The following is a 115,343-nucleotide window of genomic DNA, read 5'->3' as shown; positions in this document are numbered from 1 at the left end:
GAACGTATCCGGATCTGCAATACCGCATGTCGGTGAATGGTGCAACTGTAAATGTAGGTGACGAAACGCTGCTGGCAAGTGGTATCCGCAGTGGAGCTGCATCTCTGGTCACGCTTAGTCTGGAAGCGAGTTCTGAATGGACGCTGAAGGTACAAGGGGTATTGGAAGGCCAAGTGGATAGCGGAGTGGTAGCAGGCTCGAGCCTGACGTTTGAAGAGGAAGTACAGGCATACCGCGAGTTCTTCGCAGGTGTGATGAACGGTTTCCGTTTGTCTCGTGGAGAAGGTCAGCGTGCTGAGGATCTGTTCAAAGTAAATGCGCTTGCTTGGTGGTACACCCACAATATGCTGGTTCACTACTCCGTGCCTCACGGTTTGGAGCAGTACGGCGGTGCAGCTTGGGGTACCCGGGATGTGTGCCAAGGTCCGGTAGAGTACTTTATGGCTACGCAAAAATATGAGCAAGTTCGTGATATCATCAAAATGGTCTATACTCACCAATACGAAGATGATGGCAACTGGCCGCAATGGTTCATGTTTGATAAATACTTTGCGATTCAACAGGAAGAAAGCCATGGCGACATCATCGTATGGCCGCTGAAAGTATTGGCGGACTACCTGACGGCGACTCGCGACTATGCGATCCTGGATGAGAAAGTACCTTATACCGTCAAGCATAGCTTCGGGTTCACGGAAGAGACGGCAACCGTACTGGATCATGCGAAAAAAGAGATCGAGTATATCCGTTCGCACTTCCTGCACGATACGTTCCTGTCTTCCTACGGAGACGGTGACTGGGATGATACGCTCCAGCCAGCCAATGCACAGCTCAAGCAATACATGGTGAGCAGTTGGACTGTAGCATTGACGTATCAGTCCGTGAACGTGCTCTCACAAGCGCTGAAATACAAGGATGCAGACTTTGCGAAGGAGCTGGACGTGCTGGCTCAAGGCATCCGTGAGGACTTTAACCGTTACATGCTGGGAACAGATGTGATTCCAGGCTTTGTATACATGGAAGAAGCGGACCAGGCGAAGCTGATGCTTCATCCAACAGACACAGAGACAGGCATTCAATATCGTCTGCTGCCAATGACGCGCAGCATGATCGGTGAATTGCTGAATGCGGAGCAAGCTGAATCGCATTATGCCTTGATCCGTGAACAGTTCCTATGCCCGGATGGGGTGCGTTTGATGAATCGTCCAGCTCAATATGCTGGTGGTGTAAGCACACACTTCAAGCGTGCAGAGCAAGCGTCCAACTTCGGACGTGAGATTGGTTTGCAATATGTTCATGCTCATATTCGTTACGTGGAAGCGATGGCAAAGCTGGGTAAGACAGATCAGGTGTGGAATGGTCTTGCGATGATCAACCCGGTTGGTATCGGAGAGGTTGTGCCTAACGCGGAGATTCGTCAAGCGAACTCGTACTTCAGCAGTTCAGACGGCAAGTTCAATACGCGTTACGAGGCACAGGAACATTTTGACCAGCTTCGTAAAGGGACTGTACAAGTGAAGGGCGGATGGAGAATCTACTCCAGCGGCCCTGGAATCTACATGAACCAGCTGATCTCCAATGCGCTTGGCATTCGTCAAGAGGGCGGCGATCTGGTCATTGACCCGGTATTGCCAGCTGAACTGGATGGTATGCAATTCGAATTCGAGTATGCGGGAGAGCCGGTGACGTTCATCTATCACTTGAATGAAGGTGCTGTGAGCCGTGTAGCGGTGAACGGTAAGGACATTCGTACCGAGCGTACAGCGAACCGTTACCGTCAGGGCGGGGTTAGCATTTCACTGGATGAATTCAGACAGGCACGCAGTGCAACTGAGCATACGGTTGTTGATATTTATATGTAATCTCGTAGCATAATGAATACCAAGGTCATCCTCCTTTAATCAAGGCGGGATGGCCTTTTTGGCATATGCTCATGATCGATCACCGCAATGGAACTGCCAGCAATGTATGTAACAGCTCATTATGCCGCACATGCTTCGTTACGTATCCCTGTTGCTCCAACCAGCCGCATAGCTCACCCAGCAGAGGGAAGTGACGCTCGCGCAAGGCGCGCAGTTGTTCTTCATGTCCTGTGGTTTCGGCCTGCTGAATGTAGAAATTACGGTGAGCAGCATCGATAAACATCAGATCGGTTAGGCCGATTCGTCCGCGTAAGGTTAATACCCGTTGCATCTCTTGTAATGCCAGTAGTTGCTGGTCTGGACTCAGATGATGAAAGGCGAAACTGGACACAACAAAGTCAAAGGACTGATCCGCAAACGGCAAGGCCAGGAAATTTCCAAGCTTCACATTCATCTCAGGATGTTTGGTACGACATCTGCGAAGCATCTCCCGAGACTGATCGATTGCGGTCATGTCTGCGCCGTACTGTATCAATTTCCCAGCCAGATTCCCCGTGCCTGTGCCTATATCAAGTCCCTTCTCACCAAGGGTGGGAGAGATCCAGTGAGCTGTCTGTTCGAGCCCCTCATCATAGTTGTGATACAGATAAAAATAAGGCTGTATCATATCATTGGAATCGCTCGGCGCGGAAGTATCTGTATCTTGGTATGAATGTGTAACTCCATGCTCATGGCTTGCAGGCGAGGCGTTGTCCGAACGATGCCTGTCCTTTGAATGGGGTTGTCCAGTACTGACTCTGCCTGCCGCCTGCACTCGCTGATCATGGATGGCTGCCTGCGTATCATAATTCCACCGATCATGCCAGTTCTGCCGTGCTTCTCGCAGGCGACGTGCACTGTCCGCGAGATCGTGCAGATGGCTGACATCCAGTGGACCGTCCTGACGATTCAGGTCTATCATACGTTGGGTTGTATCCATCATACGTTTCAACTCGATCCACTGGGAATACATGACGGCCTGTTGAAGCTCCAAATATTCTTCCAGCCGCTGCTGGTTTCCTTGATCGATCTCTCCAAGAGCGTGTGTAATATCCTGTAGTGACATGCCAATCTCACGGAGAGCCGCAATGGTCTGAAGCCGCCAGATATCATTCTCGGTATAGGTACGATACCCGTTACTGGACTGTTTGGCGGGTAGAATTAACCCTTTTTCCTCATAAAAGCGAATGGCTCTCGCCGATATACCGAGCCTGCTTGCTGCCTCTTTGATATTCATCATGCATCCCCTCCTTATCGAACCAGTATAAACCATGACGTTACGGCAAGGTTAAGCGTTTATTTCATTTTGCGAAAGGTTCAATAACGGGTGGAATTTTAGTCAAAGCTGAGGCTATGCTACAATATATAGAACAAAAAATTAAATAGCGAAGTAAACGAACAATGTCTTCCTGTTCCTAAGTTTGTTAACTCTCTTAACTTTCCCGACGTTGTACCGTACAGCGTTGTCGACTATAGCACGAAAGGTTGAATCATTATGCTTACCAGCCATACATTTACGATTCGTCCATCCGAAATCAAGGATGCAGCTCAGCTAATGGAGTTGGACACCCTGGTATGGGACAAATACACCTCACCTGCACCGATGCAGTGGCGCTCCAGACAGCAATATCTGCAGCATTGTCCGCCAGGCAGCCAGTTGATTGCGGTGCAGGGAGAGCGGGTATGTGGTTATGTGGGCTTTAATCCAGCCACAGGTATGCCTGTCAATCGTCATGTCTACGAGATTCATATTGCAGTTCACCCTCATGATCGGCGTTGTGGTATTGCTACAGCTTTGATGGATGCCATCAAGCAGCATGCGGTCGAACAAGGCGTTCGCAAGCTCAGGTTGCGCGTACTCTCCAGCAATCCGGGAGCAATTACGTTTTATACCCAGTGTGGATTTGTGACAGAAGGCAGGCTGGTATCCGAGTTTTATATTGGCGGCAAGTATGTAGATGATATTCTTATGGGTTATTTTATCCAGACCAAATAAAAACATAGCAGAGGAGGAGGAACAACGATGGATATGGGACTTCGGGGTAAAAAAGCACTGGTGCTGGCTTCCAGTCGCGGGCTGGGCAAAGCGGTTGCCGCTCAATTGGCAGCAGAAGGTGCTGACATCATGCTCGCCAGCCGGAACGAAGAAAAGCTCGCAGCAGTGAAGCAGGAGCTTCTGGCGCTTGGCGGTGGCGGACGTGTGGAATATTGTGCAACCGATGTGACACGCAAGGAAGATATTGAGGCGCTGATTCACAAGACAGCAGAGCTGTTCGGGCAGATAGATATTCTGGTGAACAATTCGGGTGGTCCCCCATCGGGTTCATTTGAGTCACTGACCGATGAAGATTGGGAACGTGCATTTGAATTAAATGTGCTCAGTTATGTAAGGCTGATTCGCGGCGCTCTTCCTTATATGAAAGAAAGCGGAGGACACATTGTCAATATCGCTTCAACTTCGGTGAAGCAGCCGATACCGGGTCTGGTGCTGTCCAACACGTTCCGTACTGGCGTTTTCGGATTGGCGAAGACCTTGTCTCAGGAGCTAGCTCCATACGGTATTTTGATCAACACGGTGGCACCAGGGCGTATTGCAACAGATCGTATTCGTGAATTGGATGCAGCACGGGCTGAGCAGAACGGAATCAGTGAGGAAGAGGTATCTGACCAGTTCCGCAAAGAGATCCCACTAGGACGTTACGGTCAACCGGAGGAGTTTGCCAAAGCGGTGGTATTCCTGTTATCCGGGGCCAATACGTACATTACCGGAACTTCACTGATCGTGGATGGTGGTATGGTCCGGGCACTATAAAAGTCATTGAAACAATAAAATACCCTCTGTCGCCACATTCCGTGGAGATAGAGGGTATTCATGTTGATCCGATATGTTGGGGAGATCACTCCTGATTCATTATGTAAGCGAATTAGCGCAAAAGTTCCCATTCATGCTGCAGCATGCCGTACACTGCATGGTTCACGTATCCCTTAGGCAATTTCTCTGCCTGACGAATGACACCTTCGAGAACGAATCCGAGTCTTTCAGGGATGGCGCGACTCCGTTTATTGTTGGTTGCTGAGCGAATCTCGACGCGATTCAAATCCAGGGTCACCAGTGCATAGTCAACCAGAACACGACAAGCGCTTGTCATCAGGCCCTGACCTTCAAAGCCTTTTCCAAGCCAGTATCCGATGCTTACCGAGCGGTTGGTCCAGTTAATCTCGTGGAATCCGATGACGCCTGCAAGATCCCCTTTTAACCATACTCCGGCGGTGAAGCCGCCATTTTCAGCACCTTGTTTTAACGCGTTGGTAATAAAGTTCGAGGTGTGTTCCACTTCTGTCACATGATCCACCCACGGCAACCAATGTCTTAGTTGATCCCGTGAGCGATCCGTGAGTTCGAACAGTGGTTTGGTATGTTCCATGGCCAGTGGCCGGAGTTCGGTATATTCATCCAATGAATAGGTAAACATGAATGCAACCTTCTTTCTTTATAAATTAGTGGATTAACGGGAAGTCTTGGGCAACTTTTGCTCCAGTGCAAACAGGTCTTCTTCCATTGAGGCCATACGTTGATTGACCGTTGTACGTGCGTCACGGAGTGCCTGATTATATATGTAGGGAGCGAGCTGTGTCATGAACAGGTCGAGGACTCCCCAGGCCGCCAGATCACCCAGTTCTTCGCCACGTTCCTCTTCGAAATACGACTGGATGGTGCGAATGGCTTCATCCTGCTGTTCTTTGGTCAGTTTAAGCGTGTTCAATGGGAAACCCTCCCTTTAATTTGATTTTAGAGGTTGTTCAAAAAGTCCGCTTTTGATTACGACTCATGCCTAGCGGCATGATCAGCATCGAATATGAAATTCAGCCGAAATGTCCGTTGCTCACGTAGTTTTCCCTACGCTCCGCTACTCCATTTCTAGCTTCATTCCATCTTCTCGGTACTGAGAATCCAACTTTTTGAACACGCACTTTTACTATCATGCTACATGATTCGAGCGAACCCGTCAAAATGGTTTTGGGCCTATTTATGCAAGGCTGATCCTGACTTTGGGCCGTTCTTTATTGAACTCCTCCCCCGTTAAAGGTATATTTAAATGAAACGCGTACGAAACTTTCCAAGAAAACAGTTTTTTTTCAGGAAATGACTTCGTTATAAAGGAATTATAGCCGGAATTGCTGCAATTCCCGAAAGCTCCAATCAATTCATGAAAGGTTTGATACCTGTGGACAATCGTACAACCCCACCTAACTTTATCAAAAATATTATTACCGAAGATCTCCGGTCAGGGAAAGTCCAGGAAGTTATTACACGTTTTCCTCCGGAACCGAACGGTTATCTGCATATCGGCCATGCCAAGGCGATCTGGATTAACTTTACACTGGGCGGCGAATTTGGCGGCAAAACAAATCTGCGCTTTGATGACACGAACCCGGTCAAGGAAGATGTAGAATACGTTCAATCGATTCAGGAAGACGTAAAATGGCTCGGATACGAGTGGAACGAGAAACGTTTTGCCTCGGATTATTTTGATGAGATGTACAAACGTGCTGTCTTGTTGATTGAAAAAGGAAAAGCCTACATCGACGACCAAAGCGCCGACGAAATCCGTGAAATGCGCGGAACGCTGACGGAGCCGGGCAAGAACAGCCCGTACCGTGATCGTTCGGTGGAAGAGAATCTTGACCTGTTCACACGTATGCGTGCAGGCGAATTCAAGAACGGGGAGAAAGTGCTGCGTGCCAAGATCGATATGTCTGCACCGAATATCAACCTGCGCGATCCGGTTATTTACCGGATTTCACATGCACATCACCATAACACGGGCGACAAATGGTGCATCTATCCGATGTACGCCTTCGCTCACCCGCTCGAAGATGCAATTGAAGGTGTAACGCATTCCCTCTGTTCCCTGGAGTTTGAGGATCAACGCCCGTTCTACGATTGGGTTATCGCTGAATGTGAGATGGAGAGTAAGCCGCGTCAATACGAATTTGGCCGCCTGAATCTGTCCCAGATGGTGACAAGCAAGCGGAAGTTGAAACTTCTCGTGGATGAAGGTCATGTCGATGGATGGGATGATCCACGTATGCCGACAATTTCGGGTCTGCGCCGCCGGGGATATACACCTGAAGCCATTCGTGATTTCGTATTTGAGACAGGCATTTCGAAGAGCCAAGGGGTTATCGACCTGCAAACGCTGGAGCACTTTGTACGTGAAGATTTGAAACTGAAGGCTCCGCGCACGATGGCTGTCCTGCACCCGCTCAAAGTGGTCATTACCAACTATCCTGAAGGACAAGTGGAATGGCTTGAAGCAGAGAACAATGTGGAGAACCCGGAGATGGGCAATCGCCAAATTCCGTTCTCCCGTGAGATTTACATTGAACAAGACGATTTCATGGAGAATCCGCCGAACAAATATTTCCGTTTGTTCCCTGGCAACGAAGTTCGTCTGAAACATGCATACTTCATCAAATGTAACGATGTGATCAAGGATGCAGAAGGCAATGTAACTGAGATTCATTGTACCTATGATGTAGAGACGAAGAGCGGCAGTGGCTTCACAGGCCGTAAAGTGAAAGGTACGATCCACTGGGTAGAAGCGACTCAAGCGGTACCTGCTGAATTCCGTCTGTATGAGCCATTGATCTTGGATGAAGCACCAGAGGCAGAGGTGGAAGTGGCAGTAGCTGGGGCTGAAACTGAGGTTGGGGAAGAGCAACCGGAGAAAACGTTCCTGGATCAATTGAACCCGAACTCCCTTGAGATTGTGAATGGGTATGTGGAACAAGAGATGAAGGAAGCGAATGCTCAGGATAAATTCCAATTCTTCCGTCACGGTTACTTCAGTGTAGATCCAAAACATTCCGAGCCAGGACGCCCCGTATTTAACCGGGTCGTATCCCTGAAAAGCTCGTTCCAACTGCCAAAGGCATAAGGCCGATGGATAAACTTAAAGTCTGTTCATCAGAGTGCTGGTAAGCAGCCAAGTTATAAGTTAAAGGAAGGGCATCCTTCGTCATGATCATGGCGAAGGATGCCCTTTTGTTTTTCTGGATATAGTCAGGTTCAATCTATTATGCAGAATAACGTGGCTGAGGTTCTTTAGCTTTGGAATTTCGTGAAATTTTTGCAAATAAGGCGTCTAAGGTTCGTTAGGAGCAACAAACCTTAGACGCCTTTCTCTTTACTGCACCTATTCCTAATCTTTTGTTTGAATGTTTGAATATTTTATTTACACCATAACGGAGAGGACAGAACAAAGCTAGAGAAGCGAAGCGTTCGCCTTTATCACCGGATTTTACCCTTTGAAAAGGGAATCAAAAAAATCCGGGGATAACAGCGATCGAAAGATTGTTCTGTCATCGGAGTGCTCCAGTGGAAATCTTTCAACTTTTTCAAACAAATGATTATCTGTCCTCATCCATATTGCCCATCTCCGTCAACACAACTGGCTGATAGCCGTTACGTCGATTCGACAACCACATGATGCCGAATCCGACCGCGCCGATGAGCGAGAAGAATACGCCGATGCTATACATGATTTCCGCACCGAAGCTCTGGAACAACCAGCCACCGAACAGACCGGCAATGACGCCGGAGAGACCGCCCCAGGCCATCGTGTAGACAGCTTGACCGGAGGAACGGTAAGGTCTTGGGATAAACAGCATGGTCAGTTGAGTACCCACATAGAAGTATCCACCGAACGTAATGGAGTGCATCAGCTGAATGAATACAATCTCCAGCGGATTGTTAGCCAGTGCCATGAGCTGCCAGCGAAGTGCAAACAGCACACTGATGAGGATAAGGGATGCCAGGAGTATGCTCATTTTGCGTTTGAGTAAGCGGTCCAGCAGCAGAAATACACCGACTTCGAGAATGGAAGAGGTGAAGATGGCCCAACCCACCATCTGTTTGTCACCACCCATCTCTACGATATATAGCGACATAAATGTGCTGTTCATCGCATTGGGCACCGACACGAGTACACCCAGGCCGATAAATGTCATAAAATACGGATTGAACATGACTTTGCCAAACCGCCGAAAAGTAACCACAGGTGTATCCGAAGCGATAGGCTGTCTGGGCAGAAATACGGATAATACAAAGGCGATAACAATCATGCACGCAAATATAATGGATACACTGCCGATGCCAAAACGGTCAATAACCGGTCCGGCAGCGACGGCAGTCAGTGCCCAACCGAGTGAACCCCAGAGCCGGAATGCCCCGAATTTTTGGGTCGTACCATCGATATATCCGAGAATTAGACTGTTCGTTTGAGCGAATAATGGACTTTGAAAAAAATAAAAGAAGATCATGGCTACATAGATCCATGTATAACTGGGCGCATAGAACACACCCTGGGCGAGCACAAATGTGCCTCCCATCATAATCATCAGAATGATGCGAATATTGCGAGATTTATCGCTCCAGAAGCCCCAGAACGGGTTGGCGAACAAAGATACAAAGGGGCCAATCGCCATCAGACTACCAATCTCCAGTTTGGTCATGCCAATCTCTTGCAGGTAGAGCTGCAGGAATCCGGCAAAGATCGAGATGGCTCCATATATGAAAAAGTTATATAGTTTCAGAGAAACCAATGAGGGATTGCCTCTCGAAGGTACAGGTCTGTCCAATTAAGCCATTCCTTTCAAATGCATATTGTTCAATGTATCATTTGTTGAAAGGGGATTCAATGCATAGCGAACGTTTTCAAATTGATGCAACCAAACACACATCGTGATCGGAGGGAGGATAACAACATGAACACGAGGGAATTCACAGGCATCATATTGGCAGGAGGGTTATCCAGCCGCATGGGGGCCAACAAGGCTATGCTGGAACTGAACGGTTCTGTTGTACTGCAACATGTGACGAAGGCCATGAGACCCGCCGTATCGCGTATCATCGTGGCTGCCGGACCCAACATGACAACTTACGGTGAAATGGGCTACGAATGCGTTCAGGATCACTATCCTGGAAAGGGGCCACTCGCTGGCCTTCATGCGGCACTGGAAGCTTCCAATACAGAATGGAATCTGGTCTGCGCTTGCGATATGCCGCTTCTGCAAACGTCCTTTTTGGATGGGATAAAAAAGCTGGCCGAATCGGCTGACTCTTATTCTGCTATCGTTCCGCGTGTGGATGGACGTGTCCATCCGCTTGCAGGTGCTTATCACAAGCGAGTGCTCCCTGATCTGGAGCAGCGCCTGATGCAGGGGCATCTTCGAGTCATGCAATGGCTTGAAGAGATTGGTTGCCGCTATGTCGAAGCGGAAGAACTTGAGAGAGCAGGCGTTCATCAACTAGCAATGCAAATGAGTAATATGAACACGCCGGAAGCATACGAGCATATTCGCAATCAGGATTCTGGACTCGATTCAGATCTGTAGGATACAGGATCGCCTGATGCGTCTGCATGATGATTGCGGTATTGCAGCGGACTTTGGCCTGTCCAGCGCTTGAATTGTCTGCTGAAGTGAGACAGATGGGTATATCCGAGTTTCCACGCAATTTCCCCGAGCGACAGCTCTGGCTGTTCGATCAGCACTTTGGCTTCCTGCAACTTCAGGCTGGACAGGTAGGCCCTGGGTGATCGCCCGTACACCTTGCGAAAGACCTGCAGACCATATCCCGGGCTGATGCCAAACGAGGATATAATCTGCTCGACTTTGACCGTGGACACACTGTCTTCCTTGATTCGAAGCTGGGCATGGAATGCCTGCTTAATCGCTTCCGCAATAGCTCCCGCATAATGCATGGCTGTTGGGGCTGGTGTGTGTGAAGCAGCAACGGAATTGGCGGACTCCGGTTCATTGTCAGCGGCTTGGGACAACAGGGCGAACAGTTCAAACATGCGTGCCTGCATGATCATTTTATCGGTGGACGTGTAGGCTTCAGATACGTTAATCATGCCCATCCAGCTCTCCAGCACAGCACGTATCTTCCTATTATCGGCTGTACCTGCAGCGTAGATTCGGCTATGCTGTGATATCAACTTCAGGGTGAAGACAGGATCATCCACATTAAAATGAGCACTGAAATAAGTCATGCCGTCCGTGGATACACATTGATTCGTATGTTTGAACCCGGGCGGAATGAGGAGAATGGAACCTTCCTCCACGGTATAGGTATAACCATGAATCACACTTTTCTGGGTGCCTTCAATAATCAACATGATCTCAAATCCCGGATGTGATTCCTCTGGCATTGCCCATCCATATGGAACTTCTTGGCTGTGCGCACCATAGAATTTGATGTTACAGTCGATAATAGGCAGCCAGTGGGCCAACGTATGGTGAGGCATTTCTCGGAGCTGTGATCGGATATCCATAACATTCACCTCGGAAAAGGGTAAAAACAACTCGCCTTGTACAATCGGCACCCGTAGTATACTTCATTATAATCAGTTTAACGCGAGCATGGATAATCCATGGGACTCATCAGCGTAGTGGTTACTGAACAATCCAAGTTTTTCAACCGCTAATAATGTAAACGCTACCATTATGGATTGGATTATGTCAACTCATATGCAACGCAAGAGAACTACATTTCCCGACAAAAAGGAGATTAAATGATGGATAAATTATTGTATGGCGTAGCCTACTATGATGAATATATGCCTTACGAAAGATTGGACAAGGATATTCAGATGATGAAGGATGCAGGCATCAATGTGGTCCGTATTGCAGAATCCACCTGGAGTACCCATGAACCGCAGAATGGTGTATTTGACTTTTCTTCTGTAGATCGTGTGCTGGATGCCATGCATGAGGCGGGGATTCAGGTCATCGTTGGCACACCAACGTATGCTGTTCCAACGTGGATGGTGAAGGAACATCCGGACGTGCTGGCTACCACCTCACAGGGACCTGGCAAATACGGCGCAAGACAGATCATGGACATTACACATCCAACTTATCTATTCTATGCCGAGCGAATCATCCGCAAGCTGATCTCTCGGGTAAGTACACATCCAGCGGTAATCGGTTATCAGACAGATAACGAGACGAAGCATTACAATACAGCCGGAGATAATGTGCAACTGCAATTCGTCAAATATATGCGTAACAAGTTTAGTTCTCTGGATGAGCTTAACAGGGAATTTGGCCTCGATTACTGGAGCAATCGGATCAATAGCTGGGAGGACTTCCCGTCTGTTGTAGGAACGATCAACGGCAGTCTGGGGGCTGAATTTGCCAAGTTCCAGCGACAGCTGGTAACCAACTTTTTGGCTTGGCAAGTGGGGATTGTGAATGAATACAAACAGGCAGGACAGTTTGTTACCCAGAACTTTGACTTCGATTGGCGTGGATATTCCTACGGCATTCAAGGGGATGTGGATCATTTTGCCGCATCGAAACCTTTTGACATCACCAGTGTGGACATCTACCATCCTTCCCAGGATGATCTGACCGGCATTGAGATTTCATTCGGCGGGGATGTGGCGCGTTCCACCAAACAATCGAACTATCTTGTACTGGAGACCGAAGCGCAGGCGTTCTGGCATTGGGTTCCTTACCCGGGCCAGTTGCGTCTACAGGCATTCAGTCATCTGGCATCAGGAGCGAACATGGTCGCCTACTGGCACTGGCATTCGTTGCACAATTCGTTTGAGACCTATTGGAAAGGACTGCTCAGTCATGACTTTGAACCGAATCGGGTGTACAACGAAGCGAAGACGATTGGCAGGGATTTTGCAAGACTGAGTCCGAAGCTCGTCAATCTGAAGAAAAAGAATCGAGTGGCTGTGCTGTTCAGCAATGAGGCACTGACATCGATCAAGTGGTTTGGTTTTAACTTCACCAGTGACAAGAACTACAATGACGTGGTGCGCTGGATGTACGATGAGTTGTACAAGATGAACATGGGCTGTGACCTCATCGATCCATCTGTTGAGAGTTATGCGGAGTATGATGTGCTCGTTGTACCTGCTCTGTATGCTGCTTCGGATGCATTGCTGGAAAAATTGAATCAATTCGTAGAGGATGGCGGACATATCGTCTACTCGTTCAAAAGCGGATTTGCGAATGAGCATATCAAGGTACGCTCTACTCGCCAGCCCGGCCTGATCAGTGAGGCATGCGGGATCAGCTATAACCTTTTTGTAGAGCCCAAACATGTGTCACTGCGCGATGATCCATTCGGGGTTGGTGAGGAGCAGAACCAGATTCATACCTGGATGGAGCTGATTACGCCGACAACGGCTGAAGTACTCGCTTGGTATGATCATCCACATTGGGGTGAATATGCGGCAATCACTCAGAATGCCTATGGAAAAGGCAAAGCAACCTATGTTGGCTGTTACACCAGTTCTGCCGTGATCCGTAAAGTGTTGGAGCGTGTCATGAAGGAAGCGGGTGTATGGGGAGCTCATCAGGAGCTGGCTTTTCCCATCATTGTGAAGACAGGTGTGAACGATCAAGGGAACACGATTCGCTACTATTTCAATTATGCGGATGAGGCAACTTCCTTCGTGAATGCTTATGGGGAAGGGACTGAGCTACTGGCAGGAACCCCGATTGCTGCGGTAGAGAAGATCGAACTGGAGCCATGGGGCATACGGATCATTGAACAATAATAGAAAATAATAAATATAGGTATATAAGTTGAATTTAACATGTACACGTTAACGGAGAGGGCAGAAATAACCTGAGGAAGCGGAGCGTTCGCCTTTATCACTGGATTTTTCCCTTAGAAAAGGGAATCAAAAAAATCCGGTGATAACAGCGATCAGAAGGTTGTTCTGACCGCGTAGTGATCTCGTGTAACCATTCATTCTATTGTATAACGTGATATTTTAACATTTCCAAACGAATATAAAGACCAAAGCGCCCTCGGCTTCCATGCTGGGGCGTTTGTCTTATTTTAGCTCAGGAGTGGATGCGCTATGTTTACCGAATGTTATCGGAAGCTGACAGATCCTTTTAAACGCAGCATTCGCAATAAATTGATCCTTACCATGACACTGCTGGCCGTTCTGCCCGTCATTGCCATGACCGCCATGGCAGCCGAGAATACCCGCTCTTCCATGGAAGAGGAGATTATGGAGACCAACCGGGCCAATATGAACTGGGCCTCTATCTATCTAGGTGAACAGTTCGCCCGCATGAACAATATTATTTATTCGATTCAGATCAGTGACGAATTGCATCAATATCTGGCGTTGAACCAGGAAGCACCGGCAGCCAGTCGATTCGATGAACAGAAGGCCGTGTTCAATATGCTGAACAGTGTATACTATTCCGCTGGCAATTATGTATTTGGCGTTGAACTGTACCTGAAAGAATTGGACACCCTGTTCACCTTCAACTCCATGGATTCTCGCATCAAGGCAGTATCGGAAATTCCGGAAGGGTATCATGAGCTTTTCGCACAACATAAAGATTTTACGATTATCAATGATCCGGACGATCCGCAAAAGTTTCACATGACCCGCAGCATGAACCGCTTCGAGGATCAGGCACAGATCGGTGCCATCAGTCTGGAGGTCAAGTGGGCTGAGTTCAATCAGACGCTGGAGCTGCTGGATAGCCGTGGAGACTATGCGGTATACATTGCTGACAGCGCGGGCAGTCCAGTCTATCAGCCGAACCAAGAGATTCAGCCGTCTGCGGAAGCACTGGAGAAATTGGCAAGCACGAAAGAAAGTTCTGGCTTCATCCGCACGCCCAAGGAATACGTGTTCTTTCATTCGATTGAGCCGTCAGGACTTCGTGTGATCAAGATTGTACCTGCCCATGTCGTTAACGAAAGTGCTTTGGACACGATGAAATACGGACTGGTCGTGGGTGGCCTGGCCACCGTCATATCTGTGGGATTAGCTGTGCTGGTGGCCTGGCGTACATCGAAGCCCATTGTCAGACTGGCGAATTCCATGAAGGGTATCCAGCTGATCAAGGGCAGGGAAGTGGTACGAAGCGGCCGGGTAGATGAGATTGGCCTGCTGGAGAAAAATCTGCACGGCATGGCAAGTCGTATTCGGGAACATATTCGTGACAACTACCTGATGAATCTGGAGAAGCAGACGGCCGAACTCAAAGCATTGCAATCCCAGATCCATCCGCATTTTCTGCAAAATACGCTGCAGATGATTGGCGGCATGGTCTACTCGCAAAAACCGGCAGACAGTTACAAGGTCATTCGAGCCTTGAGCGAGATGTTTCGTTATATTGTGCGAGCGCCGGATGGGCTTGTGCCCCTGCAGTCTGAACTGGACCAGCTGGAGCATTATATGCTGATTCAGAAGCAGCGTTTTGCCGGGAGGCTTGAATATACACTGGAGATCACCGGGGAACTTCGGGAATGTTATATTCCCAAGTTGTCTCTGCAGCCGATTGTGGAGAACGCATTTTTACATGGATTGGAGAAGAAGCAGGGTGAGTGGAAACTGGGCATTGAGGTCGTCTGCGAATCCAAAGATGTAACCATTCGAATTCATGATAATGGCGTGGGTATGGATGTTGAGAAACTAGCGGAGATGCAGTCCAGACTGGAGCGGCTTACCTGGGAGGCGGATCGGGTGTGGAGTTCAGGCACGAGTATTGGACTGGTCAATGCAGCTTCACGAATGGTGATGCATTTTGGACCTGAATACGGGATGAGCATGGAAAGTGAATACGGACAGGGGACAAGCGTTACAGTACGAATCCCCTGCAACACAGGAGGCGAAGCCTTGTGAACAAAGAAATGTACAGAGTGCTGCTGGTAGATGATGAACCGTGGAACCGGGATATTCTGCGCAACCTTGGAGATTGGAGTGAGCTCGGCATGACCGTTTCAGGTGAAGCAGAGGATGGCGAGCAGGCCATAGAACTGGTCAAGCAGCATCAGCCTCACATTATCATTACGGACATGCGTATGCCCGGCACAGATGGTGTGGAGCTGCTACAGACGCTGAGCGGACAATACCCACAGATCAAGGTCATCGTGGTGAGCGGGTATGATGACTTCAATTATGCCAAACATGCGATCCGACATCGGGCTGCTGATTATCTGCTTAAACCGGTGAATCCGGATGAACTGAATGGTGTGCTTGCCAAATGTGCAAAAGAATTGGAAAAGGTTGAATCTGCGCCTGAATCATGGGAGTCGTATCCCTCTGCGTTTGCTGGTGATTTTTCTTTGTTTCAGCAGCAGGCTCGCCTGCGGTTTAATGACCTGAACGTTCAGAGTCTGAGGGAATGGTTCCAGCAATTACAGCAGAAGCTGGAACGATGCGAGATTAACAGACCCCGGCAGCTCGGGCGGGTGGCTTATGAATTACAGGCTTTGCTGGATGAGTTGTGCGTCTCCAACGGCTTGTACGAGCGGCCAGTGGGAACAGCGCTGCCGCCTGTGGCTGCACTGACATCCATATCTGCTGCAGTGGAGCGGATATCCGCGCCTTACTATCAGGCTTTGGAGCAGCTGATTGCGCAGCGCAAGTTCAAAAACAAGCTAAACCTGAATGAGGTGAAGCAGTACATTGAGCAGCATTGTATGGAGATGATTACGCTGGAGCAGCTCGCCCAGATCTTTTTTGTCAGCAAGGAATATCTCAGCAAGGTCTTCAAGAAAGAGTATGAGGTGAATGTGACCGACTATGTTGTCCAGTTACGCATGACGCGAGCGAAGGAATGGGTGATGGATGAACAGATTCCGTTCAAGCATATTGCCGAGATGGCGGGTTATGAAGACGTGTCCTACTTCTATCGGGTGTTCAAGAAGCATTTCGGAGTTTCACCGGGGGAGATGCGGAAGGGACAACCTCGTATGTCAGGCAATTCAGGCAGTAGCACGGAATGAGTCGTTCGAAGGAGCATTTTCGGCTGGATTAAGGTTTAAAATAATCCAATACATGAGTCTAATTTTGTCCAATGAAGCGCTTTCATCCTCTGGTATATAATGAGCCTATGAAAGACAAACCAGTTACACACCGGGAGGTCATAAGAGATGAAAGTATGGAAAAGCGTAGCAAGTGCGGTACTGGTCAGTGTTCTGCTCGCAGGTTGCGGCTCCAATGCAGGAACGGACAATGGGCAGGAAGAATCGGCATCAGGCAGCACGGTGTCACTCAAAGTATTCGTTGCACAACCTCGGCTGAAAGAACATTACGATAAATATATAGAACAGTTCAAAGCCAAGGAGAAAGCGGAGAAAAACATTGAAGTGAACGTGCAACTGGAGATGCCACCAGCGGACAATGCACCTCAGATTCTGAAGACCCGACTCGCCTCCAATGATGCACCGGATGTGTTCGCCCTGCATGCGGTCAATGAGATTCCACCGTTCAGCAAAGCGGGTTATCTGGAAGACCTGTCGGGTCAACCTTTTGTCGATAAATTGCTGGATTCGGTTAAACCTTCCGTAACGGATGCGGAGGGCAAAGTCGTGGCTGTTCCACTGGAAACGTTATCATGGGGTTATCTGTACAATAAAGATATTTTCGAAGAACAAGGGCTGGAAGTACCAACGACGTTAACGGAAATGATAGCGGTCGTGGAGAAACTGAAAGCAGCTAACATCACACCGTTTGAACTGTCCTACAAAGAATCCTGGATTCCGCAATTATTCCTGCCACTCACTGTGGGGGCATTGACCCAATCAGAGCACAAAGACTTCGTCGACAAGATGAATCAGAATCAGGGCTCCTTCTCGGATATGAAAGCATTGTTCGATATCTTCGATCTGGTCAATGCGAATGGAACGGACAAAGCGCTGGAAGTGGGCGGAGATGATGGTTCAGCAGCCTTCGCTTCAGGAAGCGCCGCGATGTGGATTCAGGGACCATGGTTTGCCGAAACCATCCTGAAGTCCAACCCGGACTTGAACTTCGGTGTAGCACCCATGCCGATCAATGACAATCCGGATGATACCAAAATCAATCTGAGTACCTCTACTTCACTGGCAGTATCGTCATCTAGCAAAAACAAAGAAGTGGCACTCGATTTCGTGAACTACATTCTTGATGACAAGGATTCAAGCGCATTCTTCGAAGCACTCAAGTTCAATCCGGTTGCCAAGATCCATGATTTCAAGAGCTTCCCGTGGGTAGACGATGCCCAGAAATATGTGAGTGAAGGTAAAGCCTATCAGGACCCATCCATCCCTCAAGCGGTGAAAGACGAGTCAGGCAAAGCGTTGCAAGGCTACTACTCTGGGCAATTAAATCAACAGCAGGTAATCGATGCGCTCGACAAGGCGTGGAAATCCTACAACAAAGTCAACAAGTAAGGAGCTGCGAGGAATGTAGTACCTGCTTTTGTTGGCAAATTCTCAACGGTTTTGAGAGTTTAGTCAACAAATTAGCGGTACTTTATTTCGTCGCAGTCTCCAAGCAGATGATACGGCAGGCAGAACGTTCTTCGTTCCCTCGTTTACAATCATCCGCTTCGAGTGAAAAGGGGGAGAACCTATGGCTACGAATGTGTTCAAGAAGTATCTGTCATTGCTCGCGTTCACTGCGCCTGCCTTTGTCATCTATGCGATTTTCCTGCTGTACCCTACGTTTAGCGGCATGTTCTATAGCCTGACGGATTGGAACGGGCTCAATCGGGATTACAGCTTTATCGGTCTGGGCAACTTTGTGGAGTTGTTCAAAGAAGACCCCGACTTCCTGAACTCCCTGTGGTTCACGATGAAATATGTAATATTTATGCTGATTCTGCAAAATGGAATTGCCTTGCTGCTCGCCGTGTTGATTGAGTCACGGACGCGCAGCAAGGGGCTCTTTCGGACCCTGTTCTTCATGCCTAACATGATTAGTACGATCATCAGTGCCTTCATGTGGACATTCATCTTCTCTCAGGTGCTGCCACAGCTCGCACAGAAACTGGCCTTTTCGTTCCTGGACCAGCAATGGCTGGGTGATCCGAAGTTTTCATTTTACTCCATTCTGATCGTATCGCTCTGGAACGGTGTAGGTTATATGATGATCATCTATCTGGCTGCTCTCCAGGGTGTGCCGAAAAGTCTCAAGGAAGCGGCTGTTATTGATGGGGCCAACGCATTCCAGGTGCTGCGCAATGTAGTGTTGCCGATGATTACTCATGCCGTGACCATCTGTTTCTTCCTGACGCTGAACGGAGCATTCAAAGTGTTCGAGGTGGTGTATGGACTGACTGGTGGTGGACCGGGCCGGGCCACGCAGGTTATCACGATGAACATCTATGAAGAAGCGTTCTCCAACAACTTCAGATACGGCTATGCGAGTGCCAAATCAGTTGTGCTGTTCATCATCGTACTCATCTTTACACTCATCCAGATCACCGTCATGAAGAAGAAAGAGGTGGAAGCATGAGGATGCAACGACTGAACAGTTATCTGATTCGACTGCTGCTGATTCTGGGCTCTCTCGTCGCCATGCTGCCGATCTACATGGCGGTGGTGAACTCTTTCAAAACACAGGGTGAGATGTTCCAGTCCTTTATCGCGCTGCCGACAACGCTTCACTGGGAGAATTACTCGGACGCGTTTAACAAAATCAATCTGCTGGGCAGTTCGATGAACTCGGCAATTGTATCCTTTCTGGGGATCGGGGGAATCGTCTTTTGTGCCTCACTGGCGGGATACAAGCTGTCACGTACTTCCGGCCGTTTGAGCAACCTGATCTTCTTCCTGTTTGTTGCGTCCATGCTGGTGCCGTTCCACTCAATCATGATTCCACTGACACGGGTGGCCAAAGGCATGGGTGTACAGGGAAGCACGTACGGATTGGCCCTGATCTATATCGGACTTGGTGTGAACATGGCAATCTTCCTCTATCACGGGTTTGTGAAGTCCATTCCGCGTGAATTGGAGGAATCGGCTCAGATGGACGGATGTAATGAGTTCCAGACGTTCTTCCAGATTATCTTCCCGCTCTTGCTTCCGATCACAGTCACCATCGCGATCCTGGACTTCCTGTGGATCTGGAATGACTTCTTGTTGCCACTGCTCATGTTGACCGATGTGAATCGCTATACGCTGATTCTGTCCACGAACATGCTGTTTGGTGAATATAACAAGGAATGGCCGTTGATTCTGTCCTCCCTGGTACTGACTGCGATTCCGGTTATTCTAATCTACGCGTTCTTCCAGAAGTTCATCATGGAGGGCATTGCGGAGGGTGCTGTAAAGGGGTAAAACATTCGAAAGAATCCCTCAGCTTCATCGGTAGCTACTCGCTTTTGGTATTCGAACACACTTAGGAAACTTACGCTAATAGCCTTGATCTGAAGGACATGGTCCTTCCAGGTCAAGGCTGTTTGTTGGTTGTGAAATCAGGAACCAGCATTCGAAGTCAGGAGCCAGAATCCATGAGCCTGTGGACAGCCTCTGCGAGGCATTGTAGTCCACGCTCCATCTCATCGGGGGAAATGGATTCTTTTAGAAATTTATAAAATATGACAAAAAAGCAGGCAAGAACATCATGTTTTCGTCTGCTTTGGTTACTATCTTATCCTTGTGCAACGCTCTATTTCACGTTTCCCGCAATGAATGCTGATTCACGTAAAGGTATACAATGCCAGCGTACATCATCCATGAAACACGTGTTATCCGCCAATCTGGGACATGCGCCGTACCGTCGGCGTGTGCGATTGCATTTTTTGTTCCAGAGCCAGAGCCATCTCGTGATTCTTGGGTTTCGTACCCAGCGCTTTGAGGAAGAGCGCCGCCATGGCATCCGGGTCATCCACGAAGCGGCGAACATTATACTCATCCGACCAGTAGAGGCAGGCTTTGATATGTCCGTCAGCTGTCAGCCGAAGTCGGTTGCAATTGTCACAGAAGTGATCGCTCACGGGATGAATCAATCCGAATGTGCCTTCGGAGCCCACAATTTTCATATTGCGTGATGGGCCGTTTCCCGCTGGGCCTGCTGTATTTTCAACCGCCCAACCCGCCTCAGTACATACATCCGTGACGGCCTCCAGCGGCAAATAGGATTTGCGCCATGAATCCGAAGCCTGTCCAATCGGCATATATTCAATAAAACGCACATGAAGAGGCTGATCAATGGTCATTGCAATAAAGTCCTTGATTTCATCATCGTTAATGCCCTTCATCAGCACGACATTCAGCTTGATGGGAGCGAGACCAGCGGCTGTTGCAGCCTCAATGCCTTTCAGTACCTTGTTTACATCGCCCCCACGGGTAATCATGGAGAAACGGCTAGCTTGCAGGGAGTCCAGGCTGATGTTAATGCGGTTCAGTCCAGCGTCTTTCAATGCTTGAGCTTGTTTGTCCAGTAGAAGAGCGTTGGTAGTCAGTGCAATATCGTCGATCCCGTCAATCGCCGAGATCATGCTGACGAGCTTGTGCAGATCCTTGCGCACTAGCGGTTCGCCCCCGGTGAGCCGGACTTTGCGCATGCCCATCGGAGCAAGCACCTTCAGCACCTGCGCTATTTCTTCGTAGCTCATAATCTCATCATGTGGAGCAAACTCCATACCCTCTGCAGGCATGCAGTACACACAGCGTAAATTACAGCGGTCCGTAACAGAAATACGGATGTAGTCATGTATCCGGCCAAATGAATCCTGAAGCAATTCCATGCAGACCACCCTTTCATCGGTTCAGATTGGAAATCTTCTATTATAAATGATACGACAATTTCAAAAGGAACAGTTGCATCAAATTTTAGCTATTTCTCCAATCCGCGTCAACGATGACGTTAGATGATAGGAATTTTGTTGGGATGATTCAGATGGAATTGCCCCACAAGTTGTTGCAGAAAGACCGTAATAGCTTCCACGTTTTGCGACGAATGCTGAACCAGCAGCATATCACGGATCAGCTCCATCATCTCAGCCTCCACCTCAGCGGAAGTAGCCCGATTTTGATGGCTGATTGCAGCAATATTCTCCATCAGCATGACCACTTGATCGACCACTTGCGTGCGTTCAGGTTCTTCAGTGGTAGCATTCTGCAGAAGTTGCGAAGCGGCCTGAACCAATGTCGTTCCTTCAGCCAGCACCTGATCTCCCTCTGTGATTAATTGGGATGCAGCTCCTGCTGCAGTTGAGATTCGGTCCAGAATCTGATGGATATCTTCAGTAGAAGAGCGGGATACATCGGCCAGCTTACGGATTTCCCCCGCCACGACTGAGAACCCTTGGCCATGTTCGCCCACGCGTGCCGCTTCAATGGTAGCATTCAGAGCCAGCAGGTTGGTCTGAGCTGAAATTTCATCAATGACAGCCAGTGCACGGTAAATCTCTTTCATGGTATCCATGAAGGACAGGATGGTACGGTTGGTATCGGATACCGCTCCGGAGATTTGGGTCATTTTGTCACCGATTCGTTCTACTTCCTGCTGGGCCACACCGATCTGTTCAGTTGCAGAGGTCTCTAGTTGTTGCAGAGTTATGCGCATGTGATCGGCAGCGATCTTGGCCTGATCGAGATCTTCCAGTTGGGTGCGAATGGCCTGAATCATTGAACCAAGCTTGTGGTTCACACGCTCAGTCGTACCCTGGGTTGTCTCTGTTGAAGTTCGCATCTGATACTGATTATCCATAACGTCTACCGTGGCAAGTTGTACCTTCAGCATAATGCCTTCCAGAGAGTCAATCATGTTGTTGATCCACTTCGCGAGTTCACCTGATTCGTCTTGGGCAAAATCAGACGTATTCAGGCGCTGAGTCAGATCACCTTTGCCTTCGGCGTTGATTCTAATAAATCGGCTGATGCGGCGCAAGTCTTCATGAACTCGTCGATATTGGCTGCGATGCAGCTGTAATGAAGTGAAGAATCCGAACAGCATATTAAAAGCGGCAAGTAGTGCCGCACTCCATCCACTGCCAGTGAAGGTATACACAAGGGCGGCTCCTGCAATGCCTGACAATAACGTGAAGAGACTGTGCTGCTTGAATTGACGCCAGCCGATACTTCGTATCCGATATACTTCCTCCAGATCCCCCTCACACATCATGCCCCAACGATCAGGACAGTGTGGCAGCTGGAAGGTGATGCCTTTGCCGATGACAGAAATATGGCGGTAATCCGAGTATCCGGGAAAGGCTACAAACAGATTCGAACCATTCTGAATGGTGTTCGCTACTCCGGGGTGTAGCTCTCCGGTCGATGGATCAGTGAACATGAGTTCCAGCTCGGTATGCTCCTTCACGGAAACGATACCCCAATCGGTGGTGACACCATCTTTCAGATTTTCCCCATGTGTAAAGGTACGATCCTCGAAGCGGCTTCGGGACAAGGCGGTGCCGGGCTGCAGATAGGGCCGTAATATCGACTCAGCCATAAAGAGATAGTTGTCACCGGAATCGGGATAGATATGGCCTGATTCTCGTTGAATCAGGTCACCCAGGACATCTCCAGGAACACGGCTGCATAATGAACCGACGTATCGACCTTCCTGCACAATTGGGGTGATAAACAGCAAGGTGACATCATCGTGAAAATCGGACGAGCGTGGTCCAATATCCAACGTCAGTGGATCGGAATAAGGGCCATACAAACACTTTTTCCCATGATGATCTGCTCGGGAGTACTTCAATCCTGGTCCAATCAAAGCTTCGTGATCTTCATAGATCTGTCCAATATGTTTCTTATATGTAGAGAATACCACCTGATTCTGTTCGTTTAGCATAAATAGCTCTGTACTATCGACGGCTCGATTATAACTGGATTGAAACCATGCATCCAGCTTGCTTATATGAGATGAATTAGACACTACATCTTGGGGTCGAACTGACTGTATTTGATGAAGCAATCGATCCAGGTGATTCCATTGTTCCTCTGCCCAGTCCAACATAAGCTGCCGCCTCGTTTCGGCAATCCCCTCGAAAATCTGCTCTACATCTTCCTTCATATGTGCGTTCAATCGATACGATCGCCACAGCGGCAATCCTTTTCTCCATCCCAGCCAATCAAACATCATGACCACCCCGATTTCTGGATTCTCTATATCAATCTTTATACAAGAAAACGTACAAGAATACGAGGGGATATGTCATATTTTCCGAATATTCATTCAATAAATACAAATGAACGTACGCTATTGTTAGGTGAAATACATGTTAGCTATATTTTAAGTAAACTCACATGAATTCCTCTGAGAAACTATCTCATTTTACATTGTGTAACATGAACAGGCCCATACTCAAAACACACTGTATAATGTAATCCCCGCCCAAAGCGATATAGTATTATCTAACAAGCAAAACCTGTTACGTTCGCGTATATAAACCTCCCATTCAGCCTTGGTGTGCAATGCAAACAACTTCCCACAAAGGAGAATGCCCATGTCCTCCATATCCTCAGCTACAGTCCCCGAAGCCTGCCATATTGATGTCGATCATGTGTCCGTTGTCTTCGGCACAGGGACACAACAAGTCACTGCCTTGTCGGATGTTACATTCCAGATCCAGTCCAATGAGTTTGTCTCCCTGCTGGGCCCTTCCGGCTGTGGCAAGTCGACCTTGCTCCGGCTGGTGGGTGATCTACTTCAGCCCACCTCAGGCACCGTTCGCATTGCAGGTCAGGAGCCGGAGCGGGCCCGGCTACAGCGGCAGTTTGGCATCGTTTTCCAGACACCAGCCTTGTTCGATTGGCGCACGGTGCGTCACAATGTGGAATTGCCCTTGGAGCTGCTCGGTACTCGCCGGAAGGAGTGCCGCCGCGTTAGCGGTGAACTGCTTGAAATGGTAGGGCTAACCCGCTTCGCCGACCATTATCCATGGCAGCTCAGTGGCGGGATGCAGCAACGTGTATCCATTGCACGTGCCCTTGCGCTTGATCCGCCATTGCTGCTCATGGATGAACCCTTTTCCGCCCTGGACGAATTCACCAAAGAAAAGCTTCAATTAGAGCTGCTTGAGATCAAACGCTCGACAGGCAAGACCTTCCTCTTTGTCACACACAGCATCCCTGAAGCCGTATTTCTGTCCGATCGAATCATCGTACTCTCGGCGCATCCGGGTCAAGTACATTCCATTCATTCCGTCAACCTGCCTTCCGAACGTCATAGTGAACTAAGAGAAACAGAAGCTTTCTATCGCATGATCACGACCATTCGCAATTGCTTTTACGAGGAGCGTGATGAGTCTCATGTCCCTGCGATTCTTTAAACCGGGCTATCGCTCCTGGGTCGTCATCTGGATTATGGGCATATTGGTGTTGTGGGAAGGAGTCGCCTGGTTGCTCCAACTGTTCCTGTCACCTCAGCAGGCCGCGTCTCGCCTTCCTTATCTGCACGATGTCCTTGCAGCACTGTTTCGTTACTCGGGTACGCTGGCAGAGCAGGGGGCTGTCACCTTTGGCAATGCAGCCATTGGTTTTGCAGGGGGAACGCTGCTGGGTCTGGGGCTGGCGCTGCTCATGAGCGCAGCTGTCTGGCTGGAGCGCACGTTATCGCCATATGTAGTCTCCTCACAGATGGTTCCGGTCATTGGTCTCGCACCGATTGTGTACGGCATCATCCACAACGCAGAGTGGGCACGGATTGTTATGGCGGCGTATGTCAGCTTCTTCCCGATCATCATCCATACCTTGAAAGGATTGAAAAGTGCAGCACCAGAGCACCTGGAACTTATGCGCTCCTGTGGAGCTTCACTGACCGCGCGTTATATCAAATGTCTGCTGCCCTCAGCACTGCCCGGACTATTTTCCGGGTTGAAAATAGCTGCTCCGCTGGCGGTAACCTCCTCCATCGTTGTGGAGTTGATGGGGGCTCCCGACGGACTCGGCGTCCTGATGGTCAGTTCGTTATATTACGGCCATGCCCAAGTTGGCATGTTCTGGGCCACCATCATGCTTAGCATCGGTATTGGCCTGATCTCGTATCTGGCCATCAGTCTGGCTGAACGTTGGCTGACCCCCTGGCAGCCTGAGTTCAGGGCCAAGGGAGGTCGTGTCACATGAGTGAAGGTAGCGTGTTGAGCCGGAAAAGTGATGAAGGTGTGGCGATTGCTGCTGTAACTGGCGCGGCTACGACCCTCAATGCTTCACAGACGGCAGCTGTCCCAGGATCGGAAATTCATGGACAACGGGGACAAGCCGGAAAGGCCAGATCGGGCTCTGGCGTTCGCGGACGATCGGTTGCACTGAGTATGCTTCCTTGGGTTGCGGGTGTGTTGTTTCTCGCCCTCTGGCAGCTCAGGTTGTTTCATTGGATATTCTCGCTGGAAAGCTACCAGCTGCCTGTGCCTTCCGCGATTGCGGCATCCATACAGGAAAATGCCAATATGCTCTTTCGTTACGCGATGTACAGCGGAACCGAAATGCTGGGTGGCTTCCTGCTCGGTTCCCTGCTAGGCGCTATGGCGGCAGCGGGTGCATCGTTCTTTCCCACAAGCGGCAGGGCGGCGGTTACGGTTTTGTCTGCGCTGAACGCGGTCCCCATCGTGGCCCTTGCCCCGATTATGAACAATTGGTTCGGTGACGGGATCTGGTCCCGTATTGCTGTTGTCACGGTGATTACGATGGCAGCCATGGCTGTCAGCCTGTTCAAAGGGCTGACTTCAATTCAGCCGCAGTACAGTGATCTGCTGAGTGGCCTTGCTGCGAGCAGGATGCAGTTTTTTTGGAAGCTGAGACTGCCTCATGCCCTGCCTTCCCTCTTCGCCGGTCTAAAGATCAACATGTCGACGAGTATTATCGGGGCCATTGTGGGTGAATTTTTCATCGCCTCCCAGGGGCTCGGGTACTTGCTCTCGGATCAGATTCGACTGGCGAACATGCCTTTGGCCTGGTCCTGCATTGTCATCGCCGCCGCGCTCGGCATTGTGTTGTATGAAGCGGTTGTCCTGGCAGAAAAGCGACTCATTCCGTGGAATCGTGCACGCACAGATCAATAACGTTCATCAGGGTACCAACCATAGATCGTAATACCTGATTGAAAAATCGTATATAAACAGGGGGTTGTTCTGTACATGTACAAAACGTTGAAGCCGGGTTTGCTGTTATTGGTCCTGTTGGTTGTTACGATGCTGGGCGCATGTTCTACGAAGTCCGAGCCGGCGGCTGAGCCTGCCGCTGCGAGTTCAGGAGGGGCGGGAGAAGCAGATCAACCCTTAACCAAAGTGAAAATTCAGCTGAAATGGGTGCCGCAGGCTCAGTTTGCCGGGATCTATGCAGCGAAGGAAAAAGGCTTTTTTGCAGATGAAGGCATTGATGCCGAGATTATTCCGGGTGGTCCGGATATCGTGATTGAGCAGCAGGTGGTCAATGGCGCGGCCGATGTGGGCATTACGGGTGTAGACAGTCTGCTGGTCAGCCGGGATAACGGCCTGCCACTCGTCTCGCTCGCCCAGATCTCACAGAAGAGCAGCTATCGTTTGATTGCCAAGAAGTCCTTGGGCATTACCGATCCCGCTCAGATGAAAGGAAAGAAGGTCAGTACCTGGTTCGGCAGTCAGCAATTTCAGGTCCTCGCGTTCATGGAGAAGAATGGCCTGGACCCGAAGAAAGATATTGAACTGGTGAAGCAGGGATTCACGATGGATCAGTTTTTCAACGATCAGGTGGATGTGGCTACGGCGACGATCTATAACGAATATCACGTGGTGCTGGAAAGTGGAACGAAAGAATCCGATCTGGATGTGTTCAACATTGAAGATGCCGGTGTTGGCATGCTGGAGGATACGCTGATTGCCAAGAAGGATTGGGTAGACAGCAACCGTGAGCTTGCGGTCAAAGTGACCCGTGCCATTTTGAAAGGCTGGAACTATGCCATTGATGAACAGGATGAGACGGTGAATATCGTGATGAGTAATGTGACGGATGGCAGCACCACTCGTGAACATCAGGTAACAATGCTGGAAGAGATTGCGAAGCTGATTCGACCGGAAGGGTTTACGGAGCAGCAAGTCGGCAGTTTTGTGGATGAGTCGTTTACTCGAACAGCGGACATTGCACTGAACTATGGCCTGATCAAAAAAGCCGCCAACCTGGATGAAGCGCTGGAGAAAAGCATTTATGAAGAAGCGGTGAAATAAGTGTGCGGAGGAGGATGACGAATGAGTTCTGTGGATCAGCAGCCTCAGCCGCTTGGCGGTACGAAGGAAGAATGGCTGGAGAAAGATCGCAAATACGTATGGCATCACATCTCGCCTCATAACGATCATCCGATGATTGCAGTAAGCGGGGAGGGCAGCTGGATCGCCGATCAGGATGGTACGCGATATCTGGATGCGATGTCTGGACTGTGGTGTGTGAATGTGGGGCATGGCCGTGAGGAGATAGCGAGAAGTGCATACGAACAGATGAAAGCACTCGCTTATGTACCGATGACGCAGAGTCACGAACCGGCGATTTTGCTGGCGGAGAAGCTGAATGACTGGCTGGAGGGGGAGTATCGAATATTCTTCTCCAACTCAGGTTCAGATGCGAATGAGGTGGCTTTCAAAATAGCCCGCCAGTACCACCATCAGAATGGTGAGCCTACTCGTCACAAATTCATCTCCCGTCACCGTGCGTATCACGGCAACTCCATGGGAGCGCTGGGCGCCACCGGGCAAGCCGCCCGCAAGATCAAATACGAGCCGCTCGGCGTAGGTTTCTCTCATGTTCCACCACCATATTGTTACCGCTGTCCGTTTGGACGAAACAAGGATGGATGCGGACTCGAATGTGCAACCATCTATGAAGAGGTGATTCGTTGGGAAGGTCCTGAGACAGTTGCCGCAGTAATTATGGAACCAGTCATCACTGGGGGCGGCATGATTGTTCCACCACCGGATTATATGCGTACCGTGCAAGAGATCTGTCAGCGCTATGGCGTGCTGCTCATTGTAGATGAGGTAATCTGCGGTTTTGGCCGCTCGGGGCAGAAATTTGGTCATCAGAACTATGGCGTACAGCCAGATATTGTGACGATGGCGAAAGGCATGACCAGTGCGTATTCACCGCTATCGGCAACGGCCGTGCGAGCTAATCTGTATGACACGTTCCGGGAGCCCGGACCGGATGCACACTTTCGGCATGTGAATACCTTTGGCGGGAATCCCGTGTCCTGCCGGGTGGCACTGGCGAATCTGGAGATTCTTGAACGAGAGAATCTGGTCAGCCGGGCGGAAGAACTGGGATACCTGCTTCGTGAGAAGCTGGAGCCATTGTTGGAGCTGCCTGTCGTGGGGGATATCCGTTCATTCGGATTCGCCTGTGGCATTGAGTTGATTGAAGCAGACGGTTCTCCTGCGGAGGCGGATAAGGTAATGAAGGTACTCGCCAGTTGTAAAAGGGACGGCATCCTGATTGGCAAGAACGGCGATACCGTACCCGGGTTCGCGAACATATTGACGATCTCTCCGCCGTTTGTCACCACCGAGGAAGAGTTGGATCTGATCGCTGGAAGTTTGCTCGTTGCGCTACGCAGCCTGGACGCAGGTTAGTTGCCATAGATGGATAACACACAAGGAGGCGAGGGAGGATGCAGACCACGACAGGCAAACTCATTAATCAGCTTCGCTTAAATGAGCGAATTGAGCAGTTGTCACAGATTGGACGAATCGCAGAGACAGGTGTCTGCCGACTTGCCCTGACGCCAGAAGATATGGACGGCATCATTCAGGTTCGTCTCTGGATGGAAAAGGCCGGTCTGACGACACGACTTGATCCCTTCGGCAATCTGATTGGTCGTCTGGAAGGTGCGGATCAGGCGCTGCCAATCCTCATGATTGGTTCCCACATCGACTCCCAGCCCTACGGCGGTCGATATGATGGAGCGATCGGTGTGCTCGGTGCACTCGAAGCCGTGCAATGCCTGATCGAAAATGGCATTCAGCCCCGTATGCCGATTGAGGTGATTGCCTTTTGCGATGAAGAAGGTTCCCGTTTTAACAAAGGCCTGTTCGGCTCACGTGGCATTACCGGTCAGTTGGAAGAGGGCGAACTGGAACGGCAGGATAAAAACGGAGTGACCCGCCGGGAGGCGCTGGAAGCCTTTGGCTGTTCTCCTTCGGATTTTGAAGAAGCGGTCTACCCGCCAGGTTCCATTGGCAGTTATCTGGAGCTGCACATTGAGCAGGGACCGGTGCTGGAAGCGCTGAATGCTCCTGTAGGTCTGGTGACAGGCATCTCGGGCCCGCTGTGGCTTACAGTGACGATGAAAGGCATGGCGGGTCATGCTGGCTCCGTTCCGATGGGGATGCGGCATGATGCTTTGGTAGGCAGCGCCAAAGTCATTGCGGCTTTTGACGATATTGTGAGAGAAGACCCGGAAGCTCCAACCGTAGGTACAGTGGGAAGTCTGAGGGTATTTCCAGACTCACGGAATATCATTCCGGAGGAAGTCAGCTTCACGGTGGATTTGCGAGATATGGAGATGGAACGCAGGAACCGGCTTGAAGCCCGATTGATGAACATTTTGGAAGACATGAGTTTCCGATATGGTCTAACTTACTCGCTGACAGAGGATACGAACAGTGAGCCGCGGTATTGTGCAGAGCCGATCATGTCGGTGATTCGTTCATCCGCGGAAGAGATCGGGTTTCCTTTGCCCGAACTGATGAGTGGTCCGTTCCATGATGCGTTGGCCCTTTCGCTTGTGTGTGATTATGGCATGATTTTTGTCCGTAGCAAGGACGGCATCAGTCATCATCCCAGCGAATATTCTTCCCCGGAGGATATTGGACTCGGCACGGAAGTGTTGTATCGCACCATTCGGAGGATGTGCAGTGGAATGAACCAACCAATCATTTTACCTGAGGAGGCGTTGTGACGTTATGAGCAAAATCAACATCGGATTAATCCAGGCTTCTCATGAAATCGAAGGTTCGGCTCCCGTTGAGGTGCACAAAGAGGCTGCGGTTCAGAAGCACATTGCGCTGGTCCGTGAAGCTGCTGCAAGAGGGGCCAAGATCATCGGGTTGCAGGAAGTATTCTATGGCCCGTATTTTTGCACAGAGCAGAATCCCAAATGGTATGCATCCGCTGAACCAGTCCCGGAAGGGCCAACGACCAGACGTTTTCAGGAGCTGGCGAAGGAGCTTGCGGTGGTGATTGTTTTACCCGTGTACGAGGTGGAGGGCATTGCTTCGTATTACAATACGGCAGCCGTCATTGATGCGGATGGTTCATATCTGGGCAAATATCGCAAACATCATATCCCGCATGTGGAAGCGGGTGAGGGCACGAATGGGTTCTGGGAAAAGTATTATTTCAAACCAGGCAACCTCGGCTATCCGGTATTTGATACGGCCTACGCCAGAGTCGGCGTGTACATCTGTTATGATCGTCATTTTCCGGAAGGTGCACGATTGCTCGGGCTCGCGGGGGCAGAAATTGTGTTCAATCCGTCCGCAACAGTTGCGGGTACATCGGAATATCTGTGGAAACTGGAACAGCCTGCTCACGCGGTAGCTAACGGCTATTATGTTGCAGCCATCAACCGGGTCGGTGTGGAAGCGCCATGGAATATGGGTGAATTTTACGGACAGTCGTACTTGGTAGACCCGCGAGGCAGAATGGTAGCGATAGGCAGCCGGGATCAGGATGAGGTCGTTATTGGCGAGATGGATACGGAGATGATTCGTGAGGTGCGTAATGTGTGGCAATTCTACCGGGATCGCAGGCCGGAAACGTACGAACATCTGGTTCGTCTGTGAAGTAGCTGGAAGCTAGCCCGGATCAAACTTCAGGAGGTGCATGACATTGATGAACAGCTCAGGAACAACGTTATCCGATTATGGGTGGGAGAGTCGTTTTGCCGAGATGAAACCCGCCATAACAGGAAAGGAAGCCATGGAGGAGTCGAACCGCTGTCTGTACTGTTACGATGCACCTTGTATCAAGGCTTGTCCAACCGACATTAATATCCCTTCGTTTATTAGCAAAATATCGACAGGGCACCTGAAAGGATCGGCCCGCACCATCATGGATGCGAATCCGGTTGGAGCCAGCTGCGCACGTGTATGCCCCACAGAAGAGTTATGTGAAGGCGCATGTGTACTAAACGAATCGTCGAAGCCGATTCGAATAGGTGACTTACAGCGTTACGCCACTGATTGGGCTCGAGCGAAGAACGAGCCGTTATTCCAGGCAGCACCTGCCAATGGGAGAAACGTTGCTGTTGTGGGAGCGGGTCCTGCGGGACTGTCGGCTGCACGTGAACTGGGGCGCGCAGGTTATGAGGTGACGATCTACGAAGCAAAGCCCAAGGGCGGCGGGCTGAACACGTACGGCATCGTATCTTTCCGTCTGCCCGAATCGATTGCGCTGTGGGAAGTGGAGCAGGTAGAGGCACTAGGTGTGCAGATCCGATATGGGGTGCGCATCGGTGTGGATATTCCTGCTTCGGAGTTGCTGGAACAGCATGAAGCAGTCATTCTGGCATGTGGCATGGGTGCGGTACCTATGCTGGGCATTGAAGGTGAGACACTGGAAGGTGTCTATGATGCAATTGAACTGGTCGAGTCCACGAAGCAGGGGGTTCCGCCCGCGCTGAATGGTCTGAAGGTTGCCGTTATTGGCGCGGGCAATACGGCGGTAGATGCAGCAACCAGTTCGGTACGTCTTGGTGCCGAGCGGGTGCAGATGTTATATCGGCGCGGGGAAAGCCAGATGACGGCGTATGCGTTTGAATATATGTTTGCCAAGCAGGAAGGTGTGGAGTTCCGCTGGTTTACGATGCCGCAGCGTATCATTGGAGACGAGAACGGTCGGGTTCAAGCTGTGGAATGTGTGAAAATGGAGCTAGTTACCCAGCCTGGGGGTGGGCGTGCGTTGCCCGTGCCTGTGGAGGGATCGGAGTTCATGATCGAATGTGATACGGTCATCCGGGCGATTGGGCAGCATCGTCTATTACCATTAATTGAAGCGTTTGGGCTGCGTCACCACGGGGGTGTTGTCGAGATCGAGCCGCATTCGTACCGTACCTCACACCCTCAGATCTATGCAGCAGGCGATGTTATTTTTGGTCAGGGCCAGGGTGAAGCGATGGTTGTCTCGGCTGCACAGCAGGGTAAGCTGGCTGCCGCCGCAGTTATGAAGGCGTTGCCTGGGCAGGTGGAAGAGACGGCATGAGCAGGCCCTATACAATGCACGGGCAACAAACTGTACGTTTAAGTATCTTCCGCGCCGTAAGCGGCAGACTGCAAGTTCAAACAACACCAAGGAGGGATCGTTATGGCTGACTTATCCATTAATCTGGCAGGTATTCGATCACCCAATCCATTCTGGCTGGCTTCTGCACCACCGACCAATACAGGGTATCAGGTTCAGCGTGCATTCGAAGCGGGTTGGGGCGGTGCGGTGTGGAAGACGCTGGGTGAGCCGATTATCAATACATCCTCCCGTTTTGCGGCAGTGCATTTTGGCGGGCAGCGGGTAGCAGGGTTTAACAATATTGAATTGATATCCGATCGTCCGCTGGAAGTGAATCTGCGAGAGATTGCCGAGACCAAGAAGCGCTTCCCGGATCGTGCGGTTTTGGCATCACTGATGGTGGAACCTACGCGGGAGAAGTGGCATGAGATTGTGAAAAAGGTGGAGGCCGTCGGTGTGGACGGCTTGGAACTGAACTTTGGCTGTCCGCATGGCATGGCCGAACGGGGCATGGGAGCTGCCTCCGGTCAACAGCCTGACCTGGTGGAGCTGCAGACGATGTGGGTGAAGGAAGTGGCGACCACTCCAGTTATTGTGAAGCTCACGCCGAATATCACGGATATTACAGCGACCGCCCGGGCAGCTGTCCGCGGCGGCGCGGATGCGATCTCCCTCATTAATACGATTAACTCTCTTGCAGGTGTGGATCTGGATTCGTGGAATACCGTGCCGCATGTGGGCGGCAAAGGAGCACATGGTGGGTATTGTGGTCCAGCGGTGAAACCAATTGCCCTGAACATGGTTGCTGAGTGTGCGCGTAATCCTGAAGTAGGTGTACCGATCTCAGGGATTGGTGGCGTATCCGACTGGCGGGACACGGCAGAGTTTTTGCTCATGGGTGCTACAGGGGTTCAAGTATGTACCGCAGCGATGCATCACGGATTTCGCATTGTGGAGGACATGATTGATGGCCTGAATGATTATTTGGAGGAAAAGGGTTTGAGCAGTGTAGCAGAATTGGTAGGTCAGACGGTTCCGCGTTATTCGGATTGGGGCAATCTCGATCTGAACTACAAAGTGGTCGCCCGCATCAACCGCGATGTCTGCATCAATTGCAACAAATGCCATATTGCGTGTGAGGACACCTCGCATCAGTGTATTGATATGTTGACCGACCCATCCGGTTCCTATCTGGAAGTGGTGGAAGAGGATTGTGTTGGCTGTAATCTGTGTTCGATCGTCTGCCCAGTGGATGGGGCGATTGAGATGGTTGAGCTTGTGCCTGAGCAGGAACCTGTAACCTGGAATGAACGTCAGTCTGCGATTGCGATGTTGCAATCGGTTAGAGATCAATCAACCAAGGAGGCGATATCATGAGTACCCGCAAATTGATTCGTAATGGTGTGTTGGTCACAGCATCGGATACCTTTGAAGCAGATATGTTGATCGAAAAGGGTAAAATCACACAGATTGGCATCGGGCTTGTCCCGGACGAACAAACGGAAGTCGTGGACGCTTCCGGCTGTTACGTCATTCCTGGCGGGATCGATCCGCATACGCATCTGGATATGCCATTCGGTGGAACGGTAACCGCAGATGATTTTGCGACAGGAACGGCAGCAGCAGCCTTTGGCGGTACAACGACGATCATTGATTTCTGCCTGACACAAAAAGGCCGTCCATTAATCGAATCTCTCCGAGAGTGGCATGCCAAAGCCGAGGGGAAAGCCGCCATCGATTACGGGTTCCATCTCATGATTGGCGAGATGAATGATCAGGTGCTGGAAGAGCTGCCGCAGATTATTGAAGAAGAGGGTGTGTCATCCTTCAAGGTGTTCATGGCTTACAAAAACCAGTTCCAGGCGGATGACGGGATTCTCTTCCAGACGTTGCAGAAGGCAAAAGAGTATGGCGCACTCGTCATGGTGCATGCCGAGAATGGGGATGTCATTGATCTGCTGGTGCGACAGGCGCTCGCCGAAGGGCGCACAGAGCCAATTCACCATGCGCTGACTCGTCCATCCATGCTGGAGGGAGAAGCGACAGGACGTGCGGCTCGTCTGGCTGCACTTGCGGATTCGCAGTTGTATGTGGTGCACGTGACCTGTGCGGAAGCGGTGGAGCAGATCGCACGCATGCGTGAGATGGGCTATCGGATCTGGGGGGAAACCTGTCCGCAGTATTTGACACTGGATCAGTCGATTATGGATCAGCCGGACTTCGAGGGTGCGAAGTATGTCTGGTCACCACCGCTCCGGGAAGCTGCTCATCAGGAAGTACTCTGGAACGCACTGAAAAGCGGTCAGTTGCAGACGATTGGCTCTGATCATTGTTCGTTTAATTTCAAAGGGCAGAAGGACCTGGGCAAGGATGATTTCAGCAAAATTCCGAACGGGGGGCCTGTCATTGAAGATCGCCTCAGCATTCTGTATTCGGAAGGTGTAGTCAAAGGAAGGATTACGCTGAATCAGTGGGTCGATCTATGTTCGACAAGAGCGAGCAAGTTATTTGGGTTATTTCCGCAGAAAGGCACTCTGGCCGTAGGGACAGATGCGGATATCGTTATTTTTGACCCATCCATCTCCAGAGTGATCTCGGCAGATACGCATCATATGAACGTGGATTATAGTGCATTTGAAGGCATGCAGGTACAGGGTTGTCCGGTGACGGTGTTGTGCCGCGGGGAATATGTCATTCGAGATCGGCAATTTGCCGGATTGGCAGGGGCGGGGCGGTATGTGAAGCGTGATAAATATGATGCAGGTACACCTATCCCGATGAAACAGCCCGTGACGGCATTGAATGGAGGGAGAAGCTAATGTCGGATCATGATGTGTTTGAAGCGGAGAGGATCGCCATAGAGCGAATGGTTGCACAGGGTTATCGGATCTATGCGGTACGGGAACATCTGGAGGGTGCTCACGTTATATGGGGGCACCCGGATCTTCCCGAAGAGAAACAAGAGCAATACGTGGGCACGGCGTCTGGACGGAAGTGGTTCAGTCACATCCTGATTCGCCAGCTTCAGGAGCAGCGGGGAGCTTAGACCATGCTGGAGTTCTTCATGCGATTGGCCCATGAACGTACTCATAGGCGTAGATGGCAAGTTCGATCGCAACCCTTTTCTCGGGGAGGATATAGTCTTCTCCCAAAAGGGCTTCGATTTTGTCCAAACGGTGATACAGCGTCTGTCTAACGATATATAGCGCGGTGGCCGTCTCTTGCTTGGAGCAGCACAGGACCAAATATTGCTTGAGCGTACGTAGCAGCTGACCTCCTTTCTCTGCATCGTAACGGATGAGCGGCCCCAGATATTCTTCGATGAAGTCATCCAGATTACCGCTCTGCTTCAAGCTGGCAATGATACGGTAACAATGAAGGTTACTGTAAAAGGGCTGCTGCATCACGCCGATGTCCTTCTGAATCCGCAGTGTCTCCTTCGCGGACTCCAGGCTATCCTTGAGACGGGAGAGATCCGCGCAGCTATGACCGATACCGAACAGGCCTGAGAAGAGGCGGTGGGTCTGTTCCTGCTCGTGCTGCTGCAGCTGTTCGATGCAGCGCCATAGACTGCTTTTGCGCTGAGATCCGGGTAGTGGGTCGAGAATGATAAGAATGATCTGATGGTTCAGAACCGTGCTGTAGAGGGTGAAGTTCTCCCGTGCAAATACCGACCGGGCGACGATGTTGCGTTGTATCAATAACTTCTGAAGTCTGAGGCTGTCTGTGTAGGCGGGGTTGCTATCGAATAAGATAATGGTGGCTTTGCCTGTTGCGAGAAGGGGATTAACGGTGGATACATATTCATGGATTTCCTTCGTGGAGTGATGTCCGTTAAGCCAGTCAATGACCCACATATCTTCTTTGTAGCGACGTTTTTCTTCCATGTACTTGGTTCGCATCCAGTCCTGGGCAATCGCAGCTGCGCAACGTTCCAGTGCCTGAATGACGAATTCATCCGAGGGTTTGATCGGTATGCTTGAATCGTGATCCGGCAGTTTGTGACGCATGAGCACAAGATCGGCAAAGGTGTAATCCAACGCCTGAACAGGCATGCTGAACGCATGCAATGTGTTATCTGTGTATGCTTTTAACGCTGTAGTATCCTCTCGCTCCGAATGACCTCGCTGCAAAAACCAATCCTGCCGACGAGTCTCCAGCTGCTCTGGAGGGCAATAGGGAACTGCACTTGCTTCCCCTTCAAGTGGATATAATGCCACGGCATATCCGGTTGTACGTGACAATAATCGAAGTAGGGGTTGTACCCCGTCTCCATTCAGAAGAAGTTGGTTAAACGAGGTGGTGAGACTGTCGAGTTCGGCAATCATCCGCTGATGACTGCGAATCAGGGTAAAATGCAGATCTTGCGTAATATCAATATAACGGACTTGTTCGTGAAACCAGATCAGCGGGAAATCTGCTGCGACTGCAATTTCTTTCATAGCCCCGAGCTGCGACTTGGTGTGATCCCCCAGTTCCATACAGAGTCCGGCAGCCCCACGTGCAATTAACTGACGTAGAAAAGACAGGCCATGCTGCTCACCATCCTGCCAGCCAATGCCTGTCGTCAGTACCAATTCCCCGCCATTGAGCAAGTCCCCGACCTCGGGAACTTCCATGATATGAACCCAGCGAACATATCGCTCCAGTGCGCGTTCACTGGCCAGGACTTCTGCCTTGCGAAATACGGGACGTTTTAGCATGTCTCTGATCTGAATATGAAGCATTGTCTCCCCCACACAACCACCGTCCTTCCCCAATAACATGTGATCTATCTGGAGTAATGGAATCCGTCAGCTTACATAATTAATTCATATTATAAGTCTATTTACAGCAGATGGGCTGAAACCTCACGTTCATTTGTTCCAAATGACAAACGAGTCTGCACTTTTTGTGATTTTGATTAAAATGAAGCATTGCTATGTCAGTCTATGTCTCGTGTGAATTTACATAAAAAAAGCCCCTTAGCATCATATCGGAATTTAATCATTCCAATTATGTGCTAAGGGGCGAGAGGTTGGAGAGTATCGTCTGTATTTAAGTTGTACTCGAACCGTTACATGAGAAAGACTCTCTACTTCTTAATCTTCGATTCTTTTCTTTTTAAATTTCATCAGGAACTCATACACAATCGGTACGATAACCAGTGTGAGCAGCGTGGAGCTGATCAGACCGCCGATTACGGTAATTCCGAGACCTTTCGAGATGATACCCGCACTTTCTTCGAGACCCGTTACCAGTGGCAACAGGGCACCGATCGTTGCGAGAGCTGTCATCAGAATTGGACGCAGACGAGTTGCACCGGCTTCCAGCAAGGCTTCACGGGTAGGCATACCCTCTTTTTCCTTGTGAATAACACGGTCGATCAACACGATGGCGTTGGTGACGACGATTCCGATAAGCATCAGTCCACCCATCATGGCGGAGACATCCAGCGTACCACCAGCGATGAACAAGCCGACCATAATACCAATAACCGTAAATGGCAGGGAGAACAGGATTGCGAATGGTGCCAATCCGCCGCCGAATGTAACAACGAGCACGAAGTATACAATGGCGATGGCTGCCAGCATGGCGAGACCCAGTTGAGTAAAGGTATCATTAATCTGTTCGGTTGTACCGCCGAACTTCACTTCAACGCCATCAGGCATATCCAGCTTGTCGATCTCAGCCTGTAAGTTGCTCGAAGCTTTCTGTACATCGGAAGCCAGGATGTTGGCTGTCACTTGTACAACAACCTTACCATCAATTTGCATGATGGAGTTCGGGGACGTACCTTCTTCCACTTTGGCAACATCTTTGATTGGCACTTCGATGCCAAGCGGTGAAGTGACGGTCTCATCCTCAATCTCATCAATACTGCTGAATGTTTTGTTGTCCGTCTCTACATATACTTTATACGTTTTGTTATCGATATCGACTTCTGTGAGCACAGGACGTTCCCGTGCCGGGCTCAGTGTCATAGCCAATTGGCCTGCAGTCAGACCCAGGGAACTTAGTTTCTCTTGATCTGCCACGAGCGTATACTGCCCGTAGGTGTCAGCGAGTGTAGTATCTGCTTTTTCAAAATTATCCGTATCCGCTTCAACCAGTTTCAGAATTTCATCCGATACAGGTTTGAGTTGCTCTACATTATCGCCATAGATGGAGAGGCTCAGGCCGCTGCCACCCAGACCGCCGGACATGTCGAGCTCATTCCAGGTTCCTACGGTAACTTCCTTCTTCAGACCTTCGACAAGCTGTTCTTTCACTTGAGCAAAGTCTTTTGTATCTTCGTTATATTCGATATAGAAGAGTGCTGAGTTTCCGCCACCGCCACCCATGCTGCTCAGTGGGTTCGTGCCGCCGATGGAATATTGCATTTTCTCCAGACCTGGTTGTTCCAGCAACCACTTCTCGGCAACGAGTGCTTCTTTCTCCACATCTTCACGCAAAGCTCCGGTTTGTGGGCTGTACGTAATAGTCACGTATTTATCCTGTTGTTCCGGCAAGAAGCTTGCACCGATAAACGGGTACAGGAACAAACTGCCGACCAGTAGAATCACTGCGATACTAACCGTGATGAGTTTGTGTGATAATGTCCAGTTCAGCAGGCGTTTGTAACCTTCTGCCATCTTGCCTGGTTTTTCTTCGTGATTCTGCTTGTTCTTCAACCCTTTACGGAACAGGGTATGTGCGAGCATCGGTACGATCGTAATGGCAACGATCAGGGATGCCAGCAAGGCGAATACCATGGTCAGTGCAAATGGCAGGAACAGTTCGCCCACCATACCGCTTACCAATGCCAGTGGCAGGAATACCGCAATCGTTACGATCGTGGAAGAAAGGATAGGAACAAACATCTCGCGCGTTGCTTCGCGAACCAGTTCACGGCCTTTCAGTTTCTCGCCTTTGAGTGTTAATCTGCGGTAGATGTTCTCGATAACAACGATGGAGTCATCGACAACCCGTCCAATGGCAACCGTCATGGCACCCAGCGTCATCATGTTCAAAGTAATATCCATCATATTGAGCGCAGTCAATGCCATGAGCAAGGAGAGCGGGATCGAGATAATGGAGATAATGGTTGAACGAATATTACGCAGGAACAGCAGGATGATCAGGATGGCAAACAAGGCGCCAAATACGGCTTTGCCCAGCATCGTGTTCACCGAGTCCTGAATCGGTTTACCTTGGTCAAGCAGTACAGTCAAATCAGCATTTTTGAACTGCGTCTGCAATTCTTCCGCTTTGTCTTTGACTGCGTTAACGACATCAACCGTGTTGGCATCGTTGGATTTTACAACGGAAATACCGATCGATTCCTTGCCGTCTGTCCGGGAAATGGATTCCGCTTGACCGATGACTTCGATCTTGGCAATTTCACTTAGTTTTACAGTTGGAATGCCAGGTGCGTTGGCAGCGCCCGATGGGCTGCCTGCACTGGCATTGCCGCCAGCAGCCTGCCCTGCAGCCTGGTCCGTTCCTTGTGCAGAGCCAGGAGCGGTACCTTGACCAGCTTCACCAGTTGGTGCTCCAGAGCCTTGAGGGGCTGCATTTGCACCATTGCCTGTGGAAGCTCCGGCACCGCCGGGTACGACTGGAATGGCAAGGTTTTTCAGATCATCGATGTCGATGATGTTTCCATCTACGACAACGGCCTTCTGGGATTTATCCAGTTCGAACAGTCCAAGGGGTACACGAATGGATGAACCTTGAACGATGCCGTTTACCGTATCTTCAGTTAGGCCCAGCTCGGCCATTTTGGCTTGATCAAACTTCAATTGAACTTCTTTCACATATTGACCGGACACCTGAACCTGAGCTACACCGTCAATATCTTCGAGTGCAGGCTGAATATCCGATTCAACCAGTCGTGTCAATTGTTCAAGGTCACCACCGTCCTTGTCGGACAGGCTTAGGGATACAACCGGGAAAGAGTTAATGCTGAACTTGGAAATGGTCGGCTTCTGCACACTGTCAGGCAGTTGTACTTCATTCAGTGCCTCACGAACGGTTGCCGTCGCGTTGGTCAGATCTGTACCATAATCAAATTCGAGTGTAATAGATGCTGCATTCTCCATGGAAGTGGAGGTAACCGTCTTCACGCCATCCACATTGCGTAGTTTTACTTCCAGTGGCTTCGTAACATCCTCAACAATTCCCTCCGGTGCAGCCCCCGGATCAATGGCAGTGACATTCAGAAACGGTACGTTGATGTTCGGGATCGTCTCTTGTTTCATCGTCAATCCGCTGTACAAACCTGCGAAAGAGATGATAATCGTCAGAATCCAAATCGCAAACTTGTTGTTCAGTGAAAAATTAATAATACCTTTCATACGATGGTTTCTTCTCCTCTCTGTTTCTCCTGTTTATGTGTGTGACGAGTCAGCTTGGATAAACCGGCTATACATGGCATCCAGAATATGCTGAAGCTCGGAGTGCAAGGGTTGAATGGCAGTTACGTTCTCCAGATTGTGCATCATGCCCAGAATAATGGCACGCCGCGGCGTGAATTCCATCATCTCCTGCCTGAGAATGGCAATGGTTTCAAGTGCATCATTCTTCGGTTGTCCAGCAGGCAATTCGGAGGCAGCGATATCCTGCATTTGCTTGATAATATGAATAGGATGCCGCATCACCGTGGAATCCGGATGGGGTTCGGTAATCCAGGCAGGCCAGTCCTCCAAAGGAATCAAAGGCAAAGGTCGCTGCTTAAGGAATCCGTGAGCTGCATAGTCCATCATTTGCAGTAAATTTGTTGCCATTTTGGAAACAGTAAGGGACGGCATCTCCGTAAACCAGATCTTGACGTAGGAGAGGAACAGCCCCTGTGTTAGCAAAATAAGGTCAATCGTATAAGGTTCAATCTCCGATCCGTACTGCTCCTCCAGCTTATCCTTAAACCAATGTAAGGTACGGACCTCCAGATCTCTTTGCAGCGGATGGCATTGTTCCTTGCGTTGCTGTTCATCATCCATCATCATGCTGCGCATCTGTACTCGCAAAAACTCCTTGAGTTCGGCAACATGGATCAACAGTGTCTCGATCTGCTTTTGCAGACGTTCACGCGAGGTAAGGCTAGTTTCATGCTCAATCTGTGTCATCTCGTCCATTAGCGTGTACATGCAGTACTCCAGAGTACTGGCTTCTAATTCCTCTTTGGATTTGAACATGATGTAGAGGCTGCCCTTGGACATCCCGCATAATTCTGCAATCTCTTGCATGGATGTTGCAGCACTGCCCTTGGATGAGAATAGCTTGAGTGCTGTAGTAATGATGAGTTTTTTCTTCTCATTCATCTCATGTATAGGGTTCATTAACGATACATTCACCTCATTCGGAACTTGTGAGTTCTCTGATTGACTTTAAGGTCAAACTAAGTATAAACGATCTGGTTGAAAGAATTCAAATGGGAGTAAACTGGAAAATGAGAGTGGGTTAAGAAGTGATATCGGTATAGTGATATGAGGGTGAATCTAGGAAGTAGGCATAACAAGTAAGAAGTTGCAGTCTGTATGTACAATCGTAGTCCCAAGAACGATGAGATAGAAGATGGTCAAGAAGATCAGAAGGGTATCCCTGTATAAGAACCCATGCGTACCAATAGCCTTCTCTTTTTCATGATGACGACATCCTTTCTTACGTAGCAATGTATAAAGAGGTTCCCTATTTATATCATTTCCCAAAAAAAGACGACTTCCTGATCGAAGTCGTCTTTTTTATATTACAGAATTTAATAGATATCATAATGGAAGCTAAGAATTACACGATAACAACGATCGGAAAGTGGTACTGCAATCGGAGATATAGAGTGTAATTTAGTTGTTCCGTTATGTGATCAGTTTGAGACCAACGGCTGCCACCAAAATCATCGCGATAAACAAGATACGCTTCGCTTCTTTTCGCTCACCGAACAGGAACATACCTGTTAACGTACTGCCGACCGTCCCGATCCCGGTCCACACGGCATATGCTGTGCCCATGGGAATCGATGTCATGGCATAGGATAACAGCGAGAAGCTGAACACGAACGATACCAGCATCAGAACGATATAAGGCCATCCTTTGCGAGTAGAAGCACCATTAATACCGATCACGCCGAAAATTTCACATATACCTGCACCTACAATTGCCATCCAAGCCATTATACAGCACCTCCCTTGGCTTCTTGCTGATCCGTAACCAGCTTCAGTCCGATGACGCCGCAGAGCAGCAGTCCAATGAGCAATACTTTGGCCAAGCGGAACGGCTCGCCGAATAGTACCATTTCCGCAAGGACAGTACCCGCTGTACCAATTCCCGTAAAGACGGCATACACCGTACCCACAGGCAGTCTTTTGGAAGCAGCAATGATCAGTCCAAAGCTGATCACGATGGCAATCCCCGTCAAAGTCCATTCCCAGGCATTCGAAGCATGTTTCAGCCCGCTTACCCAGACAATCTCAATAATTCCCCCAATAAATACATATAACCAGTTGCGGTTCATGATGCTGAATCTCCTTCCGGCACAATGCTTTGTGCCTCTTCGTTCAGATAATGAATGCCATGCCAGAAGACAGGCCAGGATGCTTCCAACCGTCTCTTGTAGCGACGGGAACTTCCATAGATAATCTCAACGGTAATACCGTCGAGAAACGTCATGAATGCAATGGCGGCCTGTTCCGCGGGAAGCGGCGGCAGATCTCCATTACGCATCGCCCTTTGCAGCAGGCGGGTCAGCGCGCGTTCCATTCCGTCCAGAAACGGATATACCAGATCCATCACTTCGCTATACAGGGAAAGTGGTGGGTAAAAACAATTGCGCAGCATCAAGCGGGCAGAGGCATGGGCATTGTATTCTTGTTCGAACCAGGCCAGCAAGCCCTTAAGTCTATCCTCCAGTGGCAGATCCGCATGATCACGGAAATACTCCAGGGTGTGCCGCTGCACCTCTTGAAATGCAAAGGCCAGCGTGTGTAAAAATAAGTCATCCTTGCAGCTAAAATGTGCATATATGGACGGTTTTTTAATCCCGACTTCATCTGCAATAGCTCTTAGAGAAGCCCCCTCATAGCCGTCTCTGGCAAAATGGAACAGGGCTGCATCCCGAATGGATTGTGCAGTCATTCAATCACCTTCCTAACGGTCGTTAGGTAATTATATTTTCACACTTCACATCGCCTGTCAAGATGAAAATATCCGCCTGCACTTTGAGCACAGGCGGATAGGACATATATGAATCTACGGTAATTAGAAGGTCGTAAAACCCAGAATCAGTTGCAGCTTATATACAATCCCTTTCAAAAACGTTGTCTTTTCCTGAAACTCATCCAGGTTTAGTGTAAACTCGGCATCATCATTATTCCAAATACGCTCAAAATAATTCGCGATATCAAGCGTAAACTTATTGTCTGGTGGAGCGGCAACCCATAGATCGTTCTCCAGATTGTAGTCATTCATGTTTCTTGGAGTGAAGTTGGTTGAGCCCCCAAGGACAATATGGTCTCCAGTTGCTTTGGCAAGATAGATCATTTTGGTATGATATTGCTCCTTGGTGGTGTTGTACCAGCGGATCTGTATTTTGCCGTCGGATTTATCATGTAATTCGGCGGCGACAGGACGGTTCGGGATGCCGATCTTTTCCTGACCAAAGGCGTTTTCATTTGGATCAAGCACAAGACGGATCTCGGTTCCGCGCTTTGCCGCTTCGAGCAGGGCTTCCAATACTTTTGGAGAAGCGATATAGAACATGCCCATCCATAAAATATCCCCTTCATTCGCTTGATTGATCTCGTGGAGCACAGTGTCATTCACCTTGCCTTCGGTCAAATAACGAATCCGCAAGTCACCTGTATTTGAATCCGTGGAAGGAGCTGTATAGACGGGCACCTGGCCTCCGCCCGAGATATCCAGTACAGCTTGCTCGGACTGAAGAATATCTCCAATAATCGGACCCGTTACTTCAAATGCGATGTTCGAGTGATAGGCACTCGCATCATGGATATTGCCTGAAGAGACAATCGCCGTCTTTTCACTAACAACAACTTTGCGATGGTTTGCCTTAACGTTAAGCAGTTTCAGATAGGAACGCAAGGTTACATCCGGGCCATCCGTGGCCATCAGGTTCTTGATCCAGCCATCCCCGGATTGGCCAAACCATTGGAAGAAGGTCCGCCAGACCGCAGAGTATACCGGAGTTGAATCACGCAAAGGGTCCACATCGGTGATGACCACGTGAATGCCTGCTTGTATCATTTGTTCCAGCAACGGATTGGGTGCTGAGTTATAGTTGGTATTTACTTCATCTGTAATGAACCAGATATCCATGTCCGGGTGCTGATTTTTTTTGGCGACCAGAGCGTCGGTGAATTCTGTACTTACGGGTGGGAAGTTCTGTCCTTTGTGTTGATAGTTGTTGAACAAGAACATATCCACCAGGACATACTGCTCTGCTTCTTCTACAATCTGAAGCATGCGCTGGAAGATCTGTTGTTCATGCTGCATTTGTCCGTCAGATGAAGGGTATGTGAGGTCATGCAGGAACTCGACTTGATCCACACGGTACTCTGGACTTTCATAGGAAATGCCCGGTGGTAATGGTTTGTAGGTCTGATAGAGCATGATTGCGATGAGCCATAGTGCCAATAGGGCGAGCCCTGTTCGTATATATGGAAATTTGCCGCGTGAAGACTTGCGGTCTGATGTATTGCGGCGTAATGAGGCCAACGCTAGACTCCCCCCTTCTGTGCTTGCTGACTTCTATTACCACACGGGTGACAACGTTGACGCAGGAGATGCTTTAGAGCAAGCCAGGGCTTCGATAGCTCAGGAACACTTCATGACATAGCTGATTTCACAGCGATTTATCAGTTTTTCCATCTGTTCCCGATCTATCCGCATCTGCCCGAAGTTCTAGCGATGTGTCTGGAAGGGAAACATCATCACGTTGGTTGCTGTTGTTCAATTCAATGTGCCTGATACCTGTACGATGATGGGTCATGTGAAGCGGATTACTGCACCATAATGGTGGCGCATCAAGGCTCGATCTACGGCATCTCTTCCAATCGATGATGGAACCCCGATTGTGACGTTGTCCGGACAGCTTGTTGGTGAGAAGTTGGCATCGGATATCTTAGGATAAGTTTGTTGTGGGCATCCTTTCAATAGCTGGATTGGAACGTTATACTGGATAAAGTTAAGCTGTAATGCTATAGGATTAATGTTTTTGTCTTTTGCAAAAGACTTATATACATAGAAGTAAGGAACGGGCAGGTTATCCTGTCGATCCGCACGATTCTCACATAGGAGGTCTCATCATGAATGAACAAGAGCGAGCCGGCGAACGGCTGCTTCCCGAAGTGGCTACGGGAGAACGGAAGCTGGAACACGTGCGCCTCTGTCTTGAGGAGAATGTGGCAGGAGAAGGGGTAACCAGCGGCATGGAACGGTATGCGTTTCGTCATCACCCACTGCCGGAGCTGGATTTTGAAGAGGTGCATCTGGAGACTTCGTTTATTGGAAAAAAGGTGCGCACACCCTTGCTCATCAGTTCGATGACGGGTGGAAGCAAAACAACAGGCGCCATCAATGAGCGCCTCGCCCGAGTAGCGAACGCCAGAGGCTGGGCGCTCGGCGTAGGTTCGATCCGGGCTGCCGTGGAACAGCCGGAACTGGCGAGTACCTTCGATGTGCGTCGCTGGGCACCGGACATCCCGGTCATTGCCAACCTGGGCGCGGTGCAGCTGAACTATGGCTTCACCACGGCTGACTTCCAGCGTGCCGTAGATATTGCGGGTGCGGACATGCTCGTGCTTCATCTGAACACGTTGCAGGAAGTCTTTCAGCCCGAAGGTAATACCAACTTCAGCGGATTATTTCAACGGATTGAGCACTTGTGTCGCGAGCTAGACGTGCCTGTTGGCGTAAAAGAAGTAGGTTTTGGCATCGATGGTGTGACGGCGAAAGCCTTGTATGAAGTGGGTGTGGCGTTTATCGATGTCGCCGGTGCAGGTGGTACAAGCTGGGTGCAGGTAGAGAAGTACCGTAACAATAACCCGGTTCGCCGGGCGGCAGCTGAAGCTTTTGCCGACTGGGGCACTCCCACAGCGGAGTGTATTCAGGAAGTAAGAGCGCTGAACCAAGCGGGCGCCTTGATTGGTAGTGGTGGATTGTACACAGGCGTGGATGCGGCCAAAGCCCTCGCGCTCGGTGCGGATCTGGCTGGTTTTGGCCGATCTCTGCTCGAATCCGCAGTCGCTTCGGATGATGCGCTGAATGAGCGGTTGGAACAGGTTGAATTTGAGCTGCGTACCGTGATGTTTGGCATTGGTGCAGGGCGGATCGAGGATTTGAAACAGACGACACGTTTGGTGGCGCGGCGTTAAGGTTGGTGGAGTAATAATGCCAGCACTTATGTCAAGTATGATGAGGTAAGCTCTATGCGATGTGATGGTGTTGTCGAGCATATCTATAAATGCTATAGCTACAGAGTGTTTGGTAATGACACGCAATGGGACGTTACCAAGAATGATATTTGGATCAGCACAGTGGAACCCTTATCACTCCAAAAAAACAAGTTAATTACCTTACAGCAATATAATGAGTAAATATAAACAAGTGTTACTTATGCTATTGAGTGTGATTCCCTTTACTATCATTAATTTTAGTTCATATTTAAAAGGCCATCCCCCCAATTTATATCGAGCCATAGCTTCTTTGTTATTTCTTCTTGTATGGTTTGTTCTGGGTATGAGGAGTAAGGGAAAAGAGTTTGTGCTGCGATCTACTTTATTTTGGTTAACGGGGGTATTTTTGCTCCTTGCGGGTTATTACCTGGACGTAGCAATACTATTTATTCCTGCGTCCATCGTTTGGGCGGGGCCTGCTTATGGAATAAGATACGTTCTGGACCTTCCGTCTAATGTGGTATTTGCTTTAATAAGCATAGTTTGTGTTTATGCTAGCGGATTAGTGGGTTTTGCATTGGGAAGGTTCTTTAAGAAAAGTTTTTAATTTCGTAGGCTGAGGAATACAACATAAATGATAAAATTTTGAATCAAACTGATGGTGATTTTCCACAAAGACCTGCTCAACAAAATTGGGCAGGTTTTTTTGCATTATAAATATCAAGGTAGATCAAACTTCAGTTCCTAAAAGATAAAAGATATCTAACCCATTAAACATATAGTTAAATATTTACAAGTAAAATATTGCTAATTAACTGAGGTATATAGTATGATTTTATTGACCATTGCTTAATTTTGCTTGGAAAGGTGGTGTATCTTTGAACTCAGTAGCCACAATACGTGATCATTTAGCAGACTACTTAAAAACGAGCCATATGACACTCAATCAATTCTCTGAGATATCGGGAATTAACTCAGGGACGTTGAGTGGTACGCTGAACGGGCTGCGTCCCATAGGCATGCAGCAATTGGATCGACTTACTGCCGGGATGGGTCTAACAGAGGGTTACTTCTATGAATTATACATACATGAGTGTTTTGTACATACAAGCCCGGATTGGCGAAGACTTGGGCCTTTTTTATACCGTTGTGCCGAACTCGGTAAGGTCGATTATATGGAAGAAGCCGTTAATCTGATTATGGATAATCTTTCCTATGCACCGCTTTTGTTCGAGTTGGCTGAACAGTTATATCGTGAAGGGAAGTTGGAAGCGGCCAAGCCTTTGTACATTTGTGTAGCCGAGGGTGAGAAAATGCAACATTCTGAACGGTTGGCTCTAAGTCAGTATCGTTTGTTCACAATCGGGCTTTCCAAGGATCAGTTGAGCAATCTTACACTTGCTACGCAGTTTGAGTTTTTTGTAGATCGGCTTGATGAGCACTACCAGCTGGATGGATTGAACGATTTGATTAATGTGTATGCTTCGTTACGCCGATGGGATAAGGTGAAGAATCTTGCTGACAAGTTAAAGGTAAAAGCAATGATCCATTATGAGTCGTATAAAACAGTGAGAGCAGCGGAGGGTAAACCTAAAAAGCAGTATGTTTTTTACGTTTTGTACGCATATTTGGCGCTTGGAGAGGCTTGTTTCTATTATGAAGAATATGAAAAAGCGCTTCAATATGTCTCTTTGTACACCGATTATAGTTGGGTAAATGATCCGAGCGAAGAGGAAACCGTTGTTATTCGTCAGTTCGAGGAATGGGCAGAAGGCAACCGGTATCTATATGAACTAATGTCAGGTCAAACAGAGGTTATCCAAAGTTATATGAACTACATCTCAGAGAGAGAAAATGAGATCTTTCCTGCTTTATGTGCAATTGTGAATGCGGCAAATCGGTCTGATATCAACATTGATTCAGTTCTTGAAACATATGACGCGTATTTCATGTACCAAGAACAGAGCAGCCGTATTGGAAAAATCAGCGAGCAATATACGAATGATCAATATGGTACTTTGCTTGTGGGCCTAGGTACATACTATTTAAAACATCAAGATTATAACAGAGGATTTGAGTTGATTCTTAACGGTTTGGATTTTGTAATTAAAATCAAGAATAAAGATAGTATTCTAGAGTGTATAAAAATATTTGAAGAATTTCGGTATTTTGCAGTTGAAGAAGCTAAACTACGATACAAAAAATTGCTTCGGGAGGTTTGATGACGAATGAAGATGAAATTGGCAGTATTGATAGTTACATGCAGTATCGCAGTAGGCGTAGTTGTTCCTACTACTCAACCCATACCCGTTGAAAAAGACCGTCCAGTAATCATGACAACTAATGGTCATGGCATGGGAAGTTAACCAGCATTTCTGAATTTAATATAAGCTGCTCCCTCAAGTAGAATGGTGAATTGTCTACTTTGAAGGGAGCTTTTTCGTGTTGGAGTTCGCCTGATTTCCTACTAATTAGCAGAATGGACTAGAATGTTACAACAGGGAGGGGTGAATATGGATTGTGGCGAGCTCAAGTTGCAGATCGAAGCAGCGAGACAAAAGCTCTATCAACTCAAGATGAACTATAGAGATCTGCTTCATCCTCATGTTATACAGCAATCTATGGTCCTGGATGATCTAATTAATCAATACAATCAGCTTAAAATAAAAAAGCCGATGGAATAATTCAATCGACTTTGGGCGAGAAACTTTGGCGGGTCGCTCGCCCCTATATTTTAACATAGTTCACGTAGCGAAATATCGTTATTACATACATTGCTCTTTCACGGTGACATTCTCAAATTTAAATCGTCAGAATAACTTCAAGCACTAAGCTGGATAACGAGATACAATACGATATAGTAATGCATAAAAGAGTGCACAGAGATCATACATAGAACACTCAAATGAGGAGGGAAATAAGTTGGAACTTTCTCCAATGAATCAGGAAGATTATGCGAGTTTTCGCATTCGATCGATTAAGGATTTTGCACAGGAAAAAGTAGAAGCGGGTACCTGGGCTGAGGAAGAGGCGCAGCAACTAGCGGAGGAATCTTATGAACGTTATCTGCCTGAAGGCTTGAATACACCCGGAGCGTATCTCTACAATCTGGTGCATCCTGTGGACGGCAATGTGGGGTATATCTGGTTTAATACCACAGATCATCGTCGCGGGAAAGATGCCTTTTTGCTCGATATTGTAGTTGAAGAAGCGCATCGTGGTAAGGGATACGGAACAGAGACAATGCAGGCGCTTGAACAGACAGCCTTGAGTCTTGGCGTGGATCGCATTGGTTTGCATGTGTTTGGACATAATGTGCGGGCGAGCAGCCTGTATCGAAAGATGGGATATGAGGTAACGGATCTGACCATGTACAAGGAAATCAAAGGGTAAACCTGAAAACGGATAATCTAAGCCAGACGTAAGATTTACGCAAAACGAATCATTCGCAATAACCGAGGATTTCGGGAAGCGGATGGTGCTCTGGTCGAATTGGCGAAGTTCCTTGATGCCTTGGGGTTTGTCATATATAATGTATAGGATTATCCATACCGAACAAGTAATCAATGAGGAGTTGTCATATACATGGCTTTGAAAGCAGGAATTGTAGGGCTTCCGAACGTCGGAAAATCTACGTTGTTTAACGCAATTACACAAGCAGGTGCCGAATCGGCAAACTATCCGTTCTGTACGATTGACCCTAACGTGGGGATCGTTGAAGTACCCGATGAGCGTTTGGACAAACTGACTGAACTCGTTGTGCCTAAGAAAACAGTACCAACGGCGTTTGAGTTTGTAGATATCGCAGGTCTTGTTCGCGGTGCGAGCAAAGGTGAAGGTCTTGGTAACAAGTTCCTTGCCCACATTCGTGAAGTAGATGCAATTGTACACGTGGTACGTTGCTTTGTAGATGAGAACATTACACACGTCGATGGCAAAATTGACCCGGTAAGCGACATCCAGACTATCAATCTGGAGCTGATCCTGGCCGATATCGAAAGTGTTGAGAAAAAAATCGATCGCTCTAAGAAAAACATGAAGGGCGGCAACAAGGCAGCCTCTCAAGAAGTAGAAGTGCTGGAGAAAGTGAAGGCGGTTCTGTACGAAGACAAGCCAGCACGCAGCATGGAACTTACCGATGATGAGCGTCTGATCGTACGCGATCTGCACTTGCTTACTCTGAAACCTGTTCTGTACGCAGCCAATGTAGCTGAGGACGAAATTGGTGATGTGGCGAACAATGCTTACGTGCAAAAAGTAAGAGAATTCGCAGCTGCTGAGAACGCAGAAGTGGTGCCAATCAGTGCGAAGGTTGAAGAAGAGATCTCCGAGCTGGAAGGCGAAGATAAACAAATGTTCCTGGAAGAACTCGGTATCGAGGATTCCGGTCTGAACCTGTTGATCAAAGCGGCTTACAAATTGCTCGGTCTGTACACTTACTTCACAGCAGGCGTACAGGAAGTTCGTGCTTGGACAATCCGTAAAGGAACAAAAGCGCCTGGCGCAGCGGGTGTTATTCACACCGACTTCGAGCGCGGATTCATCCGGGCAGAGGTTGTTTCCTACGATGATCTGGTATCAGCGGGTTCCATGAACGGTGCTAAAGAGCGCGGACAACTTCGTCTTGAAGGTAAAGAGTACGTTGTAAATGACGGCGACGTTATGCACTTCCGTTTCAATGTATAAGTTGTTATAAACTTATATACTGTCATCATGTATCCAATGGAAGAGTCCTTCCCTCGCTAGAGTGGCCGATTCATTTCCAATGGTTTAAGTTGCAGAATCAATAGCGATGACCCTGCAACTTTCTCGTGAAGTTCGTGGGGTCTTTGACTTAGCGTTTTGCACAAGGGGATGCAACGGAAAAGCAGGCTTCCATAAGAAACGGATTCTTTGTTTTTATAATCAAAATCAACTCCTGAAATAGAGTTGTGAATAGGCATATTATGGTATAATAGAGAAGACAAAGTAACCGGTGGATTATCGACACGGCGATGCTTACCCGAGAGGGGGTGACGCCGTGTCATTTCTTGCAGTAGTGCAGCATTTCCTGGAAATTAGCGACAAGCTAGTTAGTATTGCAGTGGGGTTAATAGCCTTGTGCAGTGCGTGGAAAGCAGCGCGGAACAAGAAAAACCACCGGGATTAGGTTGGTCGCCTTGCAATCCGGTGGTTTTTCATTCGTTTGATTGAAATTCGCCGTGGTCGCCCACCGGCCTTTGTTAGAGAAGTCACGATGTTAGCGCATCGTGGCTTTTGTTTATTTTACACTTGCTATACTTGTATTATACCACAGTAGGAACATTTCGGAACAACATCGAACAACAATTTCATTCGTATGTTGCAGCATGAAAATTAGTTCATCCGCTTGCGGAACAGTTACTATTCAGAACCATAAGAATATGCTATAATTAAGAGTCGTATACCACGTTAGATTTCGCGCTTGAACAGATGAGCTGAAGCGGACTTCACACAGGGTACACGATTTCTTGATCTCACTTTAAAAGTAAAGGATTTGATGACGTTGTAGCGATGTTATACGTCGATCATACGTGAATGTGAATACATGCTGCGGTCAGGGGATTCGATGAGAATCCTGTGCGTTGTGGAATATAGATTATAGATATCATTAATGATGGATTTGAAATAAATACAGAAAACGATATGTGCATAGATAAAATAAAGCGTGAGGTGACTATATATGTTGGATAAATTACAGGCGTTAGCCGACCGTTATGACAAGTTGAGCGAGTTGTTGTGTGACCCGGATGTGGCAAGTGACAACAAAAAGCTGCGGGAATATTCCAAAGAACAATCGGATCTGCAACCGACTTATGAAGCGTACAATGAGTACAAACAGGTAAGTGAGGATCTTGAAGCAGCGAAGGAAATGCAGGGCGAAAAACTGGATGATGAGATGCGCGAGATGGTCAAAATGGAAATTGACGAACTGAGCACTCGCCAGAAGGAATTGGACGAATTGATTCGTGTACTCATGCTGCCAAAAGATCCGAATGACGACAAGAACGTTATTGTTGAGATTCGCGGAGCAGCTGGTGGTGATGAAGCCGCGTTGTTTGCAGCAGATCTGTACCGGATGTACACACGTTATGCGGATGCACAAGGCTGGCGTGTAGAGCTGATGGACGTTAACACAAATGATCTCGGTGGATTCAAAGAGGTTGTTTTCCTGATCAACGGCCGTGGCGCTTACAGCAAAATGAAATACGAAAGCGGCGCACACCGTGTGCAGCGTATTCCAACAACCGAATCCGGCGGACGTATTCATACGTCAACTTCAACGGTTGCGGTGATGCCTGAAGCTGAAGATTTTGATATCGAAATTCATGATAAAGACATTCGTGTCGATACGTTCTGTTCCAGTGGTGCCGGCGGACAATCGGTTAATACCACGAAATCCGCAGTACGGGTAACGCACGTTCCAACGGGAATCGTGGCTACGTGCCAGGATGGAAAATCCCAGAACTCTAATAAGGAAAAGGCGTTGCAAGTTCTTCGTACACGGATCTTCGATATGAAACGTATGGAAGAGGAAGCGAAGATCTCTGTTGAGCGGAAGAGCAAAGTGGGAACGGGCGACCGCAGTGAGCGTATTCGTACGTACAACTTCCCGCAAAGCCGTGTGACGGATCACCGTATCGGTCTGACGATGCACAAGCTGGATCAGATCATGAACGGAGAGATTGAAGATATCTTGTCTGCACTGACGATTGCTCAGCAGACCGAGTTGATGGATAGAGGAGAATAATCTGTGAGCCGCGCGCAGTTCGTCATGACGCCGGAACAGAGCTGTCGGGAAGCCTTCGTGGAGGCTTCCTCTTTTTTGGAGAAGTGCGGCGTGTACGAGCCGCAAAACAATGCTCGGCTGCTGCTGGAACATATACTCGGCGTCTATGGCGCCCAGTACTACATGATGCAGCCGGAGCCCTTTCCCAGCGAGCATCGCAGCCGCTGGGAGGACGCCGTCACGCGCAAGGCTGCGGGTGAGCCGGCGCAATATATTATCGGCAGCCAGGAATTCTACGGGCTGCCGTTCGAGGTCACGCCGGCCGTGCTAATTCCGCGGCCGGAGACCGAGCTGTTGGTCGAGGCTGTGCTGCGCGAAGCCGACCGCGTGTTTCCTGACGGCGCTCCGCTCGCCGTCGATATCGGCACGGGCAGTGGTGCCATCGCGGTGACGATGGCTTCACTGCGCCCGCGCTGGCAGATTGGCGCCGGGGATCTCTCGGCGGCTGCCCTGCAAGTGGCCGCGCGGAACGCGGCCGCGAACGGCGTACAGATCGACTTCCGTGAAGGCGATCTGCTGGCCCCGTTCGCCGGGGCACGGGTGGACATCCTGGTGTCCAACCCGCCATACATCCCGGCGGCGGATATCGCCGGGTTGCAGCAAGAGGTGCGCGATCATGAGCCGCGCATGGCACTGGACGGCGGTCCGGACGGGCTTGCACCGTACCGTATCATGCTTGAGCAACTGGCGCTGTTGCCTGCGCCGCCGCAGATCATTGGCTTTGAGCTGGGCCAGGGACAGGCTCGCGACATCGCGGCTCTGCTTGAAACGGCGGGACATTGGCCGGAAATTATCATTGTACCGGACCTTGCCGGAATCGAGCGGCATGTCCTGGGTGTTCGTACTTCGGAACAGGTGACGAAAATGTAAGGTTCCGCGGGTTTTCTTTTTGCCGTGAAATCCTCTACAATGAGATATACCGGAGATTTCTGAATGCTTGGGGGAACATAATTACATGCTGCATAAATTAAAAAAGATAGACTACTCTATTGTTTTCATATTACTGGCTCTCATGGTTATTAGTATCATGTCTATTTACAGTACGACCTTTGGAAGACCGAGATGGGAAGCCTTTCCCAAAAACATGATTATTTTTTATTGTTTAGGCTTTGTTGTCTTTTTTGGCATGTCCATGATCAACTATAAGTTTATCGTGAAGAATTACCTGTACATCTATGCAGTAGGCATGTTACTGCTGGTTCTGGTTCTGTTTGTCGGGAAAGAGTATTATGGAGCACAAGGTTGGCTGTCGATCGGTGGATTAAGTCTCCAGCCATCGGAGTTGTTCAAATTATGTCTTATTGTTTTTTTATCAGCCTTGCTGGCCAGGAAAAAGAATAGAACGCTTTATTTTGGCCGGGATGTCATTCCGATCAGCTTATGTGTGTTGCCCCCATTGATGCTTGTCATGTTACAGAATGACTTGGGTGCGGTTCTGAGTTATATTGTCATTCTGGTTGGTCTCTTATGGATCGGTAATGTGAAATTTACACATGCGGTGATCGGTTTTGTGCTCGCTGTTAGTGCTATTGTTGCGGGCGTTCAGGCATATATTCATTATCATGACGAAATCACAGGATTTTTGAAAGGCATGAATCGTGCTCACTGGGCAGAGAGATTTGACCCTTGGCTTGTACCTGAACTGACATCAAGAGACGTATTATGGCAGACCTATAATGCCAAACTGGCCATTGGTTCAGGAGGCATTAGTGGCAAGGGATACATGGAAGGTACCACGATTCAGTCGAACCGGGTCCCGCTGGCTTATGCCGACTCCATCTTTGTGCAGATTGGAGAAGAATTTGGCTTTGTTGGAGCTTCCGTATTGCTCTTGCTTTACTTTATACTGATCCATAGGCTTGTGCTGATTGCACTGGAATGCAAGGATAGGGTGGGGCCTTACCTGATTGTAGGTATTGTTGCCATGTTGCTATACCAGGTGTTTGTCAATATTGGTCCATTTATCGGACTCATGCCGTTGACGGGGATCACCTTGCCATTTATCAGTTATGGAGGAACCTCTCTAATTATCAATATGATTAGTATGGGGATTGCAATGAGTATCAAGGTCCATACCGAAGAGAACGAAGATATTCTCGGATCGGCTGAACAACCAAGCATCACGGAGCTAATTATGAAGTTGTTTAGAAGAAAACCGTCCCAGCAGGAACAATAACCTTCATAATCGATGACGGGACATAGAAGCTATAGAACAAGGAAGAATGACTTCAATCCTGAAAACAGCCCCATCCAAGCAAGTGTGGATGGGGCTGTTTTGTTTTATTTTAGCAATGTAGACTGTTGAATCGTAATCAGGGTTTCCATTTGATCATCCAATTTTATACAATGGTAATATTGAGTGTAATTGGAAATGATAGAATGTTAAATCCAGGGGGATGGACGGAGACATGTTGAGAATGCTGAAGAAGATGGACGGTGTGATACTTTTTGTAATGCTGTTGCTCATGATTATTAGTGTATTTGCGATTTATAGCGGGACGCAGACCGATGCCACCCTGGCGAATCATCATATCAAAACGCTGTATTTCTATGCCGCCGGATTCATTGCGGTGCTCGTCATCGGGCTTGTGAATTACAAGTTATATGTGAAATATGCGTTTTATTTGTATGGCTTGGGAATCATACTGCTGATCCTGGCCAATGTCCTGGGCAGTTCGATCAATAATGCCAACGGCTGGCTTAAGCTGGGTGAGAACTTTTCGTTTCAACCGGCAGAACTGTTCAAGATGATTCTGATTCTGTTCCTTGCCCATTTGATCGTGAAGAGACAACGAAGCACGCTGGAGTTCTGGAGAGATATTGTGCCCATTGGCTGCTGGGCATTTATTCCGTTTGCCCTGGTCATGGCTCAGAATGATTTGGGTAATGCGCTGGGATATGTGGTGATTCTGGCTGCGGTGTTCTGGATCGGGAATATGAGGCTGAAGCACGCATTGATCGGACTGGCGATTATAGGAGTGGCGTTTTTTGGCTTCGTCAAAGCCTATACCTTCTACCATGATGAGGTGTTCACCTTTCTTGAAAAGGTAAAACGGGAGCATTGGGCGGAGCGAATTGATCCTTGGTTGGTACCGGAAAAGGCTACCTCCAAGGCTTCGTGGCATACGAAGAATGCAGGATTAGCCATTGGGTCAGGGGGAATCATTGGCAAAGGTTATTTGCAAGGAACATCCGTTCAGAGTGGACGAGTCCCCTATACGTATTCTGATTCCATTTTTGTCGTGATCGCAGAGGAGTTTGGCTTTGTCGGTGCATCCATTCTGATTCTGCTGTACTTTATCCTGATCCACCGCATGGTGCTGATTGCTCTGGCATGCAAAGACCGCGCAGGACCTGTCATCATTGTAGGCATTATTGGTATGCTGTTGTATCAGGTGTTCGAGAACGTGGGGGCGTTCCTCGGGCTGATGCCGCTCACAGGCATTACGTTACCGTTCATCAGTTACGGTGGCACCTCTTTACTCATTAATATGGCTTGTATTGGGGTAGTCATGAGCATTAAGTTATACGGGCAAGAAGAGGAGGATGAACTTCTGATGGGGGAGCAGCAACCCCGGTTGTCGGAACGGTTATGGAATGTGCTCAAGAAAGAGAAAAGTGCTGTGTAATTGTTGAGTCGGTTTAGGTACAAGGTGATAAGTAAAGCGGCGGAGCGTATAACGCGTGATATTAAATGGAAATAAAGAGGTTGGTTTGCCCTGTAACCAGGTGCAGATCAGCCTTTTTAACATGACTGTTGAGCGAATGTAAATCATAGAATCGATTTAGTAGATTTATTGCAAATGCTAGGTTTACTTCCGGTTCTCCGGGGCATACTGATAGACATGAGAGAGTTGCAGGTAACGTGAACAGAGAGCCGAGGGGGAGAACGGAATGAACAGACGAATTGTAAAGCAAATTGGACTTATTATTGTATGTCTTATGATGATTATCATGATGTGGGAAGGTCAGAAGACGGATGCAGCTGTGGCGGCCACAGCGATTCCGGAACAATCGATTCGCTTGCGGATTCTCGCAAACTCGGATGCACCGGGAGATCAATTGGTGAAACGCGAGATTCGAGATGCAGTCGTTGCACAGATGGGTGATTGGGTAGCCGAGCTGGAGAACCCGCAAAGTCTGGATGAAGCGCGCAAGGTTATTCGTGAACATCTGTCCCAGATTGAGGATCGGGTAGGAGAAGAGCTGGCCAGTCGCGGTTTGAATTATGAGTATCAGGTGGAACTGGGTTCTGTTCCGTTCCCAACCAAACTATATGGTGGCACCGTGTATCCTGCGGGAGATTATGAAGCTGTTCGGATCACGCTGGGCGAAGGCAAAGGTCAGAACTGGTGGTGCGTGTTGTTCCCGCCGCTGTGCTTCATAGATGCAGGGACCGGGGATGCACTGGCGAAACCTTCAACCGTATCCGCTGCAGCGGCTGAACCTGGAGATGCTGAGGCGTCCGTGCAGGGAGATACACCGGAGGCGAGATTCTTTCTGTGGGACATGGCTGTGAAACTATGGAGTTGGGTCACTGTATTATTCGTATAACAATGTATTAACAATACACATAAGGGTGACTTCGAATTATGAAGCTGCCCTATATACATGAGTGTGAAGAAGTTACAGCTAGACTCATGCGTGGAGCGAAGTGTGAAGGGCATCTGGGGCGGGACAGGTATGTTATAATTGCTTATATTGAAAATGTTTGTGAACTAACCTACTTGAAGTTTAGGAATGATGATATATGAGCAGAGAAAACCGTGAGACGAAAACTCCGGGAGAACTGGTCACCGAGATGTGGGATGTACGCGTCTTGGTGGCCGAGGAAAAAGATCACGGATTGGGTAGTATTTATGGTTTGGATGTGAAAAAGGGGAGCGCCGATCAACAGGCGCTCGCCGACTTGCAGGCTGCCGCAGCCTGCATCCGTCAAGGACAGACGGTGGCCTTTCCGACCGAGACGGTCTACGGCCTGGGTGCCGATGCGCGTAGCACAGCAGCCGTGGAGGCTGTATTTGTTGCCAAAGGCCGACCTTCCGATAATCCACTGATTGTGCATATCGCGAACCGTGACCAGTTGGATGCGCTGGTCACGGAAGTGAATGAAACGGCAGAAGCGCTGATGGTGGCCTTTTGGCCGGGACCGCTGACGCTCGTGTTGCCGGTTAGGCCGGGGGCGGTGTCCCCGCGTGTCACCGCCGGTCTGGACACGGTGGCCGTGCGCATGCCGGACCATCCGGTGGCTTTGCAGTTGATCGCGGCGGCGGCATGCCCTGTGGCTGCGCCAAGCGCCAACCGCTCCGGGCGGCCAAGCCCGACACTCGCGTCTCATGTACGCGAGGATCTGGATGGCCGCATCGGCGGCATCGTGGACGGCGGCCCCACTGGGGTGGGCGTCGAGTCCACGGTCGTGCAGGTCGGTGACGACGGTACCGTCACCATCCTGCGCCCTGGCGGCATTACGGCGGAACAGCTGTCCGCCGTTGCCGCCCGTGTCGCCACGGACCCCGCGCTACTCGCGGAGGGGTCCACTGGCGTGGGCAGCCCGGCGCCGCGCTCGCCGGGCATGAAGTACACGCACTACGCACCCGCAGGGGCGCTGTGCGTGGTGGAGGGGCCGCCCGCAGCGGTGGCGGCCTGGATCAGCGCCGCCCTCGCAGAGGCGGCGCAGCGCGGAGAGCGCACCGCGGTGCTGGCGTTCGCCGAGCACGCGGAGCAGTACCGCGCCGATGCCGTGTTCTCGCTGGGCGACGCCAGCGAGCTGGAAGAAGCAGCGCGCCGGCTATACGCCGCGCTGCGCAGCTGCGATGAGCAAGGCGCCACATATATTGTGGCTGAAGCCTGCTCACGCGAAGGCCTAGGAGCAGCCGTCATGAATCGGCTGCTCAAGGCTGCAGGTAACCAACTCATACAAGTTGGCAACCAGCAACCCTCATAACCTCTCCTGATCATACAGTCAGGGAGAGCTAATCAACTTTTTTTCAAAACAATATCAAGATATCTATAAAGCCCGCATCGAATTCCATAGCTCCGTCACCGTTTACCTTTCATCGGTCATGTTTTGGTCCTTGTCCGCATATCGTGTACAAGAACCTTTACGTGACTTGGGGGTATGGGGATGTGGGATGTGTCTGCCCATGTAGGGCAGTTGGTAACCATTTTGATCATGGCTGTTGCGCTGGGCCTTGATGCGTTCTCGCTCGGAATCGGAATTGGCATGAAGGGCATTCGACTGAGGGATGTATTGCGGATCAGTACAGTAACAGCGCTGTTTCATATCATCATGCCGCTCATCGGTATGTATATGGGCAAATACGTCAGCTCGCTGCTCGGTGACATTACCACTTATGCGGCGGGGGGATTGCTTGTTCTACTGGGTGGTCATATGATTCTGAATGCATTCCGCGAAGGTGATACCAAGCTGGTGAACCACCGTTCCCTGCTCGGCGTTGTTTTGTTTTCACTCAGTGTAAGTGTGGATTCATTTTCCGTTGGCGTTTCACTAGGAATGTTTAGTAGTAATCTGATTTTGACGGTCCTTGCCTTTGGTGTGTGTGGCGGGGTGATGTCGGTTATGGGGCTGCTATTAGGCCGCCGGGTGAGTCAGAATCTCGGTGATTACGGCGAGGCTATTGGTGGGGCAATCTTGCTTGCGTTCGGACTTTTGTTTATATTCTAGAATAAAACGTGAGCAATCATATCGTTCGCATCATATGTAAAATGGGGAGGCTAACACAATGAAACATATTTTATTCGTATGTACAGGGAATACGTGCCGCAGCCCCATGGCAGAGGGGCTTTTGCGTAAATTGGCATCGGAGCGCGGCATTCAGGTAGAGGTTCGTTCCGCAGGTGTGGCAGCAACATCGGGTATGCCGATCTCCCGTCATGCGGAAGCGGTGTTGAGAGATCATAACGTGGAAGGACCACCTCATTCCACACAACTTAGCTCCAATCTGGTAGGTTGGGCTGACTTGGTTCTTACGTTAACACGGAGTCACAAGCAGCATGTCATGCAGGTTTTTCCCGACTCCGTCCACAAAACCTATACATTGAAAGAGTATGTGGAGGATGATGAACAGGTATTAAATGATCTTCAGGAGTTGGACAGCCTGTTTGCGACGCTTGAGATGAAACGTGCCCTTGGGCAAGAGATCCTGGCATCGGAGCGTGAGCGAGCCATTGAGATCAGACAACGAATTCCAAGTTTCGACATCTCCGATCCGTTTGGGGGAAGTCGTGATGATTACAATATAGCTGCGGCCGAGATACGGACTGCATTGGACCGGCTTTTGGATAAGCTGGGATAATTCTGATCCTGCGGGGCAGGTTATAGAAACAGGACATGTGATGTAAATTAACCGTTGATTTTAGCCGCGGGTTGTTTTATGATGAAGGGGAAAACAGGGATCCGGTGTAACTGGCGACGAAGTGGGCATAACCACGATGGAGCACCGGAACAAACGGCCGGTCGCCTGGGCAAAAGAGCAATTCTGCGTTACCCGCAGACTGCTCTTTTTTTCGTCTTTCATCTGATTATTCGCTATAATAGTACCTGAGATGCCGTGCAAGAATACGAAGGACAGCCAAGAGAAAGCGGGCATGATTTTATCGGGAGGCGATGATAGGATGACTATAGAGTTAGATTCGGAACAACCCGGATTGCAAGAACAGACCGCATCCATTCTGCATGAACTGGCGCTAGCCGGACAGCTTGGACCTGGACAGATCGTTGTGATCGGTACAAGCACAAGTGAAGTCGCAGGCGAGCGAATTGGTACGAGTGGTGCCATTGAAGTGGCGCAGCAGCTTCTTGCGGGTATACGCGAGGTGCAGGAGGAGTTCGGTTTTGACACGGTATTCCAATGTTGCGAGCATCTGAACCGTGCGCTGGTAATGGAACGTTCTGTGCTAACTCGTCTTGGATTGACTGAGGTTGGTGCAGTACCCGTGCCCAAGGCCGGAGGTTCCATGGCATCCGCAGCATATCGTTCACTGACCGATCCATGTCTGGCTGAACATGTGGAGGCCCATGCGGGTCTGGACATTGGGGAGACGATGATTGGCATGCATCTCCGGCATGTAGCCGTACCTTATCGTACAGCGCTCCGCTATGTTGGAGATGCCCGTGTGACCACAGCGTTGACACGTCCGAAGTTGATTGGCGGCGAACGTGCGGTGTATCGTATGGAAGAACAACCAGATTCGACATTTTGTGACTAACATATAAAGCGAGACTAATTAGGTTACACTCCTGACTTTGATTGCATCACCATCTTCCGATCGCTGTTATCCCCAGATTTTTTAATTCCCTATTTAAAGGGGAAATCCGGTGATAGCCTATGCTTCCGGAGTAGCTTTCTAAAGAAAGCTTTTAGGCGACCACTTCGTTTCTTCAGATTGGTGTTGCACTCGCCGTTTTTCGTGTAACCACTGTAGTTTCGCTTTATAACTTTACTTATAAACTGGGAGGAATTTAATCATGGAACAATTGCGCAAGAATGACCCGGCAGTACTGGAAGCGATGAATCTTGAACTGAAACGTCAACAGAACAACATTGAACTGATTGCATCCGAGAACATCGTAAGTGAAGCAGTAATTGAAGCTTTGGGATCTGTTCTGACCAACAAATACGCTGAAGGATATCCAGGCAAACGTTACTATGGCGGTTGTGAGCATGTGGACATCGTTGAAGACATCGCGCGTGATCGTGCAAAAGAATTGTTCGGAGCAGAACACGTGAATGTTCAGCCTCACTCCGGCGCACAAGCGAACATGGCAGTATATCTTGCAGCGTTGAAACCTGGTGATACTGTACTTGGTATGAACCTTGCCCATGGTGGACACCTCACACACGGTAGCCCGGTTAATGCATCCGGTTTGCTGTACAACTTCGTAGCGTACGGCGTACAGGAAGATACATTCCTGATTGATTATGATGAAGTGCGCAAAGCGGCTTTCAAACACCGCCCTCGTCTAATCGTTGCAGGTGCAAGTGCATATCCGCGTACCATTGATTTTGAAAAGCTGGCTTCCATCGCCAATGATGTAGGTGCTTTATTCATGGTGGATATGGCTCACATCGCAGGACTGGTTGCTGCGGGTTTGCATCCAAACCCGGTTCCACATGCGCATTTCGTTACAACAACAACACACAAAACGCTGCGTGGACCTCGTGGAGGTATGATTCTGTGCCGCAAAGCATGGGCAGCAGCGATTGATAAAGCCGTATTCCCGGGTTCCCAAGGTGGACCGTTGATGCATGTGATTGCTTCCAAAGCCGTAGCATTTGGTGAAGCACTGCAACCTTCGTTCAAAACGTATGCACAGAATGTTGTGAAAAACGCACAGGTTCTGGCTGAAACACTGATCGCTGAAGGATTGAACATCGTATCCGGTGGTACAGATAACCACTTGATGCTGATCGACACACGCAGTGTGAACATCACAGGTAAGGAAGCTGAGCATGTGCTGGATTCCATCGGTATTACCGTGAACAAAAATGCAATCCCATTCGACCCTACTAGCCCGTTTGTAACGAGCGGTATTCGAATTGGTACACCTGCTGCAACTTCCCGTGGCATGAACGAAGAAGCGATGGTAGCGATCGGTAAGATCATTGCCAAAACACTGAAAAATCCAAAAGATACAGCGAAGCTGGATGAAGCTCGTGCAGAAGTGACTGCACTGACAGACCAATTCCCGCTTTACACCGACCTTAAATACTAAAAAACGTTGCTCATGCTGCTTTCTTTTGAGTTTTTATAAATTGGAATACAAAAGACGAAGCTGACAGAATGCAACCGCAGAAGCGAAGCGCTCGCCTTTATCCCCTGATTTTCTCCTTTTATAGGAGAATTAAAAAAATCAGGGGATAACAGCGATCGAAGGTGCAATCTGTTTGCGGAGCATCACTTGTATTCATATTTTCCCACTCAATGACATAACAGCATGAGCAAAACAGGACCGGATGGATCATTTTCCGGTCCTGTTTTTTTATAGGATTCGGTATTCTGTAATGATTGGGTGCCCTTTGATGGTGTAATTCGTTGTTGGTGATGATATAATATACAGGATTTATCGAGCCCATGAATGGTGGCTAGGTATATTTGGAAATGCTGAACATGAAGAACTTACCGGAGGGACAAAATTAGATGGGAAAATTAGTAATATGTGATCACCCTTTGATTCAACACAAACTGACGTTTATACGCGACATGCGTACGAATACGAAAGATTTTCGTGAATTGGTGGATGAAGTAGCAACGTTGATGGCTTATGAGATTACAAGAGATGTTGAACTGGAAACGATTGATGTACAGACACCTGTAGCAGCAACACAAGGTAAAGTCATCTCTGGACGTATGCTCGGACTGGTGCCGATTCTGCGTGCAGGACTCGGAATGCTGGATGGCGTTGTGAAATTGTTGCCAGCGGCAAAAGTTGGACATGTTGGTCTGTTCCGTGACCCGGAAACACTGCAACCGGTAGAATACTACACCAAACTGCCTACAGACGTGACAGAGCGTCAATTGATTGTGATTGATCCGATGCTCGCAACTGGCGGTTCGGCAATTGCAGCCATTGACGTGCTCAAAAAACGCGGCTGTACCCAAATCAAGATGATGAACCTGGTAGCAGCACCGGAAGGCGTAAAAGCTGTACAGGATGCACATCCCGATGTGGATATCTATGTAGCAGCACTGGACGACCGTCTGGATGATCATGGTTATATCGTTCCAGGACTTGGAGATGCAGGAGACCGTCTATACGGCACTAAATAAGCATATTTTCATGCTTGTAAGAGGTTCGGAACTTATAGAAAAGGGGCTTTGCTCGAATGTCCAACAAAATTAAAGTCATGACGATCTTCGGGGTGCGTCCGGAAGCCATCAAGATGGCTCCACTTATTTTGGAATTGCAAAAACATCCCGAGTCTATTGAATCCATTGTTTGCGTAACTGCGCAGCATCGCCAAATGTTGGATCAGGTACTTGAAGTTTTCGACATTCATCCCGATTATGATCTGGATGTAATGAAAGACCGCCAGACATTGAACGAAATTACGATTCGTGTACTTGGTGGTCTGGAACCGGTATTAGCTGAAGCTAAGCCGGATATTGTACTGGTTCACGGGGATACATTGACTACCTTTGTAGCGAGCTACGCAGCATTCCTGCAACAGATTCAGGTAGGGCATGTGGAAGCGGGACTGCGCACGTGGAACAAGCTGTCTCCATATCCGGAAGAGATGAACCGTCAGCTGACGGGAGTACTGGCTGATCTACACTTTGCGCCTACGGATTGGTCTTCTTCCAATCTTGCCAAAGAAAATAAATCAGAGTCTAGTACGTACGTCACAGGCAACACGGTAACAGATGTGTTTCAATATACAGTACGGGAGGACTACACACACCCGGTACTTGATTGGGCCCAAGGCAAACGCCTTGTGCTGATGACAGCTCATCGCCGTGAATCTCAAGGTGAGCCTCACCGCAACATTTTCCAGGCCGTCAAACGGATTGCCGACGAATTCGAAGATATTGCCATCGTGTACCCGGTGCATCCAAGTCCTGCTGTGAAGGAGCCGGCTCACGCGATTTTGGGGAATCATCCCCGTATTCAATTAATTGATCCACTAGACGTGGTGGATTTGCATAACTTTTACCCGCATACTCACTTGATTTTGACCGATTCAGGCGGTTTGCAGGAAGAAGCGCCTTCGTTTGGTGTGCCTGTGCTCGTATTGCGTGATACAACAGAACGCCCGGAAGGTATTGAAGCTGGAACGCTGGAATTGGTAGGTACCGAAGAGGAACGTGTATATGAACGGACCAAAGCTCTGCTTACAGACGAAACACTGTATGCAAGCATGAGTCAGGCTGCCAATCCTTACGGTGATGGACATGCTTCGGAAAGAATTGTCAATGCGATTTTGCACCATTTTGGTGTAAATAGTGAGCGTCCGGAATCATTTCACAGAAAATTCAAAAAATAATACTTTTTTTCTGACGGATTTATAAAGGGCATAGCATACAGTTAAACTGTACGGTTTACGCGGGTTTATGGGCTTTGAGGGTCTATATTCCCGTCGTTTTACCCTTTAAAACGCTAAAATCATTCAATTGACAAAGGCTCTCATCATTCAGTAAAATTAACTGGGATTGCAAGGGTGGCGTGGAAAATGGCCGATTCGAACAAACCAAATTCATCCCGTAACCATGACGATAACGTGTGGAAAGCAATGGGACTCGTGACAGCATTTGGGATCGAGATTGCCATTCTCGCTGTTGCCGGATATTACGCTGGCTCCTGGTTGGACAAGACCATCGGAGGTAACGGAATATGGATCGCCGTAAGCGTTCTCTTTTTTCTTGCGGCAGGCGGTGTAAGCATCTACTTTATCGCGAAAAAAGTCATGGGGGAAAGTGATGAGTGAACTAACCAGATACCGCAGATCGATGACTGTTTTCATCATGTATCTTCTTATGGTCTGTTTTCTCACAGCGGCCTTTATGCCGCGTTTGGAAACAATTGCTTTGGGATTAGCCCTTGGGGCGGCGATCAGTTTGATCAATGCGATCTACCTGGGCTACAAAGTGAAGAAGGTGGCTGATGGTGCGGCAGAAGGTAACCTGAAACGCGTGAACCTGGGATTTTTGACAAGAGCGGCGCTCGCAGTGCTAGGTATATTCATATCGATGCGCTATCCGCAGTACTTCAATATTTATGCGGTTGCAGGTGGTCTGGTCATTGCGCAATTTTCCTTACTGATTATAGGGATTATCAAGTCCCGCAAAGAAGTTTGATTTTTCAGGTGCTGTAGCTTTCAAGTCGAGAAAGGGGTGAAAAAAAGTATGCATGAAGCTCCAGTGATTATGCTCGGAGGTTTTCATCTTGATTTGTCCGTTTTGCTGATGTTGATTGTAACCAGTGCTATCGTTTTCATTTTTGCCATCGTGGCTACACGGAATTTGTCAGTTGAGAATCCGGGCAAGCTGCAAAACTTTATGGAGTGGGCTGTTGAATTTGTACGTAACATCATATCTAGCACGATGGATCTGAAAAAGGGAAAGCACTTTATTTCTCTTGCGCTTACGATGATTCTGTTCATCTTTATAGGTAACATGCTAGGGCTTCCATTCCAAGCCGTGACGGATGTCAAGGATGTAAATGCAGCAACGGTATTCGGTAAGCCAATTGTCACAGCAGTAGAAGCCTATGAAGAGGCTCACGCTAGAGACCCGGAAGCTCATCCTCACATTGAGATTGCGTGGTTCAAATCGCCAACAGCTGATTTGTCCGTTACAATGGGACTTGCTCTCGTAGCGTTCCTCGTAGCTCACGGACTAGGATTGTTCCGTAACACACGCGGTTATCTGAAGCACTATTTTCAACCTTACCCGTTTTTCGTGCCAATCAATATTATTGAGACAATCTCAAAACTAGTGACACACGGAATGCGTCTATTTGCAAATATCTTTGCAGGTGAAGTGTTGATTGCAACGATTCTTAAGTTGACCACGTTTAAAGTATTCGGTGCCATAGCAGCTATTCCATTGCTTATGGTGTGGCAAGGCTTTAGTATCTTTATCGGCGCCATCCAGTCATTTGTTTTTGTTATTTTGATGATGGTTTATATTTCACAGACGATCGAGACACACGAAGAACATTGAGTTTGAGTCCTGCGGGATTTCCTGTCAGGCTGAACAATAAAATTTGATTTATACTTTTAAGGAGGATATACAAATGGGAGCAATGGCATTAATCGCAGCAGCAATTGTTGCAGGATTGGGCGCTTTGGGCGCGAGTATCGCTAACGGTATGGTAATCAGCAGAACGGTGGATGGTATTGCCCGTCAACCGGAAGCTAAATCAACGCTTCAAACAACAATGTTTATCGGTGTAGGTTTGATCGAGGTATTGCCGATCATTGGTGTGGTACTTGCATTCATGTTCTACGGAGCTGCCTAAATTATAGACTATGGAATGGCGGGGAAGGCTTGAGCCCTCCGCGCCTTCTTTATTAGCTAACAGCTAACATCCTGAAAAGGATAAAGTTTTAAGGATACCTCCAGGAAGGAGTGAACAGATTGAGTTTCTTATGGGAAAACACGATTCTCGCGATAGTTGCTTTTGGAATTCTATATTGGTTGATTAGTCGTTACGCATTCGGACCCTTGTTCTCTATTATGGAAAAACGTCGTGAACTCGTGATGTCAGAGATGAACGAGGCTGCTGAGACTCGTAAACAGGCTGTTACTTATGTTGAAGAACAGAAGAAAGCTCTGGAGCAAGCGCGCCAAGAGGCTCAGGATATTATTGAGCAGTCTCGTCAAACAGGCGGTAAACAGGCTGAAGCTCTTCTCGCAGATGCTAACGCGGAAGCAAATCGTCTGAAAACCGATGCAATACGCGAAATTGAGAGCGAGAAGAACAAAGCAGTTGCAGCGCTTCGCAGCGAACTGGGTACAGCTTCCGTTCAGATTGCATCCAAATTGATTAAAAAAGAAGTTGAGAACGGTCCTGCACAAGAGGAACTTGTGAACCAATACCTCAATGAGGTAGGAGGCCGACAATGAGCCGCGATACGATGGTTGCCAAGCGTTATGCGAAAGCATTGTTCGAAGTTGCTCTTCAACAACAACAGGTGCTTGAGGTTGAACAGGAACTGCGCGTAGTTGTCAGTGCATTGACTGGAGATTCCGATATTCAGAAGTTTATCATATCTCCTAATATCTCTGATGAAGCCAAGCAGAATGTGCTTCATTCAAGCCTTGATGGCAAGGTGTCCGAGCCTGTCATCCGTACGGTCTTGCTGTTGATTGAACGTGGACGCGTTGAATTGCTGGAAGATTTGCTGAACGATTATCGGAAGATTCAAGGCGAGTCGCTCGGCTTCGCTGATGCGCGCGTCTACTCGACATATGCATTGAATGATGAAGAAAAAGAAGCGGTAGCCCGTGAATTCGGTGGCCGTGTGAATAAAAAGATTCGTATCGAGAACATTGTTGATCCGACTCTGCTGGGCGGATTGAAAGTCGCCATTGGCGATACGATCTATGACGGCAGCTTGGCTGGCAAGCTCGAACGTCTTGAGCAGTCTTTTAACAGACGAGTACAGTAGATTGGGGTGAGGACACTTGAGTATCAAACCAGAAGAAATCAGTACATTAATTAAGAGCCAAATCGAACAATACAAGACCGATATCGATGTAGTCGAAGTCGGAACGGTAATCGAGGTTGGTGATGGTATCGCTCGTGTTTACGGACTTGAGAACGTCATGTCCAACGAGTTGGTTGAATTCCCAAGCGGTGTTATGGGACTCGCCATGAACGTGGAAGAAAGCAATGTCGGTGTCGTTATCCTGGGACCTTACTACGATATTCGTGAAGGCGACCAAGTGAAACGTACTGGTCAAATCATGCAAGTGCCTGTAGGCGAAGCATTGATTGGACGCGTTGTGAACCCACTCGGTATTCCAGTAGATGGCAAAGGGCCAATCGCTACAACGGAATTCCGTCCAGTTGAAGGTAAAGCACCAGGTGTAATGGATCGTAAATCGGTTCATGAGCCAATGCAAACAGGGATCAAAGCCATCGATGCAATGGTTCCAATCGGCCGTGGACAACGTGAGTTGATCATCGGTGACCGTCAAACAGGTAAAACATCCATCGCAATTGACGCGATTCTGAACCAAAAAGGTAGTGGCATGAAGTGTATCTACGTGGCTATTGGTCAGAAACAGTCTACGGTTGCTCAAGTTGTGGAAACTCTTCGTCGTAAAGGCGCAATGGAGTACACAATCGTTGTAACTGCAGCAGCTTCCGATCCATCACCACTTTTGTACATCGCACCGTATTCCGGTTGTTCGATGGGTGAGTACTTCATGTACAAAGGCGAGCACGTTCTGGTTATCTATGATGACTTGACCAAACAAGCGTCTGCATATCGTGAGCTTTCCTTGTTGCTTCGTCGTCCACCAGGCCGTGAGGCTTATCCGGGTGACGTCTTCTACCTGCACTCCCGTTTGCTGGAGCGTGCTGCGAAGCTGAATGATGAACTTGGTGGTGGTTCTTTAACCGCACTTCCGTTTATTGAAACACAAGCTTCCGACGTATCTGCATACATTCCAACGAACGTAATCTCCATCACGGACGGACAGATCTTCCTGGAAGCTGACTTGTTCAATGCTGGACAACGCCCGGCGATCAACGTAGGTATTTCCGTATCCCGTGTCGGTGGTTCTGCTCAGATTAAAGCGATGAAAAAGGTTGCAGGTTCCCTGCGTCTCGACCTCGCTCAATATCGTGAGCTTCAAGCGTTCTCCCAGTTCGGTTCCGATCTGGATAAGGCGACTCAGGCCCGCCTGAATCGTGGTGCACGCATGATGGAAATCCTGAAGCAAGGTGTTAACCAGCCTCTGCCTGTAGAACAACAGGTAGTCAGCTTGTACACTGCAGTTAAAGGATTCCTGGATGAAATTCCAACAGGGGATGTTACTCGTTTCGAGCGTGAGTTCCTCGCGTTCATGGAGAGCAGCCATCCGGAGATTCTTGCATCCATCCGTGATACTAAAGAATTGACTGCAGACAACGAAAACGCGCTGAAAGGCGCAATTGAGAAGTTCAGAAAGAGCTTTGCTGTCTCTGTCTAAATAAATGATTGCAGCTGCGGAGTTGTCTAATCGATTCCGCATGTCTGCATGTAATACTTTGACTCAGTCAAAGTAGGGTTGTGCTTACGATGTAGTTTTGACTTTTTCAAAACTAGTGGTGATGCTTAAGAAGTAACTTTGACTTCGTCAAAGTTAAGTTTGGGCTTACGAAGTAGTTTTGACTACGTCAAAACTTGAAGGTGGTGAAATCATGGCAAAAGGCATGCGCGAAATTAAGCGGCAAATTAAAAGCGTACAAAGCACCAAGCAGATCACCAAAGCAATGGAGATGGTAGCTGCGGCAAAACTGCGTAAAGCGCAGGAAAAAGCGGAAGCAGCCCGTCCTTATTCGGAGAAACTGAAAGAAGTTGTAGCGAGTATTGCATCAAGCGCTCAAGATATTAAACACCCGATGCTGGAGAGCCGTCCTGTTAAAAAGACAGCTTACCTGATCATTACATCGGACCGTGGTCTTGCGGGTGGATACAATGCGAACGTTTTGCGTCAGGTTAATCAGACGCTCAAAGAGCGCCACAACTCCTCGAATGACTACGAATTGTTCGTCATTGGACGTAAAGGACGCGATTACTTCAGACGTCGTGAAATGGCGATGGCATCCACAACAACAGATCTGTCGGATTCGCCTTCATTTGCAGATATCAAATCCATTGCACACGAAGCGGTTCATGGGTTTGAACTGGCTGAATTTGATGAATTGTACATTTGTTATAATCGCTTTGTGAATGCGTTGACCCAGATTCCTACGGTAGAAAAACTTCTTCCGATGGAAACACCTGAGGTAACTGCTGCGGAAGGACAAGCTGCATACGAGTACGAGCCGTCTGCTGAAGCTGTACTGGAGGTTTTGCTTCCGCGTTATGCGGAAACGCTGATCTATGGTGCGCTTCTGAATGGTAAGGCAAGTGAGCTGGGCGCGAAAATGACAGCAATGGGTAATGCAACCAAAAATGCATCCAAACTCATTAACGACTTGTCATTGACCTATAACCGTGCCCGTCAAGCAGCGATTACGCAGGAGATTACGGAAATTGTCGCAGGTGCTAACGCAGCACAAGGCTAACCGTTTTTTATTAATGAAGGCTTGCAGAGCAAAGATAAACGAACGGTACATTATTTTTGCAAAAGTAGCAGGCTTGTAGGAGGGGAACGTTAAGATGAACAAAGGACGCGTTGTGAGCATCATGGGTCCGGTTGTTGACGTCGAGTTTGATCGCGGCGGTCTGCCGGAAATCCTCAATGCCATTACGATCACTACAGTAAGTGAGAGCGGCGTTAGTGTAAATCTTACACTCGAAGCTTCGAAACATCTGGGTGACAACCGGGTACGTTGTATTGCGATGTCCACCACGGATGGACTTGTTCGTGGTATGGAAGCATTAGATACAGGAGCACCAATCTCTGTACCTGTTGGCGAAGCGACACTGGGTCGTGTATTTAACGTACTCGGCGAAGCAATTGATACTGGCGGTGCCGTAGCTGCTGAGCACAAGAACCCGATTCACCGTTCAGCACCTGCATTTGATGAACTGACTACCCAAGCAGAGATGCTGGAGACAGGAATCAAAGTTATCGACTTGCTCGCTCCTTACGCCAAAGGTGGTAAAATCGGCCTCTTCGGTGGTGCCGGTGTAGGTAAGACGGTAACCATTCAGGAATTGATCAACAACATCGCACAAGAGCACGGCGGTATCTCCGTATTCGCGGGTGTTGGTGAGCGTACACGTGAAGGTAATGACTTGTATCACGAGATGAGTGATTCCGGCGTTATCAACAAAACAGCAATGGTCTTCGGACAAATGAACGAGCCTCCAGGCGCACGTCTTCGTGTAGCCCTCACAGGTCTGACAATGGCGGAATATTTCCGTGATGAAGAAGGCCGTGACGTGTTGCTCTTTATCGATAACATCTTCCGTTTCACCCAAGCGGGTTCAGAAGTATCTGCCTTGCTTGGACGTATGCCTTCCGCGGTAGGTTACCAACCTACGCTGGCAACAGAAATGGGTCAATTGCAAGAGCGTATCACATCAACGAAAAAAGGTTCTGTAACATCCATCCAGGCCATCTACGTGCCTGCGGATGACTACACTGACCCGGCTCCTGCAACGACGTTTGCCCACTTGGATGCAACAACGAACCTGGAGCGTAAAATTTCCGAGATGGGTATCTACCCTGCGGTAGATCCGCTGGCTTCCAGCTCTCGGATCTTGTCCCCTGAAGTTGTAGGTGAGGAACACTACAGTGTAGCTCAAGGCGTTAAACGTATCTTGGCACGTTACAATGAATTGCAAGATATCATTGCAATCCTGGGTATGGACGAGTTGAGTGAAGAAGACAGAGCGCTTGTATACCGTGCTCGTAAAATCCAACGTTTCTTGTCCCAGCCATTCCACGTTGCTGAAGCATTTAACGGTATTCCGGGTAAATACGTTCCGGTTAAAGAAACGGTGCGCAGCTTTAAAGAGATTCTCGAAGGTAAGTATGATGATCTTCCGGAAGCAGCTTTCCTCTTTGTTGGTACTATTGAAGAGGCAGTGGAGAAAGCCAAAACACTGGTTTAGTCTGAATCCAGGATTGTCCTTATGTGGGCTATCCTTCGGATAGTTTCAGGAGGGATGGAATTGAGCACCTTTTTGTTGGAAATTGTAACACCCGAGCGTCTGGTCTATTCGGAACAGGTAGATCGCATCACGGCTCGTGGTATTGAAGGGGAACTGGGCATTCTGCCAGGCCATATTCCTATGGTTACACCTTTGCAGATTGCACCGATCTATATTCATAACGGAAAAGAAAATAAACAAGTTGCTATCGGTGGCGGGTTTATCGAAGTTCGTAAAGATAAGGTTGTTGTACTCGCAGAGAGTGCTGAATTCCCGGAAAACATTGATGTGGATCGTGCGCGTGCGGCGAAAGAGCGGGCAGAACGTCGGCTTGCAAGCCAAAGCAATCAGGATCACTTTGATCACCGTCGTGCAGAGATCGCGCTGCAAAAAGCGGTTAACCGGATTAATGTATTCGGCAAATAAACGATTCTTAAAAAGCCCGGCGGCTTAGTATGCCGGGCTTTTTTGAGTTTGCTTGATAGAATTGTTTTATCGAATATAGCAATATTATTTGTTCGAACACCCAGGAGATTCTTCATTATAGAGAAGTTTATAGAGAATTTCTAAGCAAATTAATCACCGTTTATGAGGATTTGAATAGAATGTAGGACTAAAGTAGTGGGCGCATTTACCACTTAGAGAACCATTTTTTTACTTGAAGGATTATAAATTATTTCCGAGGAAATGACAGAATCGATATCGAAATAGCGCTCTTTTATGTCGTTTTAGTCACAAAATCCCGGCATTTTAAAATTAAAATATTTTAGAAGTGGAAATCAATGTAATTGACAATGTATGATGAAAGAGCCTATATTCCATAGAGTCAGCAGAAGCAGGAAGCTGCGTATTAGATTCCATAGTCATGCACAGCCGGATTGTTGCTGCTCGCCCTTTGGGCATCAGGAGATTCCTGCAAGGCAGGAGTAAATCTGACATTACGTTCAGCATATTATCTTCAAGACATGTCAGTATGCTAACAAGTTATGGGTGCCCGGCATATGATATGCTGATCGCTGCAACAAATGTGGAGGTAATGGATATATGGATACTGATCTGACGAATCAGGTTAACCAGGTGCTAAGCACCAATGGCTTGGTCTCAATTATCGTCTCCCTTTTATGCATAGCATTGTCTTGGTGGGCATTGCAAAATCTCAAACTGGATTTAATCATTAGACAGCCAAGAGGTGCTCAGGGAAGACTGTTACATTTGTTACTCGCCATCATTTTGGGGCACGCCGTTGCTGGCTTTGTCATTGACTATTTGTCTTGGACCCAAATGTTGCGTAATTTGTTTTAATGTTGAGATGGTTGGTTAATCATCTGTTAGGATCTTGAAGGAGCTCAATGTCGAATAACATCGATTAATTGTGTTAACAATTAGAGTATGAGTTGTCGGCAAAGGAATTAAGAAAAAAATGTGACGTAAAATTGGATGAATTTGAGATGTTTTATGTAAAAATGCTTGTATCGTACAATTCAAAAATGGTATGATGGAAGTTAGGGAATTCACAATTGTTCACTTATTTTGTAGTTATAAACGGGATATCCGGTTGATACCGGCTAATAACCATCCCACTCTGTCTATTCTGATGCTCTGCTGGCTTGTAAGACACTGATTTTACATGCTGAATAGCAAGATGCACGGCACATGGTATCATTGATATGGATTATAAAAAACCAATTCTTTTCTGAACAGACATCTGTGCAATATGCCAGAATATGTCGAAATTCCACACACAGCGACAGTCCTTTCTATACATAGTGGGGCTTACGTATTCCGGAATGAAGAAAAGGGAATAAAAGCGCGGAGGGAACCATGATGAGCAAATTTATCGTCCGCGGTGGCAAAAGGTTGACCGGAAGTGTCAAAGTTAGCGGCGCTAAAAATTCTGTTCTTCCGATCATCGCTGCCTCTCTCTTAGGGGAAGAAGGACAAAGCGTCATTATTGACGCACCTCCTCTAGACGATGTGATGACGATTAACAAGGTGTTGGAATCGCTGGGAGCGGGAGTTACATACCGGGACGAAGTGATTACCGTAAATGCGGAGAAACTTACTTCCTGCGAAGCCCCGTATGAATGGGTAAGTAAAATGCGGGCGTCTTTCCTGGTCATGGGGCCTTTGTTGACGCGAATGGGTCATACAAGAATCTCACTTCCTGGTGGATGTGCCATCGGTACACGGCCTATTGATCAGCATTTGAAAGGTTTTGAAGCCATGGGCGCAGAGATCAGCATGGGCCAGGGTTATATCGAAGCTCGTAGCCAAGGTCGGTTGCGTGGCGCGAAAATTTATCTGGATGTGGCTTCCGTAGGTGCCACTCAAAATATTATGATGGCTGCAACATTGGCTGAAGGTGTAACTGTTCTGGAGAACGCGGCAAAAGAACCTGAAATTGTGGATCTTGCCAACTTCCTGAATGGAATGGGCGCCATAGTACGTGGTGCTGGTACTGGCGTAATCCGCATTGAAGGTGTGGAGAAACTGACAGGCGTTACACACACGGTCATTCCGGATAGGGTAGAAGCTGGTACGTATATGGCTGCTGCTGCAATTTCTGGTGGTGACGTGTATATCGAAGGTGCAATTTCTGATCATCTGGGCTCCGTTATTGCGAAGCTTGAAGAGATGGGTGTAACGATCCAACCGGATGAGAATGGCGTGCGTGTAATCGCAGATCGTCCTCTTAAGGCTGTGGATGTAAAAACATTACCATACCCAGGATTCCCGACAGATATGCAATCTCAGATGATGGCGCTCTTGCTCGCATCCCAAGGAACAAGTGTCGTGACAGAGACTGTTTTTGAAAACCGATTCATGCATGTGGATGAGTTCCAATTGATGAATGCGGAGATCAAAGTTGAAGGACGTTCGTCCATCATCACAGGGAATGCCAAACTGAAGGGTGCCAAAGTAACGGCTACCGATCTGCGTGCGGGTGCCGCACTCATTATTGCAGGTCTTGTTGCTGAAGGTACAACGGAAGTGGGCGGTGTTCATCACATCGACCGTGGCTATGTTCATCTCGCTGAGAAGCTTAACGGACTTGGCGCTGACATCTACCGGATCTCGGTTGATGAGCCTAAGCTGGAAGCAACCAAAGCACCTAGTGAAAAAGTGGAGAAAGAAGTACCGATGTTTAAGGTACAACCGACTTTGGCTTAAAACTGGATTGAATTAGAAGAATACTGTTCTGTAGTATTGAGTCACACGGTTGTGTGGATTACAAATGCGATGGAACATATGTTGTAAAAGATGATAAAGCTAAGCCATCCGGCTTGGCTTTTTTTGTGTTTATTTTCAAGAAGACGGACGTGATGTTTGATACCTGATTCTATTAATAGCTGGTCCTAACTTGTATAGCATAACATCGTATTCTGTATCGATTTTGAAGCAATTGAAAGAGCATACTTTATATAGGGTGTCGTATCCGGATAAACACCGGTATTCAGCGACAGATCAACCTTTTTGGGATGTGCATGGTAAAAGAAAGCTGGAAAGTTAACGGAACGAAATGAGCCCCGTTTCTCTTAAATCAGGTTCTATCAGATCGAGCCAGCTCATACCCTAAACTATGGATTTGAACAACACGACCGGCACTTAACCGGTCATAGACAACGGAGGGTTATATTCGAATGAAAGAAGCTCGTGTACAGGTAAAGGTACCTCTTGTCCCTCGTCCGGGTATGCAAGAGCCGGAGGAGAATATCGTTTCTGGAGTGGAAAAAGACAAGCTTGCCCCAGTGAACCTGAGGGCTGTCCCATCAAAGCCTGCAAAATCTTCAAGCCCAGAACGGATGTCGACAGATAAACTAGACGGACAGGCAGCCGAGTACATCCATATACCTGTTATTGAGTTGGACCAGTTCCGCCGGGTGAAGCGTCGTCGAATGCGGGCATTCGGACGAAAACACCGATGGGGACGCAACCCCACAAGGTGGCAACCGGCTGCCGCTGTATCTGCATTATTGGCGATGGCATTACTGATTCCGGTGATTCTGGTATGGCCGCGGGAGAACGAATCGGTTAAGCCAACCCCTGCTCGAGCAGATGCCAACATTACACGGACCCCAGCTCCTACGCCAGCAGTCCCTGTTACCTACCCCGAACCCAAAGTACGTGTATACCTGTCAGCAACGGGGACAACGATGAATCTGCCATTGGAAGACTATGTTACCGGGGTAGTGGCAGCAGAGATGCCGGCTGAATTCAGACTGGAAGCATTAAAGGCGCAGGCGATTGCAGCGCGCACATTTATCGTACGAAGACTTGCTGCGAGTGATACAAGCGGTGTTCCATCGGGTGCGGCGGATGTGACGGATACGGTCAGCCACCAGGTGTTTATTCCGCCAGATCAGGTGAAATCGGAATGGACTCGTCTGGGGAAGGCGAAGGAATGGGAGAAGCTGCAACAGGCTGTACACGAAAGTCGAGATGCGGTCATGACATATCAAGGCAAAGCGATCACGGCTTCCTTTTTCTCTACAAGTAATGGATATACGGAGAATGCAGAAGATGTGTGGGGGAACGCTGTGCCATATCTGCAAAGTGTAGACAGTCCATGGGATAAAAGTCTGGCTCCGGGCTTCAAACAGACCGTTACGATGAAACGTAGCGAGATTCTGCAGAAATTGAATCTGGATGCCATTCCGGTTACTGCTCAGAAGGATGGATCGTGGATGGAAGTATTATCTACAACCAAAGGGCATCGAATTAAGGAAATGCAGATCGCAGGTGAAACATTCAACGGTCCTGAGGTTCGCAAGTTGCTTGGGTTAAGGTCCAGCCAGTTCAGTTGGAAGGCCGTGGGAGATGAGGTCCAGATTACAACGTACGGATATGGGCATGGTGTGGGTATGAGCCAATGGGGAGCAAACGGCATGGCGCAGGAGGGACACACCGCCACCCAGATTCTCAAACATTACTATACGGGCATCTCATTCGGACAGGCATCCAAGATGCTGGCATCGAAGTAGGAGAGATGAACAGGGATGGATACGAACGTACGGAGATGAGCAGTTTAGTTTTGGAACTGATGGCTAACGAATCCAGATGCGTGGTATCTCAGTCACATCCTATATCATTTCGCTCTCAGCCGATAAATGCACTTCATAGAAGGATTTACCGTTAAAGCCATTCCAGCAATCCAGGCTTCTCTACCAACCACCCATTCCGGAGCTTTCGAGATTCGGCTATATATGCGGAGAGTGCGAGCGTACGAGTAGCCCAGGGGGCAGAAAAGACCTGTAGAAACGAAGTGGTCGCCTTTACTACCGGATTTCACCTTTGAAGAAGGTGATAGAAGAAATCTGGTAGTAACCAGCGGTCGAAAGGTTTTCTGGCCCCGAAGCGGTGCACGCACTAACCACTCACCCCTCACATATATAGCACTCTCTGAAACCTCCGTGAAAATAATTAGAGTCGCGCGTGTATAAAAGAGTTGCACCCGGTAACACTTGTTACTGAGGTGATTAAGATGAATGAACAAAACAAAAAAACAATCCAAGAAGAAACTCCTAAAACAACTCAAGGAGTACCGGCTAGCCAGCCCTCTTCATGGAAAAGAGCAATGTCCAAACGCTGGGTCTTCCCGGCAGCCTACATCGCAGCAGCAGGCATTATACTAACCTTAGTGTGGGTCTATCAGGGCACAGGCGACAAAACGCTGAACTCGGACCCTGCTAGCGGGGTAGTAGAAACAGGTGCACCGGCGGGTACAGAAGGAACAGCAGTAGGCGGAGAACAGGAAAGTGTGGAAGTTGTTGCAAAGTCGGAGAATTTTGTATGGCCGGTAGCGGTGCCGTCCGAAATTTCAGTAGTGAAACCTTTCTATGACAGCGAAGCTTCAACGGAGGAACATGAGGCGGCGATGGTGCAGTACAATGATACATTTATCCCGAACACAGGTGTGGATCTGGCACGTGGGGATAACAAAACGTTTGAAGTAAAAGCAGCGCTTGCCGGTAAAGTTACACGGGTGGAACAAAATCCGCTCACAGGTCAAGTTGTGGAAATCACACACAGCGATAACCTGAAGACGGTATACCAAAGCTTGGCAGACGTCAAAGTGAAACAGGACGACGAAGTGAAACAGGGAGATGCGATTGCATCTGCTGGCGTCAATGAATTGGGTAAAACGCTTGGCAATCACCTTCACTTTGAAGTGTACGAAGACGGACAGCCGGTTAACCCGCAAGGATATCTTCCGGAAAAATAAATGATTTTTACCGCAGCAACATGACGGGCAGAGGGTTAAACCTCTGCTCTTTTTGTGTTTTTCAGAAAATAATGGGACCTTCGAAGCTTGTCACACCTCTAAACCGCGAATATATAGGCATGCTCCTCATATAATGTACCAAACTATCCACACAGTAGGGAGGCGGGAGCGTGCACGATTACATCAAGGAACGGACCATCAAAATTGGTCGCTGCATTGTTGAGACGAGGAATACGGTCCGTACCATTGCCAAGGAATTCGGCGTGTCAAAGAGTACTGTGCATAAGGATCTGACGGAGCGTCTGCCGGAAATCAACCCTGATCTTGCTGACCAGGTGAAACACATTTTGGAGTATCATAAGTCAATCCGCCATTTGCGGGGCGGTGAAGCGACCAAAATCAAATACAAAAAAACGAGTGGCAAGAAACGTGAGGTGTTGGCTTCCGCCAAATCGTAAGCATCTTCTCAAAGACGTAGGCCAAAAAGCTCACACATGCATTGAATCCATCCCCTGAAGTATGATATGTTAAAAGCTGGTACAGGATCGAATTATGACATCTTATCAGCCCGATTTTTACATATATATGTTGCACTTTGTCGAACGAGCGGTGACGTGATAAGGGACTCTTTTTCACAGGATACGCTGACCAAATAATATCACTTTGGGGGCTCTTTTATGTTTAGCAAGGATATCGGTATTGATCTTGGCACGGCGAACGTGCTTATTCACGTGAAAGGAAGCGGGGTTGTCCTCGATGAACCTTCCGTCGTGACCATTGAAAGAGATACGAAGCGTGTCCTTGCTGTTGGGGAAGAAGCGCGTCGTATGGTGGGGCGTACTCCAGGTAACATTGTTGCCATTAGACCGTTGCGCGACGGCGTTATTGCGGACTTCGAGATTACAGAAGCGATGCTCAGACATTTCATTAATCGTGTAGGTGCAAGAAGCTGGTACAGCCACCCTCGAATTCTGATCTGTGCACCAACGAACATTACTTCCGTGGAGCAGAAGGCCATCCGCGAGGCGGCGGAGCGCAGCGGTGCCAAAGAAGTGTTTCTGGAAGAAGAGCCGAAAGCGGCAGCGATCGGTGCGGGAATGGATATTTTTCAGCCGAGCGGCAATATGGTCGTGGATATCGGCGGCGGCACGACTGACGTTGCAGTCCTTTCTATGGGCGACGTGGTCACCGCCTCTTCTATTAAAGTTGCAGGGGACAAGTTCGACGAAGCTATTATCAAGTTTATCAAAGCCAAGTACAAGCTCATGATCGGCGAACGGACCGCGGAAGATATCAAGATTGCAATTGGTTCCGTGACACCAGGTGGACATCAGTCCGAGATGGATATCCGCGGGCGCGATATGGTATCCGGTCTGCCGGTTACCGTAACGATTTCGGGAAAAGAAGTACAGGAAGCACTCTGGGATTCCGTGCAATCCATCATCGTTGCAGCGAAGTCAGTATTGGAACGTACACCGCCAGAATTGTCAGCGGACATTATCGACCGTGGTGTAGTGTTGACTGGTGGAGGCGCACTGCTTAAAGGACTGGACGAGCTTTTGTCCAATGAATTGCATGTACCGGTATGGGTTGCGGAAGATCCAATGCATTGTGTCGTGAAGGGGACAGGCATTATGCTTAATAATTTGGATCAGGTGGTTAAGAAAAAGTTCTAATCTGCCGATATAAATAGCAAAGGTTCGCCATGCTCGGGAAGCAGAACGGACAAGCAGCCACCTGCGATGCAGGACAAGCGCTTGAGGAGAGGGGTTAATTCATGTTAAGAGGTCTGTACACCGCTACTGCGGGAATGATTACGCAACAACGCCGCCATGACACAGCAACACAGAATATCGTAAATATGAACACCACGGGATACAAACAGGTGAGCAGCGTAAGCCGTTCCTTCCCGGAAATGCTCATTACTTTGGTAGGCGGAGATGCAAATCTTCCAACAAAGCGGCTGGGCAAGCTGAACACGGGTGTGTTCGCGGAAGAGAGTTTGTCCATGAATTTGCAGGGGACTATTATGGAGACGGGGCAGAAAAATGATTTTTCCATCTCATCCAATATGACGGTCAATGATCCGCAGACTGGACAACCTGTCCCGTTTGACGCTTCAGGCAAATTTGTACGGGCCGATGGCACGGTAACTTACCAGCCTCAGGCGTATTTTACAGTTCAGGATGCGGAAGGTAACACGAGATATACACGCGATGGTCACTTTGATATTACAGGAACGGGGCAATTGCTGAGTTCGACAGGCTCACAAGTGTTGGATAATAATGGCCAACCTGTCGTGTTGACAGGTTCTGTGGAGCAATTTAAAGTGGATGAGCAAGGTCGTCTTGTGGATGCAGCAACAGGTGCACCGACAGGCGTAACACTCGGGATCAGTGTCATTGACCAACCGAATCAGCTGGTTCGTCAAGGTGATGGCAATTTCAGTCTTAGTGATGCAAACGGGGCAACGGCCCGGATGATGGCCGCAGGAGATAATGTGCAGATCCGTCAGGGTTACCTGGAAGGCTCGAATGTGGATGCTTCACAGGCCACAGTTGATATGAACGCCGCATTCCGCGCGTATGAAGCAAACCAGAAGATCGTGCAATTCTACGACCGTAGTTTGGATAAAGCCGTCAATGAAGTCGGGCGTGTATAACGCCGACGTTTAAATATAACCGCGCAGCGGAGAGCCAAACGTCCTTTGCGTAGCAAAGCAGAGAGGTTCACGCGAAGCGCAAACCAAACGCAACCGAGCCATGCGAGGATTGCGCAGCAGTACCTGAGCGCAGCGACGGTCTCGACGCCCTTTGCGAAGCAAAGCAAGGAAGAGACCACGCGGAGCGCAAGAGCCAAGACGCATCCGAGCCTATGCGAGGGTTGCGCAGCAGTGCCTGAGCGCAGCGACGGTCTCGACAGCCCTTTGCGAAGCAAAGCAAGGAAGAGACCACGCGGAGCGCAAGAGCCAAGACGCATCCGAGCCTATGCGAGGGTTGCGCAGCAGTGCCTGAGCGCAGCGACGGTCTCGACAGTCCTTTGCGAAGCAAAGCAAGGAAGAGACCACGCGGAGCACAAGAGCCAAGACGCATCCGAGCCTATGCGAGGGTTGCGCAGCAGTGCCTGAGCGCAGCGACGGTCTCGACAGTCCTTTGCGAAGCAAAGCAAGGAAGAGACCACGCGGAGCTACCACGCCGCATAAAGAGCGTGCCCGACTATGATTCAGCCATGTGAACTATGGCGTGAATCATAGTCGGGCAGTCGCGGCGCACACACACCACCGTCACTTAGCAAGATCGTACCCCACTTACCTAATCCGCCTGTTTCGGGAGTCCAGAGGGCAGCGCCATCTGGGGCCCTCCCTACTAGGGAGGGTTTGGGAGGGTGGACAGGAAACAAGGGAGGGTAAACCACCGATGAATAATTCCATGATTAGTGCCAAGGTTTCCATGACCGCTATACAGCAGCGTCTGGATGTCATTTCCGATAATATTGCCAACGTGAATACGGCAGGCTATAAGAGCAAGCAAGCGGCTTTCGAGGATGTGCTCACACGGGTGCAACAACAACACGACAAGTACAAACTCGACGGACGTTCCACACCAATGGGATACAATCTTGGGTTTGGTGCTCGTTTGGCGGATGTGACGAAGGATATGTCTCAAGGTACTTTAAACGAGACTGGTCTCCCGACCGATCTGGCCATTGAAGGAAATGCCATGTTTGCGGTCGAAGCCAATGGGGAGAAAATGTGGACACGTCAGGGTGCATTTCATTTTGTACCGGATACAAGACCGAAGCCTACTCCGAATGCACCAGATATGATGGTCATGGTCAACGGCGAAGGTCACTTTGCCCTGGATCGTCTAGGCAACCGTATTACGGCACCGACGAATAGCAAAGTTGCTTTTGATGAAAATGGCAACCTGTTAATCCGACGCGGTAATGAGGCGAATGCAACCATTGGAGCACAGCTGCAAGTGGTAGATATTGAACGCCCTGAGGGGCTTGTGCAGTATGCGGATAACCTATTCGGTTTGGATGCGGGATTGACTGAGGATGATGTATTTGGCGCCAACGCAGCTACACGTCAAGCGGTTGCCATGATCCGTCCAGGTTATCTGGAGCAGTCCAATGTAGATCTGACACAGGAGATGTCTTTGCTTATGCAAGGACAGCGGACATACCAGCTGGCAGCACGAGCGCTGACTTCGAGTGATTCCATGTTGGGTCTTGCCAACAATATGAGAGCGTAAAAGGTGAATGTGATGACAGAAACACAGCAGCAGAACAGTAAGCCGGAGAAGAAGGAAGTCAAGAAGAAGAAGAGTGGATGGCGCATCGCAAGATGGTTCCTGGTTCCGGTCCTGCTTGTTCTTGCCCTCGCTGGCGGAATGGTAGCTGGATATGTGGTACTGGGCAAACAGGATATCGGTTCCGTATGGCAATGGAGTACATGGGAACATGTATATAATCTGGTGTTCGCTCCATAATGTAACGAGTTCAGCGAAAACTCCTGCGCAGGCAGGAGTTTTCTTTTTGATGTTGAAAACAGTATAATGATGGATGACGTTTCATGGCAAAAGAGGCCTCCCCTGCGAAAGACATTCGTCATCGCGAAGAGAGACCCCTTATCTTAACCTTCACTACTGCAGTCATGAAGGATATAACTAGTGTTAACCGAAAAAATGCTTTTCATACAACATTAAAATTAAAAACCTTTTATATGAGCTTTTGACTTTGTCATGTCGGGGTTGACCTTACAGCACCGAAGTCAGTGGAGGGGACGGAATCGTCCAGAAGAAGCGAAGCGCTCGCCTTTGTCACCGAATTTTGACCTCTCTGAGATTGATCAAAAAAATTCGGAGACAACAGCGATCAGAAGGACGATCCGTAACCGTAACGACCAGCGTAGCGCTAAGAGTCAATCCATGATGAAGAATTCTCATATAAACATCCCGAGAGGAGATTACACTATGCTCGATATCAAACAGATTCAAGAGATCATCCCGCATCGCCCCCCTTTTTTGTTGGTGGACAAGATTCTAGAGATTGAGGATGGCAAACGTGCCGTTGGATTGAAGAACGTAACGATCAACGAACCTTTCTTTATTGGTCATTTTCCAGAGTATCCGGTAATGCCGGGTGTACTGATTACAGAAGCGCTGGCTCAGGTTGGTGCAGTAGCCATTCTGAATTTGGAAGGCAACAAAGGCAAGATCGGTTTTTTGGCGGGACTGGACAACTTCCGATTCCGTGGACAAGTTGTGCCCGGAGATACGTTGATTTTGGAAATGGAGATTACGCGTCTGAAGGGTTCTATTGGTAAAGGTAAAGCAACCGCCCGAGTGGGCGACAAAGTGGTCGCTGAAGGCGAGATCATGTTTGCACTGTCTGACCCAAGCTGATTACATATGTGGCATTTACATCATGCAGGAACTTAGTCGGGCCGAATGATGCAAGATGCTGAAGTATCTCAGCACACCTGAATTTATATAGACGGAAGGGGTTTATCGGAATGGAACAGTTAAGCACAGCAGCAGCAGAGACGTTGCAGCAATGGTTGGAGGATGCTTCGATTGATGAAGCAACGAAACAGGAGCTTCGTGACTTGCAGGATCAGCCGAAAGAGCTGGAGGAACGTTTTTACAGAAACCTGGAGTTCGGTACAGGGGGATTGCGTGGAGTTATTGGTGCCGGAAGCAACCGGATGAACCGTTACACTGTGGGGCGGGCAACTCAGGGATTTGCACGTTATCTGCTTGAACAGCATGGTGACCAAGAAGGCAAGCCTTCTGTCGTTATTGCCCATGATTCCCGTCATTTCTCACCTGAATTCACACTGGATGCTGCGCTTGTACTGGCTGGAAACGGCATTGTAGCCAAGCTGTTCCCATCCCTGCGTTCGACTCCGGAATTGTCATTCGCAGTGCGTCATCAGAAGGCCACTGGCGGAATCGTCGTAACAGCGAGTCATAACCCACCGGAATATAACGGATATAAAGTATACAACCATGAGGGCGGTCAATTGGTACCGGATGAAGCGGAAAAAGTCATTCAGTACATTCAAGAAGTACCTTCCCTTGCTGATGTGAAGAAGCTGACGCAAGAAGAAGCAGAAGCTCAAGGCCTCCTGATCTGGTTGGGTGAAGAGCAAGACCAAGCGTTCGTGGATACCGTAGCAAGCCGTAGCCTTAGTCGCGAACTGATCCAATCCGGTATAGGTAGTCAGTTCAAAATCGTCTACACACCGCTGCACGGAACAGGCAATGTCCCTGTACGTCGCGTGCTGGAGCAGATCGGATTCGAGCAAGTGCACATTGTGGCTGAACAAGAACAGCCGGATGCTGAGTTCTCTACAGTGAAATCGCCTAACCCGGAAGAACGCGAAGCGTTTACGCTCGCAATGAAGTTAGGAGAATCCGTGGGCGCTGATATTCTGATCGGAACCGATCCGGATGCAGACCGTATGGGTGCTGTCGTGAAAGACAACGATGGCAAATATTTCGTCTTGTCTGGTAACCAGTCTGGTGCCATTATGGTACATTACCTGTTGAGCCGCCTGCAAGAGACGGGTACACTGCCAAGCAACGGTGCAGTTGTCAAAACGATCGTAACAAGTGAGATGGGTGCTGTCATTGCTGAACATTACGGTGCAGAAGTGATGAACACACTGACAGGCTTCAAATATATTGGTGAAAAAATGAACCAGTTCGAAGCAACAGGCAGTCATACATTCTTATTCGGATATGAAGAGAGTTATGGCTATCTTTCAGGCAATTATGCCCGTGACAAGGATGCTGTCCTTGCCTCGATGCTGATTGCTGAAGCAGCTGCGTATTATAAGAGTCAAGGCAAGACGCTCTATGATGTCTTGCAAGAGCTGTACAACCAATTCGGATACTTCCTGGAGAAGCTGGAGTCCCGTACGCTGAAAGGCAAAGACGGCGTAGCTCAGATTCAGACGAAAATGACGGATTGGCGTTCCAATCCACCACAAGAAGTAGCGGGAATTGCTGTACAAGATGTACTGGACTACTCCCTTGGTCTAGACGGTCTTCCGAAGGAGAACGTGCTGAAGTTTATTTTGGCAGACGGTTCATGGTTCTGCTTGCGCCCTTCAGGAACAGAACCGAAGATCAAAGTATACTTCGCCGTGCGTGGAGAGAACCTGGAAGATGCGGAAAGCCGGATCGAGCGTCTGGTAACTACAGTGATGTCGCGTGTAGACGCACAATAATACGAATGCATCAACAAGCAGGGACATGAGAAGGCCTCTCCGCACCGTAAGGTTGGTTGGCGGAGGGGTTTTTCTTTGAAATAATATTATAGATGGATCTATATGGCATATAAGAGGACTTGTTGACACAAGCTGTTTGTATCCTATTTATTGTATGAATGTTAAATGAACGAATTACTTGAGCTGAACGTGTATTTGGTTCCAACACTTGAGGAGGTACATGTAGTGCGTCAAAAATGGCTTTATTGGAATAACGCTTCTCGGAAGTGGTTGTGGCTCGTCGTTATTATCGGTCTGGTTGCGTCCATCCCTGTAATCAGTGATCGGGTGCAGACAGAATCTTCTGCCAAAAAGGTGGAGCTTGTCTTCAACTATCGGGGTCTGCTGGATATTTCCGCCTATCAGGCACATCCGCAAGATTTCATGAATGAACAATTGACTCGTCTGAAAGACGCAGGCGTAACGACTATGGCTGTGTTCGAAAGTACATTGGACGAGCTGAGAAAGACACGCCGACTAATGGTGTATAACGGCCAGGATCTCGCGAACCTGACCAAAGATGTGATTCCTTCTAATGCAAATTACACGTATGTGTTATTTACATCGGAGGAAAACGCACAGACGTACACCCCTATTATTGAACAAACGTTCGCTGATCGGCAGATCCCAATAGTTCCATGGGAATATGAAGGTCGTAGCGGCTTAATATTGCAGACTCCTCCGGAGAATGCCAACATGCAACCATTGCAGCCTGATCCGGTTGCCGTGAAGATGCTGCGTGATAAAGGTTTCTACATTTTGCCGCGGATTTCAGACAGTGTGCCTTACAGCCAGGAATCGATGGAGCGCTTGCTTACTTTCTTCGAAGAGAATGGCGTGAAGCGCATCTTGTTTGATGGTGATGCTGTGAAAGGGTACAATGATAATGCAGAGATGAAAAGTCTCGACCAGTTCGCACAGTTGCTGAACAAGCACGATATTGGTCTTGCAGCCATCGAGAACTTGAAGAAACCACAGTCTGGATTCCAGACCCTTGCGTATAAAACGGATTACAACGTTACGCGTCTGTACTCGCTTAGTGACGGTGATGCCAACTTGGACGTCGATGTCATTGCTGACCGTTTTGTTCTGGCAACCAAGGATCGCAACATTCGTATGCTCTATATGAATGCTTCCCCTAGCCGGAATACAGCCAAAGCCATGATCACAGACCCGATTGAGAATCTGATCAACAGCCTGGGTGAACCGGGTCATGCGGTTGAACGCATGGGTAAGCATGGATTTGAACTTGGACAAGCTGAAGCATTCACAGTTAAGGATTCTGCGATTCAGCGTTATGCCAAGCTGGTGGCTCTCGTTGGTGCAATTGCCATGATTGCACTTATGGTTTCTTATTTTATACCACTACTGACATTGATCACATTTGTAATTGCTCTGGTAGGCAGTGCCGGATTATTCCTCTTGAAACCAACGCTGCTGGAGCAAGGAATTGCCTTGCTTGTGGCCATAGCCGCGCCGACCATAGCGATGGTGCTGGCTGTTCGTACAGTGAACTATCAGCAACAGCGTCAACCAGACGCATCAGCGGGTCGCCGTTTGAAGCAGACTTTAGTTTTATATGTAAGAACGTCAATTCTGTCGTTCCTGGCGGTACCTTTTGTCATCGCGTTGCTTAACAGTATTACGTACAGTCTGGTCATTAACCAGTTCCGCGGCGTAAGTCTGTTGCACTTTGCACCTATGGCGTTGGTAGCGATCTATATTGTGTTTTACCGTGGTTCGGGTTCCTTCTCTATCAAGCAAGTCAAGGATCTGCTGCGTACACCGATTAATGTATTAATGGTTGTGTTAGGTGTTTTTGCTGCCGCGGTTGGTTATTATTATTTAACCCGTACAGGTAATGCAGGATCGGTTACCCCGTTCGAGATGTTCCTGCGTACCACGCTGGAAGATACATTCGGTGTACGGCCGAGATTCAAAGAATTTATGCTGGGACACCCGCTGTTTATCGTTGGCGTGTTCGCCGCTTTAAAATATCGTAAAGTCGTCTTTGTGCTCATTATTGCAGCGATTGGACAGTTGTCCATGGTGGATACGTTCGCGCATATTCATACGCCGGCTGTATTATCACTCATTCGTGGAGTGATGGGATTGGGACTTGGCTTAATCTTCGGTATCATTGCTGTGGGTGTGTGGCAAGTAGCGGAAGGATGTTGGAAAAAATGGTCACCACTTCTCAAAAATTAGTCATCTCGGGGTATTACGGATTCCGCAACAGCGGAGACGAAGCGGTGCTAAAGTCGATTTTGACTGCACTGGAAGAGGAAAGTCAAAGGTCAAACGTCACCATTGAACCGATTGTACTCTCGGGTGATCCCGAATGGACCACCTCCATGTACGGTGTGCGTTCCGTGCATCGGATGAAACTGAAGGAAGTCCGTGAAGCGCTCAAGGAGAGTGACGGATTAATCAGTGGTGGAGGAAGCCTATTGCAGGATGCAACTGGACTGAAATCCATTCCTTATTATCTGGGTGTAATCAAGCTTGCCCAGTGGTTGAAAAAACCAACGTTTATCTATGCACAGGGAATTGGCCCTGTGAAGCGTAACATTTTCAATCCTATGATCAAATCGGTCTTCAAGGCCTGCACCTATGTATCCGTTCGTGATGAACAATCTGCGGACTATCTGCGTGGGCTCGGGTTACAGTGGAATCAGATCCATGTCGTACCCGACCCAGTAATGGGCTTGCCATTACCTGAAGCAAAAGTGGAGAGAGGGGCAAATGCTGTTTCTGCAAATGCTGCTACTCAAACTAATCGAGTGGAACCTTCATCTGAAGGTCATACCAGGCTTCCTGTGATCGGCATATCGGTACGGTTCTGGGAGTCAGACCGCAAGGAGCTTACGGCTATTGCTGCAGGATTGAAAAAGTTGTGCTCCAAAAGAGCCGTGCACTTGCGTTTTCTACCATTTCATTTGCCGAATGATGAACAGGCATCACGATTCCTTATGGAAATGCTCGGTGATGTGACCAGCAAAGGCAGCGAGATTAGCATCACACCGGATCTGACAGACCCTCAGCTTATGCTGGAGGAAGTCAGCAAGTGTGATCTCGTCATCGGTATGCGTCTGCACAGTCTGATCTATGCGGCATCGCAGTATGTTCCGCCGGTAGGCATCTCGTATGATCCGAAAATAGATCAATTCCTGCTTCGTCTGGATAGTGAGCCAGCAGGCAGTACGGATACACTCGATGGAGACAAACTCGCCAAGACTGTCGTTGGACTGTTGGATCAACGTTCACAGTGGTTGAAGGAACATGAAGAAGGCATCACCCAACTGAAGCAGGAAGCCAGAGTGCCTGCACAGCAGATTATTAACTATTTAGGCCGCAAAGGATGAGATAAAGATGAGTCAGACCGGATCAATACCTACCGTTTCGATCTACGGCATTCCTTTTTCCAAACTGACGATGAAAGAAACGGTGAAGGTTCTCCAGGAAGCTGTGCTGTCCAAGCAGACACCACATCAGGTCATTACAGCCAACCCCATTATGGTTATGGCCGCATTGGAAAATCCCGCAATCATGAAAGTCATGCAAGCTGCGGAATTGATTGTTCCTGATGGAACAGGTGTTGTATGGGCTGCGAATTATTGTGGAGATCCTGTAGCTGAGCGAGTGCCAGGATTTGAGCTTTTACATGAATTGCTGCGTGTTGGAGAAAACTATCGATGGGGCATATTTCTGCTTGGTTCCACCCCTGAGGTGATTCAAGAAACGGCAGTTCGGTTACAACAGCAATATCCGGCGATTCGAATTGTGGGTTATCGCGACGGTTATTTTGGTCCGGCTGAGGATGAACAGGTCATCGCTTCCATTCGGGAAGCGGCACCTGACTTGTTGTTTGTAGCACGTGGGGCCGACACCCAAGAACCGTGGATTCACAAGCACAAAGATGCATTGCAGGTTCCCGTAACGATGGGCGTCGGTGGCAGCTTTGATGTGATTTCGGGCAAAACCAAACGTGCGCCTGTTCTGTTCCAAAAGTTAAGACTGGAGTGGTTCTATCGCTTATTGCGTGAACCAAGCCGGGCTGGCCGGATGCTTGCGCTTCCGAAATTCGCTGTTAAGGTGATGCGGGACAAAGAAAACGTGACGAAAGTCCGTTAAAAACAGGTAATTGCGAGATAAATGCGTGTTTTTGCTAGAAATTGAGGATGGCTTTTCGGGTGTGATGAGCGTATAATTCATTCCGGATTACATGTGTGCCACTCCATGAAAACAGAAGCGTTACACTTGGCACTACGATTGCAAGGCAACCTGTCGATCGCCGTTATCCCCAGATTTCCTTTTATCCTTTTTCAAAGGATGAAATCCGGTGATAAATGCGAACGTTACACTTCTCTAGGTTTTCCTTGCACTCTCCGTTATCGTGTAACGGAATTTTTCATCAAAAGTGACTAACAATAATTTTTATATATAAAAAGAGATCAGGGGATTTATAATTTCGTACAGGTATTATAATTGGGGGTCGAATGTTCAAATGGTAGCGATCTTTATCATTGGATTTATCGTGTCAATGGGACTGGCTCTTGCCCTGACACCACTTGTCAAAAAGTTCGCAGTCCGCATTGGCGCAATGGATACGCCGAATGCACGTAAAGTACACACACGGATCATGCCGCGTCTTGGCGGTCTGGGGATATTCCTGGCCTTTATTATTACAGTTGCTGCATTGCTTCCGTTTGTATCGGCATGGTTCACGACTCGGGATATGAGTTTTGTCAGCGCGTTTCTAATCGGTGGATCGATTATCGTACTGATCGGAGCACTTGATGATCGGTTTGAACTGTCGGCCAAAGTAAAGCTGCTTGGTCAGATCGTAGCTGCTTCTGTCGTTGTATTCGGATTCAATATCCGGGTAGATTTCGTTAACATTCCTTTTCAGGATTCCTATTCTTCACTCGAAGCTTGGGTATCCATTCCGCTGACGATCTTATGGATCGTTGGTGTAACCAATGCAATTAACCTGATTGATGGTCTGGATGGTCTGGCTGCCGGTGTATCTGGTATTGCAATTGGTACCATTGCCGTAATGTCCTTCCTGATGGGGAACATGATGATCGCTTTGATGTGCCTTGTGTTGTTGGGTAGCATCATTGGATTCCTGTTTTTCAACTTTCACCCAGCCAAGATCTTCATGGGGGATACCGGATCGCTATTCCTTGGTTTCTCTCTGGCGATGCTGTCCATGCTGGGATTCAAACAAATTGCTATCGTGTCCTTTATTACACCGCTGATCATTATCGGTGTGCCGCTCTCGGATACCTTCTTCGCGATTATCCGTCGTGCGGTACAGCGGAAACCGATTTTCGCACCGGACAAAGGTCACCTGCATCACTGCCTGCGTGAACTTGGATTCAGTCACCGTCAGACGGTATTGATCATCTACGGTATTGCTGCATTCTTCGGAGTTCTGGCCATTATCCAATCTTCTGCAGCCATGTTCGAAGCGAACTGGGTAACGTTCGTAGTCATCTGTATCATGATGTTCTTCCTCCAAGTGGGAGCAGAAGTCATCGGACTTGTCAGCAAAACGAGAAGACCGGTTATTAACTTCCTGATGCGTATGCGCGTCAAGTTGAATCCGGAGACTCGTTCGAAATCATAAATAGATAAATGTAATGGTTACAGCTATTCTTGAATATTATTCCAGACCCAACCTTTTCCCTTGTGGATAAGGTTTTTTGTTTATTTTGAGATTTTTACTAAATAATTGGAACCTTTTGCCGATATATAAAGGTAACTGACTTAAAAAGAGGAGAGATGATTGAATGCAGCGTACGAAGAAGCCGTTAATCTGGCTGATGATGGTGGCACTGGTTGTATCTCTAATACCAGCTGGCCTTGCACCAGTCGCATCAGCGGCGGGACAGACAAGTTACTTTACTCCTGATAATACAGCCAACGTTCCATTGAAAAGTACAGTAGGACTCAAACTGACTGGAACAGGCTCTGATGTTCTTTCTCGTTCGACTGCCTATGTCGTAACCAGCGCGGAGCAAGCTGTAACAGGAACGTTTACGAATGTTACCGGCTCTACGTTGGGTGCCAACGTACAGCTATTGAATTTAAAAGATGGAACATGGGTTCCAGACAGTTCAAGAATAGCACCAGCTGTTGTCACAGTTGATCCTAATCGCCCGGATAATCGCTTTAACGCAACACTTACTTTGTTTCCCGGAATGAACAAAGTGACGTTTACCGGTTCCCAGGGTCCGAGTGAGCGTTCCGAAATCTTTTATATTTTGTATGACTCTGTACCCTACATCGAGAAACTGCAGGTTTTAGGTGGAGCGGATAATCTCGATCTGAATGAAGGCTCGCAGGTCGTTGTGGATACGGGTGATGTGACTATTCAAGGTGTGGCTCACAACTCCTCCAAAGTAACAGTAACATTGAATAATGGTGAGGCTTTACCAACATCTTTATCTCAACAAGATGGCACATTCTTCTCACCAATGCTTCGATTGAAATCAGGTAAGAATGATCTGGTTGTAACGATTGAAAGCGGCGTAGACAAAAATAAATTCACGTATTCTCTGCTCTACTATGATGAAGAAAATCCGTTCTCTCAACTCGATCTGACAGAGGGCTCGGATGGGCTGTCGCAGAGTATGTTAACTGATCGGCCTACGTATGGGGGTGATCCTGCACAAGCCCGTGTGATGGTTCAATTACTTTTGCCGGATGATAAAACCAATGCTGTTCCTGAAATCTCAGTGGATGGTACATTGACTAGCATTGTTCCCAAGATTGAACCCATTCCTAGTGTGGGAATCAACACACCTTCATATTCTCTGTTTTCATTCGAAATTCCATCTTTGAATTTTACAGAATCAACAACGGGTACACCTCCTGTCACTTCGATTGATAGCTTGCAAAATCATTCGTTAACTGTGAAGTACGGAAAAAACACAGCAAGTGCAAATATGAATTTTCAATATCTAGAGAATGAAACAGTTATTACGGATTTAAGATATCTTAAGGATTATAGTGGCTCTGGTGATGCACCAGAAGGGGTGCCTCTTTCGGGATCAAGCGTCAATTCTGCGGATTTTTATATCCTCGTAGAGACTAGCAGAAATCCTAATGGGAGTTTGTTGACAGCGGAATATCTTCCAAGGAGCACAAGCCCAATTGAACTTTCAACAACGCCTATACAGGTATCTCCAACGAAATATATTTATCAAATTAAAGGTTTCAAAAACGGAAACCAAACTGTTCAGTTTAAATTTACTGGATCCAAATCAAGCAAAAACGCAACGATCTCGTTTGCGTCCAAGAACTATATTTTTGTGAGCAACCTGACGGATGGCCAAACGTATGATATGAATTCCAAAAAAACAGATAAATTGTTGGTTGAAGGTAAGTACGTTGATTTTGCCACATTAGATAGTAACTACTTTGTAGCAGAGATTTTTGCGAACGGAGTTAAAGTTTATTCAACACATCCTGCAGCGAACACAACTCAAAAACAATTGACTTTGGGTGCTGATGGAAGTTTCAAGGATGTTGAGATTGATATCGATGGGGACACTGGACCATTATTCTTCGGTGAAAACCGTATTGTATTAACGGGAACAGGGACCGGAGATAAAGGTCAACTGAATGAAGTAACTAAAGAGTTGCGTATTTACATCAACGATAACAATGTATCTACAATCAACAGTTTTCAGCCTGCACCAAGTAAAAATCGCTCGACATTCCTTGATCCTTATAATCCGGATGATCAATGGGTGAAAAATCTGTTTAACCTGTCGACGGATTTCACATTTGCGGACAAGAAATACACGACCAGCCTAAAAAACTTTGACTTGGCTATCCGTGGTGCAGGGGCGACTCGAATGAGCCTGAGTATGGGTACTCAAACGATTTTTGACTTGAACATACCAGAAGGATCGGCAACGAATACAACTTGGGAAGATCCAACAATCTCTCCTGAGTATGCACTGAACAATGGTAATGTTATTGTGGATCGTGCCGGAAGTCAGAAGGACTTTGTGGTGCGGTTAAGAGACTTAAAAGCGGAGACACCAGGAACGTACATCTACACACTGGATTTGTATAACAAAACAGGTGCTAAAACGAGCCAAAAGGTAGAAGTGGTCAGAGAAGCAGCGGGTTATCGCATCTTGGCTCCACGTCCTACTTCAGGCAGTCAAATTGTTGTAAGCAAAAACTTTGTTCATTTTGATATTGAAGCTGAAGGAGCTACTTCCGTTGTTATTGACAAAGAAACGGCTAAGAAGCTTCAAGGCACAGAAACAGATCGTTTTGCTTTGGATTATGTTGGGCTCAAGGCTGACAAAGTGAATAAAATCAAGTTGACGATTGATCGCAATGGTGTCAAAACAAATGATACGGTGGAAGTGTACTATACAAGCAACACTGGTGTTGACTCTCAGTATATGGCTCCTAAGGTAGCCAACAAATATTCAGCATTCAATAAACAGCTGGAACTGAGTTTCCCGAAAGGCACGGTAATGCAAAGCACAGACCTCAGCGGGATTGCTAAATTCTATCCGAACAACAAGCTGTTGTTTGGTATTGCAGACCCGAACACAGGAATTGTGGAGCGGAAGAACGACTATGGCAGCATCGTTGGTTTCAGAACAGAAGCAGAGGACCCGAATCCATTAAGCGTTCCCGATGACTATTATAGAAGGTTCTCCGCAATTGTAGGGGACTCTGTAAACTTTAGTCCAGTTTCCGAAATTTACTGGGTAAGCGGTGGCCTTGGGGAGTCGGGTACAAGAGGAGATAATAATTACAAAGAGCCAACGAATGGAATTGGCCCTTATACTGTAGATTCCTTATACGGTAATCCTTTGACGCCTGCAGAAAGAAAAATCAAGCCGTCACAACGTGGTACGTTAACTCTTGCTTATGATTCGAATGTAGTAGATGATGCTGGTTCAACCATCTCCGTATTTTACTATTCTCCAAGCAGAGAATGGAGACGGATTGGCGGCGAAGTGGATTCGAAGAAGCATACAGTGACCGTTCCTTTTGATGAGTTTGGTTATTATAAAGTAATGAAGCTTAGAAGAAGCTATAACGATATTACGAACCATGGGTGGGCAAGAAATATTCTAAATGCACTCTATGCTAAAGGATTCATGGCTCCATTGCGCTTTGAACAATTCGGTACAGATGACCGTACTTCGCGTGGAGAGTTTGCAACTCTTCTTGTGAAAGGTCTGAATTTACCAATTACGTCCGATAGCAGAAGAACATTCACGGATGTTGCACCAGGTACAAGTTCATTCACATGGGATTATGACAGTATCGAGACCGCAGCAAGAGCGGGTATCATTACTGGCCTGACAGATGGTGTGTTCGGACCGGATCGTCCGCTGACACGTGAACAGGCTGCAGTGATGATTGCGCGGGCACTAGAACTGAAAATGGCTGCTAATGATAGCAAGCTTCAAAGTGCACTTGCTAAGGCATTCATCGATTCCGGCAGCATGGAGAGTTATGCTGGACCAGCGGTACAAGCTGTGACGAAAGCCAAGATCATGGAGGGTTCTCCGGTTACAGTGGCTGGACAGAAGAAGCCACAATATGCATTTAACCCGAAAGGTAATCTGACACGTGCAGAAGCGGGTAAAATTGCAGTAGAGTTGCTCAAAAAGAGCACCAAAGTATTCCCTAAAACCTTAAGTTAATTCATTTGATACAACGGCGCAATTTAGGAAGGACCTGTCCCTTACTCTAAAGGGGCAGGTCCTTTTTATGATCGTCAATGAATTGACATAGAATACTTTTATAATAGAAGGAAACTGTTTTTTACCAATAACTATTTTTGTAATTTGCTAGAGTTTAAGATACAATAACGGTAAATACACAATGATCTAGAGGGTGAAGTTAGCTAATGAAACCGATTTATTCGAAAGCCCAACTGGGCTACATGAAGGCAAAGACACAGTTTGAGAAGCAGGCAGTCATTCTGGAGAAAAAGTTGGAAGATACACGTAAGACTCAGGAGATCTCTCAGGAAGTTATGGAAGGGCTTGTACAGTCCACTGGCTTCCATGATGCGTATAACAATCTGGTTCTGGCTGAGAATGAGTTGATTGAATGGTCTCACACGACGATGAAGCATGAGAAAACGTACCGTGAGAACAGACAACCCATTGACGATATGTATCTGAGATTGAATAGTGATCCAAATATGCGTGCTCAAATTATTGAACTCGCGATGAAGATTAAATAACTTATATTTCCAGAACTGCACCAGAGGCATCCCAGTAGGGGTGCTTTTTTATTTTATTTTTTGTGAATTTTGTCGCTTCCTGGGTTGAAACTGCGGGTATAAATAAACGTTGACAGCATAGACAAATCAGATATCACAATTCCAGAAACACAGCTGTATCAACGGTTTGAAAAGGTTTTGAATGGCTTCAATACCCGCACTGTACCTATACATAAAAAAAATCAAAACTTTTTTTGTGCAATCCGCAACTTTTTGAAATCTACTGCGTTTAAAGTGTAGAGTCGAAAACATTGGGCCTGTTACCAAGAATGACCTCGTGAAGAATCTTGTCTATTTTTTAGAAAAAATTGCTTTACGCCACGAGAGACCCATTGTATAATACGTAAGGTAGGATTAGGAAACTACTCTATTTACGTGTGATTCTGCTTTACAAACCTAGTTTACAAGTTTCTGTGATATGCTCACAGACATCATTTATATTAACTTGCTCACAACTCTGGAAAGGGGGTGCAACAATATATGAGGAATACGAGCGACCCTATTAAAGAAAATTCAAATGTTATGAACGCCCAAGGAGGAGAAAAAAAGGTTATGAAGAAAATTTTATCCGTAGCATTGTCTACAGCAATGGCATTCTCAATGTTTGCATCTGTAGCATTCGGTGACACAGCAGTTTCCCCGCAACAACAGTTTGATGCATTGAAAGCAAAAGGTATCTTCAACGGTTATCCGGATGGTACAGCAGGTCTTGACAAAGACATGACTCGCGCTGAGTTTGCAAAAGTTATCACTAAATTGCTGGGTCTGAAAGAGATCACTGGAACTCTTTCTTACACTGACAAAAACTACACAGCTAAAAACTGGGCTGTACCTTACATCGAAGCAGTAACTGCTGCTGGTATCATGGAAGGTAAAAACGTTGAGAAGAAAATCTTCGACTTCAACGGTAAAGTGACTGTGTCCGAGATGGCTACAATCCTGACTCGTGCATTGGATCTTGAAATCCCAGCTGAAACTAACAACACTGCTCCAGCTTGGGCTAAAGGTTATGTTCAAGCAGCAATCAACGCTGGTCTGGTTGATGCGAACACTAACTTCACAGCTAACGCTTCCCGTGAATTGCTTGTAGGCGCTGCTTACGCAATTGACGAAGCACAAAGCTTGAAAGTATCTTCTTACACAGTAACTGAAGGTGGAAAAGTTGTTGAATTCAAAATCAGCGACGGCGAAACTGTAAAAGTTACTTTGGATAAAGCTCTTGAAGCTAACAAAGAAACTGAAGTGAAATTTACTTACAAAGAAAAATCTTTCACTGAAAAAGTTACTTATGTTGTAGAAGCTGCAACTAAAGTACAATCCGCTTCTTCTGTTAACTTGAAAGAAGTTGACGTTGCTTTTGACGGTAAAGTAGACAAAGCTACTGCAACTGACAAAAACAACTACACTGTTGATAACAACTCCCGTAAAGTTAAATCTGTAACTTTGTTGGAAGATGGTAAAACAGCTCGCATCTTGTTGGATACAACTTCTGCTGGTGCATTCACACAAGGAACAACTTATAAAGTATCTGTGAAAAGCGTGAAATCTTCTACTGGTACTGTAGTACCACAAGGTGAAGTTTCCTTCACATCTGCTGACAATGTTCTGCCAACAGTAACAGAAGTTAAAGCTCTGGGAACCAAAGCAATCAAGGTTACTTTCTCTGAGCCAATCAAAGCTCCAACAAGCAGCAACTTCCAATTGGATGATAAAGCATTTGTTGGATCTGTAACTTTGGGTGCTAATGAGCGTGAAGTAATCCTGCGTGACTACACAGGAACTATCTCCGCTGGAGATCACAAGTTGACGACTTCTTTGGTTGAAGATTATGCTGGCCTGAAATCTTTGGCAGCAACATCTGACTTCACAGCAGCAGTTGACACTGAAGGTCCTAAAGTGACTGAAATCTCTGCTACTTTGGAAAAAGTAACTGTTACTTTCGATGAAGAAGTAGATCCAAACTCTGTAACTAATGAAAGCTTCTACTGGTTGTCTGGTACAACTAAGAAAACTGGTAAAGCTACACAAATCTCTGGTAATGTATACGAAGTAGACTTCACTGCTAACCGTCTTCCAGGTTACGAAACAAACTTGTTTGTTGATGTGAAAGACTACTCCGGTAATGCAAATGCTACTAAAGAACATAAAGTTACTGCTACAGTTGACCTTGTTCAACCTAAAGTAGTAGACGCAACTTATGGTAGTGACGTGACTGATGAATTGACAGTTCGTTTCGACAAAGCTGTTGACGCTGCAAATATCAAATTCTTCACTGTTAAAAAAGGTAACGATGTAATCCCGGTTAAGAGTGTTTATGCAAAACCAGGTTACGATAACAAAGTATTCAACGTTACATTCTATTCCAAACTTTCCGGTTCTTACAGCTTGAAAGTAGCTGACGTTAAAGACTTCACAGCTTTGAACAATACTTTGGTAACATATGAAGGTACTTTCTTGGCAAGTGATAGTGCTGCTCCTAAACTGGCAGACTTTGGCGGCGTAGATGTTAATCGTTCGGAGCGTAAAGTTGCACTTACATTCGACAGAGAAATTGATCTCGCTACGTTGAACAACCGTGCTAACTATTATGTGAAATTTGTGAAATCCGGATCTTCTGTAGCACAAAACATTTCTCTTCCAACTGATGTACAAGTGAATGTAGCTAACAATGGTAAATCTGTTGTTCTGGTATTCCCACAATACATCGAAGGAACACTTGTTTCGTTCCCAGGATCTGTTCAAGAAGTTAGCATCGCTGGTTTGAAATCTAAAACAGGTCAAGCAACATCTTGGATTGAGTCCGGCACTTTGGATGAGTCAATTATTTCTACACCTACAGCAGAACAAAAAGATGCAAGAACAATCGAATTGACTTTCAATAAAGCGATTGCTCAAGCTTCTGTGAATGATTTCACTGTATCTGGAAATAACACTGTGAACTCTGTATCAATTGACAATAACAAAGTGACGCTGAAAACATCAGCAGATCTTGCTAACAGCACTAATGTTAACATTTTGAACAATAACAGCATTCAAACTTATGCTGGTCATAAAGTTGCTGGAGTTCAGTTGACTACTAGTGGAACAGTAGCTCCACGAGTTAACCTGGTTTCTGGCGCTATTCTGCCACAAAATGATCGTGTAATTGTACTTCCGTTCACAGTAACTCTTGATGGTTCAGTAAACACAAGTGATACTGCTGGTCTGGCAGCAAACCTTTTGGTTAAGCGCGCTGACAAAGCGTCTGATAGCGATGCTTTGGTGCCTGTAACTGATTACACAGCTAAAGTTGTAAACAATACAGTGGAAATCACTATCAAGGACACTTACTCCAACCCTAGCAATATCGAATATATTGTTAGCGTGAAGGACAACGCAACGTTCATCCGTACTATTGATGGTAAGTTTGCTTCTAAATCGGATGCATTCAGAACATCGGCTAATGTAACTTCACCAACAGGTGTTACTACTGGTGCAGTTTCAACTGTTAGAGAAGGCGCTGTTCAAGACAATGGTGCAAAACAAGTAGCAGAATTGACTCTGACAGGAACACCAACTGTTGGTGAAGATGTGATTGTAGTGTTCAATGACGGTGCTGCTAAAAGTGTAACTCATACAGTAGTTGCTGGTGATACACTGACTACAATTGCTACAGCTGTTGCTGGTGACTTTGATACTGCATTGACGGCTAATTACGATGTAATTGGCAACGGTGCAAAAGTTGTATTCACAGCTAAAACTGAAGCTGCAAGCAAACCAATTGGTGCTACTGTTTCTGGTGCTGCATTGTCTGGTTCTGCACGGACAACAACTGAAGGTAAAGCTCCAGTGGTTGCTGCTGCACAACAAGTGAAAATCACTGTAACGCACAAAGCGAACAGAGATGGAAGCAACACAGTGAAGTTCACAGATGGAACAATCACTAAAGAAGTAAAAGTTGATGTTTTGGCTTCTGAATCTACAAGTGATATTGCTCTAAATATCAAAAATGCATTTGCTGGAGAACTGACTGGTTACACAGTAACAAATTCAGCTGAAGATGTAATCTTCACAGCAGATAATGCTGCGGCTAACAAAACAATCACTATTACAACTTCTGCTAACTAATAGAAGTTAGTTAAGAAAAAGCTTACCCTTAGGGTAAGCTTTTTTCTTTTTATACGACAACATCGTAACTTTCTCTCCCTATCAAACGTTTATACTATAAAGCAACAAGCAACTTATGGGAGGTTTGGAAGTGGATCATAAAAAGGTCATAACGATTTTGATAATGTTATTCATCAGTTCAAGTGGAGGCTTAGCAGCTGCCGCAAGTACACCAGCTAACTCAGGTAAACCTGCTACAAATAACAGCGCAACAACAAAGAAGCAACAGACAACAACCACGAACAAAGTAGTACATACACTGGCCAAGGTACCAGCTGTCAAAGTGACTGCACGGAGTACCGTGAAATTAACCGACGTTAATATCTTGTCGCAAGACGACGGGAATACGGTGACGTATACACTGACGTATAAAAATAATGACAGCACACCGATGATGATGCTCGATTATTGGAGCAAAGTGAAAACAAAAGGTGGAACAAGCTTCTCTCCGAAACTGATCGCTAAGGATCAGGAGAAAAAGACGGTATCACCGGGTTCTACGGTGGATCTCACTTATGTCATGAAGGTTGGACGTGAAGTGAAATTAAGTGATCTGAATTTCCTGATTGTAAAATGGGATTTCAGTAAACCGAATTATGAAAGCACGTTGGGGAAATTCAATGTTCCCGCATCATATAGCATCACTACACCTGTAGGCAAAACGAAGACGGTTCGTCTGAGTGATTCAGCCGTCAAGGTTAAAGTCTCTGGTATTAAAGTGTATCCAGGTGAGAATAAGAAGCAATACGTCAAAGTTGGCGTGAACCTGAATAATATCAGTTATAAGTTGTTGGATAATCCCAATATTAAGTGGATTCTACGTACACCGGGAGGTACGAATTATCCCTTGACCCCAGATAAAGATAGTGCAGGTGTCAGTATTCAGGCACAGGCCAACAAAACGTTAAATTTAATGGCTTCATTGCCTACAGCATTGAAACTGGAAAAGTCCGAATTACTTCTTGTGGAAGAACAAGGTGAAGAGAAGACTGCTCTGCCAGTGGCTGCATTACAGCTTCCTGAAGCTAGCCAAACCAATGTAAACGTAGCAGCGAATCAACCGAATATCATCTCGATTGATGGACAGCCTGTATCGACTCTTCTGGAATCTGCTCGTGTTCGTGCTGAGGATGAAGAGTTCGATCTGACGATGCAATGGGTATTGAAGAACCAAGGCAAGAAAGAAGTGAAGGTTCCCAAATATGCATTGGAGATCCGTACAGAGGATGGTACTTCCTATCCGATCGAGACAAAGGCATTGGATGATCTGAAGCTGAAGCCAGGTGCGACTAAAACGATCAAGCTGAACTCAACGATCCAAGGGAATGGGGATACCAGCAAAATCAAATTATATGCGATGACACCTACAACCAAAGATGAGAGCAAAGAAGGGGAAACGTCTGGTGGAGGTACGAGTGGCTTTGAGTTCTCCTATCCGGTTGGCATCTATGCTATTCCTGAATCCGTAACAAGTGGAGATGGACTTACAACGGAAACGGTAATTAAAAATAGTAAAGGTACATTCGGTGTATCTGTAGGCTCTTTGCAACGGCTTCCATGGACAGACAGTGATATTATTGCTGCCAAGGTCACCATCCGTAATGCATCGACCAAAACGGTTCAATTGCCTGAGCTGGAAGCGATGTTCACGATTGATTCCGCACGTATTGATGGAGATACGAAGCTGATTAGCGCGCAAGGTGGCAAGTTACTTGGTTCTGGCATGGTCACCGAAGCTTATCTCTTGACGAAAATTCCATCTGAACTCAATATGAGCCGTCTGGAATTAACTTTGCAGGAGAAAGTAAGTGAGGAAGAAAAGAACGATTGGATTACCCTTAGTACGTCCGGTTTAATTCAGCCCCTCTCATATGTAGGCGAAGGGAAAACCTATACTCAAGGAACTGCAGATAAAGAAACAGAGCTGGGCATACGCAGAACATATGTGTATCCGGGATCTTCGTCCGATATTGTATATACCGAATTCGAGATGACGAATAAGTCTCTGCGTCAGAGTGGCCTTGCGAAGTTGGTAGGATACTACAAAACAGCAGATGGTCAATATTACAAAGCAACAGCCAAGCAGGCAAACCGTGTACCGGGACCAGGTCAGAAGAGTATCGTTACGTTCTGGGCCAAAGTGCCGAAGAGTGTGAAAACATTATCTGATATGCGCCTGATTGTAGGTGAAGGGGTTGCTGACAACAAATTTGTAACCGGTGAAGGCGAGGCAACGGCCTATGTTAATGCCATGTCATTCGAGGTGCAACCGAAATCATTATCTGTTCTATCATCTTTGAATGATATAGACTTGTATCCGTTCAAATTCTCGGGCAGCAATATTAAAGCTTATCTTACAGGTGGAACGGCAGTACAGATTGAGATGATCTACTCCTTAACACAGGAGGAAGCTGTGGATAGTGGAGAGTACGGACACAAGCTGATTCTATCTCTAACTGATGGGTCAGGAAAAGTGTTTGATAAAGAGATCACACCAGGAACCGATCTGAAGACAGGCATTAACCAAACGCTGAACTGGAGTATTGATGATACGGTGTTTGATAAAATACGTGGTGGCTCATATCGCGTAGCCTTGTATGATGTGTTTGAAGGTCAACGCATACGCCTTGCAGAACAAGGTTATAGCTACGATGTGTCCAAGTTGCCTAAAGAAGAACCGTTATTCCCTGATTTCCCGGAAGAGGGCACTTCTGATAGGAATACAAACCGGTAACTATACCAATAAAACTGTATAGACTAAGATACTTAACCTCGTCTTCGACAACACGGAGACGAGGTTTTGCTTGTCGCATGGCGTTTTTTTCTCTATAGTTAAAGTTAATAGATTACCAGAGGAGGAAAATGATTCACATGAAACCTTATATGAAAGTATCCCTCGCTGCGCTGGCCATTGGTGTTGGCGTGTGGGTTGGGTCGGTATACAGCAATACAGCCATTGGAGCAGGTACCAGCCAACCAGGAACAGCGGATGATCCAGTCGTAACGAAGAGTTATGTAGATCAGCAGATCCAACAAGCTTTGGGCGGTAAGATCCCGACAGGAAACGGTAGTACCAATACGGGAACAGACAGCAATGCAGGAAATGGTAACAACAACGGCTCTACAGGAACCGGGAACTCCGGTAGCACAGGTGGAGACACATCCCTTCCTCCACTGGTCTCAGGCGCTTCTGATGCCGTTGAGATCGTAACCGTGAAGCCGGGTCAACAGCTGATCGGGAAGTCTGGCGCGGAGTTCATTGTACGTAGCGGTAAGGCTGTGATCGTCAGTGAAGGTACGAATGGTGTAGCGGATCTGACGGACGGGATTGACCTGACGAATGGACAGGCGGCGCCGACCAATCACCTGCTCTCTTTTCCAAGGGATGGACGGGGGATCACGGTATTGGAAGGAAACAAATACAGCTTAACCGTAATGGTTCGTGGTGGATATACTCTGAAATAGGATTTGTAGCTGTTAAAGGAATTATTCATTAGTCATTCATTTCATTTGCTCAGATTAACCATATATAACAAACATTAATACGGCTAGCAAGCCTTGTTCCTGCTCACTCTATAACTGTTGACAATCAATTAATGGAGGTGCAGGTACCATGGCTAGAAACAATCGCAGAGTCGTACCGGAAAGTCGTCAGATGCTGGATCAGATGAAGTATGAGATTGCTGCAGAGTTTGGTCTCAATGTGGGTTATGGTGGCAGAGGTTTGGCTGGTGCGGATACAGAATTTGGATCTGAACTGGGTGAAGTGAGTGATCACTCCTATGGGCAGTACAAAGGGTGGGGACACCTGACTTCCCGCGAGAATGGATCGGTCGGTGGAGAGATCACCAAGAGGCTAATTCGTCAGGCAGAGCAGCACTTATAGGGCATTTTCCTTATCCCAATTCGTTTGACACGTCTTGACAAATACGTTAAGATGGCATTTGAGGTATGCAACCTTTTCCACTAGGGAAAGGTTGATTTTCGTTAGAGGCAATTACCTGAAAAATCCTTATCTTCGCAACTGCGGACCCTGCGTCCTTATTCCATTTTGGAAAGCTTCGAGGGTACAGTGAACGAATCGCTGTCATGTTTTGTTCGGGCAATCGCCATACTACTAGTTATGGGAGGTTGAAACTTCATGTCTGTTAAAGGCCGGCATCTATTTACATCGGAGTCTGTAACCGAAGGACATCCGGATAAAATCTGCGATCAGATCTCAGACGCCGTATTGGACGCGTTTCTTGCAAACGACCCCAATGCTCGCGTAGCTTGCGAAGTTTCCGTAGCCACAGGCTTAGTGCTTGTCATCGGTGAAATCAGTTCAGCTTCTGAATATGTGGACATCCCGTCCATCGTTCGTAATACAATTAAGGACATTGGCTACACACGTGCCAAGTTCGGTTTTGATTATAACACTTGTGCAGTTCTGACTTCTCTGAATGAGCAGTCCGCTGATATTGCCCAAGGCGTTAATGCAGCGCTTGAGAACCGTGACCCGGAACAAGTCGCTCGTGAAACAGAAGATATTGGTGCGGGTGACCAAGGTCTAATGTTCGGTTTTGCAACGAACGAAACGCCTGAACTTATGCCTTTGCCAATCGCATTGTCTCACCGTATCGCACGCCGTCTCGCTGAAGTGCGTAAGAACGGTACATTGGAATACCTTCGTCCAGATGGTAAAACTCAAGTAACGATTGAATATGACGGAGACAAGCCGGTACGTGTGGATACGATCGTTGTGTCTACTCAACATGCTGAAGAGACTACACTGGAGCAGATCCAAAAAGACATCAAAGAACATGTAATCTTGCCTGTCGTTCCAGCTGAATTGCTGGATGAGCAGACTAAATATTTCATTAACCCAACAGGACGTTTCGTTATTGGCGGACCTCAGGGAGATGCAGGCCTCACTGGACGTAAAATCATCGTAGATACCTACGGCGGTTATGCACGTCACGGCGGTGGTGCGTTCTCTGGTAAAGATCCAACAAAAGTAGACCGCTCGGCAGCATATGCGGCTCGTTACGTAGCGAAAAACCTTGTAGCTGCAGGACTTGCAGACAAAGTGGAAATCCAGCTCGCTTACGCGATTGGTGTAGCCAACCCGGTATCGATCAACGTGGATACATACGGAACTGGCAAAGTCAGCGAAGAGAAATTGGTTGAGCTTGTGCGCAACAACTTCGATCTTCGTCCGGCTGGCATCATCCGTATGCTGGATCTACGTCGCCCGATCTACAAACAAACAGCAGCTTACGGTCACTTCGGCCGTACAGACCTGGATGTACCTTGGGAGCAAGTGGACAAAGTAGATCTTTTGAAAACTCAAGCAGGTCTGTAAGTTAGATTCGAATAGAAATGAAGCCCATGATTCCGATATAGAATCATGGGCTTTTTTTGTCGTTACGATTCTTTTTGTAACTTTAAGACTTGTGCCTCCGATAGACCAGAAGCTTCAATGATAACGGAAAGATCAACACCCATTTTTATCATTTTTGAAGCGATCTTGATTGCTTTTGTATGTTCTCCTTCTGCGAATGCCCCTTCTCTAATTGAGGCTTCATCATGCAGATATCTCTGCCGGGCTTCATATAACTGGCGTACCTCTTCATCCTGACTTAGAAACTCAAGTGTGTCCATAGCCTTCTTGAGTACAGGTTCATTCATACTGAGTACCTCCCATTGGTTTCTTTGAGTTCCTTTCAGGAAAAGTAGCCAATTCACTAAAGCACCTTCCTGAATGGAGTGTTTGCTTACATCCAGCTTGGGTAATTCCGGAAAATGAAGCTCGATGTCATCAGATAACGAAATTCCGCTGCGCTCTTCACGCAAATGGAAGATGTTATGGTATTGTTCGTTTGGTAAAAAAGAAAAATTGAGTATGTTAATGGTTACACATTTCTTGAGAGCTTTATACGGTTGTCCCTCTTGTAGTTGCCCGCTATATAGCTTGCTCCAATAGAAGATAGTTCTTTTCTCAGTATCATATTTATTAAATAACTGCATTTCGATATTGATTATTTCGCCTTCAGATGTCTTGGCTCGTATATCAAGGATTGACTGTTTGTCGCTCGGAGCATCCTTATCTGTGTAAGGATTAAGCAAATGGATCTCTGTAAGAGGCGGTCGGTTAGCCTCAGCAAAAGTTCTGTTCAAGAAAGTAATGAGTACGTCCCGGTTTTCTTCACTGCCGAAGATTCGTTTGAATAGAAAATCGTTGCGGGGGTCCAGCAACTCTGCCATTTTCATTTCAACTCCGTTTCTTCTTATTATACCATAAGACCGAAGATTTACTTCACAACGAGAAGAGATATAACGAAGAATTAATACCAAAATTACCCTTTTTCCTAATTGAAACACATCGTTTTGCCGAAATACATAATGAGGTCTGTTCATCAGACAGGAGAAGAAATTCAGATAAGGGGGAAGATCAGTGAAATTGAAGAGAATTGCCAGAAAGGGCATACTTGGACTCTTGATCGTTATGCTGACGGCTCAAGGTTGGCTTACGGGTTGGAGTGGAGTTGAGCAGGGGGCATATGCGGCACACGCATTAAGTGCAAATGGAATAACGAACACTGTTCCTGCCGTGAAAGGAACGAATGTCGACAGTACAGTACCGTTCGTTATTGATTTTGATAAACCTGTTCAGAAAGCAACCGGGACGCAAAGTTCAATTGTGATTAAGCGTTTGGATGACAATACAACGATGGGTTCGGTGCTGGTATCCAGTGACCAAGTAACGATTGATCCCACACCACCGATTACAGACCCTACGACACCAGATGCGGGAGACAGCACGCCTGTGCCAGCTACTGGCCTACGAGTGACGATTACACTGGGCAAGGACAAGGTTCTACCTGGAGCAACATACTACGTAGAGATAGATAATAAATCATTTGTTTACTCAGACAGTACCCCATTTCCGGGACTGACTAACAAAGAGTGGACCTTCAGTACTCAGGGGCTAGGCTCAACATCCATTGTGAACAGGGTTCCTGATAACGCAGCAATGGTATCCCCTTCAACTAAGGTAGTGATGACATTCGATAAGCCAGTAACTGCAGGTAGAGGGAATCTCACTATCTATCAGGGAAGAGTCGGAGGTACTATATTTGAGCAGATTCCAGTAACCGCAGGACCCTCTCGAATTACAGGGTTTGGAACGAATATAATTACGATTGATCCCACGAATAACTGGAATAACAACACTACATATTACATCGTAATGCCAGAAGGTTTTTTGCGGGATAGAAATGAGAATGATATCGGTGCAATTAGTGGAAATGTTTGGGGATTCAATGTCATATCCGATCCGACGTCCCTCACAGTGTCTACTGTTTCTCCGGCAAATGGAACTACCAATGCACCTTTAACGGGAAATTTAACAGTTACGTTCAACAAAGAGCTTGATCCGAATTACATTCAAAATGTAACGCTCAAAAAATCAAATGGAGCAACAGTTGCATCTAAGACAGTCATCAATAGTTCGAACAATAGACAATTGCTAATCACACCGACGAACGCATTGGATAGCAACACGAATTATGTGGTTGATATTCCAGCCAATACGTTTCGTGATAAAGCAGGCAATGCATTCACAGGTCTGAATGGGTCCACATCATGGGCCTTTAAAACATTAAGCGTTGATACAACTCCGCCTGTACTGAAGACGGCTAAGATGCATAGCAATAACACCATTCGATTGACGTATGACAAGTGGCTGAACAGCACCAATTCGCTGAGTAGTACTTACGCCGTAACGGTGAATGGGGAGAAGAGAAACGTCAGCTCCTCCTATATTTCAGGTGAAAGTGTATATGTTGTATTGGATACAGGGGTAGCGGTAGGACAAGTTGTGCGGATTGCTTATGCACCGGGTACTACAGGCAATCGTCTTACAGATCAGTCTTCCAATGCTGCGGCTGCTTTTGGCGCTCGGGATGTAGAGAATGGTCTAGATTCTGTCATGTCCAAGCCGCGAGAAGGTAACGTGTATTATAGTACAATTACGTTGTACTACCCTGAGACGGTATATATCACTTCAAGTGATGCAGCGAGACAATTCAGTGTAACTGCGGATCAGTCTGCTGTAGGCGTTAATAGCATATCGATCAATGGCAGCTCTGTAGTGACGTTGAATCTCAGTCGATCCATTACAGATGGTGAAGTCGTTCGTGTTGCGTACACACCAGGTTCATGGCCTGTGAAGGACACGCGTGGACAGGCTCTTGCTGGTTTCAGCGGCTTCTATGTCCGCAATTCCATTGATACCAAACCACCTGAGTTCAAGAGTGCTGAGGTGAGCGGTAACAAATTGTGGGTTCGCTACAATGAACCACTGAAAACGACCAATAAACCAACGAACAGCCAGTACTCTGTTCTGGTTGATGGTAAGCCAATCTTCGTCACGGATTCCGAGATTGACGATGATCTGGTAACCTTGACACTAGCTTCAGCTGTGAAGGATACACAAAATATATCGTTATCATATGTGCCTGGAGCATTGCGGCTAACGGATCTGAACAATAACCCAGCGGGTTATCTCAATATGACGCCAGTAACATATACGTATGGTAATGGCAAGATCCTGTCGGCTACGCTCCAAGGAGACACGGTTCAGATTAACTTCCGAGATGCCATCCAGTCACAGGCGGCATTAACAGTAGCTCAGTTTAGTGTGTTGCTAGGCAATTCGTCCGCACCTGTATTATCAGCTTCGGCTTCTGGCTCTGTGGTGACGCTGAAGTTAGATACTTCTACTTCATCGGGAGCAACCACAACAACTCAGACGGGAACGGTCAGTTATGTACCTGGTGCTGTACCGCTACGTGATGCATCGAATGTCACAATAGCTGCGTTTGGCCCGCTTACGTTGCAACCAGCAACCAATAGTTCGAGTGGTAGCCAGAATGGGGGGCGCCCTGCCTGGTTGACGGAAATGGATACTTCGAGCTATGGTCAATCATTGCTTGTCATGAACAACAATACGGCATCGGCTGTGTCTGCGATGTCACACTTCAATCGTCCAACTCGTCAATTCAATGTGGATGCCAACAAGTTAGTCCAGACTTTTGAATATGCTTCGACAGTGGGGAAAATGAATCAGCCAGTTGTGTTCGAGATACCAGATAGTGAATCCGCTGCGTATGTCGGTTTCCCATTGAATGCACTAACTCAGATTGCTTCAAGTTATCGCACCGGTACCATTGGTGTGAAGTATGGAGATCGTCTTTGGACGGTGCCACTGTCTAATTTAGATTTGGCAGCTATGAGTCAAAGTGTAGGAGCGCCAAACACAAGTACAACGACAGGAGCAGCGGTCGCATCCTTATACGTTCAGTTAGAGACGGTACCTGTGTCTTCATCAGGAACGATGGAAGGCTTGATTGCAGGTGCAGGAGCGCAGAAACTTGCGAATTATACGGATGTATACCTGTTTGCCAGTAATGGTACGACCGATCAACGTGTCGAGCAGAAAGTGAAAAGTCAGTTATCCATGCAATTACCAGTAGGTACTTCTACAGTAACATCTGGATTCACTTATATTGATCCGGTTACCTTCATGTTATCGAACGTACCTAGCTCGTTTAAAAATACACCAGGAAGTGTAGTTGTCCAAGGACAACTGAATGGTAATCAATCGGTAGTCCCGGTCAACCATATTGTTAATTATCCGGATACCACATCACACTGGGCTAGTGCAGTCATTAAGGAACTCTCTGCCAAATGGATTATTAATGCACCAAATGGCTCTTACTATCGACCGAATGAGAACATTTCACGTGCAGAATTCGCTGAATTGGTCGCCAGAGGTCTGGGTTTAAATGGAGTACCAACCGCAGCGAGTCGTTTCAGGGATGTTCGCAGTGGAAGTATGACAAGTGCCTATATCGGTGCTGCTGCTGAAGCGGGAATCATTACAGGGAATACCGATGGTACGTTTAAGCCGGATCGTCCCATTACGCGTGAGCAGATGGCACTTATGATGGTACGTGCGATGAACTACGGTGGGAAAACAGTCTCTCTTCAATCTTCGGCTGCTTCCACTCTGTCCAAGTTCAAGGATAGCAACAAAATCCAGTCCAAGGATTCTGTTGCCAAAGCGGTGCAGGAGGGAATTATTCAAGGTATGACAGCGAGAACGTTCGAACCCCAAGGGAACGCAACTCGCGCTCAGGCAGCAGTGATGTTGAAACGTGTTCTGGATAAATTGGAATATCTGTAATAGTAATTAGCTCTTTTATCTTAGTGAAGCGAAATCGATCAGGGGAATACGTTCAACTGATTGGTTTCGCTTTTTTATATTATAAAGTCATAAATTTCATGGATAGAGGGTGTAAATTTGCTTAAAAAAATGCTAGTATTTTTCCTCGTTGTGGGGTTAATATCCATACCATCACAGGCTTATGCTCAAAATAATAAAGAATCCATACAACTGTACGTGAATGAAAAGCCTACAGACATTAAACTGATGACAAAATCAGGAACGGTGTATGTCCCTTTTCGGGAGTTTATTCAACTAATGGGGTACCAAGCGGATTACTCAGTGAAAGATCGAGAGATTTCAGCCAAGATCGGGGATGCAACGTATATTTTCTTTCCGGATGATGGTTACATTAGTGGATCGGGAGATTACTACGAATTACAAAGGCCAGGTATTCAGATTGATGGAAAATTCTATTTACCTATCCGTTATGCCGCCTGGTTAACCAAGCATTCGGTTAAGTATGATCAAAAGTCGAATAGAGAGTTTTCCGAAATGTTTTTTCCAGAATTAGAATAGGATTCAACATAAATCATTGTTCAGGTAGAACCCAGGTGCGCAGTTAATGCCGTGCCTGGGTTTATTTTTTGCCAAGAATATCCTCAAAGTTAGCTGTGGGCGTAACTTTTTCCACGAAAAGCAGTCTATTAATAGAAGAGTATACTAGAGATCTCGCTATCTGCTGCTACTAGGTAGTGTTCGTGATGTCTAAGATTGATATACAAGATGGGAGAGACGTTTCAGACATGCTGGGGAAACATGGGAAACAGCTGGAAGACGTTAAGGGTAGTAAGGTGAAGAAATGGGCGATTGTGACGCTGGCGGGTGTGATCTGGATTGCACCAGTGATGAGTACAGGCGGACAGATGTGGTCAGGCACTTCATGGCAGTCGGTGGCCGCAGCAGCATCTACGAATACAAGCAAGTTGAGTGAAGAGATTCTGACTTCGGGTGCGAAGCTCATGAAATACAGATATACAACAACACGTTCCGGTTCCAAGGTCAACGTACTGGCGGATGTGATCCAGGTGGATCTGCAGAACCCGTATGTGAAGCTGGATGTGATGACAGGCAAGGGCGGTAATCTGAACAGTAAACAGAGCACAGGTGCCATGGCTAAGGAAAATGGTGCAGTAGCTGCTGTGAATGGCGATTACTTCAATGTCTCCGGGGAGCTCGCGCCCATTGGTGGACAGGTCTCCGATGGCGTACTGGTCTCCACACCTTCCGAACTGTCGGGTATGTATGCCCTCACGGTGACCAAGGATGGCAAGCCGATGATCGACGAGTATTCTTTTGATGGGACCGTGAAGGCACAGGATGGTTCAACATTTGCTTTGCGTGGGATAAATAAAGAGGATTATACAGTAGAGTCGGGGGCGGTAAAATATAGCCATGCCAATTCGATGTATATTTATACACCGGTATGGACTTCCACCAAACGCCCAAATGACCCTTCCACAACCCCAACAGAGGTTCTAGTACAGAATGGAGTAATTACCCAAATTTCGGATAAAAAAGCGTTAAACATGACGGTGCCGAAGGATGGGTACATTTTGCGTGCGCATGGTACAGCAGCGACATGGACCATGAGCCATCTATCCGTTGGGCAAACCTTGGATGCGGATTACAAGTTAAAAGCCAAAACAACCGGGCAATCGGTTGATCCAAGTAACCTGGAGATGATGATTGGCGGTCACACCATTTTGGTGAACGGTGGAAAGGCAGCTTCCTTTTCTCGTGATATCGCATCTTCAGGCATCGGTGGCATTCGTGCAAGAACGGCAGTAGGATACTCCCAGGATGGTCGGTATGTCTACATCATTGCCGCAGAGAAAAATAGTAATAGCAGCGGTATGTCGCTGACGGAACTGCAATCCTTTATGACCAGTGTGGGTGTCTGGAAAGGCATGAACCTGGACGGAGGCGGCTCCACAACAATGGTGACCCGCCCGTTAGGGGAGCAAACAGCCAGCCTGACCTTCAACACAGAGTATGGCACCGAGCAACGTCAGGTTGTAAACACGCTGGGGGTGTTCTCTACGGCTCCTGCAGGTAAACTGAAGGGCTTTGCCGTGAGTGGCAGCCAAACGTTGCTGGTGGGACAAGAGGGCAAGTACACAGCCAAAGGATATGACACCTACTACAACCCGATCGCAACAGGCGATATCAGCATGTCCTGGAAGTCCAGCAACAACAGCATCGTGAGTGTTAGCAACGGAACGATCAAAGGCTTGAAGCCGGGTACAGCAACCCTGACGGCAACGAGCAATGGAGCTTCATCCTCCATTAAAGTATCGGTACTGGGTGGAAGTGAATTGTCTTCTCTGACAGCAGGATCGGGTCTCGGTTCGCTCAAAGCGGGCACAACGATGTCGATTCCGGTAACGGCAACGACGAAGAGCGGACAAAGTGTTACTGTTCCGGCGGACTCGCTGACATGGCAATTTATCGGGTTCAAAGGTAAAGTGACTGCTGACCAATTAACCGTATCTTCCGTCAATTCCGGTGCACAAGTGGGATATGCGATTGGACGTTATGATGGTTACAGCACAGTCGTGGTACTCTCGGCTTCTGCCAGCGAAACGATCTGGGAGAACTTCGAAAATGTGAATTATCCGATCAACTTCACGACGAACGCAGCGGGTGTAACTGGCTCGGCAACCGTTACAGCAGGAACGGGTGAGAAAGCTGGCTCTAATGTACTGCAGCTCGGTTATGACATGACAGCTGGAACAGGCAAAATGTACGCTTATGCACAACTGAACGGTTCTACCGGCAGAGAGGTATCTGCTGCGGCTACATCGATGTCGATGGATGTTATGGGAGATAAAAGTCTGAACTGGCTGCGTGCCGAATTCACGGATGCCAATGGCAAAACGGTATATGCCGATCTCGCCAAAGCGATTGACTGGAACGGGTGGAAGAAGCTGAGTGTGGACCTGAACGGACTGAACATAGCCTATCCGGCGAAGCTGAAACGTGTCTATGTAGTAAACGTGGAAGAAGGACAGGATGAGCGTGCGAAATCAGGTTCGGTTGCCTTTGACAACATCGCATTCACGATGCCTTCCAAGTCCAGTGAAGTCGGATTGCCTACGGGTACAGCTTCGCTAGTGCTTGGACAGAAGTCGATGACAGTGAATGGCACGAAAAAAGCAATTGATGCAGCACCGGTCCTGAAAAATGGTACCACGTATGTGCCAATCAAACATGTTTTGGACGCTTTTGGTGGTCAGGCAAGCTGGGATAGCAAAAATCAGCGAATCACGGTATTACGTGGTGGCAAGCTGATTGATCTGGTTGTAGGGCAGAAAGAATTCATTCTGAATGGTAAAAGGCAGAGCGCAACTGTTGCACCATACGTAACGGGTGGCAGGACTTTAGTCCCGCTTAGACTCGTTTCCGAGCAACTTGGTCTGACTGTAAAATGGGAACAGAAAACGAAGACCGTTACCATCTCATCGTGATATGGTATGATATATACCGGAAACGATAGAAATGGAGTCGAACAAACGTGGATTTACAAGCCGATGCCATAGACCGCGTCATTAAAAACGCCATACAAGTCATGGAAAACAGCAAATATCAAATGTTCGAGATCATGGACGCAACTCGCGATGAGCTGAAAACACTCAACGAGGAGTTAAAGTCGGTGCTGAAGGAGACGGCGGAAACGATCGAGAAAGTAGATCAATTGGAGCTGAATTACCGCCGTTCCCGGATCCGGCTGACGGAGGTTAGCCGGGACTTTGTCCGGTATTCCGAGCATGATATCAAACAGGCCTATGAGAAAGCAACACAGCTACAGC

At 47.7% G+C, this 115,343-nt stretch carries 92 protein-coding genes and 1 riboswitch (2 of these 93 only partly in view); of the genes, 77 read left to right on the top strand and 15 right to left on the bottom strand.

Annotation, left to right across the window (positions count from 1 at the left end):
* Positions 1 to 1,859: the 3' portion of a GH36-type glycosyl hydrolase domain-containing protein gene (locus M1D71_RS27050; protein ID WP_458124377.1), read on the top strand. 1,534 nt of this gene lie to the left of the window's left edge; the window shows 1,859 of its 3,393 coding nt (coding positions 1,535-3,393); the start codon falls outside the window, past its left edge; the stop codon is at positions 1,857 to 1,859.
* Positions 1,860 to 1,938: 79 nt separating this feature from the next.
* On the opposite strand, the gene M1D71_RS27045 is transcribed toward M1D71_RS27050, so the two are convergent.
* Positions 1,939 to 3,138 carry a methyltransferase domain-containing protein gene (locus tag M1D71_RS27045; RefSeq protein ID WP_458124376.1) on the bottom strand — a complete coding sequence of 400 codons (1,200 nt, stop codon included), beginning with the start codon at positions 3,136 to 3,138 and terminating at the stop codon, positions 1,939 to 1,941.
* 255 nt (positions 3,139 to 3,393) lie between these two features.
* Between M1D71_RS27045 and M1D71_RS27040 the strand changes: the two genes are divergently transcribed.
* Positions 3,394 to 3,894: an N-acetyltransferase family protein gene (locus M1D71_RS27040; protein ID WP_458124375.1), complete on the top strand. Its 501-nt coding sequence runs from the start codon at positions 3,394 to 3,396 to the stop codon at positions 3,892 to 3,894.
* Between the two features lie 27 nt (positions 3,895 to 3,921).
* Positions 3,922 to 4,710, top strand: a complete 789-nt coding sequence (locus M1D71_RS27035; protein ID WP_458124374.1) for an SDR family oxidoreductase — start codon at positions 3,922 to 3,924, stop codon at positions 4,708 to 4,710.
* A 112-nt stretch (positions 4,711 to 4,822) separates the two neighbouring features.
* On the opposite strand, the gene M1D71_RS27030 is transcribed toward M1D71_RS27035, so the two are convergent.
* On the bottom strand, positions 4,823 to 5,371 hold the full coding sequence (locus M1D71_RS27030; protein ID WP_124116580.1) for a GNAT family N-acetyltransferase: 549 nt from the start codon (positions 5,369 to 5,371) through the stop codon (positions 4,823 to 4,825).
* A gap of 33 nt (positions 5,372 to 5,404) precedes the next feature.
* Complete coding sequence (locus M1D71_RS27025; protein ID WP_133386130.1) at positions 5,405 to 5,662, bottom strand: DUF2164 domain-containing protein; 258 nt, start codon at positions 5,660 to 5,662, stop codon at positions 5,405 to 5,407.
* 444 nt (positions 5,663 to 6,106) lie between these two features.
* Between M1D71_RS27025 and M1D71_RS27020 the strand changes: the two genes are divergently transcribed.
* Positions 6,107 to 7,840 (top strand): glutamine--tRNA ligase/YqeY domain fusion protein, encoded by a 1,734-nt coding sequence (locus M1D71_RS27020; RefSeq protein WP_458124373.1) that lies wholly within the window; start codon positions 6,107 to 6,109, stop codon positions 7,838 to 7,840.
* 472 nt (positions 7,841 to 8,312) lie between these two features.
* On the opposite strand, the gene M1D71_RS27015 is transcribed toward M1D71_RS27020, so the two are convergent.
* Positions 8,313 to 9,506 (bottom strand): MFS transporter, encoded by a 1,194-nt coding sequence (locus M1D71_RS27015; protein WP_145324519.1) that lies wholly within the window; start codon positions 9,504 to 9,506, stop codon positions 8,313 to 8,315.
* 162 nt (positions 9,507 to 9,668) lie between these two features.
* On the opposite strand from M1D71_RS27015, the gene mobA reads away from it, so the two are divergent.
* On the top strand, positions 9,669 to 10,298 hold the full coding sequence (gene mobA / locus M1D71_RS27010) for a molybdenum cofactor guanylyltransferase (protein ID WP_458124372.1): 630 nt from the start codon (positions 9,669 to 9,671) through the stop codon (positions 10,296 to 10,298).
* On the opposite strand, the gene M1D71_RS27005 is transcribed toward mobA, so the two are convergent.
* Positions 10,268 to 11,239, bottom strand: coding sequence for an AraC family transcriptional regulator (locus M1D71_RS27005; protein WP_458124371.1), 972 nt, complete (start codon positions 11,237 to 11,239; stop codon positions 10,268 to 10,270). The two genes, mobA and M1D71_RS27005, sit on opposite strands and share 31 nt — an antisense overlap.
* A gap of 243 nt (positions 11,240 to 11,482) precedes the next feature.
* On the opposite strand from M1D71_RS27005, the gene M1D71_RS27000 reads away from it, so the two are divergent.
* From M1D71_RS27000 to M1D71_RS26975, 6 genes are all read left to right on the top strand, one after another.
* Complete coding sequence (locus M1D71_RS27000) at positions 11,483 to 13,486, top strand: beta-galactosidase (protein WP_458124370.1); 2,004 nt, start codon at positions 11,483 to 11,485, stop codon at positions 13,484 to 13,486.
* 309 nt (positions 13,487 to 13,795) lie between these two features.
* A complete protein-coding gene (locus M1D71_RS26995; RefSeq protein WP_458124369.1) occupies positions 13,796 to 15,586 on the top strand; it encodes a sensor histidine kinase in 1,791 nt (596 codons plus the stop codon).
* Positions 15,583 to 16,692, top strand: a complete 1,110-nt coding sequence (locus tag M1D71_RS26990; protein ID WP_458124368.1) for a response regulator transcription factor — start codon at positions 15,583 to 15,585, stop codon at positions 16,690 to 16,692. Before M1D71_RS26995 ends, M1D71_RS26990 begins: the two co-directional genes overlap by 4 nt.
* 147 nt (positions 16,693 to 16,839) lie before the next feature.
* A complete protein-coding gene (locus tag M1D71_RS26985; RefSeq protein WP_458124367.1) occupies positions 16,840 to 18,120 on the top strand; it encodes an ABC transporter substrate-binding protein in 1,281 nt (426 codons plus the stop codon).
* A gap of 181 nt (positions 18,121 to 18,301) precedes the next feature.
* Positions 18,302 to 19,186, top strand: a complete 885-nt coding sequence (locus tag M1D71_RS26980) for a carbohydrate ABC transporter permease (RefSeq protein ID WP_145324507.1) — start codon at positions 18,302 to 18,304, stop codon at positions 19,184 to 19,186.
* Positions 19,183 to 20,010 (top strand): carbohydrate ABC transporter permease, encoded by an 828-nt coding sequence (locus M1D71_RS26975; protein WP_017691892.1) that lies wholly within the window; start codon positions 19,183 to 19,185, stop codon positions 20,008 to 20,010. Before M1D71_RS26980 ends, M1D71_RS26975 begins: the two co-directional genes overlap by 4 nt.
* A 410-nt stretch (positions 20,011 to 20,420) precedes the next feature.
* Here the strand turns inward: M1D71_RS26975 and moaA are convergent, their stop codons facing one another.
* The gene (gene moaA / locus M1D71_RS26970) at positions 20,421 to 21,422 is read right to left on the bottom strand and encodes a GTP 3',8-cyclase MoaA (protein ID WP_458124366.1); all 1,002 of its coding nucleotides are present in this window, start codon (positions 21,420 to 21,422) and stop codon (positions 20,421 to 20,423) included.
* Positions 21,423 to 21,541: 119 nt separating this feature from the next.
* Positions 21,542 to 23,767: a methyl-accepting chemotaxis protein gene (locus M1D71_RS26965; RefSeq protein WP_458124365.1), complete on the bottom strand. Its 2,226-nt coding sequence runs from the start codon at positions 23,765 to 23,767 to the stop codon at positions 21,542 to 21,544.
* A gap of 364 nt (positions 23,768 to 24,131) precedes the next feature.
* Here M1D71_RS26965 and M1D71_RS26960 point away from each other — a divergent pair, with 364 nt between their 5' ends.
* From M1D71_RS26960 to M1D71_RS26910, 11 genes are all read left to right on the top strand, one after another.
* Positions 24,132 to 24,956 (top strand): ABC transporter ATP-binding protein, encoded by an 825-nt coding sequence (locus M1D71_RS26960; protein ID WP_458124364.1) that lies wholly within the window; start codon positions 24,132 to 24,134, stop codon positions 24,954 to 24,956.
* Complete coding sequence (locus M1D71_RS26955; RefSeq protein ID WP_458124363.1) at positions 24,937 to 25,749, top strand: ABC transporter permease; 813 nt, start codon at positions 24,937 to 24,939, stop codon at positions 25,747 to 25,749. Before M1D71_RS26960 ends, M1D71_RS26955 begins: the two co-directional genes overlap by 20 nt.
* Positions 25,746 to 26,684, top strand: coding sequence for an ABC transporter permease (locus M1D71_RS26950; RefSeq protein ID WP_458124362.1), 939 nt, complete (start codon positions 25,746 to 25,748; stop codon positions 26,682 to 26,684). Before M1D71_RS26955 ends, M1D71_RS26950 begins: the two co-directional genes overlap by 4 nt.
* Before the next feature lie 75 nt (positions 26,685 to 26,759).
* Complete coding sequence (locus tag M1D71_RS26945; RefSeq protein WP_458124361.1) at positions 26,760 to 27,824, top strand: ABC transporter substrate-binding protein; 1,065 nt, start codon at positions 26,760 to 26,762, stop codon at positions 27,822 to 27,824.
* A 21-nt stretch (positions 27,825 to 27,845) separates the two neighbouring features.
* Positions 27,846 to 29,219 (top strand): aminotransferase, encoded by a 1,374-nt coding sequence (locus M1D71_RS26940; protein WP_458124360.1) that lies wholly within the window; start codon positions 27,846 to 27,848, stop codon positions 29,217 to 29,219.
* A 38-nt stretch (positions 29,220 to 29,257) separates the two neighbouring features.
* Positions 29,258 to 30,547, top strand: a complete 1,290-nt coding sequence (locus M1D71_RS26935) for a M20 family metallo-hydrolase (RefSeq protein WP_458124359.1) — start codon at positions 29,258 to 29,260, stop codon at positions 30,545 to 30,547.
* 4 nt (positions 30,548 to 30,551) lie between these two features.
* Complete coding sequence (locus M1D71_RS26930; RefSeq protein ID WP_458124358.1) at positions 30,552 to 31,433, top strand: nitrilase-related carbon-nitrogen hydrolase; 882 nt, start codon at positions 30,552 to 30,554, stop codon at positions 31,431 to 31,433.
* Positions 31,434 to 31,482: 49 nt separating this feature from the next.
* Positions 31,483 to 32,850 (top strand): NAD(P)-dependent oxidoreductase, encoded by a 1,368-nt coding sequence (locus M1D71_RS26925; protein ID WP_458127363.1) that lies wholly within the window; start codon positions 31,483 to 31,485, stop codon positions 32,848 to 32,850.
* Between the two features lie 102 nt (positions 32,851 to 32,952).
* Positions 32,953 to 34,248, top strand: coding sequence for an NAD-dependent dihydropyrimidine dehydrogenase subunit PreA (gene preA, locus M1D71_RS26920; protein ID WP_458124357.1), 1,296 nt, complete (start codon positions 32,953 to 32,955; stop codon positions 34,246 to 34,248).
* Entirely contained in the window at positions 34,245 to 35,690 is a 1,446-nt protein-coding gene (hydA, locus tag M1D71_RS26915) for a dihydropyrimidinase (RefSeq protein WP_458124356.1), read from the top strand. The genes preA and hydA overlap by 4 nt, the downstream gene beginning before the upstream one ends.
* Positions 35,690 to 35,917 (top strand): hypothetical protein, encoded by a 228-nt coding sequence (locus M1D71_RS26910; RefSeq protein WP_062836929.1) that lies wholly within the window; start codon positions 35,690 to 35,692, stop codon positions 35,915 to 35,917. Before hydA ends, M1D71_RS26910 begins: the two co-directional genes overlap by 1 nt.
* Positions 35,918 to 35,933: 16 nt before the next feature.
* Here the strand turns inward: M1D71_RS26910 and M1D71_RS26905 are convergent, their stop codons facing one another.
* The 7 genes from M1D71_RS26905 to M1D71_RS26875 form a co-directional block, all read right to left on the bottom strand.
* The gene (locus M1D71_RS26905) at positions 35,934 to 37,610 is read right to left on the bottom strand and encodes a PucR family transcriptional regulator (RefSeq protein ID WP_458124355.1); all 1,677 of its coding nucleotides are present in this window, start codon (positions 37,608 to 37,610) and stop codon (positions 35,934 to 35,936) included.
* A 342-nt stretch (positions 37,611 to 37,952) separates the two neighbouring features.
* Positions 37,953 to 41,189, bottom strand: coding sequence for an efflux RND transporter permease subunit (locus M1D71_RS26900; RefSeq protein WP_458124354.1), 3,237 nt, complete (start codon positions 41,187 to 41,189; stop codon positions 37,953 to 37,955).
* A 33-nt stretch (positions 41,190 to 41,222) separates the two neighbouring features.
* Positions 41,223 to 42,170, bottom strand: coding sequence for a TetR/AcrR family transcriptional regulator (locus M1D71_RS26895; protein ID WP_458124353.1), 948 nt, complete (start codon positions 42,168 to 42,170; stop codon positions 41,223 to 41,225).
* A 513-nt stretch (positions 42,171 to 42,683) separates the two neighbouring features.
* Positions 42,684 to 42,998, bottom strand: a complete 315-nt coding sequence (locus M1D71_RS26890) for a DMT family transporter (RefSeq protein ID WP_062836933.1) — start codon at positions 42,996 to 42,998, stop codon at positions 42,684 to 42,686.
* Positions 42,998 to 43,339 carry a DMT family transporter gene (locus tag M1D71_RS26885; RefSeq protein WP_458124352.1) on the bottom strand — a complete coding sequence of 114 codons (342 nt, stop codon included), beginning with the start codon at positions 43,337 to 43,339 and terminating at the stop codon, positions 42,998 to 43,000. Before M1D71_RS26885 ends, M1D71_RS26890 begins: the two co-directional genes overlap by 1 nt.
* Positions 43,336 to 43,959, bottom strand: a complete 624-nt coding sequence (locus M1D71_RS26880; protein ID WP_458124351.1) for a TetR/AcrR family transcriptional regulator — start codon at positions 43,957 to 43,959, stop codon at positions 43,336 to 43,338. Before M1D71_RS26880 ends, M1D71_RS26885 begins: the two co-directional genes overlap by 4 nt.
* Positions 43,960 to 44,082: 123 nt before the next feature.
* A complete protein-coding gene (locus M1D71_RS26875; RefSeq protein WP_458124350.1) occupies positions 44,083 to 45,558 on the bottom strand; it encodes a phospholipase D family protein in 1,476 nt (491 codons plus the stop codon).
* Positions 45,559 to 46,148: 590 nt separating this feature from the next.
* On the opposite strand from M1D71_RS26875, the gene fni reads away from it, so the two are divergent.
* The 51 genes from fni to metK all read left to right on the top strand — a co-directional run bounded on the left by fni (position 46,149) and on the right by metK (position 106,605).
* Complete coding sequence (gene fni, locus M1D71_RS26870; RefSeq protein WP_458124349.1) at positions 46,149 to 47,216, top strand: type 2 isopentenyl-diphosphate Delta-isomerase; 1,068 nt, start codon at positions 46,149 to 46,151, stop codon at positions 47,214 to 47,216.
* A gap of 899 nt (positions 47,217 to 48,115) precedes the next feature.
* Positions 48,116 to 49,459, top strand: a complete 1,344-nt coding sequence (locus M1D71_RS26865) for a transcriptional regulator (RefSeq protein WP_458124348.1) — start codon at positions 48,116 to 48,118, stop codon at positions 49,457 to 49,459.
* 6 nt (positions 49,460 to 49,465) lie between these two features.
* Positions 49,466 to 49,603, top strand: a complete 138-nt coding sequence (locus M1D71_RS26860) for a hypothetical protein (RefSeq protein ID WP_458124347.1) — start codon at positions 49,466 to 49,468, stop codon at positions 49,601 to 49,603.
* A gap of 147 nt (positions 49,604 to 49,750) precedes the next feature.
* Positions 49,751 to 49,921, top strand: a complete 171-nt coding sequence (locus M1D71_RS26855; protein ID WP_458124346.1) for an aspartyl-phosphate phosphatase Spo0E family protein — start codon at positions 49,751 to 49,753, stop codon at positions 49,919 to 49,921.
* A gap of 238 nt (positions 49,922 to 50,159) precedes the next feature.
* A complete protein-coding gene (locus tag M1D71_RS26850; RefSeq protein ID WP_458124345.1) occupies positions 50,160 to 50,630 on the top strand; it encodes a GNAT family N-acetyltransferase in 471 nt (156 codons plus the stop codon).
* Between the two features lie 192 nt (positions 50,631 to 50,822).
* Entirely contained in the window at positions 50,823 to 51,923 is a 1,101-nt protein-coding gene (gene ychF, locus M1D71_RS26845; protein ID WP_458124344.1) for a redox-regulated ATPase YchF, read from the top strand.
* Positions 51,924 to 52,257: 334 nt separating this feature from the next.
* A complete protein-coding gene (locus M1D71_RS26840; RefSeq protein WP_458124343.1) occupies positions 52,258 to 52,386 on the top strand; it encodes a hypothetical protein in 129 nt (42 codons plus the stop codon).
* A gap of 552 nt (positions 52,387 to 52,938) precedes the next feature.
* Positions 52,939 to 54,006 carry a peptide chain release factor 1 gene (gene prfA / locus M1D71_RS26835; RefSeq protein WP_062836950.1) on the top strand — a complete coding sequence of 356 codons (1,068 nt, stop codon included), beginning with the start codon at positions 52,939 to 52,941 and terminating at the stop codon, positions 54,004 to 54,006.
* Positions 54,007 to 54,030: 24 nt separating this feature from the next.
* Positions 54,031 to 54,915, top strand: a complete 885-nt coding sequence (gene prmC / locus M1D71_RS26830) for a peptide chain release factor N(5)-glutamine methyltransferase (protein WP_458127362.1) — start codon at positions 54,031 to 54,033, stop codon at positions 54,913 to 54,915.
* A gap of 85 nt (positions 54,916 to 55,000) precedes the next feature.
* Positions 55,001 to 56,221, top strand: coding sequence for an FtsW/RodA/SpoVE family cell cycle protein (locus tag M1D71_RS26825; protein ID WP_458124342.1), 1,221 nt, complete (start codon positions 55,001 to 55,003; stop codon positions 56,219 to 56,221).
* Positions 56,222 to 56,453: 232 nt separating this feature from the next.
* On the top strand, positions 56,454 to 57,674 hold the full coding sequence (locus M1D71_RS26820; protein ID WP_458124341.1) for an FtsW/RodA/SpoVE family cell cycle protein: 1,221 nt from the start codon (positions 56,454 to 56,456) through the stop codon (positions 57,672 to 57,674).
* 265 nt (positions 57,675 to 57,939) lie between these two features.
* Positions 57,940 to 58,599, top strand: a complete 660-nt coding sequence (gene spoIIR / locus M1D71_RS26815; RefSeq protein ID WP_458124340.1) for a stage II sporulation protein R — start codon at positions 57,940 to 57,942, stop codon at positions 58,597 to 58,599.
* Between the two features lie 196 nt (positions 58,600 to 58,795).
* The gene (locus M1D71_RS26810; RefSeq protein ID WP_458124339.1) at positions 58,796 to 59,989 is read left to right on the top strand and encodes an L-threonylcarbamoyladenylate synthase; all 1,194 of its coding nucleotides are present in this window, start codon (positions 58,796 to 58,798) and stop codon (positions 59,987 to 59,989) included.
* 180 nt (positions 59,990 to 60,169) lie between these two features.
* A complete protein-coding gene (locus M1D71_RS26805) occupies positions 60,170 to 60,730 on the top strand; it encodes a manganese efflux pump MntP (protein WP_150365846.1) in 561 nt (186 codons plus the stop codon).
* A gap of 58 nt (positions 60,731 to 60,788) precedes the next feature.
* Entirely contained in the window at positions 60,789 to 61,361 is a 573-nt protein-coding gene (locus tag M1D71_RS26800) for a low molecular weight protein arginine phosphatase (RefSeq protein WP_458124338.1), read from the top strand.
* 96 nt (positions 61,362 to 61,457) lie between these two features.
* Positions 61,458 to 61,539: riboswitch (ZMP/ZTP riboswitch) on the top strand.
* A gap of 141 nt (positions 61,540 to 61,680) precedes the next feature.
* Complete coding sequence (locus M1D71_RS26795; protein WP_458124337.1) at positions 61,681 to 62,274, top strand: TIGR01440 family protein; 594 nt, start codon at positions 61,681 to 61,683, stop codon at positions 62,272 to 62,274.
* 259 nt (positions 62,275 to 62,533) lie between these two features.
* Entirely contained in the window at positions 62,534 to 63,781 is a 1,248-nt protein-coding gene (locus M1D71_RS26790) for a serine hydroxymethyltransferase (protein ID WP_165980299.1), read from the top strand.
* 425 nt (positions 63,782 to 64,206) lie between these two features.
* On the top strand, positions 64,207 to 64,836 hold the full coding sequence (gene upp, locus M1D71_RS26785; protein WP_017691929.1) for a uracil phosphoribosyltransferase: 630 nt from the start codon (positions 64,207 to 64,209) through the stop codon (positions 64,834 to 64,836).
* A 56-nt stretch (positions 64,837 to 64,892) separates the two neighbouring features.
* Positions 64,893 to 66,050 carry a non-hydrolyzing UDP-N-acetylglucosamine 2-epimerase gene (gene wecB, locus M1D71_RS26780; protein ID WP_145324431.1) on the top strand — a complete coding sequence of 386 codons (1,158 nt, stop codon included), beginning with the start codon at positions 64,893 to 64,895 and terminating at the stop codon, positions 66,048 to 66,050.
* A gap of 186 nt (positions 66,051 to 66,236) precedes the next feature.
* On the top strand, positions 66,237 to 66,491 hold the full coding sequence (locus M1D71_RS26775) for an AtpZ/AtpI family protein (RefSeq protein ID WP_145324430.1): 255 nt from the start codon (positions 66,237 to 66,239) through the stop codon (positions 66,489 to 66,491).
* A complete protein-coding gene (locus M1D71_RS26770; RefSeq protein ID WP_458124336.1) occupies positions 66,484 to 66,861 on the top strand; it encodes an ATP synthase subunit I in 378 nt (125 codons plus the stop codon). The genes M1D71_RS26775 and M1D71_RS26770 overlap by 8 nt, the downstream gene beginning before the upstream one ends.
* 48 nt (positions 66,862 to 66,909) lie before the next feature.
* Positions 66,910 to 67,728: a F0F1 ATP synthase subunit A gene (gene atpB, locus M1D71_RS26765; protein ID WP_458124335.1), complete on the top strand. Its 819-nt coding sequence runs from the start codon at positions 66,910 to 66,912 to the stop codon at positions 67,726 to 67,728.
* 73 nt (positions 67,729 to 67,801) lie between these two features.
* Positions 67,802 to 68,026, top strand: coding sequence for a F0F1 ATP synthase subunit C (gene atpE / locus M1D71_RS26760; protein WP_056693857.1), 225 nt, complete (start codon positions 67,802 to 67,804; stop codon positions 68,024 to 68,026).
* Between the two features lie 119 nt (positions 68,027 to 68,145).
* Complete coding sequence (atpF, locus tag M1D71_RS26755; protein WP_458124334.1) at positions 68,146 to 68,634, top strand: F0F1 ATP synthase subunit B; 489 nt, start codon at positions 68,146 to 68,148, stop codon at positions 68,632 to 68,634.
* Entirely contained in the window at positions 68,631 to 69,179 is a 549-nt protein-coding gene (locus tag M1D71_RS26750; RefSeq protein WP_458124333.1) for a F0F1 ATP synthase subunit delta, read from the top strand. Before atpF ends, M1D71_RS26750 begins: the two co-directional genes overlap by 4 nt.
* A gap of 16 nt (positions 69,180 to 69,195) precedes the next feature.
* Positions 69,196 to 70,710, top strand: a complete 1,515-nt coding sequence (atpA, locus tag M1D71_RS26745) for a F0F1 ATP synthase subunit alpha (RefSeq protein WP_047840700.1) — start codon at positions 69,196 to 69,198, stop codon at positions 70,708 to 70,710.
* Positions 70,711 to 70,921: 211 nt separating this feature from the next.
* Positions 70,922 to 71,791, top strand: a complete 870-nt coding sequence (atpG, locus tag M1D71_RS26740) for an ATP synthase F1 subunit gamma (protein WP_458124332.1) — start codon at positions 70,922 to 70,924, stop codon at positions 71,789 to 71,791.
* Between the two features lie 94 nt (positions 71,792 to 71,885).
* Entirely contained in the window at positions 71,886 to 73,289 is a 1,404-nt protein-coding gene (atpD, locus tag M1D71_RS26735) for a F0F1 ATP synthase subunit beta (RefSeq protein WP_458124331.1), read from the top strand.
* 60 nt (positions 73,290 to 73,349) lie between these two features.
* Complete coding sequence (locus M1D71_RS26730) at positions 73,350 to 73,754, top strand: F0F1 ATP synthase subunit epsilon (RefSeq protein WP_458124330.1); 405 nt, start codon at positions 73,350 to 73,352, stop codon at positions 73,752 to 73,754.
* Between the two features lie 618 nt (positions 73,755 to 74,372).
* On the top strand, positions 74,373 to 74,630 hold the full coding sequence (locus M1D71_RS26725) for a DUF1146 family protein (protein ID WP_458124329.1): 258 nt from the start codon (positions 74,373 to 74,375) through the stop codon (positions 74,628 to 74,630).
* A gap of 522 nt (positions 74,631 to 75,152) precedes the next feature.
* Positions 75,153 to 76,499 carry a UDP-N-acetylglucosamine 1-carboxyvinyltransferase gene (gene murA, locus M1D71_RS26720; RefSeq protein WP_458127361.1) on the top strand — a complete coding sequence of 449 codons (1,347 nt, stop codon included), beginning with the start codon at positions 75,153 to 75,155 and terminating at the stop codon, positions 76,497 to 76,499.
* A 470-nt stretch (positions 76,500 to 76,969) separates the two neighbouring features.
* The gene (gene spoIID / locus M1D71_RS26715) at positions 76,970 to 78,310 is read left to right on the top strand and encodes a stage II sporulation protein D (protein ID WP_458124328.1); all 1,341 of its coding nucleotides are present in this window, start codon (positions 76,970 to 76,972) and stop codon (positions 78,308 to 78,310) included.
* Positions 78,311 to 78,810: 500 nt separating this feature from the next.
* Entirely contained in the window at positions 78,811 to 79,551 is a 741-nt protein-coding gene (locus tag M1D71_RS26710; protein WP_458124327.1) for a peptidoglycan DD-metalloendopeptidase family protein, read from the top strand.
* A 170-nt stretch (positions 79,552 to 79,721) separates the two neighbouring features.
* Complete coding sequence (gene spoIIID / locus M1D71_RS26705) at positions 79,722 to 80,009, top strand: sporulation transcriptional regulator SpoIIID (RefSeq protein ID WP_024632710.1); 288 nt, start codon at positions 79,722 to 79,724, stop codon at positions 80,007 to 80,009.
* Between the two features lie 219 nt (positions 80,010 to 80,228).
* On the top strand, positions 80,229 to 81,227 hold the full coding sequence (gene mreB / locus M1D71_RS26700) for a rod shape-determining protein MreB (RefSeq protein ID WP_458124326.1): 999 nt from the start codon (positions 80,229 to 80,231) through the stop codon (positions 81,225 to 81,227).
* A gap of 101 nt (positions 81,228 to 81,328) precedes the next feature.
* Positions 81,329 to 82,213, top strand: coding sequence for a flagellar hook-basal body protein (locus M1D71_RS26695; RefSeq protein WP_458124325.1), 885 nt, complete (start codon positions 81,329 to 81,331; stop codon positions 82,211 to 82,213).
* A 754-nt stretch (positions 82,214 to 82,967) separates the two neighbouring features.
* Entirely contained in the window at positions 82,968 to 83,807 is an 840-nt protein-coding gene (locus tag M1D71_RS26690; RefSeq protein WP_458124324.1) for a flagellar hook-basal body protein, read from the top strand.
* A 12-nt stretch (positions 83,808 to 83,819) separates the two neighbouring features.
* Positions 83,820 to 84,044 carry a DNA-directed RNA polymerase subunit beta gene (locus M1D71_RS26685; RefSeq protein WP_017691949.1) on the top strand — a complete coding sequence of 75 codons (225 nt, stop codon included), beginning with the start codon at positions 83,820 to 83,822 and terminating at the stop codon, positions 84,042 to 84,044.
* 483 nt (positions 84,045 to 84,527) lie between these two features.
* Entirely contained in the window at positions 84,528 to 84,959 is a 432-nt protein-coding gene (fabZ, locus tag M1D71_RS26680) for a 3-hydroxyacyl-ACP dehydratase FabZ (protein ID WP_458124323.1), read from the top strand.
* A gap of 110 nt (positions 84,960 to 85,069) precedes the next feature.
* Positions 85,070 to 86,791 carry a phospho-sugar mutase gene (locus tag M1D71_RS26675; RefSeq protein ID WP_458124322.1) on the top strand — a complete coding sequence of 574 codons (1,722 nt, stop codon included), beginning with the start codon at positions 85,070 to 85,072 and terminating at the stop codon, positions 86,789 to 86,791.
* 225 nt (positions 86,792 to 87,016) lie between these two features.
* Positions 87,017 to 89,038, top strand: a complete 2,022-nt coding sequence (locus M1D71_RS26670; protein WP_458124321.1) for a DUF5693 family protein — start codon at positions 87,017 to 87,019, stop codon at positions 89,036 to 89,038.
* Positions 89,014 to 90,195: a polysaccharide pyruvyl transferase CsaB gene (csaB, locus tag M1D71_RS26665; RefSeq protein WP_458124320.1), complete on the top strand. Its 1,182-nt coding sequence runs from the start codon at positions 89,014 to 89,016 to the stop codon at positions 90,193 to 90,195. Before M1D71_RS26670 ends, csaB begins: the two co-directional genes overlap by 25 nt.
* Before the next feature lie 7 nt (positions 90,196 to 90,202).
* The gene (locus tag M1D71_RS26660) at positions 90,203 to 90,964 is read left to right on the top strand and encodes a WecB/TagA/CpsF family glycosyltransferase (protein WP_458124319.1); all 762 of its coding nucleotides are present in this window, start codon (positions 90,203 to 90,205) and stop codon (positions 90,962 to 90,964) included.
* A gap of 373 nt (positions 90,965 to 91,337) precedes the next feature.
* On the top strand, positions 91,338 to 92,465 hold the full coding sequence (locus M1D71_RS26655) for a glycosyltransferase family 4 protein (protein WP_458124318.1): 1,128 nt from the start codon (positions 91,338 to 91,340) through the stop codon (positions 92,463 to 92,465).
* Between the two features lie 163 nt (positions 92,466 to 92,628).
* On the top strand, positions 92,629 to 96,528 hold the full coding sequence (locus M1D71_RS26650; RefSeq protein WP_458124317.1) for an S-layer homology domain-containing protein: 3,900 nt from the start codon (positions 92,629 to 92,631) through the stop codon (positions 96,526 to 96,528).
* A gap of 206 nt (positions 96,529 to 96,734) precedes the next feature.
* Positions 96,735 to 97,076: a hypothetical protein gene (locus M1D71_RS26645; protein ID WP_036612519.1), complete on the top strand. Its 342-nt coding sequence runs from the start codon at positions 96,735 to 96,737 to the stop codon at positions 97,074 to 97,076.
* Between the two features lie 519 nt (positions 97,077 to 97,595).
* Positions 97,596 to 101,222, top strand: coding sequence for an S-layer homology domain-containing protein (locus tag M1D71_RS26640; RefSeq protein ID WP_458124316.1), 3,627 nt, complete (start codon positions 97,596 to 97,598; stop codon positions 101,220 to 101,222).
* A gap of 130 nt (positions 101,223 to 101,352) precedes the next feature.
* Positions 101,353 to 103,995: a hypothetical protein gene (locus M1D71_RS26635; protein WP_458124315.1), complete on the top strand. Its 2,643-nt coding sequence runs from the start codon at positions 101,353 to 101,355 to the stop codon at positions 103,993 to 103,995.
* Positions 103,996 to 104,132: 137 nt separating this feature from the next.
* Positions 104,133 to 104,726, top strand: a complete 594-nt coding sequence (locus M1D71_RS26630; RefSeq protein WP_458124314.1) for a hypothetical protein — start codon at positions 104,133 to 104,135, stop codon at positions 104,724 to 104,726.
* A 148-nt stretch (positions 104,727 to 104,874) separates the two neighbouring features.
* Positions 104,875 to 105,147, top strand: a complete 273-nt coding sequence (locus M1D71_RS26625) for a small, acid-soluble spore protein, alpha/beta type (RefSeq protein ID WP_433747848.1) — start codon at positions 104,875 to 104,877, stop codon at positions 105,145 to 105,147.
* 255 nt (positions 105,148 to 105,402) lie between these two features.
* Entirely contained in the window at positions 105,403 to 106,605 is a 1,203-nt protein-coding gene (gene metK, locus M1D71_RS26620) for a methionine adenosyltransferase (protein WP_458124313.1), read from the top strand.
* A gap of 62 nt (positions 106,606 to 106,667) precedes the next feature.
* Here the strand turns inward: metK and M1D71_RS26615 are convergent, their stop codons facing one another.
* Positions 106,668 to 107,507, bottom strand: a complete 840-nt coding sequence (locus tag M1D71_RS26615) for an Rpn family recombination-promoting nuclease/putative transposase (RefSeq protein WP_458124312.1) — start codon at positions 107,505 to 107,507, stop codon at positions 106,668 to 106,670.
* 190 nt (positions 107,508 to 107,697) lie between these two features.
* Here M1D71_RS26615 and M1D71_RS26610 point away from each other — a divergent pair, with 190 nt between their 5' ends.
* From M1D71_RS26610 to M1D71_RS26595, 4 genes are all read left to right on the top strand, one after another.
* On the top strand, positions 107,698 to 111,492 hold the full coding sequence (locus tag M1D71_RS26610) for an S-layer homology domain-containing protein (RefSeq protein ID WP_458124311.1): 3,795 nt from the start codon (positions 107,698 to 107,700) through the stop codon (positions 111,490 to 111,492).
* 117 nt (positions 111,493 to 111,609) lie between these two features.
* A complete protein-coding gene (locus M1D71_RS26605; protein WP_458124310.1) occupies positions 111,610 to 112,050 on the top strand; it encodes a stalk domain-containing protein in 441 nt (146 codons plus the stop codon).
* 227 nt (positions 112,051 to 112,277) lie between these two features.
* On the top strand, positions 112,278 to 115,001 hold the full coding sequence (locus M1D71_RS26600) for a stalk domain-containing protein (RefSeq protein WP_458127360.1): 2,724 nt from the start codon (positions 112,278 to 112,280) through the stop codon (positions 114,999 to 115,001).
* A 47-nt stretch (positions 115,002 to 115,048) separates the two neighbouring features.
* Positions 115,049 to 115,343, top strand: the 5' end (the start) of a protein-coding gene (locus M1D71_RS26595) for a sensor histidine kinase (RefSeq protein WP_074092506.1). Its footprint extends 866 nt past the window's final position; the window shows 295 of its 1,161 coding nt (coding positions 1-295); it begins with the start codon at positions 115,049 to 115,051; its stop codon lies beyond the right edge, outside the window.

This window comes from Paenibacillus sp. Z3-2, assembly GCF_054161325.1.
The sequence above is the reverse complement of the archived record's forward strand: the minus strand, read 5'-3'. Positions and strand labels throughout refer to the sequence as shown.

Bases quoted from the DNA above. Each gene is read 5' to 3' on its own strand.
- M1D71_RS27045 (WP_458124376.1), bottom strand. From the start codon at position 3,138: ATGATGAATATCAAAGAGGCAGCAAGCAGGCTCGGTATATCGGCGAGA.
- M1D71_RS27040 (WP_458124375.1), top strand. From the start codon at position 3,394: ATGCTTACCAGCCATACATTTACGATTCGTCCATCCGAAATCAAGGAT.
- M1D71_RS27035 (WP_458124374.1), top strand. From the start codon at position 3,922: ATGGATATGGGACTTCGGGGTAAAAAAGCACTGGTGCTGGCTTCCAGT.
- M1D71_RS27030 (WP_124116580.1), bottom strand. From the start codon at position 5,371: ATGTTTACCTATTCATTGGATGAATATACCGAACTCCGGCCACTGGCC.
- M1D71_RS27020 (WP_458124373.1), top strand. From the start codon at position 6,107: ATGAAAGGTTTGATACCTGTGGACAATCGTACAACCCCACCTAACTTT.
- mobA (WP_458124372.1), top strand. From the start codon at position 9,669: ATGAACACGAGGGAATTCACAGGCATCATATTGGCAGGAGGGTTATCC.
- M1D71_RS27005 (WP_458124371.1), bottom strand. From the start codon at position 11,239: ATGGATATCCGATCACAGCTCCGAGAAATGCCTCACCATACGTTGGCC.
- M1D71_RS27000 (WP_458124370.1), top strand. From the start codon at position 11,483: ATGGATAAATTATTGTATGGCGTAGCCTACTATGATGAATATATGCCT.
- M1D71_RS26995 (WP_458124369.1), top strand. From the start codon at position 13,796: ATGTTTACCGAATGTTATCGGAAGCTGACAGATCCTTTTAAACGCAGC.
- M1D71_RS26985 (WP_458124367.1), top strand. From the start codon at position 16,840: ATGAAAGTATGGAAAAGCGTAGCAAGTGCGGTACTGGTCAGTGTTCTG.
- M1D71_RS26980 (WP_145324507.1), top strand. From the start codon at position 18,302: ATGGCTACGAATGTGTTCAAGAAGTATCTGTCATTGCTCGCGTTCACT.
- M1D71_RS26975 (WP_017691892.1), top strand. From the start codon at position 19,183: ATGAGGATGCAACGACTGAACAGTTATCTGATTCGACTGCTGCTGATT.
- moaA (WP_458124366.1), bottom strand. From the start codon at position 21,422: ATGGAATTGCTTCAGGATTCATTTGGCCGGATACATGACTACATCCGT.
- M1D71_RS26965 (WP_458124365.1), bottom strand. From the start codon at position 23,767: ATGATGTTTGATTGGCTGGGATGGAGAAAAGGATTGCCGCTGTGGCGA.
- M1D71_RS26960 (WP_458124364.1), top strand. From the start codon at position 24,132: ATGTCCTCCATATCCTCAGCTACAGTCCCCGAAGCCTGCCATATTGAT.
- M1D71_RS26955 (WP_458124363.1), top strand. From the start codon at position 24,937: ATGTCCCTGCGATTCTTTAAACCGGGCTATCGCTCCTGGGTCGTCATC.
- M1D71_RS26950 (WP_458124362.1), top strand. From the start codon at position 25,746: ATGAGTGAAGGTAGCGTGTTGAGCCGGAAAAGTGATGAAGGTGTGGCG.
- M1D71_RS26945 (WP_458124361.1), top strand. From the start codon at position 26,760: ATGTACAAAACGTTGAAGCCGGGTTTGCTGTTATTGGTCCTGTTGGTT.
- M1D71_RS26940 (WP_458124360.1), top strand. From the start codon at position 27,846: ATGAGTTCTGTGGATCAGCAGCCTCAGCCGCTTGGCGGTACGAAGGAA.
- M1D71_RS26935 (WP_458124359.1), top strand. From the start codon at position 29,258: ATGCAGACCACGACAGGCAAACTCATTAATCAGCTTCGCTTAAATGAG.
- M1D71_RS26930 (WP_458124358.1), top strand. From the start codon at position 30,552: ATGAGCAAAATCAACATCGGATTAATCCAGGCTTCTCATGAAATCGAA.
- M1D71_RS26925 (WP_458127363.1), top strand. From the start codon at position 31,483: ATGAACAGCTCAGGAACAACGTTATCCGATTATGGGTGGGAGAGTCGT.
- preA (WP_458124357.1), top strand. From the start codon at position 32,953: ATGGCTGACTTATCCATTAATCTGGCAGGTATTCGATCACCCAATCCA.
- hydA (WP_458124356.1), top strand. From the start codon at position 34,245: ATGAGTACCCGCAAATTGATTCGTAATGGTGTGTTGGTCACAGCATCG.
- M1D71_RS26910 (WP_062836929.1), top strand. From the start codon at position 35,690: ATGTCGGATCATGATGTGTTTGAAGCGGAGAGGATCGCCATAGAGCGA.
- M1D71_RS26900 (WP_458124354.1), bottom strand. From the start codon at position 41,189: ATGAAAGGTATTATTAATTTTTCACTGAACAACAAGTTTGCGATTTGG.
- M1D71_RS26895 (WP_458124353.1), bottom strand. From the start codon at position 42,170: ATGAACCCTATACATGAGATGAATGAGAAGAAAAAACTCATCATTACT.
- M1D71_RS26890 (WP_062836933.1), bottom strand. From the start codon at position 42,998: ATGGCTTGGATGGCAATTGTAGGTGCAGGTATATGTGAAATTTTCGGC.
- M1D71_RS26885 (WP_458124352.1), bottom strand. From the start codon at position 43,339: ATGAACCGCAACTGGTTATATGTATTTATTGGGGGAATTATTGAGATT.
- M1D71_RS26880 (WP_458124351.1), bottom strand. From the start codon at position 43,959: ATGACTGCACAATCCATTCGGGATGCAGCCCTGTTCCATTTTGCCAGA.
- fni (WP_458124349.1), top strand. From the start codon at position 46,149: ATGAATGAACAAGAGCGAGCCGGCGAACGGCTGCTTCCCGAAGTGGCT.
- M1D71_RS26860 (WP_458124347.1), top strand. From the start codon at position 49,466: ATGAAGATGAAATTGGCAGTATTGATAGTTACATGCAGTATCGCAGTA.
- M1D71_RS26855 (WP_458124346.1), top strand. From the start codon at position 49,751: ATGGATTGTGGCGAGCTCAAGTTGCAGATCGAAGCAGCGAGACAAAAG.
- ychF (WP_458124344.1), top strand. From the start codon at position 50,823: ATGGCTTTGAAAGCAGGAATTGTAGGGCTTCCGAACGTCGGAAAATCT.
- prfA (WP_062836950.1), top strand. From the start codon at position 52,939: ATGTTGGATAAATTACAGGCGTTAGCCGACCGTTATGACAAGTTGAGC.
- prmC (WP_458127362.1), top strand. From the start codon at position 54,031: ATGACGCCGGAACAGAGCTGTCGGGAAGCCTTCGTGGAGGCTTCCTCT.
- M1D71_RS26825 (WP_458124342.1), top strand. From the start codon at position 55,001: ATGCTGCATAAATTAAAAAAGATAGACTACTCTATTGTTTTCATATTA.
- M1D71_RS26820 (WP_458124341.1), top strand. From the start codon at position 56,454: ATGTTGAGAATGCTGAAGAAGATGGACGGTGTGATACTTTTTGTAATG.
- spoIIR (WP_458124340.1), top strand. From the start codon at position 57,940: ATGAACAGACGAATTGTAAAGCAAATTGGACTTATTATTGTATGTCTT.
- M1D71_RS26810 (WP_458124339.1), top strand. From the start codon at position 58,796: ATGAGCAGAGAAAACCGTGAGACGAAAACTCCGGGAGAACTGGTCACC.
- M1D71_RS26805 (WP_150365846.1), top strand. From the start codon at position 60,170: ATGTGGGATGTGTCTGCCCATGTAGGGCAGTTGGTAACCATTTTGATC.
- M1D71_RS26800 (WP_458124338.1), top strand. From the start codon at position 60,789: ATGAAACATATTTTATTCGTATGTACAGGGAATACGTGCCGCAGCCCC.
- M1D71_RS26795 (WP_458124337.1), top strand. From the start codon at position 61,681: ATGACTATAGAGTTAGATTCGGAACAACCCGGATTGCAAGAACAGACC.
- M1D71_RS26790 (WP_165980299.1), top strand. From the start codon at position 62,534: ATGGAACAATTGCGCAAGAATGACCCGGCAGTACTGGAAGCGATGAAT.
- upp (WP_017691929.1), top strand. From the start codon at position 64,207: ATGGGAAAATTAGTAATATGTGATCACCCTTTGATTCAACACAAACTG.
- wecB (WP_145324431.1), top strand. From the start codon at position 64,893: ATGTCCAACAAAATTAAAGTCATGACGATCTTCGGGGTGCGTCCGGAA.
- M1D71_RS26775 (WP_145324430.1), top strand. From the start codon at position 66,237: ATGGCCGATTCGAACAAACCAAATTCATCCCGTAACCATGACGATAAC.
- M1D71_RS26770 (WP_458124336.1), top strand. From the start codon at position 66,484: ATGAGTGAACTAACCAGATACCGCAGATCGATGACTGTTTTCATCATG.
- atpB (WP_458124335.1), top strand. From the start codon at position 66,910: ATGCATGAAGCTCCAGTGATTATGCTCGGAGGTTTTCATCTTGATTTG.
- atpE (WP_056693857.1), top strand. From the start codon at position 67,802: ATGGGAGCAATGGCATTAATCGCAGCAGCAATTGTTGCAGGATTGGGC.
- M1D71_RS26750 (WP_458124333.1), top strand. From the start codon at position 68,631: ATGAGCCGCGATACGATGGTTGCCAAGCGTTATGCGAAAGCATTGTTC.
- atpG (WP_458124332.1), top strand. From the start codon at position 70,922: ATGGCAAAAGGCATGCGCGAAATTAAGCGGCAAATTAAAAGCGTACAA.
- atpD (WP_458124331.1), top strand. From the start codon at position 71,886: ATGAACAAAGGACGCGTTGTGAGCATCATGGGTCCGGTTGTTGACGTC.
- M1D71_RS26725 (WP_458124329.1), top strand. From the start codon at position 74,373: ATGGATACTGATCTGACGAATCAGGTTAACCAGGTGCTAAGCACCAAT.
- murA (WP_458127361.1), top strand. From the start codon at position 75,153: ATGAGCAAATTTATCGTCCGCGGTGGCAAAAGGTTGACCGGAAGTGTC.
- spoIID (WP_458124328.1), top strand. From the start codon at position 76,970: ATGAAAGAAGCTCGTGTACAGGTAAAGGTACCTCTTGTCCCTCGTCCG.
- M1D71_RS26710 (WP_458124327.1), top strand. From the start codon at position 78,811: ATGAATGAACAAAACAAAAAAACAATCCAAGAAGAAACTCCTAAAACA.
- mreB (WP_458124326.1), top strand. From the start codon at position 80,229: ATGTTTAGCAAGGATATCGGTATTGATCTTGGCACGGCGAACGTGCTT.
- M1D71_RS26695 (WP_458124325.1), top strand. From the start codon at position 81,329: ATGTTAAGAGGTCTGTACACCGCTACTGCGGGAATGATTACGCAACAA.
- M1D71_RS26690 (WP_458124324.1), top strand. From the start codon at position 82,968: ATGAATAATTCCATGATTAGTGCCAAGGTTTCCATGACCGCTATACAG.
- M1D71_RS26685 (WP_017691949.1), top strand. From the start codon at position 83,820: ATGACAGAAACACAGCAGCAGAACAGTAAGCCGGAGAAGAAGGAAGTC.
- fabZ (WP_458124323.1), top strand. From the start codon at position 84,528: ATGCTCGATATCAAACAGATTCAAGAGATCATCCCGCATCGCCCCCCT.
- M1D71_RS26675 (WP_458124322.1), top strand. From the start codon at position 85,070: ATGGAACAGTTAAGCACAGCAGCAGCAGAGACGTTGCAGCAATGGTTG.
- csaB (WP_458124320.1), top strand. From the start codon at position 89,014: ATGGTCACCACTTCTCAAAAATTAGTCATCTCGGGGTATTACGGATTC.
- M1D71_RS26660 (WP_458124319.1), top strand. From the start codon at position 90,203: ATGAGTCAGACCGGATCAATACCTACCGTTTCGATCTACGGCATTCCT.
- M1D71_RS26655 (WP_458124318.1), top strand. From the start codon at position 91,338: ATGGTAGCGATCTTTATCATTGGATTTATCGTGTCAATGGGACTGGCT.
- M1D71_RS26650 (WP_458124317.1), top strand. From the start codon at position 92,629: ATGCAGCGTACGAAGAAGCCGTTAATCTGGCTGATGATGGTGGCACTG.
- M1D71_RS26645 (WP_036612519.1), top strand. From the start codon at position 96,735: ATGAAACCGATTTATTCGAAAGCCCAACTGGGCTACATGAAGGCAAAG.
- M1D71_RS26640 (WP_458124316.1), top strand. From the start codon at position 97,596: ATGAGGAATACGAGCGACCCTATTAAAGAAAATTCAAATGTTATGAAC.
- M1D71_RS26630 (WP_458124314.1), top strand. From the start codon at position 104,133: ATGAAACCTTATATGAAAGTATCCCTCGCTGCGCTGGCCATTGGTGTT.
- M1D71_RS26625 (WP_433747848.1), top strand. From the start codon at position 104,875: ATGGCTAGAAACAATCGCAGAGTCGTACCGGAAAGTCGTCAGATGCTG.
- metK (WP_458124313.1), top strand. From the start codon at position 105,403: ATGTCTGTTAAAGGCCGGCATCTATTTACATCGGAGTCTGTAACCGAA.
- M1D71_RS26615 (WP_458124312.1), bottom strand. From the start codon at position 107,507: ATGGCAGAGTTGCTGGACCCCCGCAACGATTTTCTATTCAAACGAATC.
- M1D71_RS26600 (WP_458127360.1), top strand. From the start codon at position 112,278: ATGCTGGGGAAACATGGGAAACAGCTGGAAGACGTTAAGGGTAGTAAG.